At 44.5% G+C, this 112,944-nt stretch carries 102 protein-coding genes, 25 tRNA genes, 2 rRNA genes, 1 other RNA gene, 1 pseudogene, 1 riboswitch and 1 other annotated feature (2 of these 133 cut by a window edge); of the genes and pseudogenes, 26 read left to right on the forward strand and 105 right to left on the reverse strand.

The window, feature by feature from the left end:
- From IGI96_RS05465 to IGI96_RS05475, 3 genes are all read left to right on the forward strand, one after another.
- Positions 1–668, forward strand: the 3' portion of a protein-coding gene (locus IGI96_RS05465) for a 6-phospho-alpha-glucosidase (RefSeq protein WP_008379332.1). It extends 664 nt beyond the left edge of the window; only the last 668 of its 1,332 coding nucleotides appear in the window; the start codon falls outside the window, past its left edge; it ends in the stop codon at positions 666–668.
- A 63-nt stretch (positions 669–731) separates the two neighbouring features.
- Positions 732–1,505, forward strand: a complete 774-nt coding sequence (locus IGI96_RS05470) for a MurR/RpiR family transcriptional regulator (protein ID WP_005227853.1) — start codon at positions 732–734, stop codon at positions 1,503–1,505.
- On the forward strand, positions 1,498–1,938 hold the full coding sequence (locus tag IGI96_RS05475) for a hypothetical protein (RefSeq protein ID WP_074934056.1): 441 nt from the start codon (positions 1,498–1,500) through the stop codon (positions 1,936–1,938). Before IGI96_RS05470 ends, IGI96_RS05475 begins: the two co-directional genes overlap by 8 nt.
- 56 nt (positions 1,939–1,994) lie before the next feature.
- Here the strand turns inward: IGI96_RS05475 and IGI96_RS05480 are convergent, their stop codons facing one another.
- A complete protein-coding gene (locus IGI96_RS05480) occupies positions 1,995–2,825 on the reverse strand; it encodes an endonuclease/exonuclease/phosphatase family protein (protein WP_016609923.1) in 831 nt (276 codons plus the stop codon).
- A 93-nt stretch (positions 2,826–2,918) separates the two neighbouring features.
- Positions 2,919–5,093 carry a PTS transporter subunit IIBC gene (locus tag IGI96_RS05485; protein ID WP_438784950.1) on the reverse strand — a complete coding sequence of 725 codons (2,175 nt, stop codon included), beginning with the start codon at positions 5,091–5,093 and terminating at the stop codon, positions 2,919–2,921.
- 251 nt (positions 5,094–5,344) lie between these two features.
- On the opposite strand from IGI96_RS05485, the gene IGI96_RS05490 reads away from it, so the two are divergent.
- A complete protein-coding gene (locus IGI96_RS05490; protein ID WP_086337786.1) occupies positions 5,345–7,609 on the forward strand; it encodes a glycoside hydrolase family 65 protein in 2,265 nt (754 codons plus the stop codon).
- A 107-nt stretch (positions 7,610–7,716) separates the two neighbouring features.
- Positions 7,717–8,736: a LacI family DNA-binding transcriptional regulator gene (locus IGI96_RS05495; protein ID WP_005227844.1), complete on the forward strand. Its 1,020-nt coding sequence runs from the start codon at positions 7,717–7,719 to the stop codon at positions 8,734–8,736.
- Between the two features lie 77 nt (positions 8,737–8,813).
- On the opposite strand, the gene IGI96_RS05500 is transcribed toward IGI96_RS05495, so the two are convergent.
- Both IGI96_RS05500 and IGI96_RS05505 read right to left on the reverse strand, forming a co-directional pair.
- Complete coding sequence (locus IGI96_RS05500) at positions 8,814–9,779, reverse strand: ribose-phosphate diphosphokinase (protein WP_010749060.1); 966 nt, start codon at positions 9,777–9,779, stop codon at positions 8,814–8,816.
- 71 nt (positions 9,780–9,850) lie between these two features.
- Positions 9,851–10,390 carry a C39 family peptidase gene (locus IGI96_RS05505; RefSeq protein ID WP_005233534.1) on the reverse strand — a complete coding sequence of 180 codons (540 nt, stop codon included), beginning with the start codon at positions 10,388–10,390 and terminating at the stop codon, positions 9,851–9,853.
- A 140-nt stretch (positions 10,391–10,530) separates the two neighbouring features.
- Here IGI96_RS05505 and IGI96_RS05510 point away from each other — a divergent pair, with 140 nt between their 5' ends.
- Positions 10,531–12,423, forward strand: a complete 1,893-nt coding sequence (locus IGI96_RS05510; RefSeq protein ID WP_086337785.1) for a M13 family metallopeptidase — start codon at positions 10,531–10,533, stop codon at positions 12,421–12,423.
- 63 nt (positions 12,424–12,486) lie between these two features.
- On the opposite strand, the gene IGI96_RS05515 is transcribed toward IGI96_RS05510, so the two are convergent.
- The 3 genes from IGI96_RS05515 to IGI96_RS05525 form a co-directional block, all read right to left on the reverse strand.
- Entirely contained in the window at positions 12,487–13,098 is a 612-nt protein-coding gene (locus IGI96_RS05515; RefSeq protein ID WP_254907805.1) for a hypothetical protein, read from the reverse strand.
- 106 nt (positions 13,099–13,204) lie between these two features.
- Positions 13,205–13,813, reverse strand: a complete 609-nt coding sequence (locus IGI96_RS05520; protein ID WP_086337784.1) for a hypothetical protein — start codon at positions 13,811–13,813, stop codon at positions 13,205–13,207.
- 137 nt (positions 13,814–13,950) lie between these two features.
- Positions 13,951–14,505, reverse strand: coding sequence for a hypothetical protein (locus IGI96_RS05525; RefSeq protein ID WP_228077330.1), 555 nt, complete (start codon positions 14,503–14,505; stop codon positions 13,951–13,953).
- A gap of 870 nt (positions 14,506–15,375) precedes the next feature.
- On the opposite strand from IGI96_RS05525, the gene IGI96_RS05530 reads away from it, so the two are divergent.
- Positions 15,376–16,395: a hypothetical protein gene (locus IGI96_RS05530; protein WP_086337782.1), complete on the forward strand. Its 1,020-nt coding sequence runs from the start codon at positions 15,376–15,378 to the stop codon at positions 16,393–16,395.
- Positions 16,396–16,496: 101 nt separating this feature from the next.
- Here the strand turns inward: IGI96_RS05530 and IGI96_RS05535 are convergent, their stop codons facing one another.
- From IGI96_RS05535 to IGI96_RS05545, 3 genes are read right to left on the reverse strand one after another with little or no spacing between them, the layout of a single operon-like run.
- Positions 16,497–16,796, reverse strand: a complete 300-nt coding sequence (locus tag IGI96_RS05535; RefSeq protein WP_086337781.1) for a hypothetical protein — start codon at positions 16,794–16,796, stop codon at positions 16,497–16,499.
- Positions 16,797–17,360, reverse strand: coding sequence for a cysteine hydrolase family protein (locus IGI96_RS05540; protein ID WP_086337780.1), 564 nt, complete (start codon positions 17,358–17,360; stop codon positions 16,797–16,799).
- 43 nt (positions 17,361–17,403) lie between these two features.
- Positions 17,404–18,099: a 5'-methylthioadenosine/adenosylhomocysteine nucleosidase gene (locus IGI96_RS05545; protein WP_005227823.1), complete on the reverse strand. Its 696-nt coding sequence runs from the start codon at positions 18,097–18,099 to the stop codon at positions 17,404–17,406.
- A 151-nt stretch (positions 18,100–18,250) separates the two neighbouring features.
- Between IGI96_RS05545 and IGI96_RS05550 the strand changes: the two genes are divergently transcribed.
- The gene (locus tag IGI96_RS05550; RefSeq protein WP_086337779.1) at positions 18,251–18,850 is read left to right on the forward strand and encodes a class I SAM-dependent methyltransferase; all 600 of its coding nucleotides are present in this window, start codon (positions 18,251–18,253) and stop codon (positions 18,848–18,850) included.
- A gap of 133 nt (positions 18,851–18,983) precedes the next feature.
- Here IGI96_RS05550 and IGI96_RS05555 read toward each other — a convergent pair whose 3' ends face one another.
- The 5 genes from IGI96_RS05555 to IGI96_RS05575 all read right to left on the reverse strand — a co-directional run bounded on the left by IGI96_RS05555 (position 18,984) and on the right by IGI96_RS05575 (position 23,755).
- A complete protein-coding gene (locus IGI96_RS05555) occupies positions 18,984–20,441 on the reverse strand; it encodes a 6-phospho-beta-glucosidase (RefSeq protein ID WP_086337778.1) in 1,458 nt (485 codons plus the stop codon).
- Entirely contained in the window at positions 20,428–21,273 is an 846-nt protein-coding gene (locus IGI96_RS05560; RefSeq protein ID WP_217809232.1) for a MurR/RpiR family transcriptional regulator, read from the reverse strand. Before IGI96_RS05560 ends, IGI96_RS05555 begins: the two co-directional genes overlap by 14 nt.
- A gap of 26 nt (positions 21,274–21,299) precedes the next feature.
- Positions 21,300–22,643 carry a PTS sugar transporter subunit IIC gene (locus IGI96_RS05565; protein ID WP_086337776.1) on the reverse strand — a complete coding sequence of 448 codons (1,344 nt, stop codon included), beginning with the start codon at positions 22,641–22,643 and terminating at the stop codon, positions 21,300–21,302.
- Between the two features lie 244 nt (positions 22,644–22,887).
- Positions 22,888–23,184, reverse strand: coding sequence for a cell wall synthase accessory phosphoprotein MacP (gene macP, locus IGI96_RS05570; RefSeq protein WP_005227820.1), 297 nt, complete (start codon positions 23,182–23,184; stop codon positions 22,888–22,890).
- On the reverse strand, positions 23,177–23,755 hold the full coding sequence (locus IGI96_RS05575; RefSeq protein WP_086337775.1) for an NUDIX hydrolase: 579 nt from the start codon (positions 23,753–23,755) through the stop codon (positions 23,177–23,179). Before IGI96_RS05575 ends, macP begins: the two co-directional genes overlap by 8 nt.
- A 218-nt stretch (positions 23,756–23,973) precedes the next feature.
- Between IGI96_RS05575 and IGI96_RS05580 the strand changes: the two genes are divergently transcribed.
- Positions 23,974–24,615 (forward strand): 5-bromo-4-chloroindolyl phosphate hydrolysis family protein, encoded by a 642-nt coding sequence (locus IGI96_RS05580; protein WP_010749055.1) that lies wholly within the window; start codon positions 23,974–23,976, stop codon positions 24,613–24,615.
- 97 nt (positions 24,616–24,712) lie between these two features.
- Positions 24,713–25,906, forward strand: a complete 1,194-nt coding sequence (locus tag IGI96_RS05585; RefSeq protein ID WP_005227814.1) for a toxic anion resistance protein — start codon at positions 24,713–24,715, stop codon at positions 25,904–25,906.
- A 102-nt stretch (positions 25,907–26,008) separates the two neighbouring features.
- Here IGI96_RS05585 and IGI96_RS05590 read toward each other — a convergent pair whose 3' ends face one another.
- The 31 genes from IGI96_RS05590 to IGI96_RS05740 form a co-directional block, all read right to left on the reverse strand.
- Positions 26,009–26,926: a D-ribose ABC transporter substrate-binding protein gene (locus IGI96_RS05590; RefSeq protein WP_074934049.1), complete on the reverse strand. Its 918-nt coding sequence runs from the start codon at positions 26,924–26,926 to the stop codon at positions 26,009–26,011.
- An 18-nt stretch (positions 26,927–26,944) separates the two neighbouring features.
- Positions 26,945–27,898 carry an ABC transporter permease gene (locus IGI96_RS05595; RefSeq protein WP_086337773.1) on the reverse strand — a complete coding sequence of 318 codons (954 nt, stop codon included), beginning with the start codon at positions 27,896–27,898 and terminating at the stop codon, positions 26,945–26,947.
- A 1-nt stretch (position 27,899) separates the two neighbouring features.
- Positions 27,900–29,384 carry a sugar ABC transporter ATP-binding protein gene (locus tag IGI96_RS05600; RefSeq protein WP_034857601.1) on the reverse strand — a complete coding sequence of 495 codons (1,485 nt, stop codon included), beginning with the start codon at positions 29,382–29,384 and terminating at the stop codon, positions 27,900–27,902.
- A gap of 19 nt (positions 29,385–29,403) precedes the next feature.
- A complete protein-coding gene (gene rbsD, locus IGI96_RS05605) occupies positions 29,404–29,799 on the reverse strand; it encodes a D-ribose pyranase (protein ID WP_086337772.1) in 396 nt (131 codons plus the stop codon).
- Positions 29,774–30,679: a ribokinase gene (gene rbsK, locus IGI96_RS05610; protein WP_034857599.1), complete on the reverse strand. Its 906-nt coding sequence runs from the start codon at positions 30,677–30,679 to the stop codon at positions 29,774–29,776. Before rbsK ends, rbsD begins: the two co-directional genes overlap by 26 nt.
- Positions 30,672–31,658 (reverse strand): LacI family DNA-binding transcriptional regulator, encoded by a 987-nt coding sequence (locus IGI96_RS05615; RefSeq protein ID WP_086337771.1) that lies wholly within the window; start codon positions 31,656–31,658, stop codon positions 30,672–30,674. The genes rbsK and IGI96_RS05615 overlap by 8 nt, the downstream gene beginning before the upstream one ends.
- Positions 31,659–31,887: 229 nt before the next feature.
- Positions 31,888–33,219 carry a sensor histidine kinase gene (locus IGI96_RS05620; RefSeq protein ID WP_086337770.1) on the reverse strand — a complete coding sequence of 444 codons (1,332 nt, stop codon included), beginning with the start codon at positions 33,217–33,219 and terminating at the stop codon, positions 31,888–31,890.
- Positions 33,213–33,899: a response regulator transcription factor gene (locus tag IGI96_RS05625; protein ID WP_016609987.1), complete on the reverse strand. Its 687-nt coding sequence runs from the start codon at positions 33,897–33,899 to the stop codon at positions 33,213–33,215. The genes IGI96_RS05620 and IGI96_RS05625 overlap by 7 nt, the downstream gene beginning before the upstream one ends.
- Complete coding sequence (locus tag IGI96_RS05630) at positions 33,881–34,132, reverse strand: hypothetical protein (protein WP_086337769.1); 252 nt, start codon at positions 34,130–34,132, stop codon at positions 33,881–33,883. The genes IGI96_RS05625 and IGI96_RS05630 overlap by 19 nt, the downstream gene beginning before the upstream one ends.
- Positions 34,133–34,173: 41 nt before the next feature.
- Complete coding sequence (locus IGI96_RS05635) at positions 34,174–35,487, reverse strand: PASTA domain-containing protein (RefSeq protein ID WP_086337768.1); 1,314 nt, start codon at positions 35,485–35,487, stop codon at positions 34,174–34,176.
- The gene (locus tag IGI96_RS05640; RefSeq protein ID WP_016609985.1) at positions 35,480–36,154 is read right to left on the reverse strand and encodes an ABC transporter ATP-binding protein; all 675 of its coding nucleotides are present in this window, start codon (positions 36,152–36,154) and stop codon (positions 35,480–35,482) included. Before IGI96_RS05640 ends, IGI96_RS05635 begins: the two co-directional genes overlap by 8 nt.
- Positions 36,155–36,166: 12 nt before the next feature.
- Positions 36,167–37,621 (reverse strand): ABC transporter permease, encoded by a 1,455-nt coding sequence (locus IGI96_RS05645; protein ID WP_016609984.1) that lies wholly within the window; start codon positions 37,619–37,621, stop codon positions 36,167–36,169.
- Positions 37,622–37,893: 272 nt separating this feature from the next.
- Entirely contained in the window at positions 37,894–39,279 is a 1,386-nt protein-coding gene (locus IGI96_RS05650; protein ID WP_086337767.1) for an APC family permease, read from the reverse strand.
- Positions 39,280–39,302: 23 nt separating this feature from the next.
- Positions 39,303–40,169 (reverse strand): GRP family sugar transporter, encoded by an 867-nt coding sequence (locus IGI96_RS05655; RefSeq protein ID WP_015510464.1) that lies wholly within the window; start codon positions 40,167–40,169, stop codon positions 39,303–39,305.
- 115 nt (positions 40,170–40,284) lie between these two features.
- Complete coding sequence (gene sapS, locus IGI96_RS05660; RefSeq protein ID WP_010749047.1) at positions 40,285–41,322, reverse strand: two-component system sensor histidine kinase SapS; 1,038 nt, start codon at positions 41,320–41,322, stop codon at positions 40,285–40,287.
- Positions 41,319–41,993 carry a two-component system response regulator SapR gene (gene sapR / locus IGI96_RS05665; protein WP_005227794.1) on the reverse strand — a complete coding sequence of 225 codons (675 nt, stop codon included), beginning with the start codon at positions 41,991–41,993 and terminating at the stop codon, positions 41,319–41,321. The genes sapS and sapR overlap by 4 nt, the downstream gene beginning before the upstream one ends.
- 158 nt (positions 41,994–42,151) lie before the next feature.
- Positions 42,152–42,355, reverse strand: coding sequence for a hypothetical protein (locus IGI96_RS05670; RefSeq protein WP_005227790.1), 204 nt, complete (start codon positions 42,353–42,355; stop codon positions 42,152–42,154).
- A 19-nt stretch (positions 42,356–42,374) separates the two neighbouring features.
- Positions 42,375–43,880 (reverse strand): phosphomannomutase/phosphoglucomutase, encoded by a 1,506-nt coding sequence (locus IGI96_RS05675; protein ID WP_438784951.1) that lies wholly within the window; start codon positions 43,878–43,880, stop codon positions 42,375–42,377.
- 103 nt (positions 43,881–43,983) lie between these two features.
- Positions 43,984–44,478 carry a methylated-DNA--[protein]-cysteine S-methyltransferase gene (locus IGI96_RS05680; protein WP_086337765.1) on the reverse strand — a complete coding sequence of 165 codons (495 nt, stop codon included), beginning with the start codon at positions 44,476–44,478 and terminating at the stop codon, positions 43,984–43,986.
- A 201-nt stretch (positions 44,479–44,679) separates the two neighbouring features.
- Positions 44,680–46,602 carry an ABC transporter ATP-binding protein gene (locus IGI96_RS05685; RefSeq protein WP_005227782.1) on the reverse strand — a complete coding sequence of 641 codons (1,923 nt, stop codon included), beginning with the start codon at positions 46,600–46,602 and terminating at the stop codon, positions 44,680–44,682.
- The gene (locus IGI96_RS05690; RefSeq protein ID WP_438784953.1) at positions 46,541–48,280 is read right to left on the reverse strand and encodes an ABC transporter ATP-binding protein; all 1,740 of its coding nucleotides are present in this window, start codon (positions 48,278–48,280) and stop codon (positions 46,541–46,543) included. The genes IGI96_RS05685 and IGI96_RS05690 overlap by 62 nt, the downstream gene beginning before the upstream one ends.
- Before the next feature lie 188 nt (positions 48,281–48,468).
- Positions 48,469–50,019 (reverse strand): PASTA domain-containing protein, encoded by a 1,551-nt coding sequence (locus tag IGI96_RS05695; protein WP_086337763.1) that lies wholly within the window; start codon positions 50,017–50,019, stop codon positions 48,469–48,471.
- A complete protein-coding gene (locus tag IGI96_RS05700) occupies positions 50,012–50,686 on the reverse strand; it encodes an ABC transporter ATP-binding protein (protein ID WP_005227776.1) in 675 nt (224 codons plus the stop codon). The genes IGI96_RS05695 and IGI96_RS05700 overlap by 8 nt, the downstream gene beginning before the upstream one ends.
- Before the next feature lie 12 nt (positions 50,687–50,698).
- On the reverse strand, positions 50,699–52,249 hold the full coding sequence (locus IGI96_RS05705; RefSeq protein ID WP_086337762.1) for an ABC transporter permease: 1,551 nt from the start codon (positions 52,247–52,249) through the stop codon (positions 50,699–50,701).
- Positions 52,250–52,561: 312 nt separating this feature from the next.
- Positions 52,562–53,008, reverse strand: a complete 447-nt coding sequence (dtd, locus tag IGI96_RS05710) for a D-aminoacyl-tRNA deacylase (protein WP_005227772.1) — start codon at positions 53,006–53,008, stop codon at positions 52,562–52,564.
- A 6-nt stretch (positions 53,009–53,014) separates the two neighbouring features.
- Positions 53,015–55,225, reverse strand: coding sequence for a RelA/SpoT family protein (locus tag IGI96_RS05715; RefSeq protein WP_005227770.1), 2,211 nt, complete (start codon positions 55,223–55,225; stop codon positions 53,015–53,017).
- A 187-nt stretch (positions 55,226–55,412) separates the two neighbouring features.
- Positions 55,413–56,078 (reverse strand): hypothetical protein, encoded by a 666-nt coding sequence (locus IGI96_RS05720; protein ID WP_005227769.1) that lies wholly within the window; start codon positions 56,076–56,078, stop codon positions 55,413–55,415.
- A gap of 4 nt (positions 56,079–56,082) precedes the next feature.
- Positions 56,083–56,838 carry a 16S rRNA (uracil(1498)-N(3))-methyltransferase gene (locus tag IGI96_RS05725; protein WP_015510470.1) on the reverse strand — a complete coding sequence of 252 codons (756 nt, stop codon included), beginning with the start codon at positions 56,836–56,838 and terminating at the stop codon, positions 56,083–56,085.
- A 1-nt stretch (position 56,839) separates the two neighbouring features.
- Positions 56,840–57,787: a 50S ribosomal protein L11 methyltransferase gene (gene prmA, locus IGI96_RS05730; RefSeq protein ID WP_010749037.1), complete on the reverse strand. Its 948-nt coding sequence runs from the start codon at positions 57,785–57,787 to the stop codon at positions 56,840–56,842.
- An 11-nt stretch (positions 57,788–57,798) separates the two neighbouring features.
- On the reverse strand, positions 57,799–58,287 hold the full coding sequence (locus IGI96_RS05735; protein WP_005227763.1) for a DUF3013 family protein: 489 nt from the start codon (positions 58,285–58,287) through the stop codon (positions 57,799–57,801).
- A gap of 16 nt (positions 58,288–58,303) precedes the next feature.
- The gene (locus IGI96_RS05740) at positions 58,304–58,924 is read right to left on the reverse strand and encodes a DNA-3-methyladenine glycosylase (RefSeq protein WP_010749036.1); all 621 of its coding nucleotides are present in this window, start codon (positions 58,922–58,924) and stop codon (positions 58,304–58,306) included.
- 216 nt (positions 58,925–59,140) lie between these two features.
- Between IGI96_RS05740 and IGI96_RS05745 the strand changes: the two genes are divergently transcribed.
- Positions 59,141–60,418: a replication-associated recombination protein A gene (locus IGI96_RS05745; protein WP_015510472.1), complete on the forward strand. Its 1,278-nt coding sequence runs from the start codon at positions 59,141–59,143 to the stop codon at positions 60,416–60,418.
- An 85-nt stretch (positions 60,419–60,503) separates the two neighbouring features.
- Positions 60,504–60,698, forward strand: a non-coding RNA gene (gene ssrS, locus IGI96_RS05750) — 6S RNA.
- A 115-nt stretch (positions 60,699–60,813) separates the two neighbouring features.
- On the opposite strand, the gene IGI96_RS05755 is transcribed toward ssrS, so the two are convergent.
- Positions 60,814–62,109, reverse strand: a complete 1,296-nt coding sequence (locus IGI96_RS05755) for an ISL3 family transposase (RefSeq protein WP_375354199.1) — start codon at positions 62,107–62,109, stop codon at positions 60,814–60,816.
- Between the two features lie 278 nt (positions 62,110–62,387).
- Between IGI96_RS05755 and IGI96_RS05760 the strand changes: the two genes are divergently transcribed.
- Positions 62,388–62,678 carry a hypothetical protein gene (locus IGI96_RS05760; protein WP_086337761.1) on the forward strand — a complete coding sequence of 97 codons (291 nt, stop codon included), beginning with the start codon at positions 62,388–62,390 and terminating at the stop codon, positions 62,676–62,678.
- A 64-nt stretch (positions 62,679–62,742) separates the two neighbouring features.
- Positions 62,743–63,222 (forward strand): universal stress protein, encoded by a 480-nt coding sequence (locus tag IGI96_RS05765; RefSeq protein ID WP_010749033.1) that lies wholly within the window; start codon positions 62,743–62,745, stop codon positions 63,220–63,222.
- A gap of 283 nt (positions 63,223–63,505) precedes the next feature.
- Here IGI96_RS05765 and IGI96_RS05770 read toward each other — a convergent pair whose 3' ends face one another.
- Together IGI96_RS05770 and IGI96_RS05775 are read right to left on the reverse strand one after the other, a co-directional pair.
- Entirely contained in the window at positions 63,506–65,086 is a 1,581-nt protein-coding gene (locus tag IGI96_RS05770) for an ABC transporter (protein ID WP_086337760.1), read from the reverse strand.
- Positions 65,087–65,842: an ABC transporter ATP-binding protein gene (locus tag IGI96_RS05775; protein WP_005227750.1), complete on the reverse strand. Its 756-nt coding sequence runs from the start codon at positions 65,840–65,842 to the stop codon at positions 65,087–65,089.
- 270 nt (positions 65,843–66,112) lie between these two features.
- Here IGI96_RS05775 and IGI96_RS05780 point away from each other — a divergent pair, with 270 nt between their 5' ends.
- From IGI96_RS05780 to abc-f, 3 genes are all read left to right on the forward strand, one after another.
- Positions 66,113–68,113 (forward strand): KUP/HAK/KT family potassium transporter, encoded by a 2,001-nt coding sequence (locus IGI96_RS05780; protein WP_005227748.1) that lies wholly within the window; start codon positions 66,113–66,115, stop codon positions 68,111–68,113.
- A gap of 80 nt (positions 68,114–68,193) precedes the next feature.
- Positions 68,194–68,322 (forward strand): hypothetical protein, encoded by a 129-nt coding sequence (locus tag IGI96_RS05785; protein WP_005233423.1) that lies wholly within the window; start codon positions 68,194–68,196, stop codon positions 68,320–68,322.
- A 104-nt stretch (positions 68,323–68,426) separates the two neighbouring features.
- A complete protein-coding gene (gene abc-f / locus IGI96_RS05790) occupies positions 68,427–70,010 on the forward strand; it encodes a ribosomal protection-like ABC-F family protein (protein ID WP_438784954.1) in 1,584 nt (527 codons plus the stop codon).
- A gap of 95 nt (positions 70,011–70,105) precedes the next feature.
- On the opposite strand, the gene IGI96_RS05795 is transcribed toward abc-f, so the two are convergent.
- The 15 genes from IGI96_RS05795 to IGI96_RS05865 all read right to left on the reverse strand — a co-directional run bounded on the left by IGI96_RS05795 (position 70,106) and on the right by IGI96_RS05865 (position 82,229).
- Positions 70,106–71,566: a peptide MFS transporter gene (locus IGI96_RS05795; RefSeq protein ID WP_005227746.1), complete on the reverse strand. Its 1,461-nt coding sequence runs from the start codon at positions 71,564–71,566 to the stop codon at positions 70,106–70,108.
- Between the two features lie 357 nt (positions 71,567–71,923).
- A complete protein-coding gene (locus IGI96_RS05800) occupies positions 71,924–73,108 on the reverse strand; it encodes an acetate/propionate family kinase (RefSeq protein WP_005233419.1) in 1,185 nt (394 codons plus the stop codon).
- A gap of 24 nt (positions 73,109–73,132) precedes the next feature.
- On the reverse strand, positions 73,133–74,137 hold the full coding sequence (locus IGI96_RS05805; protein WP_086337758.1) for a class I SAM-dependent methyltransferase: 1,005 nt from the start codon (positions 74,135–74,137) through the stop codon (positions 73,133–73,135).
- Between the two features lie 167 nt (positions 74,138–74,304).
- Positions 74,305–74,676, reverse strand: coding sequence for a competence type IV pilus minor pilin ComGG (gene comGG / locus IGI96_RS05810; protein WP_254907802.1), 372 nt, complete (start codon positions 74,674–74,676; stop codon positions 74,305–74,307).
- Positions 74,639–75,064 carry a competence type IV pilus minor pilin ComGF gene (comGF, locus tag IGI96_RS05815; RefSeq protein WP_005227741.1) on the reverse strand — a complete coding sequence of 142 codons (426 nt, stop codon included), beginning with the start codon at positions 75,062–75,064 and terminating at the stop codon, positions 74,639–74,641. Before comGF ends, comGG begins: the two co-directional genes overlap by 38 nt.
- A complete protein-coding gene (locus IGI96_RS05820) occupies positions 75,054–75,368 on the reverse strand; it encodes a hypothetical protein (protein ID WP_015510481.1) in 315 nt (104 codons plus the stop codon). Before IGI96_RS05820 ends, comGF begins: the two co-directional genes overlap by 11 nt.
- Positions 75,349–75,822: a competence type IV pilus minor pilin ComGD gene (gene comGD / locus IGI96_RS05825; RefSeq protein WP_086337757.1), complete on the reverse strand. Its 474-nt coding sequence runs from the start codon at positions 75,820–75,822 to the stop codon at positions 75,349–75,351. Before comGD ends, IGI96_RS05820 begins: the two co-directional genes overlap by 20 nt.
- Positions 75,797–76,102 carry a competence type IV pilus major pilin ComGC gene (gene comGC, locus IGI96_RS05830; protein ID WP_015510483.1) on the reverse strand — a complete coding sequence of 102 codons (306 nt, stop codon included), beginning with the start codon at positions 76,100–76,102 and terminating at the stop codon, positions 75,797–75,799. The genes comGD and comGC overlap by 26 nt, the downstream gene beginning before the upstream one ends.
- Entirely contained in the window at positions 76,099–77,127 is a 1,029-nt protein-coding gene (gene comGB, locus IGI96_RS05835; protein WP_034869028.1) for a competence type IV pilus assembly protein ComGB, read from the reverse strand. The genes comGC and comGB overlap by 4 nt, the downstream gene beginning before the upstream one ends.
- Positions 77,081–78,043, reverse strand: a complete 963-nt coding sequence (gene comGA, locus IGI96_RS05840) for a competence type IV pilus ATPase ComGA (RefSeq protein WP_086337756.1) — start codon at positions 78,041–78,043, stop codon at positions 77,081–77,083. The genes comGB and comGA overlap by 47 nt, the downstream gene beginning before the upstream one ends.
- Positions 78,044–78,131: 88 nt before the next feature.
- A complete protein-coding gene (gene trmB, locus IGI96_RS05845) occupies positions 78,132–78,788 on the reverse strand; it encodes a tRNA (guanosine(46)-N7)-methyltransferase TrmB (protein WP_086337755.1) in 657 nt (218 codons plus the stop codon).
- Between the two features lie 57 nt (positions 78,789–78,845).
- On the reverse strand, positions 78,846–79,625 hold the full coding sequence (locus tag IGI96_RS05850) for a phosphotransferase family protein (protein WP_005227730.1): 780 nt from the start codon (positions 79,623–79,625) through the stop codon (positions 78,846–78,848).
- Positions 79,626–79,729: 104 nt separating this feature from the next.
- The gene (locus IGI96_RS05855; protein WP_015510486.1) at positions 79,730–80,941 is read right to left on the reverse strand and encodes an ABC transporter permease; all 1,212 of its coding nucleotides are present in this window, start codon (positions 80,939–80,941) and stop codon (positions 79,730–79,732) included.
- Positions 80,938–81,672, reverse strand: a complete 735-nt coding sequence (locus IGI96_RS05860) for an ABC transporter ATP-binding protein (protein WP_005227728.1) — start codon at positions 81,670–81,672, stop codon at positions 80,938–80,940. The genes IGI96_RS05855 and IGI96_RS05860 overlap by 4 nt, the downstream gene beginning before the upstream one ends.
- A 77-nt stretch (positions 81,673–81,749) precedes the next feature.
- On the reverse strand, positions 81,750–82,229 hold the full coding sequence (locus IGI96_RS05865; RefSeq protein WP_010749019.1) for a hypothetical protein: 480 nt from the start codon (positions 82,227–82,229) through the stop codon (positions 81,750–81,752).
- A 212-nt stretch (positions 82,230–82,441) separates the two neighbouring features.
- Between IGI96_RS05865 and IGI96_RS05870 the strand changes: the two genes are divergently transcribed.
- The 3 genes from IGI96_RS05870 to IGI96_RS05880 all read left to right on the forward strand — a co-directional run bounded on the left by IGI96_RS05870 (position 82,442) and on the right by IGI96_RS05880 (position 84,392).
- Positions 82,442–82,867, forward strand: coding sequence for an HIT family protein (locus IGI96_RS05870; RefSeq protein ID WP_005227719.1), 426 nt, complete (start codon positions 82,442–82,444; stop codon positions 82,865–82,867).
- The gene (locus IGI96_RS05875; protein WP_060792575.1) at positions 82,868–83,242 is read left to right on the forward strand and encodes a YtxH domain-containing protein; all 375 of its coding nucleotides are present in this window, start codon (positions 82,868–82,870) and stop codon (positions 83,240–83,242) included.
- Between the two features lie 115 nt (positions 83,243–83,357).
- Positions 83,358–84,392: a peptidylprolyl isomerase gene (locus IGI96_RS05880; RefSeq protein WP_005227715.1), complete on the forward strand. Its 1,035-nt coding sequence runs from the start codon at positions 83,358–83,360 to the stop codon at positions 84,390–84,392.
- Positions 84,393–84,562: 170 nt separating this feature from the next.
- Here the strand turns inward: IGI96_RS05880 and IGI96_RS05885 are convergent, their stop codons facing one another.
- The 5 genes from IGI96_RS05885 to IGI96_RS05905 all read right to left on the reverse strand — a co-directional run bounded on the left by IGI96_RS05885 (position 84,563) and on the right by IGI96_RS05905 (position 92,154).
- Positions 84,563–85,507 carry a 3'-5' exoribonuclease YhaM family protein gene (locus IGI96_RS05885; RefSeq protein WP_026008117.1) on the reverse strand — a complete coding sequence of 315 codons (945 nt, stop codon included), beginning with the start codon at positions 85,505–85,507 and terminating at the stop codon, positions 84,563–84,565.
- A 16-nt stretch (positions 85,508–85,523) separates the two neighbouring features.
- A complete protein-coding gene (locus tag IGI96_RS05890) occupies positions 85,524–88,199 on the reverse strand; it encodes an AAA family ATPase (RefSeq protein WP_438784956.1) in 2,676 nt (891 codons plus the stop codon).
- Positions 88,196–89,386 (reverse strand): metallophosphoesterase family protein, encoded by a 1,191-nt coding sequence (locus tag IGI96_RS05895; protein WP_254907801.1) that lies wholly within the window; start codon positions 89,384–89,386, stop codon positions 88,196–88,198. Before IGI96_RS05895 ends, IGI96_RS05890 begins: the two co-directional genes overlap by 4 nt.
- Before the next feature lie 193 nt (positions 89,387–89,579).
- Positions 89,580–89,921: a YlbF family regulator gene (locus IGI96_RS05900; protein ID WP_005227708.1), complete on the reverse strand. Its 342-nt coding sequence runs from the start codon at positions 89,919–89,921 to the stop codon at positions 89,580–89,582.
- Between the two features lie 70 nt (positions 89,922–89,991).
- Positions 89,992–92,154 (reverse strand): PBP1A family penicillin-binding protein, encoded by a 2,163-nt coding sequence (locus IGI96_RS05905; protein ID WP_005227705.1) that lies wholly within the window; start codon positions 92,152–92,154, stop codon positions 89,992–89,994.
- A 191-nt stretch (positions 92,155–92,345) separates the two neighbouring features.
- Between IGI96_RS05905 and IGI96_RS05910 the strand changes: the two genes are divergently transcribed.
- Complete coding sequence (locus tag IGI96_RS05910) at positions 92,346–93,200, forward strand: RluA family pseudouridine synthase (RefSeq protein WP_086337752.1); 855 nt, start codon at positions 92,346–92,348, stop codon at positions 93,198–93,200.
- A gap of 203 nt (positions 93,201–93,403) precedes the next feature.
- On the opposite strand, the pseudogene IGI96_RS05915 reads toward IGI96_RS05910, so the two are convergent.
- The 3 genes and pseudogenes from IGI96_RS05915 to IGI96_RS05925 form a co-directional block, all read right to left on the reverse strand.
- A pseudogene (locus IGI96_RS05915) lies at positions 93,404–93,946 on the reverse strand (M23 family metallopeptidase); the annotation flags it as partial.
- Between the two features lie 568 nt (positions 93,947–94,514).
- Positions 94,515–95,234: a pseudouridine synthase gene (locus IGI96_RS05920; protein WP_074934655.1), complete on the reverse strand. Its 720-nt coding sequence runs from the start codon at positions 95,232–95,234 to the stop codon at positions 94,515–94,517.
- A 69-nt stretch (positions 95,235–95,303) separates the two neighbouring features.
- Positions 95,304–96,950: a putative polysaccharide biosynthesis protein gene (locus IGI96_RS05925; protein WP_080650821.1), complete on the reverse strand. Its 1,647-nt coding sequence runs from the start codon at positions 96,948–96,950 to the stop codon at positions 95,304–95,306.
- A gap of 199 nt (positions 96,951–97,149) precedes the next feature.
- On the opposite strand from IGI96_RS05925, the gene murE reads away from it, so the two are divergent.
- Entirely contained in the window at positions 97,150–98,670 is a 1,521-nt protein-coding gene (gene murE / locus IGI96_RS05930) for a UDP-N-acetylmuramyl-tripeptide synthetase (protein WP_086337750.1), read from the forward strand.
- Between the two features lie 71 nt (positions 98,671–98,741).
- Here murE and IGI96_RS05935 read toward each other — a convergent pair whose 3' ends face one another.
- Positions 98,742–99,041: a DUF5960 family protein gene (locus IGI96_RS05935; protein ID WP_005227682.1), complete on the reverse strand. Its 300-nt coding sequence runs from the start codon at positions 99,039–99,041 to the stop codon at positions 98,742–98,744.
- Positions 99,042–99,261: 220 nt separating this feature from the next.
- Between IGI96_RS05935 and IGI96_RS05940 the strand changes: the two genes are divergently transcribed.
- On the forward strand, positions 99,262–99,492 hold the full coding sequence (locus tag IGI96_RS05940) for a hypothetical protein (RefSeq protein ID WP_005227680.1): 231 nt from the start codon (positions 99,262–99,264) through the stop codon (positions 99,490–99,492).
- A 105-nt stretch (positions 99,493–99,597) separates the two neighbouring features.
- Here IGI96_RS05940 and leuS read toward each other — a convergent pair whose 3' ends face one another.
- The gene (leuS, locus tag IGI96_RS05945; RefSeq protein ID WP_010749009.1) at positions 99,598–102,012 is read right to left on the reverse strand and encodes a leucine--tRNA ligase; all 2,415 of its coding nucleotides are present in this window, start codon (positions 102,010–102,012) and stop codon (positions 99,598–99,600) included.
- A gap of 87 nt (positions 102,013–102,099) precedes the next feature.
- Positions 102,100–102,319: a binding site (T-box leader), on the reverse strand.
- 42 nt (positions 102,320–102,361) lie between these two features.
- Positions 102,362–104,059 carry a LysM peptidoglycan-binding domain-containing protein gene (locus tag IGI96_RS05950; RefSeq protein ID WP_086337749.1) on the reverse strand — a complete coding sequence of 566 codons (1,698 nt, stop codon included), beginning with the start codon at positions 104,057–104,059 and terminating at the stop codon, positions 102,362–102,364.
- Between the two features lie 300 nt (positions 104,060–104,359).
- Here IGI96_RS05950 and IGI96_RS05955 point away from each other — a divergent pair, with 300 nt between their 5' ends.
- Genes IGI96_RS05955 through IGI96_RS05965 form a run of 3 tightly spaced genes read left to right on the forward strand, consistent with a single transcriptional unit; the run spans position 104,360 to position 106,561 of the window.
- Positions 104,360–105,010, forward strand: a complete 651-nt coding sequence (locus tag IGI96_RS05955; protein ID WP_005227675.1) for a phosphatase PAP2 family protein — start codon at positions 104,360–104,362, stop codon at positions 105,008–105,010.
- A gap of 14 nt (positions 105,011–105,024) precedes the next feature.
- Positions 105,025–106,008, forward strand: a complete 984-nt coding sequence (locus IGI96_RS05960; protein WP_010749006.1) for a TIGR01212 family radical SAM protein — start codon at positions 105,025–105,027, stop codon at positions 106,006–106,008.
- Positions 105,983–106,561, forward strand: coding sequence for a tRNA (mnm(5)s(2)U34)-methyltransferase (locus IGI96_RS05965; protein WP_034857576.1), 579 nt, complete (start codon positions 105,983–105,985; stop codon positions 106,559–106,561). Before IGI96_RS05960 ends, IGI96_RS05965 begins: the two co-directional genes overlap by 26 nt.
- Positions 106,562–106,585: 24 nt before the next feature.
- Here IGI96_RS05965 and IGI96_RS05970 read toward each other — a convergent pair whose 3' ends face one another.
- The 30 genes from IGI96_RS05970 to IGI96_RS06115 form a co-directional block, all read right to left on the reverse strand.
- Entirely contained in the window at positions 106,586–107,365 is a 780-nt protein-coding gene (locus IGI96_RS05970) for an alpha/beta hydrolase (protein ID WP_005227672.1), read from the reverse strand.
- A gap of 22 nt (positions 107,366–107,387) precedes the next feature.
- Complete coding sequence (locus IGI96_RS05975; protein ID WP_086337748.1) at positions 107,388–108,845, reverse strand: MDR family MFS transporter; 1,458 nt, start codon at positions 108,843–108,845, stop codon at positions 107,388–107,390.
- Between the two features lie 66 nt (positions 108,846–108,911).
- Positions 108,912–110,096 (reverse strand): methionine adenosyltransferase, encoded by a 1,185-nt coding sequence (metK, locus tag IGI96_RS05980; RefSeq protein ID WP_005233362.1) that lies wholly within the window; start codon positions 110,094–110,096, stop codon positions 108,912–108,914.
- Positions 110,094–110,175, reverse strand: a riboswitch (SMK box riboswitch). (Overlaps the previous gene by 3 nt.)
- 91 nt (positions 110,176–110,266) lie before the next feature.
- Positions 110,267–110,338: transfer RNA gene (locus tag IGI96_RS05985), tRNA-Glu, on the reverse strand.
- Positions 110,339–110,353: 15 nt separating this feature from the next.
- Positions 110,354–110,427, reverse strand: a tRNA-Ile gene (locus tag IGI96_RS05990).
- A 16-nt stretch (positions 110,428–110,443) separates the two neighbouring features.
- Positions 110,444–110,514, reverse strand: a tRNA-Gly gene (locus IGI96_RS05995).
- Between the two features lie 7 nt (positions 110,515–110,521).
- A tRNA-Phe gene (locus IGI96_RS06000) sits at positions 110,522–110,594 on the reverse strand.
- Between the two features lie 8 nt (positions 110,595–110,602).
- Positions 110,603–110,676: transfer RNA gene (locus IGI96_RS06005), tRNA-Asp, on the reverse strand.
- A 39-nt stretch (positions 110,677–110,715) separates the two neighbouring features.
- A tRNA-Met gene (locus tag IGI96_RS06010) sits at positions 110,716–110,789 on the reverse strand.
- A 66-nt stretch (positions 110,790–110,855) separates the two neighbouring features.
- Positions 110,856–110,945: transfer RNA gene (locus tag IGI96_RS06015), tRNA-Ser, on the reverse strand.
- A gap of 12 nt (positions 110,946–110,957) precedes the next feature.
- Positions 110,958–111,029: transfer RNA gene (locus IGI96_RS06020), tRNA-Glu, on the reverse strand.
- Between the two features lie 9 nt (positions 111,030–111,038).
- Positions 111,039–111,126 (reverse strand) — tRNA-Ser (locus IGI96_RS06025).
- 21 nt (positions 111,127–111,147) lie between these two features.
- Positions 111,148–111,221, reverse strand: a tRNA-Ile gene (locus IGI96_RS06030).
- Positions 111,222–111,238: 17 nt separating this feature from the next.
- A tRNA-Gly gene (locus IGI96_RS06035) sits at positions 111,239–111,309 on the reverse strand.
- Between the two features lies 1 nt (position 111,310).
- A tRNA-Asp gene (locus tag IGI96_RS06040) sits at positions 111,311–111,387 on the reverse strand.
- A gap of 38 nt (positions 111,388–111,425) precedes the next feature.
- Positions 111,426–111,499, reverse strand: a tRNA-Met gene (locus tag IGI96_RS06045).
- Between the two features lie 66 nt (positions 111,500–111,565).
- Positions 111,566–111,655, reverse strand: a tRNA-Ser gene (locus tag IGI96_RS06050).
- A 26-nt stretch (positions 111,656–111,681) separates the two neighbouring features.
- A tRNA-Ile gene (locus IGI96_RS06055) sits at positions 111,682–111,755 on the reverse strand.
- 13 nt (positions 111,756–111,768) lie between these two features.
- Positions 111,769–111,842 (reverse strand) — tRNA-Met (locus IGI96_RS06060).
- A gap of 28 nt (positions 111,843–111,870) precedes the next feature.
- Positions 111,871–111,943: transfer RNA gene (locus IGI96_RS06065), tRNA-Ala, on the reverse strand.
- Between the two features lie 13 nt (positions 111,944–111,956).
- Positions 111,957–112,030 (reverse strand) — tRNA-Pro (locus IGI96_RS06070).
- A gap of 11 nt (positions 112,031–112,041) precedes the next feature.
- Positions 112,042–112,115: transfer RNA gene (locus IGI96_RS06075), tRNA-Arg, on the reverse strand.
- Positions 112,116–112,126: 11 nt separating this feature from the next.
- Positions 112,127–112,212: transfer RNA gene (locus IGI96_RS06080), tRNA-Leu, on the reverse strand.
- Between the two features lie 18 nt (positions 112,213–112,230).
- A tRNA-Gly gene (locus IGI96_RS06085) sits at positions 112,231–112,302 on the reverse strand.
- Between the two features lie 10 nt (positions 112,303–112,312).
- Positions 112,313–112,385, reverse strand: a tRNA-Thr gene (locus IGI96_RS06090).
- 7 nt (positions 112,386–112,392) lie between these two features.
- Positions 112,393–112,474: transfer RNA gene (locus IGI96_RS06095), tRNA-Leu, on the reverse strand.
- Between the two features lie 14 nt (positions 112,475–112,488).
- Positions 112,489–112,561: transfer RNA gene (locus tag IGI96_RS06100), tRNA-Lys, on the reverse strand.
- A 3-nt stretch (positions 112,562–112,564) separates the two neighbouring features.
- Positions 112,565–112,637, reverse strand: a tRNA-Val gene (locus IGI96_RS06105).
- Positions 112,638–112,653: 16 nt separating this feature from the next.
- Positions 112,654–112,769, reverse strand: a 5S ribosomal RNA gene (gene rrf / locus IGI96_RS06110).
- 81 nt (positions 112,770–112,850) lie between these two features.
- A 23S ribosomal RNA gene (locus tag IGI96_RS06115) occupies positions 112,851–112,944 on the reverse strand (it continues 2,821 nt past the right edge of the window).

The raw sequence follows: 112,944 nt of genomic DNA on the forward strand, positions 1-112,944 counted from the left end.
ATGTGGCAAAATACGGCTATTCATTGCCAGAAGAAATCGAAGCGAGCCAACATGCTGATGCCAGCTGGATGCACACCTTTGCCAAAGCAAAAGAAGTGTACGAAGTTGATCCATCCACTTTGCCAAATACCTACTTGAAATATTACTTTTTCCCTCAAGATGAAGTGGCGCACACCAACCCATCTTTTACACGGGCAAATGAAGTCATGGCTGGCCGCGAAAAACACGTCTTTGGTGAATGCCAACGCATCGTAGAAAACCAGACAGCGACTGACACCACGCTTGAAGTGGATGAACACGCCAGCTACATCGTTGACCTTGCACGAGCGATCGCTTATAACACGCAAGAACGGATGCTGTTGATCGTGCCTAACGAAGGAGCGATCGTCAACTTTGATGAACAGGCAATGGTGGAAGTGCCTTGTATCGTCGGCAGTAACGGGGCAGAACCAATCACACAAGGCAAGATCCCTCGCTTCCAAAAAGGATTGATGGAGCAACAAGTCGCCGTAGAAAAATTAGTCGTGGAAGCTTGGGCAGAGGGTTCTTACCAGAAATTATGGCAAGCACTGATTCTTTCAAAAGTGGTCCCAAATGCCCGTGTAGCCAAAGAATTACTCGATGAATTGATTGAAGCAAATCAAGCCTTTTGGCCAGAATTACACTAGCCAGCGTTCTTCGCCTCCCCTCCTGGCTTTTCAGCTATACTTAATCCATAAGGAGGGGTTTTTGTGAAATTACAGTATTTGATTCAACAGCACCAATCAGAGTTAAGTGAACTTGATCGTGGCATTCTAAACTACATTCTTTCCAACGGCGACACCGTTCTATCTATGGGGATCGTCGAGCTATCCGAGCAGGTTCACGTCTCCAAGTCTTCTATTTTACGGTTGACGAAAAAACTTGGTTTTTCTGGCTATTCCGAGTTCAAATATTTTCTACGGCATCAGCAAGAACAGGCAACAACGATTTCGCAACAAAAAACGATTTTTGAAAAGCAACAAGAGGATATTTTCGCCACCCTCAACTATTTAAAAACGGTAGACTTAGCTGCCCTCAACCGCTTGTTTGACCGCAGCAAAACCATCTACTGCTACCCAACTGGGTTTTCCCAAAAGAAAGCACTGGAGGAGTTTTCCAAAATGATGCTTTCTATGGAAAAACGAGTGATCGTATTGCCGAACAAAACGGAATTTGATATGGTCATGCCGATGATCACTGCCGAAGATTGTGTGATCATCGCATCACTGAGCGGCGAAACAGAAAACGTCAAAGAGAATCTGACGACTTTTGCGATTCGTCAGATTCCCGTTTTGACATTGAGTGCGCCAGGAGATAATTATTTTGCTCGCCATTCAACCTTTCACCTGACCTATTATTGCGATTTTTTTCAAATCGGTCGCAAGAAAATCCCTAGCCAGTCTTTGATTGGACTAAGCTGCTTGATTGATTATTTGATCCGTTCCTACGGACTATTCACTTTACAGGAGGGCAACCATGACTAAACGAAAATGGGCGTTTCCATTGATTTTACTGAGTTATTGGGTTTTGATCGCCGGTGCTTACTATCTTTATCTTTCCTTGACTGCCTTCAACCATGGGATGACCTTTGCCCAGTACCTCAACTCGCAACCGTTAGCCGCTTTAGGGGTCTTGTTAAGTAGTCTCCTTTTGCTGCAAGGGGCTTGCCTGTACTTTATTCAACGGTTTTCCATGAGTAAAAAAGGCCTTTTGGGTCAGTATTTATTCCTGATCTTCTTTCAACAGTTGCTAACAGCGAATGTCATCGGCGCAGGACTCGTCTTTTTTACAAGAAGAAGTCTTTCGAGTCAGGAGGAAAACGCAACCTGGGGCGAAAAGAGTTTTACCTATGGGGCATTAGCATTCATTCTTTTATTAAGTTTATTCTTTTTCCTCCTTGTTCGATCAGCGATTTAACTTCCCCAAAAAGAAAAGCAGTGCCAGTTGGCACTGCTTTTTTGCTGTCGCTTCTGCTAGTTTGGCTCTGTTTTTGAAGCAAAAACCACTTTGATTCCAAAGTGATCGCTGACGATCGGAGTACGCGTTCCGTCAAAAACGACTTCATATTCCGTTGCTTGCAGGTCATTGGATGCAAAAACATAATCGATCCGCAATGCTTCTCGATTGTCTTGCCAACCATCAATGGCTTTAACGACAGAGGCTTCACCGATCGTTTCGGCAGCCGTTAAAAAGCTGTCTTGCAGCTGTAAGGAGCTGTCAAGGACGAGTTGATGACCAGAACTGGCCGCATCGTTGTTGAAATCTCCTAGGATCAATAAGGTATCTGCCCGTTCTGCTAAAAATGCTTCTGTCTGTTGCCACTCGTAGGCAAATTTACCGTCTTGCCACCAAGAAAAATGACAGCTAACGACTTGTACGATCTGTCCATCGGCTTCAGTCACGCCACTCAGGTTTTTGCGTGTGGTATGATCCCAGACATCCGTGGCTTGTGAAGCAAGGTATTCTTTGGCAATGATGGGCTGTTTGGACAATAAGGCATTGCCTTCGTGGTAAATGTCATAGCCTACGTGACTGTAGGTCCATGACCAGTAGTAATCACAGTCTAACAGTTGCAGTTCTTCCACTAGGCGTAAAGCAAAATTGTCCTCCTTGATTTCCACCAGCGTATCTGTGGGGCAATATAGCCCATCAGGAACGATGGTTTGAGCAGCGATCGTTTGGTTGACTTCTTGCAAGGCGATGATGTCATAGTCGCCTGTTGCAATCTCTTGTGCGATCATCTTGCATTTTTCTAGCTGATTTTCTTCTAACCAGCTATGGGTGTTCAATGTTAATACCTTCATGAATAAGGCTCCTTCTCTCGGTTTGCTTGTACGATTCCTTAAAAAAATAAAAGAGAGCGGGTCAACAAAAGAGTCGACCCGCTTGTCATTTTATTATAGTTTTACGATTCCAACAACTGTGGCTGCTTGTTGCTTGCCGATTTGGGTCAATTCAAAGGAATCGATTTGATCGCTGTTGGTCAACACTACAACGATGGTGGTGTCTTTACCAGCAGCACTTACTGCAGCGAGATCCATCTCCGCTAACTTGTCACCCACCGCCACTTGTTGTCCTTCAGTGACAGCTACCGTAAAGGGGGCACCGTTTAAGTCAACGGTATCTAAGCCCATGTGAACCAATACTTCGATGCCTTCATCAGAAAGCAAGCCAATCGCATGTTTCGTTGGGAAGATGTTGGTGACTTTCCCGCTGATTGGTGCGACAACTGTCGTCTGCTCTGGGCGCACGCCATAACCGTCACCCATCATTTTTTCCGCAAACACTTGGTCTTTGACAGAGGTGATCGGCATCACTTCTCCAGTGGCAACGGCAGCTAGTTCAGCTGTCACGCCTTGGCTTTGGTGGGTAGTGGTTTCTACTGGTGCTTGACTAGCAGTCGGTTCGGGAATCGTGACACCAGAATCTAAGATATCTTGAATGTCTGATTTTAAGACATCTGCTTTCGGTCCATAGACTGCTTGCACACCGTTGTCTTTTACGATCAAGCCTAAAGCCCCTGCGGCTTTCCATGCTTTTTCATCGCCGACCGCTTCTCGATTTTTCACAGAAACCCGTAAACGGGTCATACATGCATCAACGTCGGCGATATTTTCACGTCCGCCTAATAAATGAATGATTTTCACGACTTGCGAATCTGGGTTCAAATTGCCATCCGCCGAAGCTGTTGCTGGCGCATCGCTGGCTCCTTCTGTTTCGTAGTTGCCGTTTCTACCTGGTGTTGTAAAGTTGAATTTTTTGATCAAGAAGTTGGCCAAGAAATACATCCCAACACCAAAGACGATGGTCACTAACACAAAGTTGATCAAATCTTGTCCTAAGCCGGCATTGATCGCCATTGGGGTACGGGTCAACAACTCGATATTCCCAAAAGAGTGGACCCGTAAGTTGACGATATCCGCCATCGCAAACGCAGCCCCTTGTACGACTGCATAAACGATGTAAAGCGGTACGGCAGCAAACATAAACATGAACTCCAACGGTTCCGTTACCCCTGTCAAGAAGACAGCGATGGCAGCTGATAAATACATAGAGGTATATTTGTGCCGTTTGTCCGCATCGACATTGCGATACATGGCATAAGACAAGCCCATCAAGATCCCAGATGACCCAATCATTTGTCCAACTTTAAAGCGGGCAGAAACAAAGTTTTCCAATAAAAATTGATATTGTGACGTATCGCCAGCATTGCGCATGTTCACTAGATCCGTTGCCCAAGCAAGCCATAATGGGTCTTGTCCAAAGACTTGGGTGCCGGCTTGTGCGCCAGAAAGAATCGTGTAAGTTCCACCTAATTCGGTGTAATTGATCGGGATCGTCAACATGTGATGCAGCCCGAATGGTAAGAGCAGCCGCTCCAAGGTTCCAAACAAGAACGGTGCTAAAACGGGCGCACTTTCTTGTGATTGCGCGATCCATAAACCGAAGTTGTTGATGCCTGCCTGAATGTAGGGCCAAACAATCGATAACACTAATGCGACGACTACTGAACGGGCGATCACTACGAAAGGTACGAAGCGTTTGCCGTTAAAGAAGGAAAGCGCATCCGGTAATTTGCGGAAATTATAGTATTTGTTGTAAGCTGTTGCTCCCACAAAACCGGCGATGATCCCGACAAAGACACCCATGTTCAAAGCAGGTGCTTCTAATACACTAGTAAAGAAGCCGTCGATCATGATCTTCGTCCCAAACAACGTATGGGTAAAGGCGCCTTCTTCGGTTAACATCGCGCTCGTCACGCCAAAGATCGAACCAGTGATTCGGTTGATCAAAATAAAGGCGATCCCAGCAGCAAATGCCCCACCAGCTCGCTCTTTAGCCCAACTACCACCAATAGCTAATGCAAATAATAAATGCAGGTTCCCAATAATTGCCCAACCAATGTTTTCAATGACGCCTCCTGTAGTGATCAAAAATGCCCAGTCGGCATTGATCATTGGGATCGTTTTCCCAATACTGATCATCAAACCAGCGGCTGGCATAACAGCGACAACCACCATTAGCGCTTTTCCGAATTTTTGCCAAAATTCGAAGCTCAATAATTTTTTCATCTTCCTTCTTCCTTCCCTGAATCGATTTACGCAATCGGTTTCTTAATGAGTTCATTCTAACGGAGAAAAAAGATTTTGTAAACCCAGAAATATCAAAAGGGATTCTATTCGCTTTTACACCTTTATATAACTGAATCTCTCTTTCTCGATGTTTCCTTACAGGAAATTCTTTAAACGCAACAACTTTCACTTGACGATGCAATCGTTTGCGCTTATGATAGAGATATCAAAAAGATTCTGGAGGGACTTTCATGAAAAAAATCCAACGATTGTTCGAGATCGATCCATGGAAAATCGCGACATCTACCTTAGATAAAGAAAACCGTCGACTGCAAGAGTCGCTAACAAGTATCGGGAATGGCTACATGGGAATGCGCGGCAACTTTGAAGAACAATACAGCGGCGATCATCACTTAGGTACTTATATCGCTGGTGTCTGGTACCCAGACAAAACCCGTGTCGGCTGGTGGAAAAACGGCTACCCTGACTATTTTGGCAAAGTGATCAACGCGGTCAACTTTATTGCAATGGACCTATTTGTCAATGACCAATTAGTCGACTTAGCAAAAATCAGCCCAAGTGATTTCCGTTTAGAACTAGACATGGAAACCGGGATTTTACGCCGCAACTTTACTGTCACTTTGGCAGGCGCCACAGTAAAATTCTCTTTTGAACGCTTCTTGAGCATCGTAAAACGTGAACTTGCCCTCATTAAGATGGACGCTGAGATCATTGAAGGCGACGCTGAGATCAAAGTCGTTTCTAAACTAGATAACAATGTCCATAACGAAGACAGCAACTACGACGAACGTTTCTGGGAGGAATTGGCTCATGGCCAAACCGAAACCTTCCATTACTTGACCACTCGGACCGTAGAAAATAATTTTGACATTGAACGCTTTACTGTCACTTCTGCTATGCGTCATAGCCAAACACCGATCGATTCCATGAAGAGCGAGCTTTGCGTTGCTGATACCTTTGCCTTTTCTGGAACAGCCGGTGACACCTTCTCATTGATCAAAGAAGTCTTGATCGTTACGAGTCGTGATGTTCCCGCTCATGATCATCCAGCAAAAGTCACCGAATTAGGTACTTTATACAAAGCAGATTACGATGCATTGCGTGCAGAACAAGTCGCTGCTTGGAAAGCCCGCTGGGATTTAGCCGATGTGATCATTGAAGGCGATGCTGCAGCGCAACAAGGGATTCGTTTCAACCTGTTCCAATTGTTCTCAACCTATTATGGCGAAGACGAGCGCTTGAACATTGGACCGAAAGGCTTTACTGGTGAAAAATATGGCGGTGCGACTTACTGGGATACCGAAGCCTATGCAGTTCCATTGTATTTGGCATTAGCAAAACCAGAAGTGACCCGGAACTTGTTGAAATACCGTCACAACCAATTGCCGCAAGCCCATATCAATGCGCAAAAACAAGGCTTAGCAGGTGCCCTTTACCCAATGGTGACCTTCACTGGGATCGAATGCCACAATGAGTGGGAGATCACTTTCGAAGAAATCCACCGAAACGGTGCCATCGCTTATGCCATCTACAACTATACGAATTATACTGGCGATACAAGTTACCTGAAAAAAGAAGGATTAGAAGTGTTAAGCGCGATCTCACGTTTCTGGGCAGATCGTGTCCACTATTCAAAACGCCAGCAAAAATACATGATCCATGGCGTTACAGGACCAAACGAATACGAAAACAATATCAATAACAACTGGTACACCAATAAAATGGCTACTTGGGTCTTAGCTTATACCTTAGCCAGCTATGAAGCCTTCAAAGACGAAGCGACTGTCACGATCTCTGACGAAGAACAAGCCAAATGGCAAGACATCATCGACAATATGTACTTCCCAGAAGACCAAGAGCTTGGTGTGTTCGTCCAGCATGATACCTTCTTAGACAAAGACTTGATGCCCGTTTCCGATCTTGATCCAAAACATTTGCCGTTAAACCAAAATTGGTCGTGGGATCATATCTTGCGCTCTTGCTTTATCAAACAAGCCGATGTTTTGCAAGGAATCTACTTCTTCGGCGATCAATTCAGCAAAGAAGAAAAACAACGGAACTTTGATTTCTATGAGCCGATGACAGTGCATGAATCTTCCCTTTCTCCAAGTATCCATGCGATTTTGGCAGCGGAATTAGGCATGGAAGAAAAAGCGTTGGAAATGTATGAGCGGACTGCTCGTCTTGATTTGGACAATTACAACAATGATACCGATGATGGCTTGCACATCACTTCTATGACCGGCAGCTGGTTAGCGATCGTTCAAGGTTTTGCTCAAATGAAAACTGATCACGATCACTTAGGGTTTGCGCCATTCTTACCTAAAACTTGGAGCCGCTACGCCTTCCACATCAACTATCGTGGACGTCTGCTCTTTGTTTCCGTCAATGAGTCAACGGTGACTTTGAAGAAAATCAGCGGTGAGGCATTGCCAATCAAGTTGTATGGCAAAGATTATGTTTTAGAAGACGAAATCAGTACAGCGATCAACTAAACAAGCCTTCTGAAAGAAGAAATGTCTGCATTTCTTCTTTCTTTTGATTGGCTCTACCCTTGTGCCGACACTTTGTGATACTATAAGCTAAAAAAGGAGGGAAATCAGTGAGCATTACGGTCAAAGATGTCGCCAAAAAGGCTGGCGTCGCTACATCCACGGTTTCTCGTGTCGTAAACGATCATCCCAGCATTTCTGAAGATACCAAGAAGAAAGTGCGCAAAGTAATGGCAGAAATGGGCTATGTCCCCAATCTTGCGGCTCGAAATCTCGGCAAACAGATATCCAGTGCCATCGGCGTGATCTTGCCGCCTCTTGATTCGAAAGAACGACTAGGAAACCCCTTTTATTTAGAAACGATCGAAGCCATCAATGAAGAGGCCCGCCATCATCAAATGACGGTTGCCGTTGCCTCCGCCCGTGACTTTGCTACATTACTAAAAAACGTGGAACGGATGCACCTGCAAAAACAAGTAGATGGCTTTATCTTGGTCTATTCCGATGAAAAAGACCCCATCATCGACTATCTGGTCGAAAAAGAAGTCCCTTTTACCTTGATTGGTCAACCATACAGCAATGAAGACAAAATCGTTTTTGTCGATAATGACAACCAGTTGTTAGGCAAGCAAGCAACCGAGCATCTGATCGCCCAAGGGCATACGAAGATATTATTTGCTACCAATACGACCCATGAAAACCTGTATTTCGAGCGTTTCTTCGGCTACCAAAAAGCCATGATGCTGGCAAATCTCCCCTTTTATCCAGCATTGACCTTTGAAAAAGCGGAAGATTACGTCACGTTTGAAGAAACGATCAAAGAATCCCAAGCAACAGCCATCGTCGTGATCGATGATCTGTTCGCTGTGCGGATCATTCAATTAGCGACGATGTATGGCTACAAAGTCCCCGACGACTTATCCATCATCAGTTTCAACAATTCGATCTTTGCTACTTTGACCCATCCGTATTTGACTAGTATCGATATCAACGTGTTGTCCTTAGGAAAAATCGCTACCGAACGGCTGATGGCGCAATTGAATCACGAAGATTCAAACGGCGTACAGCTGGTCGTACCACATAAGCTGATCAAACGAGAAACGGTCTTAAACCGCAACCAGTTGAACTGATCCGCTGGTCTGATCCACTTCCCCTTACATGCAAAAGCACCCGCTATCCCTAAGGATAGCGGGTGCTTTTCATATTTTTATTTATACTCTTTGCTTTCCAGGCGGAACAATGGACTCATTGGTGTATTTTCGTGAATGCGGCGAACGGCTTCCCCCATCAATTCGGCACAAGAAATGTAGTGCAGTTTTTCTGGATGGCGTTCTTCGCTGGTCCAGCAAGAATCGGTGACACAAATACTTTCAATCGCTGATTGATCCAAAATTTCTTTAGCAGGCGGTGAAAGCAAGGCGTGAGAGACACAAGCATACACTTCGCTGGCACCAGCTTCCTTCAACAAGTCTGCCGCTTTTGCCAATGTATGGCCGGTATTTAAAATGTCATCAACCAAAATACATTTTTTCCCAACGACATCACCGATCACATAGCCGCCATCGGCTTCATCTTGATCGACGATCGCGATCGCTGTATCTAAGTATTCTGCCAAACTACGGGTCCGTTGGACACCGCTGTTTTTTGGTGAAACTACGACATAGTCGTCACCAGTCATTTTTTGTTCGCGATAGTAATGGGCAAACAATGGGATCGTAAAGAGATTATCCACTGGGATATCGAAAAATCCTTGAACTTGGACGGCATGCAGATCAAGCGTCAAGATTCGAGAAGCCCCTGCTTCCACCAGCATATTGGCAATCAATTTTGCAGTGATCGGCTCATGCGGGTTGGCGGTTCGGTCTTGCCGTGCATATGCGTAATAAGGCAAAACGACATTGATGGTCTTCGCACTAGCCCGTTTCATCGCATCGATCATGATCAATAGCTCTAAATAGTGATCATTGACGGGTTCATTCGTCGATTGAATGATATAAATATGGTCGCCCCGCACACTTTCTTCGATATTGATGGCAATCTCTCCATCACTAAACTGTGTCACTTTTGACTTCCCTAGTTCTGTACCGAAAACTTTCGCAATGTTTTCTGCTAATGGTAAATTTCCATTTAAACTAAAAATTTTCAACGAACTATCTTTATAACTTTCGCCCATGATTGCCTCCAATGAATGTGGTTGTTTTCTTCTATTCTAGCACAAAGTGACTGTTTTTTTAACCGTCTCGTTCAAGGAAGTGTGACGGTACCGTTTACCCAACTGGCGGGAATCACTTTTTTGTAGTTGCCCCAGTTGTCATGAACTTTAAAATAGCGTTCTCCGCTGGCGGTTTCAGCGTAGGCGTAAGCCACGACCCAATGATTGCCATATGTGCTGCCTAAAGGCTTCAAAATACCGATGATCACCGGTTTGCCTTCATCGATTCGTTTGCACGCTCGATGCCAGCCGCCAACAACAGTCGCACGTCCGCGGTAAGGCAATTGGAATTGATCGAAAAACCGAGTCAATCCATGACTGACCTGCCAAGCGATCGTCGGCAACCCATGAGGCTGAATCAGCACCCGCAGCATTTCCGTCACTACTGTCAGATCCCGCTGTTTTTTTCTACGAAACGCTTTCGGGATGATCGTTTCATCGATGTAATCTTGATAGTAGGCCAAAAAGACGGCTGCCGCATAGGTGCCGCATAAATACCCTGAAGGAGTGACCCACTGCTTATACGGACGAAACCGCTCTTCGGCGATCCCTTTCCACTCTACTTGTTCCATCTCGTTCACCTGCCTTTTTTCTTATTATACCTTAGATTCTCCTCCTACTTGGATCAAAACCCTTTTTCGTCTAGAAAACTTTTCTTTGCGTCCTTACAGATTTTGTTTCATAATAGTAGAAAGCGAGAGGAGCGAAAGACATGACAACCTTGTTAAAAGATGATTTTTATGACTATGTAAATGGCGAGTGGCTGGAGACCGCTGTTATTCCAGCAGATAAACCCGCTACGGGTGGATTCCAAGATCTCGTTGACGGAATCGATTCCTTAATGATCGCAGAATTTGAAAATATGGCACACGATCCCCATGCTACGCCAAAAGGCCGCATGAAGGATGCTGTGGCTTTTTACCGCTTAGCCAGCGATTTTGCCCAACGAGAGGCAGCTGGCGCTACTGAAGCAAATGCACTATTAGCAAAAATCGAAGCGTTGCCTTCTTACGAGGAATTGAATCAGCAACTGGCAAGTTTCGTTTTAGAGGGCATTGCCTTGCCTTTCCAACTAGATGTCGATGCAGACATGAAAAATGCGCAAATGAATACTTTGTCGGTCTATCCGCCTGCTACTATTTTACCGGATAAAACCTATTACACAGAAAATCCCCAAGCAAGCGAAATGCTGCAAGTCTACTTTGAGATGGCCGTCAACGTTTTAGTTGCTTATGGAAAAGACCAAGCAGAAGCGGAATCGTTGGTAGAGCAAGCGATCGCTTTTGATAAATTGATCGCCCCTCACGTCCGCAGTGCGGAAGAAAGTGCGGATTATAGCAAAAATTACAATCCTCGCTCCTTGGAAGAATTTGCAAAGCAAGCCAGCAAGATCGATTTTAGACAACTCTTGACGGCCCTTTTACCAGGGACACCAGAAGAGCTGATCGTAACGGAACCCGCTTACTTTGAAGCCTTTGACATTATTGTTTCTGATAGCCATTTTGAACTCTTGAAAGGCTGGATGATCGTCAACCAAAGCTTGCGCTATACTAGCTATCTGAGTGAAGAATTGCGTCAGTTAGGCGGAACCTACAGCCGCTACTTATCAGGGATCGATGAAGCGGCTCCCCAACAAAAAGCGGCTTATTACTTAACGATGGGTCATTTTAGTCAAGTGATCGGTGATTATTATGGACGCAAGTACTTTGGGGAAACGGCGAAAAAAGACGTCAAACACATGGTGGAAACAATGATTGCTGTCTACCAAGATCGTTTGCGCAACAACACGTGGTTAAGTGAAGAAACTCGCCAAAAAGCGATCATCAAATTGAATCGTTTAGGCATCCATGTCGGGTACCCTGATCAAGTTCCTGCCATTTATGACCAATTGCATACCGATGAAGAGAAAAGTCTGCTGGCAAATGCCCTGCATTTCAATCGTTTGTTCCGAGAAGATGCCTTCAAAAAATGGCAGCAGCCCGTGGATCGCGAGGAATGGGAAATGTCCGCCGCTACCGTGAATGCCTACTATCACCCATTTAAAAACGTGATCGTTTTCCCAGCGGCAATCTTACAAGCACCTTTTTATAGTTTGGAACAATCCACCAGCGCAAATTATGGGGGGATCGGCGCGGTCATTGCTCATGAGATATCCCACGCCTTTGACAACAACGGGGCAAAATTTGATGAACATGGTAATTTAAACAATTGGTGGACAGAAGAAGATTTGGCCCACTTTGAACGCTTAGCTCAAGCGATGATCGACGAGTTTGATGGCCTGCCCTTTGCCGGCGGTACCGTAAATGGAACGTTGACTGTTTCTGAAAACATCGCCGATGCAGGCGGACTAAGCTGTGCGCTAGAAGCAGCGCAAAAAGAAAGCGATGTTTCTTTAGCAGACTTCTTCACCAATTGGGCGAAGATCTGGCGTACAAAAGCCAAAGAACAATACCAACAGCTCTTACTATCGATCGATGTCCACGGACCAGCGAAACTACGTGCCAATATCCAAGTTCAAAACATCGATGAATTCTATACAACCTTTGATATCAAACCTGGTGACCCTATGTATCGTGCACCAGAAGATCGTGTGCAGATCTGGTAAACAAAAGCGTAAGAAAAAGACAAACCATAGATAGCTAGGGTTTGTCTTTTTGCTATGGATTTTTTAGAAGTGATAGATGAACGAGACAACTAACGAAAGAACCCCCAGGAGAATATGAATGATACCTATGCCTACGAAAAAACAAAGCAAGACATGGTACATCCTGCATTTTCTATCTTCATAATAAAAGGCTTGATAATAGTCGAATGCCAATACACACCGCAGTAAAACATAGAACATCATAAAAAAATGAAGAAAGTAGAGCCGTTCCAGATGGTAGGTGATTTTCTCTAAGGGTATCGTTCGGGATAGTAAACCAATCAAGGGATCGGCAGTGAAAATCAAGATAAAAAAACCAGCCAAGAAGAAGAAAAAGTGCTCAATTCCAGCGAGATGCTTTTTGTATTCAGGAACAAGCTCATGACGGTTTAAACTTGAAGTTGTATTCCAGGCTAGTATCATAATCATTGCACTCACAGCCGTTAACCCAATCTCTCGAATATCTGAAGTTCCAAGAGTTCCAATAGGTCTGATTGGGGGTCTATAAGGCCTGAGTGGGAATCTATGATATTTCTCAAAAATTATTGCGCTCCCAAAGATTACATAATCAATGATGGAATAGATCTTCCCTTTTCGCTGATAACTATCAAGGGGTTGATATCTTTTTTTCAACACATTAAAAACCTCCTCACAATTTAAATAAAGCAATCCTGTAACAAACTTATTCGATTGAAAGACAATCTTTTAATCAGCTGAGTCTTGTCTTTTGCTAATGGATTTTTTAGAAGTGATAAATGAACGAGACAACTAACGAAAGAACCCCTAGAAGAACACGTGTGATAACTATGCCTACGAAAAAACAAAGCAAGACATAATACATCCTGCATTTTCTATCTTCATAATATAAGGCTTGATAATAATCGAATGCCAATACACACCGCAACAAAACATAGAACATCATAAAAAAATGAAGAAAGTAGAGCCGTTCCAGATGATAGGTGATTTTCTCTACCGGTATCGTTCGAGATAGTAAACCAATCAAGGGATCGGCAGTGAAAATCAAGATAAAAAAACCAACCAAGAAGAAGAAAAAGTGCTCAATTCCAGCGATATGCTTTTTGTATTCAGGAACAAGCTCATGACGGTTTAAACTTGAAGTTGTATTCCAGGCTAGCAAAAGTATCATTGCGGTTACAGCTGTCAACCCAATTGCGCGAATATCTGAATTTCCAAGAGTTCTTATAGGTCTAATCGATAATCTACGAGGCCAAATTTGGGAGCTATGATATGCTTCAAGTAATATTGCAGTCCCCATAATTATATGATCAATGATGGAATAGATTTTTCCTTTTCGTTGATCACTATCAAGGGGTTGATATCTTTTTTTCAATACATTAAAAACCTCCTCACAATTTAAATGGAGTAATCCAGTAACAAACTTATTCGATTGAAAGACAATCTTTTAATCAGCTGAGGCTTGTCTTTTGCTAATGGATTCTTTTAGAAGGGGTGAATAAATGAGACAAATTAAGTAAGAGCTGCACGAAGAATACGAATGACACCTACGCCCACGAAAAAACAAAGCAAGACATAATACATCCTGCATTTTTTATCTTCATAATAAAAGGCTTGATAATAATCGAATGCCAATACACACCGCAACAAAACATAGAACATCATAAAAAAATGAAGAAAGTAGAGCCGTTCCAGATGGTAGGTGATTTTCTCTACCGGTATCGTTCGCGATAGTAAACCAATCAAGGGATCGGCAGTGAAAATCAAGATAAAAAAACCAACCAAGAAGAAGAAAAAGTGCTCAATTCCAGCGATATGCTTTTTGTATTCAGGAACAAGCTCATGACGGTTCAAACTTAAAGTTGTCTCCCAAGCTAGCAAAAACACCATTGCGCTCACAGCCGACAACCCAATCCCACGAATATCTGATCTCCCACGAATTATAGGTCTAATTGGGGAGCTATGATATGTTTCAAATAATATTGCAGCCCCCATAATTATATGATCAATGATGGAATAGATTTTTCCTTTTCGCTTGTATAACGTCACTTGATCCGTTTTCCCCAATACAAAGCCCCCTATTCTATTCATAACTGAGTATATTTTTGAAAAAACTTTTCCTATGGCACTGAGGTATGGACGTAAACTCCGAAGACACTATTTGCGAAATAAAAAGTTTATGGACATGATCCACATATAGAAGAGTGCACCTCCTACTAGAAATAAAAGGCTGTATACATAAATATAGCCCATGTAGCATTTTCTTTTTTTGTAATAAAAGGCTTGATAGTAGTCAAAAGCGAATAAACACCGTATCAAAGCGAACAGTAACATACGTAGATTGAGAAAATACAATCGATCTAAGTGATACATAATCTGTTCCAAAGGTAATTGGTTTCGAAAAAGCAAATGATTAATTAAGCTTTCTGATCTGAATAAAAGCAAAATAAAAGAGACGAGTAAACCGAGAAAAAAGCTGATTTCTATACTATGTTTTTTTTCTTTAGGAATGTTTTTATGCGCATTCAACAAATAGGTCTTATAAAGAGAGTAGGACATTAATACGCTAAATAAGCCACCTACCATATACTCGTTCGTCCCCGGAATATGTAAATACTTAGGAATCGTAAGCGGAAAAGAATGATATGCACTAAAACAAAGGGCTGAGGTGATCACTAGATAATCAATCAAAGCATACAATTTTCCTTTAGTTGTATCATCGTCGAATATCTTGAATTTTTTCACTTCCCTCCTCTTTTAGCAAGCAAGGTTATCTGCTTAGGGATACCTTCAAAAATTAAGGCGAAATAACTAATCCTACATTTTTTAAACAAATTAATCAAATTTAAATAAAATAATTCATTTTTGTCTTTTTATATGATAAATTTAACTTGTATAACACGTGTTGTCAAACTTTAATTATGAGGAGGAATTGAAATGAAGCAAAAATATTCAGTTATATTGTTACTTGTCGTTTTACTGAGTGTTTTTTTCTCACCAATCACGGCATATGCTGTCAGTGAGAGTGGCAATTTTGCAGATGTTCCTGATGACCATTACGAAAAAGCGAATCTATTGGTCGCCCTTGAAGAAGAGCTAGTAGAAATCGGTTTATCTTTGGAAATCTTTGCTAATACGAGTATCGATTTTGAAAATTTACAGTACCAGTCACTATTGCCAGCAGAGGAGCGTTCAGAAAGAAATTTACCAGCTGTTACGCCGGTCGTTCCTTTTGAGTTTCCTAAAGTCAAACAATTTGCCACTAGAATTTACGGGAACAATCCCACCAATGATCAACTTATGCACACATTTATGCTTTATTATTTTGATGTGCATGATTATGAGCGCAATGCTGGGCTGGTGGGTGACAGACTTCCCCTTCGTTACTACCCTGAATATTACACCTTCAATGACACCAACGCTTACAATGCCTTTCTTAGAACCACTACGGGAACCAAGTACTTGAATTTTGCGTTATCATCTTATGATACGGTAACTAGTCTCAAAGATTATTTTTCAAATCTAGATATCTATAACCTTAAAAATCATGTATCTAACGTAAAAAAATCCATTGCGGGATATAAGACCTTAGAACATGGAGCCTCTTTTATTGATGCTATTCATAAATATTTCACTGAAGAAAAACCTTCATTAGAATCCATAAACTCCCCAGAAAAATTCATGGAAGAAATTTCCAAGATGATCGATACACAAGAAACCATCGATCAAGCTTCGAAAAAGGCTTTAAAAGGGATGTATGACACCGTTTTAGACTCTGTCTTTCTTCTACTTATGGGTGCAAATCCAATTGGGATAGCGGGAATCGCTACCATGTATGTTACCGCTATGGCGACAATGTACGTATCTATTATTGATCTTGCTGCCATCAATACTTTAGCGGGTACACGAAACAGCCGGCTAAACTTTAGACAGCTTAATAATTGGGGTATGTGGTAGCAAATAAAAAATCAATTTGTTACATAACCCACCAATTAATATATAAAGAAGGAGCCTTCGGAAATCAATTGATTTTCGAAGGCTCCTTCTTCTATCGTTATTTATTTCTGTAAAGCTTTTTTCATCATACTGATCACAGAATCAAATTGAGAATGCTCATTGACGACTTGATCGGCTTTTTGCCGATTGGGGCGGTCTTTTAGAAAGTCGAAGATTTGGTTTTCATTCTGGATGTCTAATTTAGCCATAAACTCATCCAAGTTCTGAAAATCCGTATACTTTTGTAAGAAGTCATTGTTCAACAACGCCTTTACATCAAGATCCCCTTTTTGATACGCTTGATAAAGGCTAGTCAGTTCACTGAAACTGAAATTTGCTTTTAATTGATCCATCCATCCCATTTATGCTTCCTCCTTCGCAGAAATGATTTTCGCGCCCAGGGTATTTTCAAAATGGCGTAGTGCCCATTCATGTCCGACCGCGTCAAAGCTGGCAACGGTATCTGCATCGATCACCAGTTGGTAGCCTAAATTATAGGCATCCACTGCTGTATGCAAGACACAGATGTCGGTACAAACGCCGGTCAGGTACAATTCCGTAATCCCTCTTTCCCGCAGTCGGATGTCCAAGTCGGTACCGCTAAAGGCGGAGTAATGACGCTTGTCGATCCAATAGACATTTGGCGCTTCCTGATAGTTTTCATAAAGCGGGGCTAGACGGCCGTAGAGATGTCGCCCCGTACGGCCCGCAAGATTGTGGGGTGGGAACAAGCGGTTTTCAGGATGATAGTTGTCTGTTTCCTCATGACGATCAATGGCAAAAACGACATACTCACCGGCTTCGATAAAGGCTTGCGTCCGAGCCACTAAGGCAGCTTCAATCGCTTGCCCAGCAGCACCCGTGGTCAATCGTCCCTCATCTGCAACAAAATCAAACGTATAATCAATGGATAGTAATGCTCTCATGCTTCCTTCCTCCTCGTACGGATCGGCTCTCCTGTTTTTTAAGTTACTTTAATGTTTCAACGAATGCCAAGACCATTTCAGCGGAACGCTTGCCAGCTTCTAAGATAAACTCATCAAAAGAGACGGTTGCTGCGTGGTCGGCGGTGTCGCTGATCGCGCGCACGATCAAGAAAGGAATATTGAATTGCTGCGCGGTCTGTGCGATCGCGGCGCCTTCCATCTCACAAGCCAAGGCATCTGGAAAATGTCCTAAAATCTCCTGTACTTTTTGCGGGTCATGAATGAAGCTGTCACCGGTAACGATCAGTCCCTTTTTCACGGTATGATGAGTCGCTTCTGCGGCTTTCGTCATCTCACTGATCAAATAGCGGCTGGCTTCATAATACAAAGGCATCCCGCCAGGCAGCTGGCCATATTCATAACCAAAGCCCGTCACATCGACATCAAAATAGGCCACTTTATCTGAAATCACTAAATCCCCTACTTGTAAGCCGGCACCGATCCCACCAGCTGATCCAGTATTGATCACCATATTGACCCCATATTGTTGGATCAATAAACTAGTGGTGATCGATGCCAGAACTTTGCCAATACCTGAACGAACGACGATCACTTCATGATTGCCGATACTTCCTGAAATAAATAGTGCGCCGCCGCGTTCCCAAGAAAGCGGTGAAATCAACTGTTCCCGCAACGCCTTGATTTCTTCCTCCATTGCACCAATAATACCAATTTTCATGTGTTTGCCTCCTGCTTCTCGTTTATTTTTCATCCTTTAAAATGAAAAACAACAGAAATTCCCACGTATCTACTGACGTGTTTTTCTCCTTTCATGATAAACTAGTTTTGACGAAACGAACAGTTTTTTGTCATTATAAAAGGAGGCACTTATGTCTGAAATTTTCAACGCCATGGCAGCAAAATACGATACCCCTGAACGGATCGCGTTAGCACAATTAGTCACCCAAACCCTTGAACCTTATTTTAAAGACAACCAGCACCAAACTCTGATCGATATCGGCGGCGGTACCGGCCTAGTAAGTCTGCCCTTAGCAGCTTATGTCCAGCACTTAGCCATCTGGGATACTGCCCCTAACATGATCGAGGTTTCTGAAAAAAAAATCAACCAACTGCAGCTGGCCAATGCTTCTGCAACTGTCCACGATCTGCTGCAAGAATCCTTACAAGCAAAAGCAGACGCGGTGCTGCTATCCCTCGTCTTGCTGCATATTCCTGACACAGCCGCTATGATGGAAAAACTATACGCCTTGCTACAGCCAGGAGGAACCCTTTATCTAGTGGATTTCCTCAAAAATCCCGCCGTGTCTCACCCGCTCGTTCATAATGGGTTTGACCCTGCCGCATTGACTCAACTGGCAGAGACGACTGGGTTTACTGCCACTTCCTTTACCGTTTTTCATGAAGCGGATCATTTGTTCATGAATCAGCCAGCTGCCATGTTTTTAGCTATTTTGAAAAAGCCGATATAATAAAAAAGCTATACATACATTTTCTATATGTACAGCTTTTTCATTTTCTTGGAAAGATCCATGCAGACGGATAAGCGATCACTGCTATCTCTTTGCTTTCTTCAGTCCCATTTCTCCTTTATTCTTAATTTTTTTAGAGCTCTGCACCATTCGATGCAATTACTTGTTTGTACCAGTAAAAAGATTTCTTCTTATATCGTTTGTAAGTACCTTTCCCTTCATCATCTGCATCAACATAGATAAATCCATAACGCTTGCTCATCTGATTGGTAGAAGCACTCACTAAGTCAATACACCCCCAAGCTGTATAGCCCATTAAATCAACACCATCCTGAAGAACTGCATCTTTCATTGATTGGATGTGCTGCTTGAAGTAATCTATCCGATAATCATCATTTACTGTCTGTCCATCAAAAACATCATAAGCACCTAATCCATTCTCGACAATAAATAACGGTTTTTGATACCGATCATATAAATCCACCAACGATTTTCTGAGTCCAGCAGGATCAACCGACCAGCCCCAATCGCTTGTTTTTAAATAAGGATTTTTAACACCTGAATAGATATTTCCTCCCCCTTTATTCTCCTTTTCTGGATCAGCACTTGCACAGGATGAAGCATAATAACTGAATGATACAAAGTCACACGTATTTTCCTTTAGAATTGTCTTATCCTCTTTTTCCATCTTTAGTGTGATTCCTTTTCCAGCTAACTGTTCTACAAGAAACCTTGGATAATAACCCCTTACTTGTACATCAGAGAAAGCAAAAACCTCCCTCTCCCTTTGTTGTGCTAACAAGACGTCATTAGGGTGACAGGTGAATGGATAAACCGTACGCTTTGTGATCATACACCCTACCTTCGCCTCTTTTCTCTTTTCGTGAATCATCTTTGTTGCTAATGCACTGGCAAGAAATTGATGATGCATTGATTGATAAATCACCTCAGTCATATCTTGTCCTTCAAAATATTCTTCAATGATGGCACCGGTCGTGAGAGGGTGCCGGCTCATACTGTCAATTTCATTAAAAGTAAGCCAATATTTCACTTGGTCACGAAATCGGCTAGATACGACATCCACAAAATTCATAAAAAATCCGATTGTACGTCTATCATACCAGCCTTTATATTCCAGTGCTAAATGGAGCGGCGGTTCATAATGACTCAAGGTTACTAACGGCTCAATCCCATATTTTTTACATTCTTCAAAAACAGATTCATAAAACTTAAGTCCTTTTTCATTCGGTTCTTTTTCATCTCCTTTAGGAAATATTCTTGTCCAAGCAATTGAGAGGCGCAACACCTTAAACCCCATTTCTGCCATTAGTTTAATATCTTCTTTATAATGCTGATAAAAATTGATGCCTCTTCTTTTGGGATATTTACTTACATCCTCATCCAGCATCGCCTCTTTAATATCTTTTAAGCTATATGAATTATGCTCTTTATATTCAAAATTAGAAAGCTCAGGTTTATAGGTGGCAATATCACAAACAGATAATCCTTTTCCGTCTTCATTATATGCGCCTTCAATCTGATTTGCTGCAGTTGCTCCGCCCCATAAAAAATCCTTTTTAAAATTCTCCATTAAAGTCGATCCTCTCATAATACTTTTTGCTGATCATTTTTTCTACAAAATCTAAATTTTTTACAAACAGTAAAGAATAGATCACATCTAAAACATACTGTTCCGCCATAACAAACTGGGTATTTGAAAATTCTTTTGTTGTATAAGTTGGTACGATATATAGAATTTCATTGCAATATTCTCTGATTTCTTCACTCACCTGACTGCATATCAAAAGATTGGGAATTCGATTTTTTTTAATATATTGAGCAGCCTCTATCACACTCTCGTTTTTTCCACGATGAGACAAAAAGATCGCAAATACTTCTTGGTTTCTCAAAATAAGCGAATCAATCATTTGATAATGAATGGAATCCATTGTTTTACATGGAATACCAAGTTCTTCTAATTTATAGGAAAAAATTTCTCCTACTGCTTTATTGATTCCTGTAGCAAAAATCAATACGTAGGCATTTTGGATCAGTTCTGTTGTACGTTGGAGTACCATCTCATCCATCGCAATTTTTGTATACCCGATTGCTTTCTCATAAACAAAGGGTAATCCATCAAGAATTTCTTGAATACTAGTACTACTGTCGAATGGGGTGGTCTTTTTGCCATTATCTAAGCGCTCAATATCTTTCAATTCTTTGAGAAATGCACTTTTAAAGTCTGTAAATCCATTAAAAGATAGTTTTTTGCATAAGCGCGTAACAGTCGCCATCCCCACATTGCATTGTTTACTCGTTTCTTTAATCGTTGATTGAGCAAAATGTCTAGGATACTTCAGAATAAAATCTCTAACAATAGACTCGCTAAAAGTAAAATTCTTATAATTCTTCAAATACTCCATGATCATTCGCTCTTTCCCCTTTTGTTTTAATTAATGGCTTGCTTTTCTTTCAAGATTCGATGCTCGTTGCCAACTTCAGATATGTCCGCCAGTTCCCGTTGCTCTTCTTTTAAAGCATTGTTATCTAAAATTCTAAAAAATGGATAATAGACACCGATCTGAATAACTAGCGCCAGACAAATCGCTAAGGCAAACATTGTTCCGCCTCGAAGAAATCCTGCTACAGGATATGGAATAACCCAAGCCACTGAAACAGTTGGATTAAAATTATACGAATTGATCCAGCCTAAAGCAACGAATGCCATTCCTACAAATGAACCGATAATTGGTGCAAGGACGCTTGGAATCAAAGTCAGTGGATTAAACATCATGGGAACGCCGAATACCAGCGGCTCATTGATATTAAAAATACCTGGAATCAAAGATAGCTTACTGATTGCTTTAAATCGTGCACTTTTTGCTTTCAGCATGTTGATATTAAAGGCTAAGGTAGAACCTGTCCCACCAATCAAGCCAAAGGAAGTCATAATTGCAAAAGCCAAATACGGTAACTCTTCTCCGGCAATAAATGCGTCAACATTCGCAGCAGTACAGGCAATACTTATTGGGAAAAAGATCGCATTCAACGGACTTGGATGTACACCAAAAAACCAGAACAGCGCACGCATGACGCAATAAATAACTGGTGTCCACATACTTTGTCCAAAAATTGCTAACGCCGGCTTAGTCAGCATTTCAAAAAATAAATCAAATACATTTCCAAAATCCGTAAGGAACAGTCCCCATTTAAATAAGAAAGCGATGCCAAAAATAATCATAGAAGCCACAATTGGATTCATTGCTTCCACCACCATAGGAGGTACTTGCTCCGGCATCTTTATTTTAATATTTTTTCGAATTAAGAAATGATAGAATCCTGCAGTTCCGATGCCGATTAAAATAGCCAAAAAAATACCATTACTTCCTAAATATTCGCTCAACAAAGCATTTACTGTCACATTCTCGATAGTAATCGATTGCGGCATAAGAATGATAAATACAGCAGTTGATAAAATCACTGAAGCTTTCGGATCTTCTTGAAGATTCTTTGCATAACTGTAGGATACCGCAATTACAATATAAATAGCTAGCAGACTCGTCGTTGATAACAATAATTCATTTGCTGGCTCAAGAATTTTGATATTCTCTAGAAATCGTACCCAGGGATCGATTGGCAAATTAATTAAAATTGAAACTACACTTACCCCAATAGTCAGAGAAATGATTCCCAGCATTCCTTGGGAGATCGATTGAATCACTTTATTACTAGACAGCTTTTGTGCAATCGGCTGAAGACTCTTATCTAAAAGAGTTGTTACTTTGGCAAACATCTTTTCCACCTTCTTATTTAGGTTTTTAACTTGATCAAGTTGAGGTCATTGTATCAAGTGCAGAAGATGGTCACAATATAGTTGAGAGGAATAGACAATAATTACCACATTTTCCTATTTAAGCGCTTCATTAACGGAAATAATTACCAGTAATCTTGATTAATTTACAACTTTTCTTCATTTAAACACGCAAAAAACTCTATCAGACAGGCATTTAGCCCATTCTTCTGATAGAGTTCAAGAATCACAACAAAAAGATCGCCAAGCCGACGACGACTAACAATAAAGTGACGATCACAATGGCTTTCATTAAAAAACGGTTCAAATCCCGAGATTTCTGGTTCTCACCGGCACGGGTCTTCGTGATTTCTTTGTTTTTCTTGCGCACTTTGCGGTAGTGGTTATCAATTTGTTTTTCTTTTTGTTTCCATTCTTTCTTGCTTTGCTTTTCTACGATTTGCTGATTGCGTTCAGCTGCTGCTTGTTCTTCTTCGCGTCTGCGTCGAAGCTCACTGCGGGTGATCAATGGTTCTTTAGGCAAGTCCGTTCCTCCGTTTCAATTCCAGCAACTTCCAAAATTGGATCGCAAACACGGTCTTCGCATCACAGATCGTTCCATCAGCGATAGCGGCTTGTGCTTGCTCTAAGGTCAATTCATAGACTTCCAGCACTTCATCTTCGTCTTGCGGTAAGGGATTTGTCACTTTTTCCAGCTCTTTGGCATAATAGACGTGCAAGAGCTCATTAGCAAAGCCTGGTGAAAGGTACATAGAAGAAACGTGCTCCAGCGTTTTTGCACGATAGCCGGTCTCTTCTTCTAATTCCCGGGCGCCAGTCAAATCTGGACGAGCGCCTTCTCCTGGATCGATTTTTCCTGCTGGTATCTCTAAAATCACTCGCTCTAACGGTTTTCTGAATTGGCGAACGAACAGCATTTTGTTCTCACTTGTCAAGGCGATCACGGCAACACCACCAGGGTGAAAGACTAGTTCGCGTTTACTGGTCCCGCCATTTGGCAAGGAGACATCATCAACGACCACATCAATGATCTTGCCATGGAAAATTTCATTCCGTTGGATCGTTTTTTCTTCAAAATCTTTAAATTCTAACATCTATCGACACCTAACTTTCCTCATACGTCTTATCTATCAAACACTTTAGCATAATTTAGAAAAAATATCTTCTTAAGAAATAGCAAGAAAGCTTATGAATTTACTAAAAATCGGAAAATCCACCCCAAGTCTGATATTTTTCTTTTAGTGAACATGCTAAAATAAAGATGTCGAATAACCCAATCTACTTGTCCAAGAGATTTTTAGGAGGAGGAAAAATGAAAAAAAACATCTGGCTGATCGTTGGTGCGATCGTCCTCATCAGTATTATTTTTAACGTAGTAGGCGACTCATTTGCGAGCCTATTATTAATCGTCGGTGCGATTTTAGTCTACGTCGGTATTAGAGGGCGTAAAGTTCCAGCAGCCGATCCACAAGTTTTGCCTTCTTTAACGAGAGAACGAGAAGCCCATTACTTGAAAAGCGGAATGACTGCTCGTGAGATCGAATTGTTCCGTGAAACGATGAATCAGACGAAACACCAAATCGATAAATACCAAAAAAATATCACTAGTAATAACAAGTTAAAAGCCATTGACTTGCGTCACGATGCCTTGCGTGCCTCAAAAGCTCTTTTCAAAGAACTCGTGAAAGAACCGACCAAACTGCCTTTGGCAAGTCATTTCCTTTATACACACTTGCCCAACATGGTCGATTTGACCGATAAGTTCATTGAAATCAATAGCCATGAGATCAAAAGTCGTGAGACCTATGATAAAATCGAGGAAAGCACCCAAATCATCGAGCAAATGGCTTCCTTGATCGCCAAAGACTACTCCCAATTTGTAGCAGACGATCTTGATGACATGGATGTTGAGTTATCCATTGCCAAACAAAGCATAAAACGAGATAATGAATAGGGATAGATTCTGATTGGCAACAAGAAAAGAATCTAAAAAAAAATCTAGCCCAGGCTAGATTTTTTTCGAAAGCAGACAATTATTAGGAGGAGTTATTATGAGTGAAACACCAAATCAAGTAAAACCCGTAACGGATACGCTTGACGATTTATTGAACAACCCATTTTCAACCCCTGTCGACACTTTGACCACCACTCAACAAGCGGAAATCAGTCAGCTGAAAGAACAGCAAACGGCACCGCGTTTGATTGATAAATTACCGCCAGAGCGTCAAGCACAGGCCCAAGAATTAGCCAGCAAAATCGATGCGACCGACCAGCAAGCGGTCATCACCTATGGTGCAGCTGCCCAAACCAAACTTGGAGAGTTTTCCCAATCCATGTTGAACCATGTCCAAGCAGCTGATATCGGCCCTGTGGGCGACTCATTGACGGAGTTGATGTATCGCTTGCAAGAAGCCAATCCAGACGAACTGCGTGCAGGGGAAGGCAACTTATTCAAGCGAATGTTTGGTAAAGTAAAACAATCCATTTTTGAAATCACCGCTAAATACCAAAAAATTGGTGCCCAAATCGACAAGATCGCCGTCAAATTGGATAAAGAAAAAGACGGGTTGCTAAAAGACAACATGATGTTGGAACAGTTGTATCAAAAGAACAAAGATTACTTTGATGCATTGAACATCTACATTGCCGCTGGCGAGTTGAAGATGCAAGAATTGCAAACCAAAATCATTCCTGAAGCCATGAAAAAAGCAGAAGAAACGAATGATCAAATGGACGTACAGATCGCCAACGATTACACGCAATTTCTTGATCGTTTAGACAAACGAACTCATGACTTGCGCTTGGCACGTCAAATCACGATCCAACAGGCACCGCAAATTCGCCTGATCCAAAACACGAACCAAGCGTTAGCAGAAAAAATCCAAGCTTCTGTCAATACAGCGATCCCACTATGGAAAAACCAAGTGGTCATTGCCTTGACTTTATTGCGTCAAAAAGATGCAGTTACGGCACAACGCCAAGTTTCTGAGACCACCAATGATCTATTGAAGAAAAACTCAGAAATGTTGAAAGTTTCTGCTATTGAAACAGCGAAAGAAAACGAGCGCGGCATCGTCGATATCGAAACCTTGCAAAAAACACAAAACGACCTTGTGGAAACGATCCAAGAAACATTACGGATCCAAAAAGAAGGAAAAGAAAAACGTCGTGCTGCCGAAGTGGAATTGGGTCATCTAGAAGAAGACTTGAAAGACCGCTTATTGGATTTAACCAGCAACAAGTAAGCGAAACGCCACACATGAAAGAAAGCCCCTCTTTGGTGACCTAAATGGTCAGCCAAAGAGGGGCTTTCGATGTTGAAAGTAGGAACTGCATTGAGCGTCTACCTATTTTTTCACCAACTCTAATGGTGAATCGATTTGTTCAGCGACTGTTTTTCCTTGGAAATGGTCAAACGCTGCCTGCAATGCAAGGCGGCCCATTTCTTCTGGTTTTTGAGCGATCGTTGCCGTCATTCTACCTTCTTCGATGGCTTTGAGTCCGTCTTCAGTACCGTCAAACCCGACAATCACTACGCCTTCTCGGTTTCCCATCGCTTCGGCTGCCCCTAAAGCCATTTCATCGTTTTGAGCAAAGACGCCTTGAATGTCATTGTTGGCTTGGAGGATATTTTCCATAACCGTTAATCCTTCTGCTCGATTGAAGTTTGCGGATTGCTTTTCAACAACATCCAGTTTGTCTTTAGCATAATCATCAAAGCCTTTTCCTCGCTCTCTGGTTGCAGAAGCGCCAGGGACGCCTTCAAGTTCTACCACTTTTGCGTTTTCCCCTAATTGTTCGAGAATAAATTCTGCTGCCATTTTTCCACCTTCTTCGTTATTGGAGGCAACCGTCGTCAAAAGCGTTCCTCCATCGCTACTACGGTCGATGGCAATAACTGGGATGTTGGCATTATTAGCGGCTTCAACAGCCGGGACGATAGCAGCAGAATCAACGGGATTGATCAAAAGCACATCCACGCCTTGTTGGATCAAATCATCAATATCATTGCTTTGCTTGGCAGTATCATCTTGGGCATCAACAAAGCGTACATCGGTGTCATTTTCCTCAGCCAATTGATTGATCCCCTCTTGCATGGAAACAAAAAACGGATTATTGAGGGTGGAGATCGATACACCAACTGTCAATTCTGAAGCTGCTTTTTCCTCACTTTGTGTCTCACTACTGCCACCGTTGTCCAATGTTGCCGCTCCACATCCAGAAAGTACCAATACGCCTGCTGCCAATAAAAACATTTTTTTCATAATAGATCCTCCTATTTTTTATTTCCTTTTCCGATCCAGTAACACTGCAATTACGATCACGATCCCTTTAACGATTTGTTGATAAAAACTTGAGACACCCAATAGATTTAGACCATTGTTCAACGTACCAATGATCAATGCCCCGATCAACGTGCCAAAAATTCTGCCTCTTCCACCAGATAAGCTCGTACCACCTAAAACGACTGCTGCAATCGCATCCATTTCATAGGCTTGCCCTGCTGTTGGTTGCGCAGAATTCAACCTAGAAGTGATGATCATGCCACTGATTGAAGCCATCAATCCGGAGATCGAATAAATGATCAGTTTTATCTTATCGATTTTCACCCCAGCAATAAAAGCGGCCTTTTCATTGCCACCGATGGCATAGGTTTTTCGTCCGAAGGCGGTGCGATGAAGCAACAAGAACAAAAGAAAGAACACGAGAAACATCAATACGACTGGAAAAGGAATCCCGAAAAGATACCCACGACCAATAAAGCTGAATAGAAAGCTGTCACCTAGTCCAGTGATTGGATTTCCATTGGTGTACACTAAGGTAGCGCCCCGATAGATCGTCATCGTTGCTAAGGTTGCGATAAACGGCGCCATTTTTCCTTTTGAGATCAGTAGTCCATTCAACGCACCAAGGATCGCTCCGCTTAGTAACCCAATCAAAATAGCGACTAAAGGTGACACCCCATTGGCCATCATTCCTGCTGTCAAGGCACTGGAAAGTGCCAAGGTGGACCCTACAGACAAATCAATGCCCCCAGTCAAAATGACAAAGGTCATTCCGAATGCAATAAAGCCATTCGCTGCGACTTGCCGCAAAAGATTCAACAAATTACTGGGTGATAAAAAGCTTGGATTTAAGGCAGTGACAGCAGCCACTAGAGCAATCAAAGCGAGTAAAGGTCCCAATTTACTAATTGATTCCGAGAGTTGTTTTGTTTTCATACCACTTTTTTCCATATTAGTTTCCTCCTGTCGCATACGTCATGATCTTCTCTTGTGTGGCTTCTTGCCGAGAGAGTTCCCCTGATATTTTTCCTTCGTGTAAAACAATGATGCGATCGCTAACACCTAGCACTTCTGGTAGATCACTAGAAACCATCAAAATCGCAATACCACGTTCCGCTAACTCATTCATCAGCTGATAAATCTCTCGTTTGGCACCAACGTCTACTCCGCGTGTCGGTTCATCTAAAATCAATACTTTTGGTCCGACACCGATCCACTTCGCCAAAACCACTTTTTGCTGATTTCCACCAGAAAGCTCGCTGGCTAAATTCTGGGCACTCATCGTTTTGATGCGTAAGCGCTCGATCATTAACGCAACGAAACTGGCTTCAGTCTTGCTATCGACCATGCCTGTTTTGACAAAATTATCAATGCTGGGCAAACTGATATTATCGGTCAGGGAAAAGTCTAAGACCAAGCCTTCCGTTTTCCGATTTTCTGTTAGAAAGCCAAAGCCATTGGCGATTGCCTTTGAAGGCGAAGAATTTTTCACTTCTTGCCCTTCGACGATTAAGGTACCGCTTTCAATTTCATCTAAACCAAATATTCCTCGCATGACTTCTGTGCGTCCAGCACCCATTAAACCTGAGAACCCAAGGATCTCACCTGCTCTGACTTGAAAATTGATGCCTTGGTAAACTTTAGAAGCGGCTGTTAAATTTTTTACTTCAAAAACGACTTCACCGATCTGCGCTTGTTTTTCTGGATAATAATCAGCTAACTCTCTACCGACCATTTTCTTCACGACCTCTTCCATCGTTGTATCCTCCGTCTTTTTCGTATCGATCGATAGACCATCCCGCATCACAGTGATCTTGTCACTTATTTTGAAAATCTCCTCCATTCGGTGAGAGATATAAACGATCGCTACGCCGTTTTCTTTCAAGCGACGAATGATTTGAAACAAATTATTAATTTCCTTATCCGACAAGGCAGCAGTCGGTTCATCCATGATCAACACCTTGGCATCAGTCATCAGCGCTTTCGTGATCTCGATCATTTGCTGTTGCCCGACTGAAAGTTCATCCACTTCTTTTTGAAGGGGGATCTGAATCCCTAACTGTTCAAAGACTGCCTGCGCTTTGCTTGCCATTTTCTTCGTATCTAGTAGCCCAAAGGTGGTTTTCAATTCCCGATTCAAGAATAAGTTATCCAATACAGTCATCTGTTCCCAGTTATTCATTTCTTGATGGATAAAGCTCACACCGGCTTGTTCGGCTTCCTTCGGATCGGCATAGTTCGTTTCTTTACCATCGATCAAAATCGTCCCTGCATCTTTGGCATGTAACCCAGTTAAAATGTTCATCAACGTTGACTTGCCTGCCCCATTTTCTCCCATTAGGGCATGGATTTCTCCAGGGTACAATGTTAGTGAGACATCTCTTAACACTTGATTCTTCCCAAAGGATTTCTCAATATTGCTCATCTCGACTTGCACATGATTTCCTCCTGTCTCTTTAGAAGATAACGGCTGCTTGTAAAATAATGTTTGAATAGGGTGTCGCTTCCCCTGTTCGAATAATGGCTTTGCTTTCCTTTGTTTCTTCTTTGAATGCCTCATGTGGAACAAAACGAATCGGAACATTCGGGAACGTTTTTTGAATCAATTGCCACTGCTCCGCATTCTCCGTTTTTATTTCCTCTGCTAAAACGATCACCTCGACTGCCATCTCTTGTTGCATTACTAATAACACCTCTTCAAAACTCGGACTACCTAGTTTTAATGCCAGATCGATTTTTTTCACCCCTGTGGGTACTGGCAACCCCAAGTCCCCGATCGTAAGCTGATCGGTGTGGCCTAAATCCGCCAATAATTTGTCGATCTCACTATTTAATGCCCCATGCTTCTTCATACAATGGACTCTCCTTCATTTCCTTTAATGTAGGCATTCCGCCTTGAGCACCATATCCTTTGACGGAGATTGCTGCTGCTAAGTTGGCAAAGGCAATGGCGTTTTCTAAGGGAACACCTGCTAAAATCCCTACTGCTAATGCACCATTGAAGGTATCACCAGCTCCCGTAGTATCGACCGCAGCAACTGGAAAGGCAGGAACTAAGACCTCGGACTTCCCGTTGTGGAAAATCGCTCCTTTGGCACCTAGGGTAACGATCAATCGATTAGGGTAGGCTGCTAAAACGTCAGCAAGCTTTTGATTGGGGAAAAGTAACTTAAACTCATGTTCATTAGGGGTCAGATACCCCACCTTAGATAACATACGCGGATTGAGCTTTCTCGCAGGTGCTGGATTATATAAAACAGGGATTTTTGCTTCCCAACACCAGTCGATGATGGCTTCATTGGCTTCTTGGGGAATCTCGTTTTGCAAAATCACTAAATCAGCCTCTGTGATGTTTCCTTTTATTTCGGAAAAGCGAGCTAAATCAAGCGCATTATTGGCGCCAGGTATGACAATGATGCTATTGTCATTTTCATGCAAAATGATATGCGCGGCACCAGATGGAAAATGTGTAACGGGTTCCACATTCTCCGTAGAAACGCCGTTCACGTTTAAGTTTTCGACGATTTCATTTCCGAAGCGATCGGTTCCTACATGGCCTAGCATTGCTACTTCTGCGCCTAAACGGCTAGCGGCGATGGCTTGGTTTGCTCCTTTGCCGCCAAAATTCGTGTCAAATTTTTCCCCAAAAACCGTTTCTCCTTGATTGGGTTTCACCTTCGTAGTGACTACAAAATCTGTTGCCATACTACCAATGACGATGATCTTATTCAATTGGCGTTCCTCCATTTCTTACTGTCTCTCTTTCTTCTAAATGAACAGGAAGGATGATTTTTTTCTGTTCAATAAATTGATCGTTGATCAATGCAAAGAGCATTTCTGCTCCTTTGTAACCTACTTGATAAGCAGGCTGATGGATCGTCGTCAAGCGTGGCACCACCAATTTACTGATGGGAATATCGTCATAGCCGATCACTTGAAGTTGTTCTGGGATCTTTACGCCATGATGATAAGCCTCTTGCATGATGGCAATCGCATGGGTATCACTTGGGGCAATCACACTATCGACAGTGGGATGTTCTAAAAAAACTTGTTTCGCTGTCAAGGTCGCATCCTCTAAGAGAAAGGATGTGGATTTCACTAGTGCATAAGGAACTTGTGCTTTTTTCAATGTGTATTCAACACTCAATAAACGATCCCGAGCACGGGTGACAGATTCAGGCCCAGCAATCACGACTACCTTTTTGGGGTCACCTTTTAAGATCGCTTTAGCAGCAAGTTCGCCGCCTTGAAGGTCATCCGAATAAACCCCATATTCGACATCTTGATCGATCCGATCCAAGACGACCGTCGGAATATTGCTTTGGGTACGATTTTTATTTTCGACAGCGGAAAGAATCCCCGCCACATTGTTTTGCTCAAACGCACGTAAATATTCATTGGCTTTCTCATTGTCTTCTTGAATGTTGCCAAGGATGACTTGATAGCCTTTTTTTTGTAGAAAGTCTTCGACGCCTTTGGCTACTAGCGGAAAAAACGGGTTGGATATATCTGGAAGTAGCAAACCAATCAATTTTGACTTTTTCTGATACAGTGAACGTGCGACTTCATTGGGGGAATAATTCAATTCATTGATCGCCTGATGGATTTTCTCACGGGCTTTTTCGCTCACATAGCCAGTCCCATTCATGGCTCTTGAAACTGTCGCCACGGAAAGTCCAGCTAAATGGGCGACATCTTTAATTGTTGGCATGTTGCTCCCCTCCTGTGTAACCGATTACACACCTATCATAGCCGAACTTTGTGAAAATTGCAAGGAGAAATAAAAAAACTTTTTTCCCTTGGTGTCCCCTTCTCCTAAAAAATGCGTTTTGCTGCATAAATAGCCGCATTTCGAGAAAGCGAGACTTTCTCGAAATGCGGCAAAAGATTTGATGAGCGCAGCGACATATCTTTTATTTCCTAACGGTAAAGCTCATTTTTCAATGAAATGAAACTTCAAAGTGATTGACGCCGTCTTGATCCACCGTCAAACTGATTTGCGCCTGCAGCATTTCTGTGATGGCTTTGGCGATGGCTAAACCTAACCCATAGCCACCGTCTTGATGGTTGCGAGAAGGATCCCCGCGGTAAAAGCGATCAAAGACATAGGGAATTTTTTCTTCAGGGATCGGGCAACCACTGTTAGAGACTTGCAGCACCGTTTTTCGTTGGCGTTCAACGAGTGCCACTGTGACGGTTTCTCCAGTAGGTGTATATTTCAAGGCATTGTCTACCAATATCATGGTCAATTGCCGCAAGGCTTGCTCATTGCTTTCAAGACTCACCTGTTTAGCGATCTGTTCCTGATAGTGGATCCCTTTTTCCAGTGCAATGGCCTCCATGCTTTGATAAACACTTTGCACGACTTGACTGGCATCGATCACCGAACGCACGACTTCTTGCTCGGCACTTTCGAATTTGGTCAGCATCAATAAGCTATTTACTAGCTCATCCATCCGTTCGGAACCTAACTGGATGTTTTCCAGCCATTTCATTTGGCTTTCCAAGGTTTCTTCTGGACTGCCAGCTAATACCTCAGCATTGACTTGAATGATCGCCAGTGGTGTTTTCAACTCATGGGAAGCGTTAGAAACAAACTCTTTTTGTTTGCGCCAAGCCAGCTCAACTGGTCGTAAGGCTCGATTGGCGACATAAAAGCTAGCGATATAAATACTGGCTAAGGCTAAGACCCCGATGAGCAAAAGCGTGGTTCTTAAGTTGCTTAGACTGGTTTTGTAGTCGGTGACATCAAAGAACAGCACTTGATAAAATGGCTCGTAATTATTGATACTGGTGGAATATTCCCCCGTCGAATCATGATTGATCGAATAATGACTAAAGGAAGTCACCAAAAAGAGCGCATACCGCCAATTTCGGCCATTTACCTTCACTTCGTTAGGGATCTCCCCTTGTTTCGCCGCTGCATCGACCAATGCTTCATAAAGCTCGTTTTGATCGACGCTCTCATCAATACTTTGAATCACAACATCCATTTGATCCACGTCGACTAGAGCGATTTCTCTGAACTCACTGGTACTGTTCGTGATGGTCAACATCATTGGATACTCAGGTTCTGTCAGTGATTGCCGTACTTCCTCCTCATCCAACGGTACCGCAGCTAAGGTGTTGGCTTCTTGCGAGATCAATGATTGGATCTCGTTTTCAATTTGGGTGGCATTCAAAATATAGATAAAGGTAAAAGCACCTAAGACAATGATTGAGATCAACACCATATTGAACCACAGCATTTTATTCCGTAATTTTTTTAACATAGCGGCTCCTTGCTCTGCAAAATATACCCCGCATTGCGGATCGTACGAATGCCGATATCCGCTTCTAGCAGCGTCAGTTTTTTTCGCAGCAAAGATACATAGATCTCAACACGGTTTTCTTCCACATCGGGATCAAAGCCCCAAATCTTATTGATGATGGTTTCTTTTGATAAAATCACTTTAGGTCTGGATAAAAATAGCTCCATCAGTTTCATTTCTTTTGGTGACAGCACCACTTGATTGGTCGTTGTAGCCAACTGCAGCTCATTACGCGCCAAGACCACGTTGCCAAAGGCTAACTGGCCTTCTTGATAATCCAAGTCTTTTCTTCTACTTAATGAACGAATCCGTGCCAGCAGCTCTTTCATTTGAAAGGGTTTCGTCAAATAATCATCTGCCCCTGCATCTAAGCCGAGTACTTTGTCATCGACTTCGCTTTTGGCCGTCAACATAATGATCGGCGTGCGAATATTTTGCTTGCGTAACGTCTTTAGCAATGTAATCCCATCGATTTTTGGCAGCATGATATCCAAAACGAGAAGGTCATACACCCCACTTGCTGCGTAATCCAACCCAGTCTCGCCATCATATGCCAAATCAACGGAATAATGCTGTTTTTTCAATAAGCTGGCAACCGCTTCTGCGATCGATGGCTCATCTTCTACGAATAAGATCCGCATCGGTCAGTCCCCCTTTTACACTCATCATTTCTTTTTTCAATCACTTTTCGGTAAGCACAATCATTCCTGTAGGATCGTTCCAATTGTTCTCCAATAAAACGTTCTGTTGAAACGATCCGCACGTGTTCGCTGGATTGATGAATCCACATGTGTAGCAACAATGCTACCATACCGCTTAGTAAAAAGACAAACAGCTTTTTCCTAAGGTCTTGAAAATTCTCTTGATGACGCATGGGTTTCCTCCTTCTTGCAGGTCATCGATAAATCCGCTCGGCTATTCTGGATCAGTAGCCGCTGGGGCTGTCTGATTGCCTAAGCTGATATCGAAGGTGATCGTATCTTCTAACGGTAAAAACTGATTGAACTTGCTCATCCCCACGATTGTCCCGTAGGGTTCTGCTGAATTGACATAACGGACTTGATAGCTGATGTTCGCCCCTTTTGAACGGAATTCATCAAAGAAGAGTTTTTGCAGATCCCCTTCAAGGAGCTCGCTTCGACGGTAATCTTTGATATACGGTTGGCCTGCCGAATAGACAACTTCAATGCCTTTGTCATCTTTGCTGGTTAAGACGGTCCCGGCGGTCTCACTTTGCGAGATCAATTGTCCGTAGGGCAGACTCTGAGTAAACTGCATCCGCATCCGCACAGTGACCCCCTCAACAGCGGCCTGGGCATCATCTGGTAAAATCGTTGAAAAGTCAGGGACGGTGACCCCTTTCCCTAGGGAAATCGTTACTTGAAACGCATCCCGTTTCGCGATTTTTTCTTTTGGTGCCACGCTTTGTTCAATGACTTTGCCTTCTTCCACAGTATCCGAAGCCTGTTCTTTGATTTCAAGCTCCAGCTCATGGGCTTTCCCCCATGTTTCTACCTCTGCACGGGTTTTATCACGAAAGTCTGGTACTTCAATATCTTTTTCAAAGGTTTCTTCGCCTTTGGAATAAAAGACTCGTCCGACATCTCGACGATGATAGTTTTCTTGCGAGACTTCTTTATTGGTAAATTCTACTCGAATCGGTGCTTTTTCCTCGATCTCATCGTGGTATTCATCGACGATCGTCAAATTGCTGGCTTGATTTTTTTCGATCCACTCTGCTGCCTCGTCCCTCGTCATTTCCATAAAGTCTGGCAATGCCAATTTCTCTTCTGGATCTGGGCCTTGGCTCACCGTTAGATGCAGGGTGCTTCTTTTTCTGACTCGACTTCTGGCGGCTTCTTCTTGGGCGATCACTTGATTGGCTGGGGCTTCATCATAGGCAGGCGTCACATCGATCGCAAGATCATGTTCCGCCGCCCATTCCCTGACTTCTGAGATCTCTTTGTCCACAAAGTTATCCAGTCGGACGTACGCCAATTGGAAAAATAAAAAGCCGCTGAGTATAAGTAACCCGAGTAACGCACCCATCCCCAGCAGTCGTTTTTTCCGCCGTTTCTTTTTGAAGGAGGGATCGTATTCGATCCCCTCTTCTAAAGAAGCTGAACCTTTTTCTTTGCGGGAAGCCCGGGAAGAAGGTGCTTTAACTGTAGCTGATTCCTTGTCTGGCTCTTTCGGTTCTTCTTCAAACTTCGATAAAAAATCACTCATAGGCCGTCAACTCACCTTTTTTCAAATAAAATGTCTGATCCGACTGCTTGGCAATTTCAGTCGAATGGGTCACTACGATGATGCACTTGTTGTGTAAAGTAGCTAAATCTTTAAAAATATCCACGATTTCTTGCTCCATGCCTTCATCCAAATTTCCCGTCGGCTCATCAGCTAAAATGATATCAACATTGGTCGCCAAGGCACGAGCGATGGCGACCCGCTGTTGTTCCCCACCGGAGAGCTGATTGACGAAACGATCGGCTTTCGTGGAGGTGATTCCGATATAATCCAGCAAGCGATACGCAATTTGATCGTGTTGATCGGGGAGCTTGTTGTCTGAGATCGCCATCGAAACAAGGACATTTTCTAATGCCGTCAAATAAGGGATCAAGTTGTAACTTTGAAAAATCAAACTGATCTTGTTGCGGCGATACTCTTCATAGCCGATCGTTTTGATATTTTTTCCTTCAAAAAATACTTCCCCATCGGTTGGTTGATCCAATGCACTGATCAAGGAAAGAAAGGTGGTCTTTCCAGAGCCTGATTTCCCTAAAATCGTGTAAAATTTACCTTTTTCAAAGGAGATATTGGTTTTATCTAAAATCTTCCGACGATTCTCACCATCTTGGTAGTAATACGTCATCTCTTTGGTTTCTAAAATTGCCATGTTCTTCGCTCCTTACAGCATGATTTTTTTCGGATTCAAACGTAAAATATACAACAGCGGCACCACTGCCGAAAGCAAGATCGTCAAGATCCCGGTCGCTAAAAAGGCAATGATATAAGACAGGGTGTATTGAACGCGAAACGCTTCGTTGATCGTTGCTTGATCGATTTTCGGTACACCCACAAAGAATTGCTCCACCCCTGCTTGATTTGCCTCTAGCATACTACTGGATAACAAAGATTCAGAAACCATCTTGCCCAGCATATTCCCTGTGACCAAGGAGATCAACATTGCACTGACACCAATCAACAGGAGTTCGAGCACGATCTGTGCAAACACGTATTTCCGTCGTTCTCCTAACGAAAGGTAGATACCTAACTCATATTTACGATCGCGGGTAAACAGCACAATGATCAAGGAGATAATAATCAAGGAAGCAATCACCGCAATCACTACGACATATGATGAAATCTGTGATAAGCGATTCATGCTGGTCCCCACACGGTCATACTCATCCGTAGAGGCATTGACCTTATAGCCATTTGGCAAGAGCGGTGTCACCTCTTGTTTGAATTGCTCTGCATCTTCTGGTTGGTTCAAAATGAATTGTGGAGTGAAGAACTCATCATCAGAACCGAAATCTGTCGCTGGAAACGCCGCTTGCTGTCCCGCACGTTCCTCTTCAACAATCGTTTTCACGGCATCATTCGGCATATAGATACGATTGAAGGGCCGATCATCAAATGCAAACGAGCTGGCCATGCCATCTTGTCCTTGATTATTTGCTTTTTCTAAGCTGGTATTTTTAAATATCCCGACGATTTCGATGGAGTAATCATTGCCTTTTTGCTTTTCAGGGTCCATCCCTGACGAATAATCGACAAACTGACCATCTAAGACCATAGTGTCTCCCACGGTCAAGCCGTTTTCCTGAGCCATCTCTTCCGATATCAAGCCCACACGTTTTCCGGTACGCTGTTCCTCTTCAGTAAAAAAGCGTCCCTGTGTTAAATCCACCGTATCTTCTTCAAAATCCAACGGCTTTAAGAGATTGGTTCCTGTTAAATAAACCCAAGGAGATATTCCTCCGACAATCATGACATTGTCGTCGTCCTCTTCAGGACTAAAACGATAAGGTTTGAAGTTTTCAACAGCAATCGTTGCTTCTCGCAAATAATCGTACTGCTTGACCTCGGAGCGCTCACCGATCTGTTTGATCAGCTCCTCTGGCAACGGCTGAATCTCCTCCATACTTGCACTGCCATCACTATTTGCCATCATCGCTTCATGATCGACTTCAATCGTTGCCAGCGAGCCTAATTGATTTTTGATCTGCTTTTCGACATTTTGAGTCGATTGATTGACCGCAATTGCGCCAGCGATCACATTTCCTAATATCAGAATAACAGCAAACAATATCGCAGATTTCCCTCGCTTTCTCGTCACACTCAGCCATGCTCGTTTCATATAATTCACTTGCCAACATCCTCTCTTTTTTTCTCTAACAAAAGCATACTGGATGAACCTTTAGTGAATCTGTCATTTGCAAATTTTTTCAAAAAAAGCAGAATCTTAGGGAACATTTGATAAAAAAGACTGTTGTTTCAATGATCGACTCAAGCAATCATCGGAATGTGAATGACAAAAGAACATACCTCCCAAAGATTTCTTTGGGAGGCTTTGCTATAGTTAACAAAAAAAGACAAAGACCACATCTGGGTCTTTGTCTTTTCGCTATCTTATTCGTCGATTTTCTCATTTAATTCGCTGTTACGATAGCCATATACAAAATAGATCGCGATTCCGATCACTAAAGAGATCCCAAAAACGATCCAGGTCGCCGTTTTTAGACGGGTCATCAAGAAGAGACAGCTGGCAACGGACAACAAAGGCAATAAAGGTACCAGAGGTACTTTAAATTCACCTTTAGCAGGTGGCCCCATCATCTTCCTCAGCTTGATGATCCCTAAGGACATTAAGATCATATACGACAATGCCGCAATGTTGGTCAATTCTGCCAAGATATTCACCGGGAAAGCTGCCGCAAAGAAGAAAGCAAAAACACCAGCGATGTAGGTCGCTTTCTTTGGTGTTTTATGCTTAGGATCGATGGCTTGCATGGCTTTTGGCAATAACCCATCTTTACTGATGGCATATAACAGACGCGCCAAGGAGTACATCATAGCGATCGTCACTGTTAATAAGGTCAAGATCGCCCCTACGGAAATGATTGATCCGACCACTCCATGACCGACATAACGCATCGCAAAAGCCACCGGATCATTGACTCCTAATTCAGCAAACGGCACGATTCCCGTCATGATCAGTGTGACAATGATATAAAGGACTGTTGCGATCGCAATGGAACCAATGATCCCCCGAGGGACATTTTTCTTTGCATCTTCAACTTCTTCCGCCGCCATTGCGACGGCATCAAAGCCAAGAAAAGCAAAGAAGACTAACGCTGCACCATTAAAGACGCCTGAAAAACCAAAGGGCATAAAGGGCTGCCAGTTGTCTGGTTCCACGAAAAAGGCACCAAAGACGATAAACAAGAGGATCACGCCGAATTTCACCCATACCATGGCATTATTCAAACGCAACGCTTTTTTCGCTTCTTGGCTGACCCATAAGGTTACAAAAATAATGACTAAACCAGCAATCAGATCAATGTAGGTCCCCTTGCTTGGATCATAACCGCCCGTCAAAGCGGTTGGTAAATGGATATCCGCACTGGCCAAGAAGCCTTGCACATAGCCTGACCAGCCAGATGCCACCGAAGAAACGGCCAATAAGAACTCGCAAATCAAAAACCAGCCTGCCAGCCACGCGGTAAACTCACCAAAAACGACATACAGATACGAATAGGCGCCCCCTAAAACAGGGATCCGAGAAGCAAATTCCGCAAAAGAAAGCCCTGATAACACAACAACGATACCAGCTACAACAAAGGAAAGAATCAATGCCGGTCCGGCATACTCAGCAGAAGCAGTCCCTGTAACAACAAAGATACCTGTGCCGATAATGGCGCCGATCCCCAACATAATCAAATCTTTTAACTTCAACTCTTTTTTTAAATTCGTCACACTTTCCCGTTGTATGACTTTTTTTCGAAATAAATCCATAACTCCTCCTCAAAAATATAAGTTTATGTTGCTTTCATATACCCCAGCAAAACACCACCGATAATCACCAGCAGACAACCAATCACCACATAACGCAGTTCTTTCTTGGTTTTCTTTTCGCCGAGAATAAAAATCCCGCCTAGCGTTGAAATGATGATCCCCATCTGCGACAATGAGAAGCCCACCGCGAGTCCGACTTGCTGAACCGTGATCAGCATGCAGACATTTCCGATGCCCCATAACAACCCTGACAAAGTATTTTTCCCTACAAAACGGTCGACCTTCGTCTTCCTTAAAGCAAATAGGCTGGCACCGATCAGCATCCCGACACTTTGTGGCAAAATGATCGCCAAGGGGTCCAATCCTGCCCAAGTAATCAAAATCGTATAGGCGCCGTAACCGATCGTTGATGAGATCAATGCCCGAAATCCTTTAGGAAAATCAAGCATCTTGCTACCAGCTTCTACCGGACTTTCGCCATCTTGACGAGCGGTCAGATACGCCCCGATCACCAACAAGATCAATGCGCTAACACCTAGTGCATAATCGCGGGTCTGTGTCCATTCTGCAAAAAACAATGCACCTGCGACTGTATTTAAAATCAGCTGCATGCCGGTTGAAAGCGGCAGTCCAACAGACACACCTAGATATTTCATGCCATGGAATTGACCGTTTTGACCGACGGACCAAAAAAGACCAGACAAAAGACCGATCAAAATCACCTTTCCATCAATCACTGGCATCGTCACAAAAAATACGACCAGCGAAAAGAAAAAGGCACCAATCGTCATTCCTAGCGTTTGCTGGTTCGCATCCCCGCCAAGTTTGGCACTTACTAAACCAATGCTGCCCCACGCAAACATTGGTACTAATGCAACGAGTATCTCCATTTCATTCATCCTTACCATTCAATTTTAAACACAGGCTTTAGTGTATCAGTGAAAACGTTCTAGGGACAAGTGATTTTTGTCAAAAAACACAAAAAGATACTCGAAAAAAAGCAGATTAGCGTTTTTCCTCATAATAACTCAACAACGGAAAGAACAGCGTCATGGTGGTTCCTTTTCCAACTGTCGACGAAGCCGTTAGCTCGATGCCTAATTCCTTCGCTAAACTTTTCGCTAAAAAGAGCCCCAATCCCGTCGAGTGGGTGTCCGTTTGGCGCCCATTTTCGCCCGTAAAGCCTTTATCAAAGATGCGCCGCATATCTTCTTTAGGAATGCCGATCCCACTATCTTGCAAGTGGAGATAGGTCCCTTGGGCATCTTTTTCGATCCGAATCGTCAGCTGCCCATTTTGTGGTGTGTACTTCACGGCATTGCTGACCAGCTGTCGAAAGATAAAGCCGAGCCATTTTTCATCGGTCAACACTTGCTGATCCTCGCCTTCAACGGCATAGTGCAGGTTCTTTTGGATAAAATAATTGGCCTGACTGCGTAAAACTGGCTGGATGACGGCTTTCAATGAAATTTCTTGGACCAGATAATCTTTTGAAAAGCTGTCTAAGCGGGCGACGTATAAGACTTGCTCGACGTATTCGTTCATGCGGTTCAATTCATTTTCTAGTAAGATGAATTTTTCATCGGGAATATCAAATTCGATCGAATGCAAAAGCAATCGTGATGCAGCTAAAGGGACTTTGATCTCATGGACCCACGAATCGATGTATTCCTTTTGTTCTTCTTGATTGCTGACGACTTGCTGCATCAATTCTTGGTGCTCTCGGATCAACTGATTGATGTAGGATTCGATCCGTTCTTCTTCCGCCGAGCGTGCTCCTTGCAAGTAGTTTTGCAGCAAGCTGTCTCCAGGCTTGGGGGTGATTTTTTGCCAAAAACGCCGCTTAGATAAGTAGCTGACTGCTAAAAAGAACACCATCAAGACACTTTGCATCAAAAAGAGATAGCCGACTGTGCCCCAATCCATCGGGGAATGAGGAGTCAGCCAAAAAACTAAGACCGTCAACACGAAAAAGACTAGCCAACCGATAAACAGCAGCCAACGATCTTTCAAAAAACTGCGCAAAACCCGCCACTTTGTCATGGTACGATGTACCCTTGACCAACCTTGGTCTCAATGTAGCCGTTCATCCCCGCTTGTTCGATTTTTCGTCGCAAACGATTGATATTGACCGTCAAGGTATTGTCGTCTACAAATCGCTCGTCATCCCATAAGGCCCGCAAGAGTTTTTCCCGACTTAAAATCTTGCCGTGATTTTTCATCAAAATATACAGCAGGCGGTATTCGTTTTTGCTAAGATCGATGCTTTCGCCATTGATATACATGCTGCTGTTGTCGATATTGAGGGTCAAACCGTTATGCACTAACGTTTCACTGCTGCTTTCTACATAGTTGTAGGAACGGCGCAGCAGCGCATTGATTTTTGCAATCAGAACGTCGATCTCAAAAGGTTTTGTCACAAAATCGTCCGCTCCCATATTCATGGCCATGATCATATCCATATTGGTATTGCGGCTAGAAATAAAAATGATTGGTACTTTGGAAGCTTCGCGGATTTTTTGACACCAATAGTAGCCATCAAAAACCGGCAAGTTGATATCCAGTAAAATCAGTTGGGGCTCTTGTTCTTCAAAGTCAGTCAACACTTGATGGAAATCCGTCGTGCCAAAGGTCTCAAACTGCCATTTTTCTAGTTCTTCGATAATCAGTTGGCGAATCACCGCTTCATCTTCTACTACCATTATTTTTGCCATATCCGTGAATTCCCTCACTTTGTGTAATTTTCTCCTCTTTACTTTATCAAATATCAAAAACGAATGCGAACATTAATCGCCGTTTTTAGCAAACCCTAAAAAACCTCGCCACTGACGGTAGAGGCCAGTGGCGAGGCAAAGCAAAAATGTCTATTGGGTTATTCGATGATCTCTACCGTCTCGATCAGTAATTTACCGATAAACAATAAGATCCCATCGAAAAAAAGCACACTCATGTTGACACCTAATAACATCGATAACCGTTCAACGACATCGATTTTTGGTCGTTTGTTCAAGTAACGAAACAAGAAAAAATTCACACCATACGTCACTGCCATGATCAGCAGCATCAAGATCACCATTTTAGTTCCCTACTTTTCTTCAAATTTTTGGTTGCTGTGCTAAAAACTGTGTCAGTTTGCTTTGATCGATGGCTTCATACTGCGATAGGAAGCGACCGATCGCTTGAACGACTGCCGGTAGATGACCCGCTTCATCATTTTCGATCTGCAGCACCAGCAGTGGTTCGTGCAGGCTCATTCGCAGCAAGAACCAGCCTTGGCCATAGGGCGCTGTCAAGTTGATGCGAATGCCTTCCTCATTTTCTGGATCGATCTGCCAGCCTGGCAGCAAATGATCGGCTAAATCCGCGATTCCTTGGCGACCATAGACTTGATAGTCAGCTTGTTGGATCGCAAAGCGCAATTCTTGGGTCTCGGCGGGTTGTTGCAACGCCGCGATCAGCTCATCCAGTGTCGTGCCTTGCTGTTGCAATTGAGGCAGCATCATCAAGAGCTTGGCGATCACGTACGCCCCGTCATCTAAAAAGAAATTTTCTTTAAACGCGGCATGCCCGCTGGTTTCGATGGCTAACTGTGTGTCCAGTCCTGCTTCATTCAATTCGATCGCTTTGTTGATCACATTGCGGTAGCCAGAAATATAGCGTACTTGCTGCCCTCCCAGTGCTTCGATAAAGGTTTTTAAATGATTGGAGGTTGGCGAATTGGTGACGATACGTGTGCCAGGGTGTTCCGCTAAGATGATCTTGCTTAATACAGCGATCATATTGTTGCGGTTCAAGGGCTCACCGCTTTTGGTCACGACGGCCGAGCGGTCGACATCGGTATCGAAAATAATGCCTAGATCGGCTTGTTCTCGCAAGACGGCTTCACGGATACTTGCCATTGCCTCTTTATTGTCTGGATTCGGGATATGATTGGGAAAATGCCCATCCGGTTCTAAAAATTGCGAGCCATTCGTATCTGCCCCTAGCGGCAGCAACACTTTTTCAGCAAAAAAGCCGCCGGCGCCATTGCCTGCATCAACAATGATCTTTAATCCAGCCAAAGGTTTTTCCTCATTGGTTCCCATCCCTTGGCGAATTTTTTGCAGTAGATCTTGGGCATAAGGCGTCAGCAGGTCTTTTTGCTGATAGCTTCCTTTTTCCGCTGCCTCATGAACGGTAGTGTGGGTCAAAATATAGTGGATATCCGTTTTTTCGGCACCGCCTTGGCGGCTGAAAATTTTTATTCCATTAAAATAATAAGGCAAATGACTCGCTGTCAGCATCACACCAGCATCACAGTCGAAATCCGCAAACTGTGTACTCATAAACATGGCAGGTGTCGTTGCCAAGCCGCAATCGATCACTGCCACGCCTTCTTGCTGCAGCTGTGCCATCAACACTTCTTGCAGTGCTTCGCCACTCAAGCGACTGTCACGACCGACTGCCATGCGAAAAGGACCGCTGCCCTTTGTTGCCAACCAGTTGCGCAAGCCCGAAGCAACTTGCCGAACCGCTTGCTCTGTCAGTGTCACCTGCTCTTTTTCTGTTGCGATCGCAATTCCTCGAATATCAGAACCATTTTGCAAATCAACGATGTTCATTTCCTCCACCCCTTCTTGTAACCGGAATCAATTTTATTATACCAGAGAAAAAAGGAAATGAAATTGCTTTTTAGTATTTTTTACTATAAATAGTTTGCTTCCCTTACTCTTTAAACGGAATCCCTTCCAGTTGCAGTAGTCGGCGTTTGGTTGCTAACCCGCCCCTGTACCCAGTCAAGCGACCGTTTTTTCCTAACACACGATGACAAGGAACCACGATCATCATCGGGTTACGCCCCACTGCATTTGCGACAGCGCGGACAGCAGTCGGTCGTTGAATGCGTAGCGCCAAGTCACTATACGTAGTGGTTTGCCCATAAGGAATTTGGGTCAGTGCTTGCCAAACGGTTTGTTGAAACGGTGTCCCGACAAAATCAAACGCAAAAGTAAATGTCACTGGTTCCCCTGTAAAATACGCTTGCAGCTGCGCTTCAATTACTGGATCAAGGTCAGCTGTACTACTGATTTCAGCCAATGGAAAGAACTTGAGTAATTCATGATGATCCTGCTGCCGACCAAAATAAACTAACCCTTTTTCCGATTGGACCACTTCATACCACTCATCATCTAAAACGATCTTTGCCAATGCTAGTTTCATGTTTTCACCTCATGGAATCCATTTTTCGCAGCACAACTGCTGACGTGCTGCCGCCGTTGTGCGGCTGTCTCAGTGACAGTATACCATTTTTTCGAGCTGCGCAAAAAAACCGACTGGCTTACTGCCAATCGGTCGTTGCAAACAAGGGAAAAATAGGTAGATCGCCAGTCGCTGCAGCTTCAAGCCGTAGCCATGGCAGGATCAATCCAATTCGATTTTTCCAGTATAGAGCTGATAATAGGTGCCTTTTTCCGCCAATAGCGTTTCATGAGTCCCCCGCTCAATGATACGGCCATGATCCATCACCATGATGGCATCGGAGTTTTGGATCGTAGACAATCGATGAGCAATCACAAACACGGTCCGTCCAGACATCAAACGGTCCATCCCTGATTGGACGATCCGCTCTGTACGGGTATCGATGCTTGAGGTGGCTTCGTCTAAGATCATCACTGGCGGATCAGCGATCGCTGCCCGCGCAATTGCCAACAGCTGACGTTGCCCTTGGGAAAGCCCTTCGCCATCGCCCGTGATCACGGTGTCGTATTTTTCTGGCAAGTGGTTGATAAACATGTCGGCATTGGCTAATTTCGCAGCTGCCAGCACTTCTTCATCACTAGCATCCAGTTTTCCGAAGCGAATATTCTCGCGAATCGTTCCAGTAAACAAATGGGTGTCTTGCAACACGATCCCTAAGGAGCGGCGCAGGGATTCAAGATGGATTTTTTCAATATTGATGCCATCATAACGAATCTTCCCGTCTTGGATGTTGTAGAACCGATTGATCAAATTGGTGATCGTTGTCTTACCAGCACCTGTGGCACCAACAAAAGCAACTTTTTGCCCAGGCTCTGCATACAGATTGATATCATGTAAGACCAGTTGATTGTCGACATAGCCGAAATCAACATCTTCAAATCGCACGTCTCCCGTCACTTCCGTATAGGTAATGGTCCCATCCTCGTGGGGATGTTTCCACGCCCACGTGCCTGTTCGTTCTTTGGTTTCAACTAGCTGACCTTGCGACCATTTGGCATTGACCAGTGTGACGTAGCCATGATCGATTTCTGGCGTTTCATCTAATAGATGGAAGATCCGCTCGGCACCAGCTAACGCCATGATCACAAAATTGATTTGTTGTGACACCTGGCTGATAGGACCATTTAATGAACGGCTCAGCTGCAAGAAAGAAGCGATCATCCCGACCGTTAGGCCAGAAACACCATTGATGGCAAACAGGCCCCCAATGATGGCGATCAAGACATATTGGACATTCAGTAAGTTCATCATGATCGGCATCAAGGTATTGGCATTGACATTGGCTTTAGTGGCACTTTCTTGTAGTTGGTCATTTAAGGCATCAAATTCTTCCATGACGATTTTTTCATGATTGAAGATCTTGACGACTTTTTGCCCGTGCATCATTTCTTCGATATACCCGTTGACAGCGCCTAAATCTCGTTGCTGTGCGCCAAAGAAGCGGCCGCTGCGGCGAGAAATGATACGGATCACATTCAGCATCAAAATAATCGACAGCATCACGAACAAAGTCAATGGGACACTGATGGAGAACATAGCGATAAAGACAGAACAAAAGGTTACCGCCGCCATCATCAAGTTTGGAATACTTTGGGAGATCATTTGGCGCAACGTATCCGTATCGTTGGTAAAGTGACTCATGATGTCGCCATCTGAGCGGGCATCAAAGTAACCGACGGGTAGAGACTGCATATGCGTAAACATTTGGTCACGGATTTTTTTCTGCGTCCCCTCACTGATCTTGACCATCATAAAGTTATAGATCAGTGCGGCCAAGATCCCAATCAGGTAGATGATCGCCATTTGAACGATCGCCCGAAACAAACCGCCAAAATCAGGATTGGCTTGCCCTAAAAGCGGTGTGATATGATCGTCGATCACGACTTGTAAAAACAACGAACCGCGAACGTTGGCAAAGGCACTTAATAAGATCATAACAACGACGAATAGGAGTTGTCCTTTGTAGTCGCCAAACATCGTCCGCAATAAGCGTTTCAATGTGCGCTTGGGATTTGCTGCTTGTCTATTCTTCACCTTCACCAAATCCTTTCTGCTGCGAATGGTACACTTCTTGATAGATGGCATTGTTTGCCAATAATTCTTCATGGGTACCGATGCCGTTGATTTTGCCATCATCCATTACGATGATCCGATCGGCGTCTTCAATCGAATTGATCCGTTGGGAAATAATGATCGTCGTCGTTCCAGGGATTTCTCGTTTCAAGCCTTCACGAATACTGCGGTCGGTTTTGGTATCGACGGCACTGGTAGAATCATCGAGGATCAAGATTTTCGGTTTCTTCAACAAGGCACGAGCAATCGTCAACCGTTGTTTTTGTCCACCAGAAACATTGTTTCCTCCTTGTGAGATCTGCGTTTCATATTTATCAGGAAATTCTTGAATGAAGGGATCGGCTTGTGCGATCGTTGCCACGCGCTGGATCTCTTCATCCGACGCTTCTTCATTGCCCCAACGTAAATTGTCGTTGATGGTGCCGCTGAAAAGGACATTGTTTTGCAAGACCATACTTACTTGGTCCCGCAATGCTTCTAAATCATAGTCGCGAACATCATGACCGCCGACGATGACACGCCCTTCAATCACATCATATAAGTGCGGGATCAGCTGGACGAGGGTGGATTTTCCGCTCCCGGTCCCGCCAATGACTCCAATGACTTCCCCGGATTCGATACGCAGATTTGCATCCGTCAGCGCCAGCTTGTTTTTGTCATTGGCGTAACTAAAGCCGACATTCTCAAAAACGATGGAGCCGTCTTTGATCTCTTTGACTGGATCGGAGGGATTTTTCAAGTCACTTTCTTCATCTAATACTTCTACGACCCGTTCGGCAGACGTTCGTGCGATCAAAATCTGCACGAAAGCCATCGACATCATCATCAAGCTCATCAAAATCTGCATCGTGTAGTTGAACATGCTGACTAACTCCCCAGTGGTCAGGCTGCTTTGTTCCACGATCAGCTGAGCACCAAACCATGACAGGAGCAGCATACACGTATAGACAGAAAATTGCATCAATGGCATGTTGAAAGAGACGATTCGTTGCGCAAGCGTGAAATTCCGATAAACATCGGTGGACACTTCGCCAAACAGTTCTTCTTGCTGTTCTTCCCGAACATACGATTTCACGACGCGAACCCCTTGTAAATTTTCTTGCACCACATTATTCAGGCGGTCATAAATGCGGAATACTTTTAGAAACAGCGGGTGGGCAAAACGTATAACTAAAGCCAGGCCAATCGCTAAGATCGGTAAAACAACCAGATAGATCGTCATAAGTTCTGGACTGATGGTGCTAACCATTGCAAGTGAAAAAATCAGAACTAACGGACTACGGACCAGAATACGAATAATCATTTGGTAAGCATTTTGGACGTTGGTCACGTCAGTGGTCAAGCGGGTGATCAAACTGGAGGAAGAAAAGCGGTCAATGTTTGAAAAGGAAAAATCTTGGATTCGGCGAAACAGATTGTGCCGCAGGTTGCGGGCAAAACCAGCCGAAGCGATCGCTGCCGTTCGTCCGCCAAGCGTTCCTAAAAGTAATGCGATCAAGGAACATAAAAAAAGCAAGCCGCCATCTCTTAGAATCACACCGGCGTCTCCTTTTTCGATCCCTTGGTCGATCATCATGGCCATGATCAGGGGCATAATGACATCTAAGGCAACCTCTCCTGCTACATACACAGGGGTCAGCAAGCTGTCCTTCTTATAGCTGCCAACATTCGCGAGTAATTTTTTTATCATTTGTTTCGTCCCTTCTATAGATGGCACTGCGGAGCCATTTTTTATCGTTACCATCAAGTTTACTTTATCGACCCAGCGATTTCAAGCGGCTCGCTTGTGTTTTTTTACAATTAGTAAGTAAAAAGCACCCTTCCAAAAAGAAGGGTGCTTGCTTTTTTGATGCGGTTTGAAAAAGCACTTAGTAAGGATTATTCGGTAGCGTTTGAACCAGCGGTACTGATCGGTTCATCGACATCGTCACCGCCATCATCTGCCGGCGGTGTTTGGGTACTGCCTTGCAGATTGCCGCGGCTGATCCCGATGGTGATCCACGTTTCTAGGGGAATAAACTCGCCGTAGCGGCTCATTTCAACAACGGTTCCTTTTGGTTCCGCCGAATCGACATAGTAGATTTCATAATAGACGTTGGCGCCTTTTGATTTGTATTCATCAAAGAATAGTTTTGGCAAGTCGCCTTCCGTTGCTTGAAAACGGATGTCTTTTAAATATGGTCGGCCTAATGAGTAGACGACTTTGACGGTTGGCAAAGTATCGCTTTCGCTGTATTCTTTGCCTGCTTCTTCCGACTGGCTCAAGAAACTACCATACGCCACTTGATCGGAATAGACTGTGCTGACTTGCAGCGGGATTTTCGATTCTAGTCCTTGGGCTTCTTCGATCGTGTATTGTGAAAAATCTGGAACGGTCAATGCTTGGCCTTTTGAGACCTTCACCACAAATTCATCTTTTTTCGCGAGTTTGCTGCCTTTGACTGGTTCTTGTGAAACCACCAGATCCAGGGCGACACTGTCAGAAAAGACGGTTTCTTCTTTGTATTTCAAGTCATTCTTTTTCGCCCATTCAGAAGCTTCACTCTTGGCTTTGCCCGTAAAATCAGGTACTTCAATATTCTTTTCAAAGACCTCTTTCCCTTTTGAATAATAGACACTCAAACGGTCTTTGCGTTTGTATTCCGCCAAATCAAGCTCTTTGTTGGCCGCCTCTTGTTTAATAAAGGCTTCTGCTGCTACGTTGTCGTCAAATTGTTCGATCAAAGAGAGGTTCTCGGCTTTATTGCTGGCGATCCATTCTTTTGCTTCGGTCACTTGCATCGCTGAAAAATCTGGCAGCTCTAAGCGTTCTTCAGGATCAGGCCCGAGACTCGCCGTCAGTGTCAATGTGGCACCCTTCTTGATCTTTTTGTCAGGATCAACACTTTGGTCAATCACTTGGTTGACGTCTTTGTCAAAATCATATTCTTGCTCTACTTTGATAGCGACGCCTTCTTCCATGCCCCACGTCCGCGCTTCTGACAGATCTTGGGCAGTGAAATCTGGCACCTTCACATGGGTCATTTGATAGTAGACGATCCCGATCACGGCAACCGCCAAGGCGGTCAGTAGGGCAATCAGCAAGATTTTTTTCTGCTTACGCTTTTTGTAGGTCGGATCAAATTCCGTTTCTTCTTTCCCAAACCGGCTGACTGGTTCCTTTGATGCTACCTTCTCCGTCGAAGAACTCGCCGCTTTTGCTTCAGTCGTCTGTGTTTGTTGACGGGCTGCCGAACGACTCAGTGGCTCACTAGCGCTCGACTCTTCTGATTGGTGAACCGTCGTCGGCTCTGCTGGTTTGCCCGCTTGCTCCGCGCCACTTGCGTTTTGATCTACGACAGGTTCGCTGGTTTTTTTCTCGCGATCGGGCGTGGGTTTCTTTTTGCCATCATAGTTGTCCGGGCTAAAATTTGATAAAAAATCACTCATGTTTGCTCAACACACCTTTACGTAAATACAAGACTTCATCCGCTTGTTGAGCGATCTCGTTGGCGTGGGTCACGACGATCACACATTTGTTGTGGACGTGTGCCAGCTCTTTAAAGATATCGATGATTTCTTGTTCCATTTCTTCATCCAAATTCCCGGTTGGTTCGTCCGCTAAAATGATATCGACATTGGTGGCTAACGCCCGGGCGATCGCTACCCGTTGTTGTTCCCCACCAGATAATTGATTGACGAGACGATCGGCTTTTTCTTTAGTGATGCCTATATAATCCAGCAAATTGTACGCCACTTCTCGTTGATTGTCTGGCAGCTGATTTTTCGTAATCGCCATCGGCACTAAGACATTTTCGACTGCACTCAAATAGGGAATCAGATTATAGCTTTGGAAAATGATACTGATGTCGTCGCGGCGATAATTCTCATGCCCGATTTTTTCGATATCGGTGCCTTCATAAAGTACTTGACCGCTTTTCGGACTATCCAACGCACTGATCAAGGACAAAAACGTCGTTTTTCCCGAACCAGATTGTCCTAAGATGGCATAGAAAGTCCCTTTTTCAAAAGAAACAGAGGTCTCTTTCAGTATATAGCGGCGCTGATCGCCGTCTTGGTAATAGTAATCGACTGCTTTCGTTTCTAATAAAGTCATCGTTGGTTCCTCCTACATCATGATTTTCTTTGGATTCAAGCGTAAAATATACAGTAGCGGTAAAATCGCTGAGAGTAAGACAGTTCCTAGACCTAACGCCAGATACGTGATGATGTAGCCGGCTGAGAAGGACACTTGATAGGCATTCTTGATATCCATGTAATCAATATTAGCTGCCATCAAACCGCCAGAATAAACACCGCCCATCTCATTTTGATTGCTCATCCAATCGTTTTGCATCAAAGTATTTGAAACGGCCCCACCTAATAAGTTCCCGGTCACTAAGGACAATAGCAGTGCGGCTAAACTAACAAGCAAGACTTCAATCACGATCTGACCAATGACTTTCCCACGGCTTTCCCCCAAGGAGAGATAGATGCCTAATTCTTGTTTCCGATCTCGTAAGAAAAGCAAGACCACTAAGGAAATGATAAAGATGGTAGCGATCGATGCAATGATCACGATGTAATTTGCGATCACTCCTAAACGAGTAAAACCACCGGCGATCTGCTCGTATTGATCCGTATTGGCAACGACGCGGTAATATTGGGGCAATAACGCACCGGCTTCTTGTTTAAAGGCTTCGACGTCATCCGTTGAATTTAGGACAAAGATCGGTTGATAATAGGCGTCTGACTCTTCTTCGATCACTTCTTGACCCCAAAGCTTTTCAGACTGCAATTTGTTAAAATCTTGTACTAAATTATTGCTAGCATAAAAGGTGTTGATTTGATCCATCACTTGCCATATCTGATCACTATTTTGAGAATTGCTTTGATCTGATGAACTGCCTTGATTGCTTTGATCCTTTTTAACGACAGAAAAGATTCCTGCAATGGTCACGGGATAATCAAAGGTTGCGACACGATTGCCACTTTCAGCTGTTTCGTCCGTCGCATCCTCACTATCGTCACTCACTCCCTCGCTTGAACCACCTTCCATCATCACTTCTGCCCGAGTATCCCACACCAATTGATCACCGACACTCAGGTTATTCAATTCTGCGATCTCTTTACTGATCAATACAGCGTTCGTCAACTCACTGACATCTTTTTCTGTCAATCCCTCGCCTTCCTCCAAGCGAATCAAGCCTTCTTGCATGTCTAATGGCTCAACCAAATTTCCGCCCTTCAAAGAGAAATAGTTGCCACCCATGCCGACCGAGCCATCCTCCGGCGTATAGGCTTTCAATTTTGTTGTTTCTAACCAAGCTTGATTTTGGTAATCAAAATATTTCACATAGCTTAACTGACCGATTTGCTCATAAACATCCAGCGCTGGTGGTTTCGGATAAAAATCTTCTTGAGACCGCTCTTCGTCCGAAGCATCTGCATGCTCTTTTTCAAAACCTTCCCAATCCATTTCCACCGTAGCTACGTTCCCCATTTTGCGTTTCGTCTCTCGCTCCACGTTGGCAGTGGATTGTTGAATTGCTACAGCACCAGCGATCACATTGCCTAGAATAAATAGAACTAAAAATAAAATAAATGATTTCCCTTTTCTTCTGGTGATACTTTTTAATGCACGCTGCCAAAAGTTCATTGTTTTTTCCTCCAGTGACATTATTTTTTAACAATTATTCCATACTTCTCCCTCAAGAACAATCGCAATAAAGGGTCGTTTTTCGAATTTTAAATATTAAAAAACGAGTACAAACGATATTTCCATTTAAAAACCCTTATAAAAGAACAAGAAAAAGATGTTAAATAACAAATAAAAGAATGGGATTTTTGCTAACAGTTTTGTAAGATTTCCCGATTTCAACTTAAATTTTACTTGGATTCCATCAAAAATGCTTGGCGCTTTCGAGAGTATAAAAAAACGAAGGAATTCTCTCACTCTTTCCCAGCGAGAAAATCCTTCGTTTTGTATCACTTATTTTTCTTTCGTATCGATTACAATCGTCACCGGGCCATCATTGACCAAGGCGACTTGCATATCTGCACCAAATTTTCCAGTAGCAACAGTGATCCCTTCTGCTTTTAAGCCTTCATTAAAAGCTTCGTAAAGCGGGATCGCAATACTTGGCGGTGCCGCTTGAATGAAGCTGGGACGATTGCCTTTCTTGGTCTCCCCATAGAGGGTGAACTGTGAAATACTCAAGACGGCGCCATTTATACTTTCCAGTGACCGATTCATTTTACCTTCTTCGTCTTCAAAAACCCGCAGATTTTTGATTTTTCTTACGAGATAAGCCACATCGTCGCCTGTATCCTCATGGGTGATCCCCAATAAAACCATAAACCCTTGTTGGATCGCACCGACGATATTCTCCTCAATCGACACACTTGCTTGACTGACTCGCTGGATCACTGCCCGCATTCTTTCTCATCCCTTCGTACGTCTGACGCTGTAAACATCTGGAATCTGCTTGATCTTATCAACGATCGATTTCAAATGGGTCAAATTCTGAATCGCCACCGTGATGCGGATCGTTGCCATTTTGTCTTTGTTGGTTTTGGCTTCGACACTCACTAAGCGCTTCGTGACAGTGTTGACTGTCTGTAAGACATCATTGAGCAACCCAGAACGATCATAGCCGTAGATCTCAAGATCGGCATCGTATTCTTTGTTGATGTCGGTGGCATCTTCCCACTCAACATCGATCAAACGGTTCGCGGCGTCTTTGTTTTGAACATTGGGACAATCGCTGCGGTGGATCGAGATTCCTCGGCCTTTGGTAATGTAGCCTACGATCGAATCTCCAGGGACCGGATTGCAGCAGCGGGAGATACGGATCAACAAGTTATCGACCCCTTCAATGACAATGCCGCCTTCGTGGCGAACCTTCATTTTTTCTGGTTCTTTTTTCGTCGGTTGATTGATCATCTCTTGGACTTGCTGCTTTTGCTTCTCGATTTGTTTCTCGCGCCGTTCTTCTTCGGTCAAACGGTTGGCTAAAGTCGTGGGACTAACTTCCCCATAGCCGACAGAGGCAAATAGATCATCTTCTGTTTGGTAGTTGAACCGTTCGCAAGCTTCCGCCATTTTGCTTTTCGTCAAAAATTCTTTCGGCACAAAGCCCATATCTTGTAAGGTACGAACCACTGCCTCATGCCCTTTGATGATGTTTTCATCACGATCTTGGGCTTTAAAAAATCGTTTGATTTTGTTCTTCGCTTTGCTGGTAGCCACTAGTTTGACCCAGTCGCGGCTTGGGCCAAAGGAATTTGGTGAGGTCAAGATCTCGATAATGTCCCCATTTTTTAGCTTGTAGTCCAATTGGACCATCTTGCCGTTGACCTTGGCGCCGGTGGTTTTGTTACCGATGTCGGTATGGATGCTATAGGCAAAATCCAGGGGACTGGAGCCTTGAGGCAACTCCGTCACATCACCTTTTGGCGTAAATACATAGACTTTGTCGCTGAAAATATCGCCTTTGACACCTTCCATAAATTCAGAAGCATCATAGCTTTCATCTTGTAGTTCCAAGATTTCTCGGAACCAGCCAACTTGTTGGGTCATCTTGTCGGCTCTGACTTTTTCGGTCTTGCCTTCTTTATAGGCCCAGTGCGCAGCAACCCCAAATTCAGCGATCTCATGCATTTCATGGGTCCGAATTTGGATCTCGACAGGATTGCCTTTGGGACCAATGACCGTCGTATGCAGCGATTGGTACATGTTGGCTTTTGGCATCGCGATATAATCCTTGAACCGCCCAGGCATTGGTTTCCATTTTGTATGGATCGTTCCCAAAACCGCATAACAATCTTTGATGGAGTCAACGATCACTCGGATCGCCAACAAATCATAGATTTCATTGAACTGTTTCTTTTGGTCTTTCATCTTGCGATAGATCGAGTAAATATGCTTTGGTCGGCCATAGATCTCAGCATAGATATCTAGTTCCTCGGTGGCGATTCGAATCTCTTCTACGGTTTCAGAAACGTAGGATTCCCGTTCTTCTCGCTTTGTCTGCATCAAATGCACGATTCGGTAATATTGCTGTGGATTCAAATAACGCAAAGAAATATCTTCTAATTCCCATTTGATGCGGCTGATCCCTAAACGATGAGCCAATGGGGCATAGATTTCCATCGTTTCTTGGGCGATGCGGCGCTGTTTGTCTTCCCGCAGATGTTTCAACGTACGCATATTATGTAAACGGTCAGCCAGTTTGACCATGATGACCCGTAAATCTTGCGCCATGGCGATCAACATTTTCCGATGATTTTCTGCTAATTGTTCTTCATGAGATTTGTACTTGATCTTACCCAGCTTGGTCACGCCATCCACTAGCATCGCTACATCGGCACCGAATTCTTCTTTCAGATCGGCTAACGTCACATCGGTATCTTCGACGACATCATGCAAAAAACCAGTTGCAACGGTATGAGGATCCATCTGCAATTCTGCCAAGATCCCCGCAACTTGGATTGGATGAATAATGTAAGGCTCGCCGGATTTACGGAATTGTTCTTTATGGGCTTCTGTCGCGTAATCTAATGCTTTTTGGACAAAGGCAACATGCTCTTCACTCATATAATGAGCGACCAATTTGATGACATTGGGCCCGGTCAATATAACTTCTTTTGCCATTCATTCCGCCTCCTGCTTTTCTTTTTTGTGCTATCAAAAAGGCAGACAGAAGTCGCTGTTAACGTTTCGTCACGCACCCAAAGCCTTGCGGACAAACGTTCTAAGCATGGGACTCCTGTCTAACCTGCAGTTCTTATTTAGTAGTATTATTATACAAATTTTTCAGCTATTTTTCAATCGCTGTTGTTCAAAGCACATCGGGCGACGGCTGGTCCTTAAGCAATTCTTCAAAAACATGATACGAGAGTCCGATTTTCTCAGCGCCAGCAGCCTGTAGTGATTGCAGCGCTTGTTCATCGACTGTGTCAGGATTGATCTGGATCGACAGTTGACTGCCACCATCTAAGGAAAACAAGCTCACGTCATGCAATGCTTCCGCTAGTGGTTGTTTTTGCCCTAACACGATCTTTGGCCAAGCTTCTTCTTTCAAGCGTTGTGCTACTTGGATCTTCGTCAATTCATTCATGATCTCGGTTTGCACAGCTAAGCGGATCTCTCCTCCTGTCAAGGTCAAGGAGCGGATCGTTTCAGTCAGCTCCGCAAAGCCACGATCATTTTCCATGAAGGAAGAAGCTGGCAGCCAGACTTCCAAAAAATCGGCGCCTTCCATAAACGCCCGACCAATTTCAAACGCCACCTTTGCCAGTGTTCCTTGGGCAAGGGGGTAATCGATCACTGCGCCGATTTGTAGGGAAGAGCCTTGTGCCAAGATTTTCGCTCGCCGAATGGCACTAGGCAAAACGACGACTTCCTTTAAGGTCGTCTTATATTGATTGATAAAATCCTTCAAGACCCAGTCGGTCAGATCGGCCGTCAACAAACGGACACTGATTGCTTCTTGGTTCTTATTCATCAACTCACATCCTCTTTAATTCCGTTAGCACACTGACAGCACTTAAAAAATAAAACGGTGCTGTTTCTGTTCGTAAAATTCGAGGGCCTAACCCGCATAATTTGGCGTTGTTTTGCTGGGCTTCTTCGATTTCGGAGGGGGTCAGACCGCCTTCTGGACCAAAGATCGCTAAAACTTTGCTGCCAACAGGCAATGCGGTGATCACTTGCAGCAGCATCGCTGCTTCTCCTTGTTTGGCTGATTCTTCATAAGCCACTAGGACCGCATCATACTGACTGAGGCTTTGCCAAAATGCTTTGGCGTTATCCAGTAGCGTGATGGCTGGTGCGATCTGCCGTTGGGATTGCTCCGCCGCTTCTTGGGCGATTTTTTGCAGCCGCTGCTGCTTTTTCTGTAATTTCTTTTGATCCCATTTCACGACCGAAGTTTGCGCAGGAAAACCGATAAAGGCTGCCGCCCCCAGTTCCGTTCCTTTTTGAACGATCAAGTCCAGCTTGTCGCCTTTCGGGTAGCCGCTAGCGATCGTGACCTGCAGCGGCAATTCCTTGTCCTGCTGTTCTTTTTCGACTTCCTCTAAGTACACCGTTTCTTCATCGGCTTCTTTGATCTTGGCAATGATCGCCAAATGATCCTCAAACACTAAACCGACTTTTGCCCCGGGAGTCATGCGCATCACTCGGATCATATGGTGGAAGGGTTCTCCCGAAACGGCAAACACCGCTTTTGCTTCATAAGGCTCCTGTAAAAAATATCGCTGCATCTTACTCTACCTCTGGTTTTTTAAAGGCGATCGCATACCAGTCTTTTTGATTGAACAATTGATCGATCTCAAAGCCTTGTGCGATCATGGCATCGATCACTAATTGTTTTTTCGTCTCAATGATCCCAGAAACGATCAAGGTCCCTTCTTGCTTCAATAGACGCCACGCATCAGGGATCATCAATAGAATGATGTCCGCTAAAATATTGGCAACGATAAGATCAGCAGGGACCGTCACTCCTTGCAAGAGATCATTGGCCTGCACGGTCACATCGTGAGCAATAGGGTTCATCGCCATATTTTCTTGGGCGGACCTCACAGCGACTTCATCTAGATCATAAGCGAACACGTCTTTGGCACCTAAATATTTACTGGCGATACTCAACACGCCTGAGCCCGTCCCGACATCTAAGACGGTTTCACCGCCTCGCAAGTAGACTTCTAGGGCTTGTAATGTCAAGCGTGTCGTAGGATGCGTGCCGGTTCCAAAAGCCATCCCCGGATCAAGGGTGATGATCTTTTCATCTTCTTGCAGCGGTTGATAGTTTTCCCAGCTCGGCACGATCGTCAGATAGCGGGAGATACGGACTGGATGGTAATATTTTTTCCAGGCCGTCGCCCATGCTTCTTCCACGACCTCGCTCGTTGTGATGGTGTTTTTGCCGATCGCCAAACCATATTCTGGCAGACGGTCGATGGCTGCTTTGATCGTCGGCAGCACTTCTGGTAAAAAGATCGTCTCTGGGAAATAGGCACTGACTTGGGCGCCTTCTTCTAAGGTCGTATAGGTTTCTTTATCCAAAATTTCGCCATACGCATCGCTTTTAAAATTTTCGATATCTAAAACGTCCTCGATCGCTACCCCACTTGCTCCGTGTTCCATTAAAATATTGGCGACTGCTTCCACTGCTTCGCTAGCTGTCGCTACGGTTACTTCATTCCATTTCATGTTCGTTCTCCTTAGTAACTAGGGTACGGGATCATGGTTTCCCCAGCTCCCGCTTGATAGTTCGTCATTTTCTCCACAAATTCTTCTTCGTTGAATCGCAATTCAAAGATCGCTTCTTCACTGTCATCGTTCAAGAAATCAAGCAGATCGCTTTGGCCTTCTTCTAAAATTTCTTGAATGTAATCAACCAATCCGTCTAACAAGGCTTTTTGGATCCCTTTTTTCCCTGCATAAGGGATCGTCGCTAAATAATCTTCTTCATCAAACGTTGATTTTTGTGGATCATACAGCAAAATCCCATCTTCAAATTCAATGATCGCTTCTTCTGATGCCACACCTTGCGCATCGTCGATCTGCACGTGGTGAGGATTTTCAGCAAACAAGCGCAGCACCAATTCGATCGTATGATTTTTGGCATCCCAATCGATCGCCACATCATAGTCGGTGATTTTTTTCGTTAATCGCTGATCTAAGTAAGTCAATATCGTTTCTTTCGCCATCACTATTCCTTCTTTCTTAACACCATCCATGGTCTTGCTGAACAGCGGTTTTTCGTATATTTGTCAAATACGGATTGCCAGCCACCGCAAAACGAAGCGGCATCTGGGTCCATTCCCCTTTATTTGGGATACCGATCCGAGGCAATGCCAAAATTTCTTTTGGGGTACGTCGGCGCTCAGGAACCAAATGCAGTGGGCTTGTAAAAATCGATTCTCCATAAAGCTCAGCGGGGATCTGCAGTGCCTGTACCAGTTTCCCGGGGCCGTTGGCTACATCCGGTCCTGTTTTTTGTCGTTGTTGTTCCATCAAGGCGATCCCATCCACCGGTTCTAGCCCGCGAATCATGATTCCTTGCGGGATGCCTTTTGGCTGCGTAATAAAGTTGACGATTCGATGCGTATGCATCGTATATAAATAAATCGTACCTGGTTCCTGATACATCGCCCGAACCCTTGGTGTGTTTCGCATGCCCACACTATGAGCCGCCAGATCATCGGGACCTAGATACGCTTCACAATCCACGATATACCCACCTACTGTTCCTTCTGGGGTCTCATGTTCCAAATACATTCCTAATAAGGCACGTGCGATGGTCGTTGTCGGCTGTGTCGCAAAAAGTGCCATTAATTCATCCATTCTCATCACCCTCTTTATTCTACACAATTCTCGGCGAACTTACTATCTTTGACTACAGAGTTACGACGATCTCAACGATTTCTTTTCAACGAACCTGATTTTTGCTGACTGAGTGGAAAATAAGCGCCCTTTTGTTTCTGTAAAGACACAAATCAGCTTGTTTATGAGAATATACGTTCTTATGTTATACTTACAGGAAAAGGAGAGGATCGTTTTATGCAGCAGCCACTTGCTTATCGAATGCGGCCACGGAACTTAGATGAAGTCGTCGGACAGCAGCATTTGGTTGGCCCGGGGAAAATCATTCGCCGAATGGTCGAAGCCAAAATGCTTTCTTCGATGATCCTATACGGACCGCCGGGAACCGGAAAAACCAGCATTGCCAGTGCGATCGCCGGCTCGACACGCTATGCGTTTCGCATGCTGAACGCCGCCACAGATACAAAAAAAGACCTGCAGATCGTGGCAGAGGAAGCTAAAATGAGCGGTACTGTCATTTTACTGCTTGATGAAGTCCATCGACTAGACAAGACAAAACAAGACTTTTTACTGCCCCATTTAGAAAGCGGCAAGATCATTATGATCGGTGCCACGACGGAAAATCCCTACATTACGATCAATCCAGCGATTCGCAGTCGGACACAGATTTTTGAAGTCAAACCGCTCCAAGAAGAAGATATTTTGACCGCCATTGATCAAGCTTTAGCAGATGAAACTCGCGGACTTGGATCAGAAACCATCGTATTGACCGATGATGCCCGCTTGCATCTCTCGCGAGCGACCAACGGCGATTTACGAAGTGCGCTAAACGGCTTAGAGCTCGCTGCTCGTTCCACCCCAAAAGGACCAGACGGCATTATTCATTTGACCTTAGCGATCATTGAAGAGTGCGTCCAGCGTAAAGCATTGACCCACGATAAAGATGGGGATGCGCACTATGATGTGATCTCTGCTTTTCAAAAATCGATTCGCGGCAGCGATGTGGATGGTGCGCTGCATTACTTAGGTCGTTTAGTAGAGGCAGGCGATCTGGCGATCATTTGTCGGCGCTTGATGGTCATCGGCTATGAAGACATTGGTTTAGCTAACCCAGCAGCCGCTGCTCGAACCGTCAATGCTGTGTTAGCCGCTGAACGTTTGGGCTTGCCAGAAGCTCGGATTCCGTTAGCCGATACAGTGGTCGATCTATGTCTGTCACCAAAATCCAACTCTGCCTACATGGCATTGGATGCAGCGATCGCAGATATTCGCAGCGGTAAAGCTGGCGATGTCCCGGATCATTTACGAGACAGTCATTACAAGGGTGCCCAAAGCTTGAATCGGGGTGTCGGCTATCAATACCCACATAATTTTGATGATGCCTGGGTCGATCAGCAATACTTACCTGATAAGCTGAAAAATACTCATTATTACCAACCAAAAGCCACTGGTAAATATGAGCAAGCCTTAGGTCAACGGTACCAACAATTGCAGCAGCGAAAGAAAAAAAACTAGGTACTTAAAAAAAATAGTGACTTTTTGGTATCGTTTTCAAACAACTTTATTGCACCTTCGTCATTCCTATGCTACTATAAGGGTGGGAATTCTGTGATGTACGAGTTGTCCCTTTTGTGTGTTGACCGAACATTTTTATTGATATCTTGGGATCCGTCTTGTGTCAATGCTGGTAACATGCCTTTTCCTTTGGTAGTTCGAAGCTTAGACCGTGGAACCCACCTGCTAGAATTTGCGGGATCAATACTATGGGAAAAAGAACGGCATCAACGGATATTACCCATTCTTTTTAGAATGTGCCATCTGTTTTTAAGGCTCTTTGTCAATAAGGACTGATGAGTTGTGCAAAATCAAATCTGGGTCAGAATGAACCACATTCTGGCTCAGATTTTTTGTTATCTTACTTTGATTAATTGATTGATCAAAAAGATTCTAATTCTCATGTTCTCGAATGATTTAAATCCGTAGGATACTCGTTTCATTGTCTTTATGTGGGTATTCTTCGCTTCTATTTTTCCATTGGAATAAGGATAGATCATTGCGTTGGTGATGCCTTCTTCATGGGTAAGAAGGTTTTGAAGCTTTTCTCGAAAGCCGTCATCTAACGTTTCGGGAAGTTCTGCCAATAAGGAGAAAAATAAGTCAGGGTCTTTGTCTCGAAAGGCTTCAACTAACTCATGAAAAAAGGGATACGCCTCCTTTAGGGGCGCAGAAAACTTAAGCAATCGATCAATCATCATTGCTTCAGTAAGAAATGGGTATTTTGGCGCTCGGAAACTTTTCCACGTTTTGTATTCATAATGGTTGATGTTTGCACGATTTTTTAGCAAAAAGCGCCAGTTCTTTTTCAGTTTTTCTGCTTGGCTTTTCTGTCCGGCTTTACGAAGTTCATTCATTTCACGGATACGCAACTCATTGAACGCTTGATTCATGTGTTTGACAATATGAAACCGATCAATCACGACTTTCGCATTTGGCAGAACACGTTTGGTGAGCTGGAAGTAGGCGGCGTTCATGTCTGTCACCAAGAATTCTACTTCTTCCGGATTAGTACAACCTGAGAAATAGCTTGTTAATCGGGGTAATTTACGCGTAGGCAAAACATCTATTAATTTTCCTGTTTCGCCATCTGCGCAAATAAAGCTCATTTTATCTTCTATGGAAGCATGCGAACGAAATTCATCAACCATCAATACTCTTGGGAGAATCTTCTTAGATTGTTTTGGCAAATAGCTTTTAAACTCTTTCAATGTACGAATAACGGTGGTCAAAGATACCTGACAGCTTTTCGCAATAAAAGATAAAGATACTTTTTCAGTCAGTAAAGAAGCAATTTTATATCTAACATGATTTGCGATTGAATGTCTGGGTTGGACAAAATAACTTTGAGCCGTCCAATGGGTTCGGCAGTTTTTACAGGTATAGCGCTGCTTTTTTAGGCGCATAACCAAAGGCATATGATTGTATTGTTCAAAACGGACAATCATTTCCTTCTTCCCATTTTTCACTATAATTGCTTTCCCGTTTCCATCTACCACAGTAGAACCACAACTTCTACAAGCACGAGGAGTAGGCGAGAGAACAGCATCGACGACCAACGTCTTTTTCTTCTGAAGGGTCTCGTAAGAGACCTCTGTAATCATCAAATCTTTCTCTATTATTCTCAGCATTTTTTTGATAGAATCATTCATATAGCATATCGTCCTCTCAGTTGTTTATTTTGTGGTGATTTAATCATACTAGAGAACGATATGTTTTTTAATACCTAAAATGAAAATGGGACTGAAGAATCAATTCTGATTCATCAGTCCCATAAATTATAGAGCCGTTTTTAACAGATGGCTTTTTTGCGTTTTCTAACCGATAGCAACAGTGAAACGTCCTTGCCTGACATCAGAGTAAGGGTGGCTTTTGCTATTCTTTCTAGGGTTCGCTATACTAAACTTATCAACTTAGGACAGGATGGCGTATGTTTATGATTCTTCTATTATTTACGATCGTGGCACTCGTATTATTCGGCACCAGTTATTTGCTTTATGCCAAACAAGCGATTTTTTTCACTTTGATCCCTACCACCGAGGCGAATAAGGTCTTCTTAAAAACCTATAGTCTCATTCATTTCCTTTTAGGCGTGGTGGCATTGGTTGTAGGCTTTGTCGATAAGGAGCTGATTGCCTTGTTTTATTTGGCTTTATTGCTGCTCTCTTCCGCATCTTTCAGCATCTTGGTGGCACAAAAAATGAAAAAAAAGAAAGATTAGGTTTTCTTTTTCCAGAAAAAAGCATTACAATAAAAGTAGAAGATAACAGATGGGAGTGTTTCTTATGTTACAACAATATCAACGAATCATGGTAGCCGTCGATGGGTCTAGCGAGTCAGAATTAGCCTTCAAAAAAGCCGTGAACGTGGCACAGCGGAATGATTCTGAATTGGTTTTAGCACATGTGATCGACACTCGTGCCTTTCAAACCGTTTCTTCTTTTGACGGCATGCTTGCTGAACAAGCAACCGAAATGGCCAAACAAACCTTGAAAGACTATGAGGATTATGCCCGCAAGCATCAAGTAACTGCGGTCAAAACGGTGATCGAATACGGCTCGCCAAAACCGATCATTGCCAAACAATTGCCAGAAGATCACGACATCGATTTGATTATGATCGGTGCCACTGGTTTAAATGCCGTGGAACGAATCTTTATCGGTTCCGTTTCTGAATATGTCATTCGCCATGCCGGCTGTGATGTGTTAGTTGTACGGACAGACCTAGAAAACAAAGTCCCAGCAAAAGACCACACGAAAGCTTAATAGTGAGACGACCTGCCGCTGCTTGGCAGGTTTTTTTGTACAAAAAAACCGTGACAAAAGCAAAAGAGGCAACGAGCGCTCAGGTCTCATTGGTCTTTTTGACTTTGGTCACAGCTCTTTGACAAGTCGGTTATCCAAACTTGTACAGCAAAAAATGAAAGCAAAGTAATAGGTACTCCTATCTAACCATGTTTCCGCTTGATTGTAAATAGTTTTTCTGAATTTTCTGAATAAATAGTTAATTTACCCATCCTTAAATAAAAAAAGCAAAGCGTCGCTTCCCTTAGGAAAAACGACGCCAAAATCTATGGTAATAATGGGCTATCCAAAGGACGCTGGTCAAGAGGATCACAAAGAAAACCGGACCATTCAATAACCAAAAATCAACCGAAGTCGCAGCAAAGCCGTAAAGAATGATAACAATGATGGAAAGAAACAGCGTTGCGATCGTTCCAATGGCTAACCCAAGACTCCCCGCCCCTCTCGTAAACAATTGACTGATGTTGGTCCAATCCAAAAGCAGCAGCCGATAATCACGAGCAAAATATTTCAAGCACAAAAGAAAACTGCTCCAAAGTGCCCCGATTAGAAAAGAGACAGCCAAAATCAGCGGCATTTTGAACAGAAGGACTGCTGCCAGCACGATGACTGCCGTTAAGCTCAGCTGCAAAACGACGCCAAAGCGGAATTTTTCCCGCAAGTAGCGCTTCATCGATAGCGGCAAGGAGCGGACAAACAAGAAATTCTCCTGATCCAGTGAGATCAAATTACTGATAAAAGAAGTCGGGTTGACCATCAATGCTGCCAAGGCGATCCCCGCCACAAAAACGACACCGATAAACCGCTCATCCAATTCACTTAACTGAATCGCTCCTGTAAACACAAAGGACACTAAGAAAATAATGGGCATCAGCAACGAAGAAGAAAAGACTTGCATGATCAAATTCGGATCTCGGATCAACTGCGAATTGTAATTAAACAACAGCTGGCCCAAGCCTTGATTGGGTTTATGCTTCCGACGAACACTCCCTTGGTTGGGCGCCGCGGCTGCCACTTGCTCATAAAACTTCGGCAAGATCAATCGATAGAGGGCAAAAAGCAACACGCCTGCTGTGGCGATGATCCCTAGCAAGCTAAGCAAACCAGTCGTTTGAAACGGTGCCACCATCACATAATAAAAGGGCAATAAAAAGCTGATCGCTCCCCGATCTACCACGTCTGTCTCATAAGTATTCACCTGATTCATCATTAAGACCCCGATCACAACAACCAGCATCGTCACGCCTAGCAATAAACTAGTGACCAATTTTTTATGCTTCAAGAAAAACTTGGTGCGGGTCAGGCTGAAGACGATCAAGCTGCAAATGCTGAAGATCAAGACTAAAAACAAGCCGAACAGCAAGAACGCCCATAAGATCGTCAGCAAGAAAAAGACGTTTGCCCGAATCCCTGTCAGGAGAAATAAGACCAACAGAGGAAAAATAAACGGCGCAACGGTGAGAAATACCACCACGATCTTTGCCAGAAAAATTTCACTCTGTCGAAAGGGCAGCGGCAAATACGCTGGCAGATCTTGACTCTCGAAAAAGACATTGTAAATGGACGAAATCCCTTGGGAAAAGCCTAAGATCCCGAACAAAGCGACATAAGCGGTAAAAAAGCCTGGCATCTGACTAAAATCCAATGTGATCATCGTCAACCCATAGACTAGCAGAAACACTACCCCAGAAAGCGCATATTGAAACAACAAATAACTGGTCAAGGTCGAACCAGCCTTGCCTTTTTTGCGGGCTTTGTCTGTCAATTGGGGATTGGCATACCGCAAATTAACGGAGGTCAGAGTCAGAAATTGTTGTTTTCGCATCTACGCTTCCTCCGCTTCTGCAAGAATCGCTTCTTCTTGACTTCTCCCAGTCATTTGCAGATAGATCGTTTCCAAAGAAAGCGACGGATGCTGTGCCAGCAAATCTGCCACTGAGCCATTGTACAGCAGCTCGCCTTTTTTCAAAATCGCCAATTGATCACACAACTGCTGGGCGGTGTCTAAGACGTGGGTGGAAAAAATCACGGTCTTGCCCTTGGCAGCATGCTGTTTCATCATTTCTTTTAAATCATACGCCGCTTGGGGATCTAAGCCTTGTAACGGTTCATCCAAGATCCAAATGTCAGGATCGGGAATCAATGCCCCAATCAGCAGCGTTTTTTGCCGCATTCCATGGGAAAAGCTGGCGATGGTCTCTTCTTCATGAGACAGCATATCAAACAAGCGCCCTAATTTTTGTAAACGCTCGGCCTTTTCCGCTGCTGGCACCTCATACGCGGCGGCAATCAAGTCCCAATACTCCCCTGCCGTTAGCTGTAAAAACAAATCTGGCGTGTCCGGCACATAAGCAATTTGTTTTTTTATCGCTTCGCGATGTTCCACGAGGGATTGGCCATCAAAATAGATTTCCCCACTCGTTGGCTGCAAAATACTCACTAAGCTTTTGATCGTGGTCGACTTCCCTGCTCCGTTGTGTCCCAGAAAGCCAAAGATCTCCCCTTGACGGATCGTCAGGGAAAGATCAGACAACGCTTTTTTTGGTCCATACTGTTTCGTCAGATTCTTGATCTCAATCATTTTCCTGCCTCCTTATTCCATACCTATTGTTATCTTACGCTGAAAAGCAGGAAATGAAAAATGTTTATTGCCATTTTTAACAAATCAATTGACAGGAGCTGTAAAAACAAAGATAATAAGAGCACTTTAGGGGAGTAGCACATGGATCGTTCCATGATCTTAGATCAACAGCAAGCGGGAATCCGCTGGTTTAAGATGTTTCTTGCAAGACCTAAGTGGCAAGGGGCCGCTTAGGTCTTTTTGCAGTTTAAAATGGAGGGAAAACAGTCAATGAGTTCAAGTAAAATGAAAAAAGTGACCGCCGGCGGACTTTTAGTCGCCATGGGGGTGGTCTACGGTGATATCGGTACGAGCCCGCTTTACGTAATGAAAGCCTTGGTGGAGGACAATGGCGGACTACGCACCTTAACACCCGATTTTATCTTAGGCAGCGTCTCGCTCGTCTTTTGGACGCTAACGCTGTTAACGACGATCAAGTACGTCTTGATCGCATTAAATGCGGATAATCATGGAGAAGGCGGGATTTTCTCCCTTTATACCCTAGTTCGTAAAAACAGCCGCTATTTGATTATTCCAGCAATCATCGGGGGCGCAGCCCTGCTAGCAGATGGCGTGTTGACGCCAGCCGTGACGGTGACCACTGCCATCGAAGGATTACGGGGGATTCCAGTCTTTTTTGATCGCTTCGGCAATGATCAATCGATCATCGTCGGCATCACCTTAGCAATCTTATTGGTCCTCTTTGCCCTGCAGCGCTTTGGGACTGAGTTTGTCGGCAAAGCCTTCGGACCGATCATGCTAGGCTGGTTCACCTTCTTAGGCATCGTCGGTGTGATGAACTTTGCTGGTGACCTTTCAGTGATTCGCGCCCTTGATCCCCGTTATGCAATCAATCTGCTCTTTAGTCCCGATAACAGCGCCGGTCTCTTTATTCTCGGCAATATCTTTTTGGCAACGACTGGTGCGGAAGCCCTCTACTCAGACTTAGGTCACGTGGGCAAGAAAAACATTTATGCCAGCTGGCCCTATATCAAAATCTGCTTGATGCTGAATTACTTTGGTCAAGCGGCGTGGTTGCTGCAAGTCTATCAAAACCCGACTTATCAAGAAATCGAAAACTTGAATCCATTCTTCCAAGCGTTGCCGCAAGGGTGGACAGTCTTTGGCGTCAGCTTTGCCACCCTCGCTGCCATCATTGCTTCGCAAGCCCTGCTGTCTGGCTCCTTTACCTTGGTTTCTGAAGCCATCAAGTTGAAACTATTGCCGCGGATGCAAATCATCTATCCGGGGGCGTCTATCGGGCAAATGTACATTCCTGCCTTGAACACCTTGCTGTGGATCGCCTGTTCTGGCGTGGTCTTGTTCTTCCAGACCTCTACTCGGATGGAAGCTGCTTATGGATTGGCCATTACGGTAACGATGTTGATGACCACTATTTTGCTGTATTTCTACTTGCACCAAAACAAGAAGACCCGTTTCTTGGCACCGTTCATCACGCTCTTTTTTGCAGCGATCGAGGGGATTTTCTTTATCTCCAGTGCGACCAAATTTTTCCATGGCGGTTACGTTGCCATCTTATTAGCCAGCGTGATCATCGGCGTGATGCTGATTTGGGAATGGGGCAATCGTATTCAAGAAAATGCTGCCGAAGAAGTTGCACTTTCTACCTACATCCCTCAATTGAAACAGTTGCGGGAAGATGATTCTTTGCCGTTATCTCAGACGAACGTCGTCTTCATGGTTCCTAAGCTGCAAGACGATCAGATCGGTCAGCAGTTCATCTATTCCATTTTAGACAAACGACCGAAGCGTGCCAAAGTGTATTGGTTCGTCAATGTGGAAGTCACCGATGAACCCTATACGAAAAAATATGAAGTTTCGATGGCAGATACCGATTTTATCGTTAAACTAAAGCTTTATCTCGGCTTTCGGGTGCCGCAAGAAGTCAATCTCTACATTCGCCAAATCATTCAAGAATTAATGAAAGATGGTCGCTTGCCGCTGCAGCCGCAACGCTACTCCTTAACGCCTGGACGCAATGTGGGCGATTTCCAATTCGTGATGATCGAAGAAGAGCTGTCGAATGCAACTGCATTAAGCAAATGGCAGAAGCAAGTCATGCAGACGAAGCTTTTTATCAAACGCCATACCATTTCACCTGAACGCTGGTTCGGCTTAGAATACAGCGATGTGGTTCATGAGACCGTTCCATTAGTCATCGGTCAGATGAAAGAAAGCTCTCTGACAGAATTACGCATCGAGGAACGCTAAGAAACCGCCAGTACTGGTTGAACTTTCTAATACTTTCAGGTACACTGAAAAGACAAAGACACAAAGGAGGGGAAACTACCATGATGCGCATGACTAAAATAACAAGTAATGAAAATTACCAACGATACCATATCGCATTTAGCCATGCAATTGGTTTTACAGTTGCTGTTGACGGGACGAGTCTGTCCAAAACAGTGAAATTCACGTAAAATCAATGGCCATCTCAAGGTATTTTTCTCAAGAGAATCTGAGTTTAAATAACACTGGCCATGGATATCCATGGCCTTTTTGAGTGGTCTCAAGGAGAGAGATCATGATCATACAAGCAATTGCTATTAAAAAAACCATCGGCGGGAATCCGTTATTTGAGGAGTTATCCTGCCAAATCGAAGCTGGGGAAAAAATTGCCCTAGTCGGCATCAACGGAACGGGCAAATCAACCTTTTTACAAATCTTGACTGGCAGTGAAGGCGTCGATAGCGGCGTTATCAGCCGCCAAAAAGGCTTGAGGATCGGGACGGTCGAGCAAGAGCTGACAGTTTCTGAAGCAACCGTTACCCACTACCTGCTCCATTCTGCTGCTACCATTCAAGAACTCAAGCAGCAAATGAGCCATTACGAAGCCTTGATGGCAGAACCCGATACTGATTTAGAGAAGTGTCTGATCCGTTATGGCGAGTTGCAGCAGCGCTTTGAAGAGCTGGGCGGCTATGGATTAGAAGACCGAATTTCCGCGATCTTACAAGGCTTAGGAATTCCCCATCGACAGAACGCACGCTTAACAGAGCTTAGCGGCGGTGAACGGGTCAAAGTCGCTTTAGCCAAAGTGTTAGTTGCCGATGCTGACCTGCTGTTACTGGATGAACCAACCAATCACTTGGATCTTTCCAGTATCCGCTGGTTAGAAAATTATTTACAGAACACGAAAAAAGCGGTTCTAGTCGTTTCGCACGATCGGCACTTTCTCGATCAAGTCACCACCAAGACCTGGGAACTGGAAGAAGGCGCCTTGGTTGAGTATCCTGGAAATTACAGCCGATTTCGTGTCTTAAAAGAAGCTCGCTTGGCGGAGCTGACCAAAAATTACGAACTGCAGCAAAAAGAAGTCCAGCGGCTAAAAGTCATGATTCGTCGGTTTCGTCAGTGGGGCCATGAAGGAGACAATGAATCCTTCTTCAAAAAAGCCAAAGAATTGGAACGCCGCCTAGCGAAACTTACGCTGGTCAAACCGCCAGCGCCCCCGAAAAATCGGCTACAAGGCTTGGCAAATGGCGGAAAATCAGGCAAAGAGGTGTTCATCGTTTGCGACTTGCACCAGCAATATGCCGATCAGCTCCTATTCAAAGACAGTAGTTTTGCAATCTACCGTGGGGAGCATCTAGCCATCATTGGCGACAATGGTACTGGAAAATCAACCTTACTCAAATTACTTCTCGGTGAGGAGCTTCCTAGCGGCGGCACTATCAAGCGCGGCAGCAGCTTACAAATTGGCTATTTGCCCCAACAGCTGCAGTTTGCCGATCCTGAGAGTCGCTTGTTGGCCTACGTACAGACGTTGACAGGAAACGAAGAGGCTGCTCGTCGGCAATTGGCCAAAAGTGGGTTTTATCAAAGTGATGTGGCCAAACGAATCAAAGATTTATCTGGTGGTGAAAAAATCCGTTTGGCGTTACTGAAACTCTTTTTAGAAAAAATCAACGTCCTGATTTTGGATGAACCAACCAATCATCCCGACAGCTATGCCCGAGAAGAAATTGAAGAAATGCTGCAAGATTATCAAGGGACCCTGTTGGCGGTCAGCCATGACCGCTACTTTTTACAGCAGCACTTCCAAGAAGCCCTGGTCATTGCACAGCAGCAGATCACGCACCAGCCATTGAGCCCCTTGATTGATTAAGAGATTGATTTGCAACAAAAAAACTTGATTTTCCTACCGTATGCATGGGTTGTTCAATCCATGCATAGGCGGAAAATCAAGTTTTTATTTTTTGATCAATGAATGTTGCCGATCAAGTTGCGGATCGGTTTTCTAGCTAAATACAAGATGATACCGACAACAACGGCTACTCCGCCGACGATGCCATAGTACATCCCTTCTGTTTGCGGTGTGTAGAACCGAGCGATTTGCGCATTGATGGCTTGTGAAGAAGCGTCTGCTAACAACCAAATCGCCAAGGTTTGTGCTTCGAAGGCTTTCGGCGCAAGTTTGGTCGTCACCGACAAGCCCACCGGTGAAAGACACATTTCCCCTGCAATCATGATGAAGAAGCTCAATACCAACCATAATGGGCTGACCCGTTCTTCTACTCCAAACAAGAGGCTTGGCAGCATTAGCAATAGAAAGGACAAACCGGCTAAGACTAAACCGATGGCAAACTTCACTTCTGTCCGTGGCTGACGAGAGCCTAGTTTGGTCCACAACCAGACAAAGACAGGTGTCAATAAGACGACAAAAAGTGGATTTAAGGTTTGATACAAACTTGCTGGAATATTGATGCCGAATAACGTTGATTGCGTACGGTCAGCGGCAAACAATGCCAAGATCGATGAGCCTTGTTCTTCCAATGACCAAAAGACGATCGCTGACAAAAACAGCGGAATGTAGGCCAACACTTTTTTCTTTTCATCTGGTGTGACATCTTTCGAACGGAGCATTTTGGTAAAGTAGTAGATCGGTAAGAAAATACCTAGAACACTGATAAAGTTGATGAAGAAATCCACCGTCAGATGGCCAGTTGCAGCTGCTGCGCCAAACAACACTGCCAATGCGAGAAGAACCAGAACGACTGCTCGGAAGAAGGTTTTCTTTTCGGCTGCCGATAAGGGATTCGTTGGCGCGATCGCTACACTTTTCAACGTGGTTTTTCCTTGCACATAATACTGCACCAAACCGATGAACATCCCGATAGCAGCAATCGAAAAGCCTAAGTGGTAGTTGACCTCTTGTCCTAAGATCCCGACGATGATCGGTGCTAACAAGCCGCCAATATTGATCCCCATGTAGAAAATCGAGAAACCAGCATCCCGACGGATATCGTCTTTGCTGTATAAATGCCCCACCATACCCGACACGTTGGATTTCAAGAGTCCGGTTCCGATGACGATCAGCATCATGGACACAAACAACGCTGGAATCCCTAAAGGTGTTGCCAAAACGATGTGTCCTAACATGATCAAGATCCCACCATAAAAGACGGATTTATTTGATCCTAACAGACGGTCCGAGATCCAGCCGCCAACAATACTTGACATATACACTAAGGAACCGTAAATCGACATGATCGCCACAGCCGTTCCTTTTGGCAACCCTAAGCCGCCGTTGGCAACTGCATCGTACATGAAGTACACCAAAATCGCCCGCATACCATAATAACTGAATCGTTCCCACATTTCCGTGAAGAATAAAGTCGACAGCCCTCGCGGCTGACCTAAGAATGTTTTTTCTTTTTCCATATGTAATGGCCCCTTATAAAAATTAATGAAAATAAAATAGCGGAATTTTTCTGAAAATTCACAAATGCCAGTTTATTCCCATTTGGCAACTTTTACAAGGGTATTTCCCTGAGAACATCTTGTAAAAAAGGAGGGAAATTTAAATTCAAATGAAAGCAAAATGAGAAGCCCTCCACCTAGGTGCAGTATGAGCCAATTCTCATATGTATAATTATTAAATTATCTGTTTAAAAAATTAGAAAATGGTCTTCACCAATTTTTCTCTCTAGCCCCATTTTGCGGACTTTCCTACAAAAAAACACATGCAAGCATTTCTCTTGCATGTGTTTCAGCTTCTATTCTAAGGAAGGTTTTCGCTTAGCCGCGTAAACGTTCCACATCGCGAGCGATCATTAATTCTTCATCTGTTGGGATCAAAAGTACTTTGACTTTTGACTCTTCAGTTGAGATCACTAATTCTTCGCCGCGTTTTGCATTTTGATCGGCATCTAATTCGCAACCAAACCAAGTCATGCCTTTGATAACTTCGCTGCGGACGTGGGCATCATTTTCACCGATACCAGCAGTAAAGACGATCGCATCAACACCGTTCATGGTTGTGACATAGCCACCGATGTATTTACGGATGCGGTCAGTAAAGACGTCATAAGCAACTTTGACTTCTTCTTTGTCGTAGTTTGCTTCTAGATCGCGCATGTCGCTGGAAATACCAGTTAAACCTAATAAACCAGATTTTTTGTTTAAAACATCCACCATTTCATCGATATTCAAATCTAATTTTTCCATTAAGTAAGGCAAAACAGCAGGATCGATGTCACCTGAACGTGTGCCCATCGTTACACCAGCTAATGGCGTGAAGCCCATTGATGTATCTACTGATTTTCCGCCGTCAACCGCAGTGATCGACGCACCGTTCCCTAGATGGCAAGTGATGATTTTTAATTCTTCGATTGGTTTACCTAACATTTCTGCTGCACGCTCAGAAACATAACGGTGGCTTGTACCGTGGAAGCCGTATTTACGTACTTTAAATTCGTTATAGTACTCTAATGGCAAGCTGTATAGGTAATTGTGTTTTGGCATCGTTGCATGGAAAGAAGTATCAAAAACAGCGACACTGATGATTTCTGGCAAGATTTTTTTGAAAGCAGTGATCCCCATCAAGTTTGCTGGGTTGTGTAATGGCGCAAATTCAGCCAATGCTTGGATGCGTTCCATCACTTCGTCTGTGATCACAACTGAATCAGGGAAATCTTCTCCGCCGTGAACGACGCGGTGACCGACGCCAGTGATTTCATCATAGGCACCTAAAATGTTTAATTCGATCAGTTGATCCAATAACATTTTTACAGCTACTTCGTGATCGTTGATGTCGATGATTTGTTCGAATTTTTGATCTTCCCCATATTTGATGGTAAAGATAGAATCTTTCAAACCGATTCGTTCAACGATTCCTTTAGCGACAACTGTTTCCTCTGGCATTTGATATAATTGCCATTTTAAACTTGAACTTCCAGCATTGATTGCGATTGTTTTTGACATGATGATCTCCTTATCCGAATTATATTACAGATTTGCTGCTTTCCAAGCCGCAAATTGTTCAAAAAGTTTTGTGATGTTCTTTGGTTCTTTCAGTGAGGCTAGCTTGACCAGCAAGACTTCGTCTGCTTGTTTGCTTGTCCCTCCATGGTTTTGTAAAAGCAAAATACTTTTACGTGAATGTTCATTTTTAAAGAGTTCTTCAGGAAGCTGAATCATTCCTTGCAAATAAACCTTTTCTTTCAGCCATTTTTTCAAAAATTCACTCTGTTCCGTTTCCAAAAAGTTGCTTGGTACTAAGAACAAACCGTAACCGCCAGCTTTGACATAGTTCATCGCTTGTTCCAGCAACAAATGATGGGCGTAACTGTGCCCTTCTGGAGCCGCCGTAATGAAGCTGCGGGCTTTGTCATCTTGTGGGTAATAGCCCACCGGTAGATCGCTGATCGCCAGATCCATCGGTTCGATCAAAAGCTCTTGCAAGCCATCTTGATGGAACAAATGCAAGGGCGCTTTGGTCCATTCGCCAGTTGCAGCTGCGATCGCCAACAAGGTTTCGTCAATATCCACACCGGTTCCTTCTACTGGACGCTTCGCTAATTGCAGATTCAGCAAGACTGTCAATAAGAGATTCCCCATGCCTACCGATAAATCAAGAAGTTTCACTGGTTGGTCGGCACTACTCAACTGCTCGATCAAATAGACGAATAAAAACCCAAGACTATCTGGTGTCAGTTGGTGATTGGCCTGCAGGCGCTCCGTTTGGCTGCCTTTCAACAAAACCAACTGCGCAAGCTTGCGTTTTTCTTCTGCCGATAGTTCCATTGCTCGAATTTCTTGATAGATGGTTTCTAAACGAGCAGCAGTTGCTTCATCTGGTACCCCATCGATCACGCGAACTTGGTATTGATCAACAAAATTTTCGATCGTCTCTACGTAAGCATCAAAAAAAGACGTTTCCAATGCGTTTTGAAGCAGTTGGATCGCTTCAACGGTCAAATGAAAAGACGTTTCCATTTTTTCTGCGGACATCTTGCACCTCTTTTCAAAACTATAACAACATATATACCTGTTTAATTTTAGCCGATTCATCCAAAATAATCAATCGCTTTCGTTTAGAATAATTTGTGAAGCTGTAAACATTCTTTTTCTATTTCTGTATGAAAAAGGATGGTCGAAACAACCATCCTTTTCCTGTACTATTCTTCTTGGTCATCTGTGTCTATTTCAGGCTCTTCTTCGGGTAACAAAAAGGTAAATGTAAAGCGGCGGCTTTTGACATGGCACTCGATCTGTAAGAGTTGTCCTTGCCGTTCATAGGTTAACTTTCCTACATTATAAAGTCGTGACCCTTGATCTGCCAATTCGTTTTGCAAGAATTCCGTATGAAACAGTTCGCTCATGATGCGGGCTTCATAGGTTTCAATGGTTTTTGTATAAAAAAGGGCTGTTGTGCGGCTGTTTTCTAACACTAGCAATAACATCAAGCTCAACAGCTGCACAAACAACAATGCTGTGAGTAAAATACCGCCTTTATGCCGCCTCTTGTGTGTGAATTTTCCATTGTCCAATTTTCTGCTCTCCATTCTCAAAGGAAACGGTAAAGCGGATCGCTGCGCCAATTTTCTCAAAAGACACATCCGTTACTTCTGTCAATAGTGGTTGATACCCATTGTTGTCCCGCTTTCGCAGCACGCGATTGATGCGATCGATGGTGACCGAATTGTTTTGACTGCTTCTCAAATACAGTGTGGTCTCACTGACCGATAGATAGGTACAGGTACTTAATTCCCGTTCCAGCTGAAACAAAAACACATGCCATTCTTGATCTTTGCGAGCCATGATCTGCTGATTGACGGGTGCGAGGTGCTTAACGATCCCGCTGATCAGCAATAAGCAGATCGCCAATACCCATAAAGACAACAGACACTCCAACAAAGTAAAGCCTTTACTCTTCATACACGATCTCCCAGAGCTGCTCGCAGCTTTGGATGCGTGCTTGTTGATGCTGCGCTGCTTGCCAAAAGCGAACTTGATAGACTGCCTGACGCTGCGTCGTGTAGGTAATGGTTGACGCATCAAAGGAGTGGTTCTGGACTTCTTCATACAGCACCCGCAGCATTTGGGCTTTTTCTTGCAATGCCGCACTTTGCGTCAGTGAAGCGGTCTGCATTGCTAAAAACAGTAACACACAAGTTGCCAAGACCCCAAAGCCAATCAGGCTTTCTGCTAAGATGAACCCACTATTCAACGATTTTTTCATAACGGCCACTCCCAAATAAAAACTTATAGCTGATGGTTTGCTTTTTCTCCTGCCAATAGAAAATGATCCTTCGCAGACTGCTGTTGTTGCCGGATTGACTACTAAAAAGAATATCGGGAAACGCCTGCATCGCTAGTTGAGGAGGAACGTCGATCTTGGTGACTGGCTCAGTTGCAGCGCCGTAAAATGAAACAGTTGGTGTTGGCTCTGCTTGATAGATTGCTCGGGTTTGTGTGTTATCGATGATGGCCGATTGCTGCAAGGTATAGAGTCCTTTTTCTAAGCGAGCACAAAAGCCGAAAACTTCCGCAGATCGTTGATAGTACTCGATAGCCACGACGGGGAAAAAGAGAAAGAGACTACTGACCAAGAGTACCAAGAGACTTTCCATCAAGGTAAACCCAGAAAATCCCCTAGTGCCATTGTTCTCACTTTCTTTGCTCATAAATCGCATATTGTTCCTCAGATACATACCCTTCTGCAATCAATTCTTCTTTCGAAGGCACCCGATCTTCATTTAGACGAAAGAGTTCGATCTGGGTTTCCACTACTTTCACGATCGCCGCATTTCCTTTCTCATCAATGATTCCTCTTTGATTGGCAAGATTTGGGACAAACAACAAAACCAAAATACTGATCACTAATAAAACGACTAGCATTTCAACCAATGTAAAGCCTTTTTTGACACGCCAAATCCCCTGCTTGCGAGGAGATGCTACTTTCTTTTCTATCATTCGATCACTCCTTGGATATTTCCATAGATTGGTAAAAACATAGCGGCATAGATCCCAACGATCATTAAAGCAACCAACAAAAAAATCAGAGGCTGAACCCAGTGAATGGCTTTTTCGATTCGTTGAAACAAGCGTTCCATCAATAATTGACTGTATAAAAAAAGCTCTTCTCCTAACTTTCCTCGTACTTCTCCTTGAAAGACGATCAAAGAAAATTCGGGTGTGAGAAACGAGAAATGACGAAGTTTTTCTGGGAGTTCGCCCCCAAGTGTCAAGGTCACTCGCAGTTCTCGTGCTAATTCTTGGATCAAGGTAGCTTTATTGGTGTGCTCCATACACTCGATGATCTGTTGGATATCTAACCCTTGCTGAAACAACTTGCCCCATTCCAATGCGAAAAAACTCGTGTGATAACTCGTGTACAATGCTCCGAACAATGGCAGGTGGCTGAAAAACACAGCTTTTTGCAAGGCAGTGCGGCGGGCAAACACCCAGCGGCTGATCACAAAAAGCAGCACACTTAACAACAAGAAGAGGATAAGTACTGCTGGTGCCCAAGTGATGGCGCGAATGCCCCAATGACCTTCGTCGATCATGCCAGAGGCTAGCAATTGGGGCAATAAAAAGCGGTGCATCCCAAAAAGCGCAGCTATTAAAAAGACCAGTAACAAAAGCGGATAGGCAGCTACTTTGTACAGCAGCTGTTTTTGCTTGTTGACCAATTTATGGTAGTCGACCATCCGCCGCAAGGTCGCCGTGAGATCCCCATGATTTTCTGCTAAATGAAGCTGACTTTTTTCAGTAGCCGATAACGACAACGGCGCTACCGCTGCTGCAAAGCTTTGCCCTTGGGCGAGATGTACAATTAGCTGTTCGATCACAGGTTCAGAAAACTGGCGGCTGCGCAGCAGCACTTGGAGGCTTTCTTGTAGGGAAAAGCCACTCTCCAATAACACCGTGAAGGTGACTAAGAGGGCTTCAGTTGCACGGCGTGGTAGCTGGGGCTTCTTTTTCATAAACTTCATCGCTGATCCACCCACTTTCTTTCACTTGTTTTAATACCTGCTGCCACTTTTTTTCCACTTGCCCCTCATAAAAGTGATATGCCAGCAATCCATGAGGTTCATTCGCTTCATTTGGCAACAATCGCTGATAAATGATCCCTTGCAGCGCATGTGCCAGACGATCGTCTGGCCCGAGCAATTCCAGCAGCCGCGTCTTGGTTTCTGCTACACCTCGGGCATGGATCGTGGCAAATACTCGGTGACCTGTCAGAGCGGCTCGTACAGCGGCTTGCGCCGTTTCTTTGTTACGAATCTCGCCGATCAAAAGCAGGTCTGGACGATGCCGCAAGGACAAGCGAATCAATTCATCATAGTCTTGTTCGATCTTCAAATTGGTTTGCAGCTGTAAAAAGCGCGGCTCCTCGATCTCCACAGGATCTTCGATGGTAATGATTTGCCCCTTGGTTGCCCGAGCTAATTGATACATGAGGGTCGATTTCCCTGAGCCAGTGGGGCCAGAAAACAAATACAGCCCTCTTTGTTTGGTTGCCTGTTGGATCTGCTGGACGTCTTCTGCAAAAAAATAGCGCAGGTGCTCCTGAGTCAAAGGATAAAGAAACCGCATCACGAGACTTTCACGCCCTTGGTAATCACCGACTGTGGAGATGCGCAGCCGCTGCAGCTGATCGCCTAACGGATAACTGACTGCTCCTAACTGAGCTTTGCGTCGTTCTCCCACCTCCATTCCTCCTAAAAATTTGAAGCGAGTGATCAGCTGCTGGGCTTCTTCGTTGGTCAGTACTTGATAGGTCTTTCTGAGATAGCTTTTACTGAAAATCACCTCCATCTGTGTACCGCTCGGCAAAATGGCCAGATCCTGCATGCGTTCTTGTCTGCCATAGTGAATCAACTCATCTGAGAATGCTTGAATATCCACGACTTATCCCTCCTAAAAAGAAATACGCAAGCCTTTTGAGAATAGAAAAAAAAGACGAAGCAAATTTGCTTCGTCTTTCGTCTCTTCTTTATTCCTGCGGGTCTTTTGCCACAAATTGGGCTTCCACTCGATAGATTCGCTGCCCGCGGCTTGAGAATTTTTCTTCATATTCCGTCATGATATTGTTCTCAAAGGTACTGTTATGCAGGTCCAACCAAACTTGTTTGATGATCATGCCATATTGAGAAAAGCTCGCTAAGGAATACTCAAACAATCCTTGGTTGTCCGTTTTGAAATGGATTTCGCCATTAGGTCGTAAAATTTGCTCGTCCACCGCTAAAAAGGCTTTAGAAGTCAAACGGCGCTTCTCATGCTTCTTCTTAGGCCATGGATCAGAAAAATTCAAATAGATCTGGTCTACTTCATTGTCTTCAAAATAGTTGGTCAAAACCGAACCATCCACATGCAGCAGCTGCAAGTTTGGGATCTCCTGCTCGATCATTTTATCCAGTGCGATCGAAACGACACTGATCTGCATCTCTACCCCAATATAATTGATTTCGGGATGAGCTTTCGCCATTTCCGTAATAAATTGACCTTTTCCCATGCCGATCTCGATGTGTAGCGGATGATCATTGCCAAAGCGTTCATGCCAACGCCCTTTCCATTCGGTAGGCTCTGCAACGACGTATTGTGGATGAGCTTCAATCAGCTCTTTTGCACCTGCACGTTTTCTTACTCTCATGTTTCTTCCTTTCCGAAAAAACAAGATGGAACCAAATTGCCTCGCTCCATCTTCTCTTCATTCACTATAAATTCGTTTTAATTGTAAAATCTCTGCATTCATGGCTTTGTAATCGCCCCGCAGATAATATTTTTTGACCTCTTGCAGCATACTCAACAATGCATACCAATAAATTTTTTCGATCACTTCGCTGCTGCTATGGATACCGTAGCGCACCAGCCAATGGGACCAGCTGGATAGCGGCACATAGTGACCTAAAATAGTCCCGATATCGATTGCTGGATCTGCAAACATCACGGAATCCCAATCGACTAAATACAAATAGTTTTGACAAACCAGCCAATTTCGATAATTGACATCGCCATGGACGACCGCGGCTTTTTGCTCGTCAAAAGCTGGAATATTGGCTTTTAAATACTCGGTGACCAAATGAATAAAACGGTTTTGAGCCACCGCAGAAGGCAGCTGATCTTGATAATCCATCAGCATTTGTTCAGGCGATCTGACTTGTCCGCCGATTTTGCTTAGCATCTGTGCCAGCGTTTTTGAATGATGCAAGTGATACAACACATCAATGACGTCATTTCTTTGGCCGATCTCATCGGGATCTAAGACCCGTCCATCCAGCCATTCTTGTGCGGAGAGCGTATCCCCATTTCCCGTCCGTTTCGTCCAGACGAGTTTGGGTGCAATGCCCTCTTTAGAGAGTGCCGCAAGCATCGGGGTCGTATTTCGTTTGATAAAGACTTTGTCGTTGTCCTTGAGCCCGATATAGGCTTTCCCGGTGTCGCCTTTGATCGGCCGCATACGCCAATCTTGATCCAAGCGAATATCCATCCTAGCTTCTCTCCTTATTTCGCAGTACCTCTTATTCTAGCTTCCTAAAGGGTCGCCGTCAAGCGCATATGCGTTCGCTTTTTGTAAGAGAGGTTTCCTGAGGATCAGGCGTGCATTTTCTTTAATCGCCCTGGCAAGTAGATGCCTAAAAAAAGACCCGCAAAGAGGAAGAAGCCCACAAAAGCGATGCCCCCTTGCCAAACAACGGGCAAGCGCAAGCAACAGATCACGCCGAAAAAAACAGTCGTCACAAGCAAAAGTGACCCGATAATTTTTTTGATTGCTGCGGCTTTTTGTTTTTCTGGCACGGGATACAAATGGGTCAAAACCATGTATTGAAATTCATTGATCAAAGGGATCAGTTGGAAACCGATCAGATAAAGAAACAAGCAGCCGATCAGCAGACTGATCCAAAGCTCATCGACAAAGAATAAGACGAAGCCACCAATCAAGGATAAACGGACATAAAGACCGCCGTATTGCCCACCACGAATCACTCGGCGCAAGTAAAGATAAAGATACGTATTGCTTTGGGCTGGTTTGATCTTTGCCAGCAACCAGTCGAGGTATTTGCGTCGTTTGGCTTCCGTCGTGATTTGGGGAACATCTGTAAACAAGTTGATAAATCGATAAATCCGTAATAAACGCGATTGCTCGGCTTGGATCATATAGTCCCAATCCAAAAGCTGACGATTAGATTTCACGCCAAAGAGGAACCAGATTGCTTGGAGGATGCTGATCACCAACCCTAGCCAAGGTGCTACATAAATACTGGCAAGTGTGGCAGCTAACGCACTGGCGAACCAGATTCCTCGCTGCTGTTTGACTTGCTGCTGTGTTTCTTGATACAACCGAATCCGCTGCAGTGAAAGATCCCCCAGTTTTAACAGCCACATCATTCCTAAAAAGAAGGGAAAGGAAGCAAATGTACTGTTTGCGGTGACCACGACCAAAGGCATCGTTGCTCCTACGGCTAAAAATAAGACCCCAAAGGGCAGCCAGAGGGAATAACGCAGGGCTTGACTGAGGTAACTTCTCATTTGCCCTTCTTTGGCTAACAGAAAAATCAAATCTGCCGGTTTCGTCAGTGTCGCTAAGCGTCCCAGCGGTAAAACGAAGAGCCAAACAGCGACCACGATGATGCCGCCTAATGGAAACGGCCGCGGCAATGTTTTTAGCAATTCTGAATAATACAGCCCCAGACCTCCCACTAAGAAGGTGCTGATCAAAGCAAAATGATCATTGAAGACATAGCGCAAATAGCGTGTCATCTGTTTTTGATGCCGCTGTAAGCGTTGCGAGAAAAACTGCTTCATGCTTGACTCTCCTTTGTCAGTGCGAGGTACAGATCATCAAGGGAGGCTTCTGGCGCTTGAAATTGGCTTCTTAGCTGCGCCAATGTCCCTTGTGCGCGGATCTCACCGTTATGCAGTAGGATGAATTTGTCACAATACTTCTCTGCGGTTGCTAAAATATGGGTGGACATCAAAATTGATGCCCCGGTTTGTTTCATCTCATTCATCAGCTCCAATAACGCATTGATCGCTAAAGGATCTAATCCTAGAAAAGGTTCATCAATGATGTAGACGCTTGGCTCAATCAAAAAGGCACACAGCACCATGACTTTTTGTTTCATCCCTTTTGAGAAGTTTGCTGGGAACCAATCGAGTTTGTTTTCTAAGCGAAAGGTTTTTAACAAACGCTCCGCTCGCTTCATGGCTTCTTCTTGCGGAAGGTCATAGGCCATCGCTGTCACTTCAATGTGCTCTCTTAAGGTCAATTCTTCATATAAAGATGGGGTTTCGGGAATATACCCGATTTGTTTGCGGTATTGCTCTGGGTTCTCCTTCAAGGTCAAGCCGTCGATCGTGATCGTCCCGCTGTGAGGTTGCAGTAACCCGATGATTTCTTTGATCGTCGTACTCTTCCCCGCCCCATTCAAGCCAATCAGACCAACGAGCTCACCATCGCCGATCGTAAAATCAATATTTTTTAAGACTGGCAGCTGGTTATAACCGCCTGTCACATTTGCTACTTGTAAAGTCATTCTTTTCCTCCGATTCGCCTAATTACGGCTTTCTGTCAACGTAGGCTCTTTTTTCAATCCGCTAGCAAAACCGTTGCTTATTTTTCTTTATTCGTGACTTGTAAGATAAATTCGTTTTCTCCCACTGTAATGGTTTCTTGCGGCAATTCTTGGCTGCCAAAGCGTTCTTGCCACAGTTGTGCATCACTCGCTGGAAAAATGACCATTTGGATCGCACCGGCGGCAAGACGGGTAGTAAAGGCTTGGACAGCAGCAGGTTCAGCATAGGAAACCAGACTGATCCTCAACTCTTCTTTTTGATACCCTTGGTCGATCGCCCAGGTCTCAATGGCTGTCTCCAATTCACTCTGCACCGTAGGGTCCATCGCTGTTTCAGTGACGATGGCGGCATTGACTACTTCTTCTTTTGGACGCGTTAGCGAATAGGTGATCGAACCTGCGAACACCACAAAAAGCGTGATCGCAATCAACCATTCTTTATAGGCATAAGCCAAGTAGCGGAGCTTCGCTGAAGTCGTTGTTTTTTTCTGTAAGGTTTCTTTGATGATCGGTTTCATAGGTTCCTTCTTTCCAATTGATTTCTGATATTAAGTCTAGGGTTGTTGGAATCTAAATGCAAGCGTTTCTCGCTCGCTTTTCGCATTTCTTTAAAAAAGCGCCTTTGTTGAAGGAACAGTTGCCTTGTTCCGACTTTTTCAAAGAGGAAACCAGACGAAAAAAAGCAAAATATGGTAAAGTAGAGGTAATAGATCAAGGAGGTTTTTTTACAATGGAAAATTGTATTTTTTGTAAAATCAACAATCGTGAGATCCCTAGCTACAAAGTCTACGAGGATGAGCAAGTTTATGCCTTTTTAGATATTTCCCAAGTCACCCCTGGTCATACATTGGTGATTCCCAAAACCCATGTGACGGATATTTTTGAGTACGATGAAACGTTGGCAGCAGCGGTTTTTGCCCGCATCCCTAAGATTGCTCGGGCGATCGAAAAAGCATTCCCTGAAATCGAAGGCTTAAATATCATCAACAACAATAAAGAATTGGCGTATCAATCGGTCTTCCATTCCCATGTCCATTTGATTCCTCGTTACAGCAAAGACGATGATTTCAAGATCCATTTTGGCAATCACGCAGACAATTACACGGGGGAAGAACTAGCGGCAATCGCCGAAAAAATTGGAAAGCAGGTGGACTAAATGATCGGCAATTTTCTTAAAGGACTATTATTCGGGTCCATCGCCGGCGGCTTAGGCGGTTTGCTTTTTGCACCGAAAAGCGGCAATGAAACCCGTGAAGAATTGATTCGCTATTTAGATGACACGACAGAAGCGACCTTAGAATTCAATGACAGCGTCAAACAGCTAAAAGATGCCGTAATGGTGACCCGCAAAACGATCGACGAAACGATCCCTGTTGTTACGGAGTCTTTCACGAAAGATTTGGAAGCCTTCAAATTCCAAGCCCAACCGCGCCTTGCTCGGATCAAGACCCAAATGGAGCAATTGAATCAACACATTACGACGATTCAAGCCCAAAGCGCAGCGGATGACAAACAAATCGAAAATTTGTAGTTTTTATGAATTTTGTTTGAAACATCCACTGTTTTCTTCCCAACCATTTCTAGAAGTGGTATAGTAGGTGCAGTGATTATTATGAATCTTTTTAGAATTAGGAGTGCTTAAACGAATGAAGAAAAAATTACTTTTAGTAGCAGTCAGTGCAATGAGTCTTTTTGCATTAGCGGCTTGTGGAAACTCAAGTGAGGAAATCGCAACAATGAAGGGCGGTAAAATCACTGTTCAAGATTTTTATGACAAAGCAAAAACAAGTTCAGAAAACCAACAAGCGTTGCGTCAAATGATCGTCTTAAAAGTCTTTAATGAAAAATACGGCGATGACGTGACTGAAGAAATGATCGACGAACAATTCAACAACGTGGCTGAACAATACGGCGGTAGTGATTCCTTTGAATCAACCTTGACTGCTTCTGGTTATACGGTGAAATCTTACCGTGCAGAATTGAAAGAACAGCTTGCGTTACGTGAAGGCTTAAAAGCCAACATGGATATTACTGATGAAGAAATGAAAACTGCTTGGGATTCTTTCCACCCAGAAGTAGAAGCACAAATCATCAAAGTAGCAAGTGAAGATGATGCCAAAGATGTCTTAGAAGAAGCGAAAAAAGATGATGCTGACTTTGGCGAAATCGCTAAAGAAAAATCAACGGATGCAGCAACAAAAGAAGATGGCGGAACGATCAAATTCGATTCTACGTCAACTGCTGTGCCAAACGAAGTGAAAACAGCCGCTTTTGATTTAAAAGATGGTGAAATCTCTGAAGTGATCTCTGCAACCAACACGTCGACTTATACGACGGAATACTATATCGTGAAAATGGTGAAAAACCAAGACAAAGGCAACGATATGGATAAATACAAAGATGAATTGACTGAAATTGCTCAAAACACGTTGTTGAATGATTCAACCTTTATGGCAGCAACGATCGGTCAAGAATTGCAAGCAGCCAATGTGAAAATGAAAGACTCTGACTTAGCAGACTTGCTTTCTGATTACATCACAGCTGCCGAAACAGAAGATTCAACTGCTGACTCTTCTGCAACAGATGCAACAGACAGCTCAGCAGCAGATTCTTCTGCTACTGAGGCAACCGATGATTCTACTGCAACAAGTGAAAGTGCTACAGATTCTTCTGCTGAATAAACGAACAAAGAAGTGCCGTCATAGCGGTGCTTCTTTTTTTGTGCCGATTAGATTTCTATCTACGATTCAACTGTTTTTTCCAGCAGCTAAAAAAGCCACGCTAAGCAAGCCTAGCGTGGTTTTTGTTCTTTCTATCATTCACTTTGATCGATCAAGCTGCAACATCACTGCTACACTTCTTTTGGTACATAAAAACTCCGATTGTCCATGCCAAAAATTCGGTCTGTGTATTGACCAGGTTCTGTCAGGCGGATCGAGGTCAGCATCATTTGCATGGAAGCATCCAAATTATCGATCTGATGGAGGATCTCCGCTTCCATTATGCGGGGCCGAACAGGTGACCCATATTCTAACAAGCCATGGTGGGCTAAGACCATATGCCGCAAAACAACGATGTCTTCTTGTTTGTCATCAAATTTCAAAGCAATACAGGCTTGCGTGATTTCTTCATCCACTAAGACCAAATGCCCTACTAGATTCCCCGCTAAGGTATATTCTGTCGTCATGGGACCTGTCAACTCGATCACTTTTCCTAAATCATGTAAAATAATGCCCGCATACAGCAGTGACGCATTTAATTCAGGGTATTCTTTGACGATCGCTTTTCCTAAACGCAGCATAGTTGTCGTATGATACGCCAATCCACTGGCGAAGGCATGGTGATTGCGCTTCGCAGCTGGAAAATCAAAGAATTCCTTTTTATACTTGTTCAACAAGAAACGGACGATGCGATTCCAGTGAGGATTTGTGATCTCAAACAAGGTTTGACTGATTTCTTCTTCCATCTCTTCTTTTCGCAAGGGCGCTTTTTCCATGTATTGGCTTGGTTCGTGGGGTTCTTCCGGCTTCGCTAAACGCAAATGCATGATTTTGACTTGCGGATTGCCTTGGTAAACTTCTCGTTTCCCATCTAGTAGTACCACTTTCCCGGGTTCAAAACGAGCGATTTCTTCATCTGATGCATCCCAAAACTTTCCATCGATCGTGCCAGATGTATCCTGAAACGTGAAGGCAATAAACTTTTTGCCGTTTTTCGCGATCCGTACATCGGCATTTTTGATCAGTAAGAAAAGTTGAAACGTTTCATCAACAGTTAATTCACGAATTTTTTTCATGGGCTTATTTGGCCGATCAGCCAAATCTTTCACTTCCTTTACTCAGATCCTGGATAGGCTGCTGGTACTTCTGATAATAGCTTACCATTTCTTGGTCAGAAGACAAACAAATTACTTGATAACTTTGTCCAAACTCTTTTAATAGTGCTGCGAAGCGTTCCTTACGAACACTGTCATAATGCAACCAACCATCATCAATAATGATCGGGCACAACGGGTGATTTTTTTGCAGCGCTAGATAACCGAAACGTAACGCCATGATCAACTGATCCTTCGTTCCTGTGGACAAGTCAATGATCGAAAAGGTCTCGCTGGCATTTGCCGCTACTAACAGACCATTTTCCAGAAGAATCTTTTGATAACGTCCGTTTGAAAGCTGTTCAAAATAAGTCGAAGCGGCTGACAATAGCTGCGGCAATTGCTGTTCTGACAATTCAGTCGTGACATCCGTCAAAATTGAAGCCGCCAACTGACGACTGCCCCATGCCACAGCGAGTTCTTCAATGACCGCCTTCAGCTCACTTTCTTCTTGATAAAGCTGATTCAAGGTGCCGTTTTTTTGACTGGCTGCTGCTTCTAATTCCAAGCGTTGTTTGTGTTCCGTCAACTGCTGCATTTGTGCCTGAAGCTGTGTTTGCTGCTGCTTGATCTGGTCTTTTTGCTGCAGCAATTCTGCTTGTGTGACTGGTTTGGGATAGATCGGTGTTAACATCCCCGCCAATTCTTCTGCTCGCTGCTGCGTGCGCTGCGCTGCTTCCCATTGCTTCAACCAGAGGCTGATTTCTGCAGGGTGATCTAACCCTTGCTGCTGCAAGAGCGCACTGGCTTGGGCAAACAGCTGGTCGCGTTCGTTGCGGGTACGGGTCAATTGTTGGGCCAGTAACGTGCTAGGTTGTTGCAACCGCGAAAGCTTGATCGTTTGCATCTCTTCATGAAACTTCTGCAACATCGCCGCTTTTTCTAACAAGGTTTTGTTTTGCAGCGGCAGCCACTCCGCATACGGGCGGAATTGCTCCTCAAAGGGGGCCAATTCTTCCGTGACCGCTTGCCGTTCTTGATAGGCTTGCTTGCGCTGCTGTGAGTAGGCTTGATAGCTAGCAACATCTTCATCATAGGCGAATAGATACGACTGCCAGTTTTCCACCGGCAAATCACCAAAAAAGGGTGTCAACGCTTGGTGGGCACGGCTGATCTGCTGCTGCTTTTGCTGCTGTTCATTTTCCAGCTGTGCCAACTCTTCGCCCAGCAGATCCAGCTGCATGAGGACCGTCTGCCATTCTTGCTTGATGCCTTGCTGCTTGTTTGGTGCTGCTTTCATCAGCGGCAAAATACTGCCGATGATCGCTGCGATCCCCGCACCTAATGCAAGCCAGCGCCAGGGACTTGGCAAAAAGATACCGATCACTGCGACTAGCCCACCGACGATCCCTAGCGGCCATAGTGGGCGAGAAACGGGCTTGCGGCCAATCAATTGAGGATACTGCTGTTCTAAGCGGGCCGCGGTGTCTTGCAAAGGTTGCGCTTTTTCTTCTAAATGCCTCATGCGCTTTTCGAGCTCTTCTAACTGCACACGTTCTTGCAGTAAACGTGTGGTTTGTTCATGGATCGAAGCCGTTACTAGCGGCGGCGATTTTCTGCTCCACTGGCGCTTTTCAATCAAGCGATTCAACTCTGTGATGGCGACTGTTTCTTGTTGATTGGCTGCTGCTTCACGATCTGCCAAACGCGCCATCGTCACTTGCTGCTGCAGCAAGTGATTGATCTGATGCTCGTGATCAAGGTAAAAGAAATACTTGTCTGATTCTTTTCCTTGCTCCAACTGATCTAATTCGGCTTCTTTTTTGCGAATTTCTTCCGTCAGCTGCTGATACTGCTGATAAAACTGTTTGATGGCTTGGACTTGCTGAGGATCGGCTAGCGTATCTGCTGGTGCCATTTGCTGCCACTCTTCATAAAGGCCCCAGTGACTCAGCTGTTGCTGATTTTCCTGATAAGCGTCATTCAATGCTTGATACTGGTGCCGCAAGTCTTGGATCTGTTCTTGCAGCTGGGCGATCTGTTGATACTGCTGTTGGATGCGGCTTTCTTCGCTTTCTTTTTCCGCAATCGTTTTTTGCAGTTTTTCTAATTGTTTTAACGCTTGGTTCAAAGGCAGCTTTTGCCCTCGTGGCTTGTATTGTTGCTGATTGGTGGTTTCATATTGCGCCACTTGCTGCAGCATTTTTTGACTGCCGCTGATCCCTAGAGAAATCAACGCTTGGTGCAGCTCATTTTCTTCTAGCTTATCGATCTGGGTCAATTGCTCTTGCTGAAAAGTAAAGACATCGAAGAACAATGCTCGATTGAGGGGCTGCAGGTGTTGTGCCAGCCATTGCTCATCGACCGTCTGGCCAGCGACATGGACTTTGGCACGACCACGGTCCACTTGCCGATAGCGTTCCACGATCACTTCGCCGAAGGGTTCCAGCGCCAACCATAACTTGCCACCGTAAGCAGCACCGTTTTTGGGGGTATAGTCTTTTTTCTTGGCTGTCTTTTTCGAAAAGCCAAACAAAATGGCGGCAATAAATTGATACAACGTCGATTTTCCGATCTCGTTGTGCCCAAAGAGCAGCTGATTTTTCGGATGAAAGGCAAAGCTTTGTTCATGGTATTTCCCAAAACCGGTAATCTCTGCTTTTAAAATTCTCATGACTGCTCCTCCCATTGAAAGTCGTCTTTCAACAATTGCTTGGCTTGCTGCAAGACTTCTTCTTGAAATGATTCATGGGTGATCCCCCGCTGGATCAGTGGATGCTGCAATAGATCCGACAATCGATCCGCAAACATCTCTGGCGACTCATACATCGCTAAAAACTGCAGCATATAATCTTCTGATACCGCCAATGCGATCTTGTCTTCATTGGCTTGCTCGACTTCAAGGGCATAGATCACTTGCAGCGGCTCTGTTTGTGCCAACCGTTCATTGAGGTAGGTCAGCCATTCATTTTTTTCCGCAGCTGGAAACCAATCTGGCGGCAGCTGCTGCACATCGGTCAACACCAGATGCAGCAAGCGCGAACCAGGACTTTTTAAGCGCTCGATGATCGCTGGCAATACGGCATTCGAGGCAGTCACATCCGCTAAGGCGACCACTTGCTTTTGCCAAGCGATCTCTGCGATCTCCAAGCGCTCGATCGTTGGTCCCTGCGGCGTTAAGTCTGCCAAAATCACCCCAGTCGCCTGTTCTTTCTTGGTCTTTCCTTGAGGTGTACCTGGATAGAGAATCGGTGGCTGCTCTGAGAGCGTCTTAGGTACATGGATGTGCCCCAAGCCCCAATAATCATAGCCTTTTTGCTTCATTTCACTGATTGAAAAGGGGGCATACCGTTCACCAGCTTGGTCCCCATGGTAAAGCCCGATATGGTAATCCACCGCTGCTCTTGCAGGAAATTCTGTTACTTTATTTTCAGTAATCCAAGGATGTTGGTAGCTAAATCCACTGATTGCATAGGTTTCACCGTTTTTCGTTGTTCCTTGAACCGTTTGAACTTCTTCTGATGAAAAGAGAATGACGTTTTCTGGAAAAGCAAACCAGTACCGTTGCGGATCATAATAATCATGGTTGCCGAAAATCATATAGACAGGGATCTGTGCTTCCCCTAGTCGTTGCAGTTGGGCAAAAAAGTCATGCTGCACTTTTAGACTCGGCCGTGCTTGATGGAATGTATCCCCAGCCAGCAAAACAAAATCGACCGCTTTTTCTAAGGCAACATCCACCAAATTACGGATGATTTTTTGATTGATGGCAGGGAGTTGGGTCTTCACTTTTTCAGATAACAAATGAACCCCTTCAAATGACCGGTCGATATGCAGGTCTGCACTATGTAAAAATCGCATTTCTTTCTCCCTCCTTAATGCTTCTATCATAACATTTCTCAGGCATTTCGTCAGCAAAATACGAAAATTTGTTCGCCTTTTTCATAAAAAAAACCAAAGAAGCGATTTTGAAACTTCTTTGGAAAAGGCTCTTGCAGTTGCAGCCGATTGCTCTGAAGATTCACTTGCTTCTTTGGTCTTTGTTTGTTGGCGATTACGCTTCGTATAGATCTCTTACAGGACCCATGATGATGCGGTTCAAGTCATTGGCTACTAAGCTGAAGGCTTGCTCTTTTTGCATCAAGTCAGAAACAATGCCGTCTTGTTGAATTTTTTGCGATAATTCTTGGGCTTTTTGCGCTTCTTCTTCTGTCATTTCTTCGCCAGCCATCATTTTTTGTTGCAGGCTTTGTTGCAACTCTTGAAACTCTTTGAATAACGCATACGCTTCTTCATTTGCTTTCAAGCGGTCGAAAGAACCTTTCAAATCTTGAAACTGTTCTGACTCGCGTAATTCACGTTCTAATTGGTTTGCTGTATCATAAATATTTGCCATTTTGACGCCTCCTCTTTTTTTCTAGTATACCATTCTTCTCAGGTTCTAGACTAGCAGTTGCCTAATTCCTTTAATTTCCGCTGATGGAATTCCACAAGCCGCCAAACAGTTCTTTCGTTCCTTCTTTGATCTTGCTGCCGAATTCCTTCATACCTTCTTTGGCGCTTTCGGCAAAGTCATCGATGGTTTTCTGCCAATCATTGCCATTTTGTGACGTACTGCTCTCAGGATCTGGTACTTCATCGGCTGCCATCAATTTTCCGCCTGTCCAATAAGCGTCTGCGACTTGGAACTGGGTACCTTGACTATAAGGCAGTAAGCTTTCGGCCTCTGCTTTGAATATTTTCCCAACGACTTGCCCACTGGTTCCCGTTAAGTAATGATCTTCACTCACATGCTCAAATCCTAACCAAGTTGAAAGAACCATATCAGGAGTATAGCCGACGATCCATTGGTCATTGACCTTAGAAGCATCAAAGTTGGTCTCTGTCGTACCCGTCTTACCGGCGATCGTAAAGCCGTACGGACTGGCACTAACACCCGTCCCGTTAGAAAAGGTGCCGAGCATCATGCTCGTCATTTTATCAGCGGTCTCTTTAGAAATCACCCGTTTGCCTTGCACAGACGTATTGTCAACGATCACGGCACCAGTTGAATCAACGATTTTGGTGATCAAATGCGGTTTGTAGTAATACCCGCCATTTGCGAAAACGCCATACGCTGCTGCCATCGTCATGGGTGATTCCCCTTTTTCCAAACCACCTAATGCTAAGCCATAATATTTGTCGGATTCGGTCAAGGAAAGTCCAAACTCTTGTGCTTTGCTGTACCCACGATCTAAGCCGATCTCATGCAACAGCCAAACTGCTGGCAGATTCAGGCTTTGGGCGAGGGCTTGATACATGACTGCTTCGCCAGCATAGGTCCCATCAAAGTTTTGAGCATCATAAAAATCGAGGGGCTCGTCTTTCAGGATACTATCGGGTTCAAACCCAGCTTCTAGGGCAGGGGCGAAGACGCTGATCGGTTTGATCGTGGAGCCTGGTGAACGTTTCATTTGCGTGGCAAAATTAAAGCCTCTAAAGACGTGCTCGCCACGACGACCCACCACCGCTTGCACCCCACCGGTATTCGGATCAAGTGCGACAGAGCCTGATTGCACCATCGTGCCATCAGCGGCATTTTCAGGGAACAAGGCATCGTTTTTATAGGCAGCTTCCATTTGCGCTTGGTAGTTTTGATCCAGTGCTGTATAGATCTTGTAGCCGCGATTCATGACATCATCGGCGTCCAACCCATAGGATTCAGCTTCATCGATGACCGCATCGAAATAATAAGGATACTTATAGCCAGATTCTGAATTGCCAAATCCATCATACAGTAAATTGGCTAAGGCAACTTGTGATTCTTGGTCAGCAACGGACTGGTCCAACTTGCCGTTATCCACCATCAAACTCAAGACGGTATCGCGACGGTTCGTGGCGTTTTCCAGATTGTCGATCGGGTTATAGATCGAAGGACCTTTGAGCATCCCCACCAACGTCGCAGCTTCTCCCACGCTTAGTTCAGAAGCATTGACACCGAAATATTTTAGCGAGGCATCTTGAATGCCCCAAACCCCGTTACCAAAATAGGAACTGTTCAAATACATTTCCAAAATCTCATCTTTAGAATATTTCTTCTCGATCTCGATCGCTAAGAAAAGCTCCTTGGCTTTTCGACTAAAGGTTTGATCCAAGGACAGATAGGCATTTTTGGCAAGCTGCTGGGTGATGGTACTTCCCCCACCGCCTTCGGCACTGCGGTTGACCAGCATGCGCAGGGCTGCTCGAGCGATCCCCTTGATATCAAACCCGTGGTGATTATAGAAGTTGCGGTCTTCGGTTGAGATCAAGGCGTTGACCACATCACTGGAAATGGCATCAAGAGAAACGTACGTGCCTTTTTGCGAGTACAACTGCCCTGCTTCATCACCATTGGCATCAAAAATCACCGTCGATTCTTTCAGACCTGACTCTAATTCACTGACTTTCGTATTTTTGGCGATATAAAACAAATACCCGCTCATGATTAAGATAGCAACTAAACTAAGTAAAATAAAAATTTTATTTACGTGGTATTTTTTCCAAACCCGCTTGCGCCATTGATGAAATTGCTGCAAATACGGTTTTAACCAGCGCCAAAAGGTCAGCCAACCGGTCTTTATTTTGTGAAGGATGTGTTTCCAATCCATTACTTCACGCTCCTTTGGTTAAGTGTAGCATAAATGACTTTCTTTGTTATACGGCTCTAGACGTAATTTCATTCGAAAAGAATGCTTTATTATTCTAGCATTGAATGCTCTGTTTTTTATTGTTTTTTTTATAAGAAAAGCTTAAAGATGCTATAATAGTCGATAGCGAACAGCAAAGAAAGGACGTTTTTATGGAATACACCATGACTTTACCCGAAAATCACCCGCCCATGCCGCTTCGCGATTTGTTGGAACGGGAGTGGCTCGTCCCACGAAAAGTGCGTCATTTTCTGCGCACACGGAAAAATGTTACCGTCAATCAGCAGCCCGCGATGTTTCATCAAGAAGTTCGTGGCGGCGATCAAATCACTTTGGTCATTGAAGACAGTGATTACAGCTATCAGCCGATCCAGTTAGGCCAAGCAAACAAAGTCGACGTACTTTTTGAAGATGAACACTTATTGGTGCTGAACAAGCCTGCGGGGGTCAAGACGCACCCCAATCAGCCATTAGAAGCAGATACCCTATTGAATGATGCAGCTGCTTACCTTGCGCCGAAACAGCAGCAGCCTTATGTGGTCCATCGTCTAGACAAAGAAACCAGCGGTGTCGTTTTATTCGCAAAAAATCCTTTGGTGTTGCCGATCTTGGGCCGAATGTTGGAAAACAAACAGATTTTCCGCCGCTATCAAGCCACGGTTTGGGGCAAACTTACGCAAGATCAAACGATCGCCAAAAAAATCGGTCGTGACCGTCACGATCGTCGCAAGCGGATCATTGACCCCCGCAACGGTCAGTCAGCCGTCACCCATGTAACCATCGCCCACACCCAACAAAAGACGACCGATGTGTATTGTGTGTTAGATACGGGGAGGACGCACCAAATTCGCGTCCACCTTGCCAGTATCGGTCATCCCGTCGTCGGTGACCCGCTTTACCAAAACAAACCAGCGCCGCGTTTGCTGCTGCATGGCTATGAATTGCATCTGGAGCATCCCTTTACCAAAGAACAGTTAGTGATTATCGCTCAACCGGGCTTGTGGTAAACAAAAAAAAGCATGACGACTTGAGGAACCCCTCTTGTCAGTCATGCTTTTTGGTTTCAGATGTTTTTTTCAATGTTTCTACTCGGTGCTTCGGCTTATAGCGGTAAGTAAGCTGCTGGATCAACGAAATCCGACCACAACGTCTTACTCAATCCAAAGTGCAAATGGACGCCAGTCGAGTTTCCAGTCGTCCCCATCGTACCTACTTGCTCGCCAACTGCAACGGTTGCCCCCTTCGAGACACTGACAGCTGTTCAGTGAAAATAATACGAGTAAAAGCCGTTATCATGAGCCAAAATCACGTAATTTCCAGTGCTTAGGCCATAGCCAGCATCTTCTACCTGTCCATCACGAGCGGCGACGATCTTCTCCCCCGCTTGACCTGTGAAGTCGATCCCGTCATGCTGCGTCCCTGAAAAACCAGTCGGGTCTGCTCGAGTACCAAAACCGCTGGAGATCGACACGGAGCCCGTGATTGGCAGTGAAAATTCACTGGCTGCTGCTTTCTCTGCTGCTTCTTTGGCTTTTTGTTTTGCTTCTTCAGCGGCTTTTGCTTCTTTGTCCACTTTTTCTTGCAAGTCTTGTACTTGCGCTTGCGTTTGCTGCAGCTGCTCTTGTTGGCTCTGCAATTCTTCTTTTGCTGTTGCTAGTTGTTCTTTACTATGTACTAATTGGGCTTGCGTCAAGGTTTGGTACGAAGTGATTCGTTGCTGTTGGGCTTCTTTTTCCGCCAATTGTTGGTTCACTTCCCGTAAAGCCGCTTGTTGTTCACTAAACTTGCGTAGTTGTTGGATCGTGGCTTGTGGTCCGTCGACTACCAGGCTGCTTGGCGCTTGGCTTTCTTGATGCTGGGCTTTTTGGTCATTCAGAGCAGCGATCTGCGTTTGAACTTCCTGGCTTTCTTGTGCTAATTGGGTTAATTCTTCCTGATAATCCGCTAGTTGACTTTCCAGCGCTGTGACTTTCTGTTGGCTAGTGGTGACTTCCTCTTCATACGTTGCAAGTTCTGCAGTCAAAACCGTCAGTTCCTCAGTGCTCTTCGTTTCAGCAGCATAACTGACAGCTGGCTGGAAAAGCGGCAACGTAAGGGCGAGCAATAAAAAAATCTTTTTCTTCAATGAGGCAACTCCTTCTTTTTTTTAGTAGCTTGGCTACTTTAACATGCTTATTCATGAAAAAAAAGAGGGTTTTTCCAACAGTTTAAAGTCTATTGTTGCAAATTTTCATGTAAATTACCTATAAAACGGGCTTTTTTTACAAATATTGCAGCCGAATAACAACTTTTATAAGAATTTCTTTAGCTCGCCAATCGTCTTATCCTCGCTCTTGCAGCTTCGCCAATTCCTCAGACGTTAATTCCCGATACTCGCCTAATGCCAAATCATCTGGCAAGGACAGCCCGCCCATGCGAATCCGTTTCAAATAAACGACTTCTTTTCCTACTGCATGGACCATCCGTTTGACTTGATGAAACTTGCCTTCATGGAGGATCAGTTTGATCTCGCTGCGCATTTCGTCTTCATCGACGTTGAGGATCTGCAGCTCAGCCGGCAAAGTCCACTCGCCGTCTAATTTGATGCCTTTGGCAAAGATTTTTTGATCCTCCGCTGTCATGATTCCCTCGACTTGGGCATAATATTCTTTTTCCACATGCTTTTTAGGCGACAATAATTGATGCGCCAATCCGCCATCGTTCGTAATCAGCAAAAAGCCTTCGGTGTCTTTATCCAACCGTCCTACTGGAAACAGATCTTCGCGAAATGCTTCTTCAGAAAACAAATCTAAGACCGTCTCTTCATAGGAATCGACGGTTGCCGAAATCACGCCGGCGGGTTTATTCAGCAAATAATAAAACTGGCTTTGATAGACGATGGGTTCCCCCTCAAAACAAACGGTATCTTGTGTTTCTTGTACTTGTGCTTTGTCACTCTTGATGACTTGTCCATTGACGGTCACGAGACCTTTTTTGATCAACTGTTTCACTTCTTTGCGGGAGCCATAACCCATATCCGCTAAAAACTTGTCTAAACGCATCGGTTTCTTCCTTTCATATAAAACAGCCGCCAAGGTCTCGCAAAGGAGGCTCAGCGGCTGCTTCTAGTTTTATTTGATGTGTAATTTCTGGCGTAAACGAACCATTGATGAGCCGAGTAATTTTTCAGCTAAACGCAATTTCAGCGCAATGTAGATGTATACACTGCCGCCGACTCCTGCTACTAGCAGGCTCAAGATAAAGGCTTGGACTTTTCTTTCAGAGCTCAAGACAAGCCCAAAGAGTTGGCGAGCGATCAACGCTGCGATCACCATAATGATCGTCATCGCGCCAATCAATAATGTCCGTCGCAACGTTAAGTTTACATTGAAATGGCCTTTGCGAATCATTTTGCGAATATTCAGCCAGCAGACGATCCCTAAGGCAATCGTGGTAGAAACCAATGGACCGTAGACTTGGAACAAACGAATCGCTGGATACTGCAAGATCACTTTCACCAGTAACCCTACAAAGAAGAAAACAACCGCTTCTTTGTTGTGGTACATCCCTTGCAGCATACTCGAACTAAGCATAAACAAGCCTAAGACCAAACCAGACAGACAGGCAGCGACTAAGACGCTCGCCCCTAACGCATCTGGACGATAAAACAAGGTGTATAGGGGATAAGACAGTACGATCATCCCAAAGGTCGCTGGAAACATTACAAAGGAATACAATTGCAAGTTGTTGCTGATCAATTTAGCTAAGTTCTTTTTGTCTTTTTTGGCGACTGCTTCACTGATCAAAGGCAGGCCCGTTGAAGCCATGGAAGTAGCTAATCCGATAACCACCATTGTCAACTTATCAGGGTTGCTGCCGAAAATCGCCATTAGTTCTAAGAGCTGATCATTTGAAAATTCGGTAAAACTGCTCATCATTCGAACAAAGGTGTACTGATCCACCAATTTTAAAATCGTGATCCCAGAGCCTACGATAATAAAAGGGATCGCTTCTTTGATGGTCGCTAAAACCAACTCTTTGGTTTGCAGCACCGTTTCTTCTTTACTCATATCGACTAAAACATCCATCCGCACCCGCTGCTTTTGGAAGTAATAGCCTAATACCAAAATGCTGGCTAAGACACCGATAAAGGCGGCAAAGGTCGATTGCGTCACGGCTGCCGTGTATTCGCCTTCGATGACCCGCATAATGATGAAGGTCGCTAAAAGCATATAACAGACACGTGCAATTTGTTCCACCACTTGCGAGATCGCAAAAGGTTTCATGTCTTGGTTTCCTTGGAAATACCCTCGCATGACACTCATACAAGGAAAGACCAATAGTGCAATGCTCAATGAGCGCATTGCAGGAATCAATTCTTCCCCGCCACCTGAAGCCGTTGCCAACCATGGGGCTGCCAAATACATGATGCCGGCGGTCACCACGCCAAAGCCTGCCATCAATTGGAAGGCTCTTAAAAAGAGCTTCTGGCTCGTGCGGTATTCTTGGCGAGAATTATAAAAAGAAATCTGTTTGGCAATTGCCGATGGGATCCCCGCAGTGGAGATCATTAAAAATAAGGCGTAAACATTATAGCCCATTCCAAATAACGCATTTGCTTTATCCGCATTTGCGCCCATCCAATAATACCAGGGTAAAATGTAAATGGCGCCAAGCAAGCGTGAGCCGATATTTCCCATCGTCATCCAAGCAGATCCTTGAGCCATTTTTTCTTGTGTAGTTAATTCTTTTGACACTGAACGCATGTGATTATCCATCGCCATTATCTCCAACTTTCTACAAACATATCCCTTCCATTTTAATTCGAAAAAGGGTTGGTCGCAATCTATTTTTGCAACATCTTAAAGTTTCTTCAAAATAAGGAGAAAAAAAAGAAAACTTTTCCCTCCCAAACGGCGGTTTTTAGGAGTTATGCTATAATAAGAGAAATCTTTAGAGGAATGAAGGAGAACAACGATGCAAAAGGAACTCATTACCGTGCCACAGATCCGCAAGCTCTTATTGCAGGAAAACCTATTGAAAGAAATCATCACCCCCACTGATTGGGTTTATACCGTGCCGCAAGAAATGACTGATCTTGCCTTTACCTCATTAAGCTACGACTCGCGAACAGCCGATGCGGCGACGCTTTTTTTCTGTAAAGGGGCTTCTTTTAAAGAAAGCTACCTGGCTGCCGCCATTGACCAAGGGATTCAGTGCTACATTTCAGAAACTCCCTATGACAACTTTGCAACTTATGGAATCATCGTCACCGACATTCGAGAAACGATGGCAGTGATCGCTCAAGCGTTTTATGGCCATCCTCAAGAACAGTTGGTGACCATCGGCATCACGGGAACAAAAGGCAAAACCAGCTGCGCCTATTTTGCTCGGGCGATTTTAGCAGAATCGACGGGTCAAAAAGTAGCATTCTTTTCATCTGAGGAAAACTCAGTCGACGGAAAAACCTTTAATGAAGCAGTGTTGACGACCCCCGAAACACTGGATCTTTATAAGATGATGGCCGAGGCTGTCGCAAACGGCATGACCCATCTTGTGATGGAGGTTTCTTCCCAAGCCTATAAAACCAAACGAGTCGCCGGTATTACCTTTGATATTGGCGCGTTCTTGAATATTTCGCCTGATCACATTGGACCAGTGGAACATCCAACTTATGATGATTACCTTTACTGCAAACGGGAACTGATCCGCAACAGCAAACAAATGATTTTAAATCGTCAAAGCGATCACTACCACTTGCTGCGAGAAACTTGTGAAGTCCATCAAGTTCCTTATATCACCTACGGACGTTCAGACGCCGATTATGTCGTCCAAGAAGGAATGGACCTAAAGAGTTTTGCCCTGACAGCTGCTTCTGATGTCTTGCAAGTCTCTGGTGAATATCAACTGGGGATCTTAGGTTCTTTCAACCATGAGAATGCCGCAGCGGCGATTTTGGCTGCCTGCTTAGCGGGTGCCTCTCGTGAGGACGCTCAGAAAGTCCTGCCGACAGTGATCATCCCTGGACGAATGATCGTTTTAGAAAAAGAAAATGGCGCCGTCATGATCGTTGACTATGCCCACAATTACCTGAGCTTCCAATCATTAAGTGAACTTGCCCGTCAATTACGCCCAGATGGTCGCCTGCTTTTTGTCACTGGCAGTGCTGGCGGCAAAGCCCAATCTCGCCGAGCAGATATGGGACGAGCGCTAGGAGAATATGCGGACAAAGTCTACCTGACCAGCGATGATCCTGATTTTGAAGAAGCAGCTGCGATCGCAAAAGAAATTGCAGATGCTATCACCAATCCTGAAGTTGCCATCATTCATGAGATGGATCGGGCTCAAGCCGTCAAATTGGCGATCGCTGAAGCAGACGGTCGTGATATCGTGATTATTGCGGGCAAAGGCGCCGAACAATACTTGAAAGTCGCTGGAAAAAAAGTCCCTTACATCGGTGACTTGACCTTAGCGCAGCAGCAAGCCAAACACCAATAGCAACAAGTTGCCTCAACAAAAAAACTTTCAGATGATTTAACAGATCATCTGAAAGCTTTTTTTCTGCGTGACTAAGGTTGTTCGTCTTCGTAAGTCTCATAGACATAGGGTGCGCCATCATAACGGAATTCTGTTGAAATGGCGGCGTCAAGGTCTTCGGTAAACATTCGTTTGCTGAAAGGAAACAAAAAGACTTGCCCTTCTTTGGCATCTTCGGCTGCTAAACGGTAAAACAGCTCTTCTTCTGTTAATTGTTGATTCAACTGTTCCAAGACATCGGCAGTGACTGCCTCTTCCTCATAGCCAGGTTTGGCAATCCGTGCATAATCTTCAAAAAAAGCCGACTGGCCTTCAAATGATTGATACTCCATGTAAGTCCCCTCTTTCTTTTCTCTTACTTTATTATACGAGAGTCCGTGAGGATCAGCGAATAATATGATCGGTCTACAGGGGAATTTTTACTCTTCTGGTGCTTAAATATGTCAGAAACATTTCAAGTGTATTACGAATCAATTATTTGACAAAATCAGATTGAACACGCATCCAAATTTTGTATAATGATACATAGAGACTATAAAAGGGGCAAATGTAATGAACAACGCAAAGAAAAAAATTTTCGTCGGTACTGGTGCTGCAATTGGTTTTGTCGCAATCGTTGCTATGATGGCTCAGTTCATGATTTCCAATCATCTATTTGGCGGAAGTGATGCTTCATCAGAAATTTTCACTCGCGCTACGTATCCAAACGGCTTTCTACTAGTGATCTTGATTCCATTGGTCGCAACAGCCGCTTTGTTCTATGGGATCATTCGCAAAAAATAACAAAAAAGTGTTGCTGAGAACTACTCAGTAACACTTTTTTTCTTTGTCGTCACCAAAAAGCTGCCTAACAGACCCTCGATCTGCTAGGCAGCTATTTTTTAGCGTTTAGTTTGCAACGATATTGACCAATTTGTTCGGTACGACGATCACTTTACGGATCGTTTTTCCTTGGAGCTGTTCTTGGACAAGTTCGTTTTCTTGCGCCAATTGTTCAAGCACTGCTTTTTCGGCATCCGCTGGCACCATTGCTTTGGCGCGAACTTTGCCGTTGACTTGAAAGACGACTTCGATCTCGTCTTCCACTAGGGCACTTTCGTCATAGGTTGGCCATGGCACATAAGAGATCCCATGGTCATTCCCGAGGATCGACCATAGCTCTTCCCCGATATGCGGTGCGATCGGAGCCAATAGCTGCACAAATCCTTCGACATATTCGTAAGGCAAGGCATCGGCTTTGTACGCTTCATTGACAAAGACCATCAATTGGGAAATCGCCGTATTGAAATGCAGCTGCTCAAAATCTTCCGTCACTTTCTTAACGGTTTGATGGTAAACTTTCGACAATTTGCCATCGTTGAATGTCGTGATGCGGTCACGCATTTTGCCATTTTCATCGACGATCAAGCGCCACACACGATCCAAGAATTTACGACTGCCTTCAAGACCATTCTCATTCCAAGCGATCGATGCATCCAATGGTCCCATAAACATTTCATATAGACGCAAAGTATCCGCACCGTATTGATTGATGACATCATCTGGATTGACGACGTTGCCGCGGGATTTTGACATTTTTTCATTGTTTTCCCCAAGGATCATCCCTTGGTTGAACAATTTTTCAAATGGTTCTTTCGTTGGCACGACACCGATATCATACAAGAATTTATGCCAGAAGCGAGCATAAAGCAAGTGCAAGACAGCGTGCTCTGCGCCACCGATATAAATATCGACTGGCATCCAGCGTTTCAATTTGTCGTAGTCTGCCAAAACAGACTTATTATGAGGATCGATAAAGCGCAAGAAATACCATGAACTTCCAGCCCATTGCGGCATCGTATTGGTTTCACGACGTCCTTTTTTTCCAGTTTCAGGGTCGGTGACATTGACCCAATCTGTGACATTGGCTAATGGCGATTCACCAGTACCGCTTGGTTTGATATTGTCGGTTTTTGGCAAACGCAACGGCAGCTGATCTTCAGGAAGCGTCGTAGTCGTACCATCTTCCCAATGGATGATTGGGATTGGCTCTCCCCAATACCGTTGGCGAGAGAACAACCAATCGCGAAGACGATAGCTGACTTCTTTTTTCCCAACGTGGTTTTCTTCCAACCATGCGACCATTTTTTCGATGGCTGTCTCTTTGTCTAGCCCATCCAAAAAGTCTGAATTGATATGCAGTCCATCTTCGGTATAGGCAGATTCTTCCACGTTGCCCCCTGCCAATACAGGAATGATCTCTAAGCCAAATGTTTTGGCAAATTCGTGGTCACGTTCGTCATGGGCAGGAACCGCCATGATCGCACCTGTTCCATAAGAAGCCAAAACATAATCGGCGATCCAAATCGGGATCTCTTTACCATTCACGGGATTGATGGCATAGGCACCTGTGAAGACACCAGTTTTTTCTTTGGCCAAATCTGTTCGGTTCAAATCAGATTTTTTCGACGCTTCTTCTACATAGGCATCAATGGCTGCTTTTTGTTCTGGTGTAGTGATTTGGGCCACTAGCTCATGTTCTGGTGCCAATACGGCGTAGGTCGCACCAAACAAGGTATCTGGGCGAGTCGTAAAGACGGTAAAGTCTTTTTCCATCCCTGCCACTTTAAACGTAACGTTGGCTCCGACCGAACGTCCGATCCAATTGCGTTGCATTTCTTTGATGCTTTCTGGCCAATCAACTTCTTCTAAATCGTCCAACAAACGATCAGCATACGCCGTGATTTTCAGCATCCATTGGCGCATCGGTTTGCGGATCACATCGTAGCCGCCCCGTTCGCTTTTGCCGTCAATGACTTCTTCATTGGCGATCACGGTCCCAAGCTCTGGTACCCAGTTTACTGGAACTTCGGCTTCATAAGCTAACCCTTTTTCATAAAGCTTGGTAAAGATCCATTGCGTCCACTTGTAGTACTCGGGATCTGTCGTATTGATTTCACGATTCCAGTCATAGCTGAATCCTAGCGCATTGATTTGACGGCGGAAGGTCTCAATATTTTTCTTCGTGAATTCCGCTGGATCATTTCCAGTGTCTAATGCATATTGTTCGGCAGGCAGACCAAAGGCATCCCAGCCCATTGGGTGCAGTACATTGTACCCTTGGCTGCGTTTGAAGCGGCTCAAGATATCCGTAGCTGTATAGCCTTCTGGATGTCCGACATGTAATCCTTGTCCAGATGGATACGGGAACATATCTAGCGCATAAAATTTTGGTTTGTCCGGCTCATCATGGGTGTTGAATTCATTTTTCTTTGCCCAATATTTTTGCCATTTTTTTTCGATTTCTTTGTGATTGTAATTCACGATGGACTCCTCCTAAAAAATTGGTGTTTTGCTCGTCAAATCAACCAGCAAAACTTAAAAAAAGTCCTATAAAAATCGCTATGATTTTTATAGGACGTTATCAACGTGGTACCACCTAAGTTTATCTGCTCCTCAAAAAAGCAGACCTCGATGTTTTAACGGCCATCGCCGTATCTGCCTAGCCAAATCAGGTTCAGTCAGATATCACTCGAAGACGAGTTCGAAAGGTGTGCTGTGCATTTCCACCAACCATGCACTCTCTAAAAGTCCCACCGTACTTCTACTATTCCTTCTCAAACGTGAAAGTTTCTTTGCACTTATCCTAACAAAAATCATTAGGAATAGCAATCTATTTTACCCTAACTGTTTGTCCTGGGTAAATAAAGTTATTTTGAATATTGTTCCATTGGATAAATTGATCCGTCGTGATGCCGAACTTATCTGCGATCCCCCAAACGGAATCCCCCGATGCGACCTTGTACGTACCATTTGTCGCTGAATTGCTGGTAGTAGCTGCCGTGCCGCCTTGCTTGACGACCACCTTTTGTCCTGGATAGATAAAATCATTTTTGATGTTGTTCCAGCTGCGGAATTGGTCCATCGAAATCCCGTGTTTATTGGCAACTGACCAGACTGAATCACCAGAAGCCACCGTATAGGTGTTGCCTGCAGCACTGCTGCTGGTTTGGCTGCTGACGGTCGTGCTCGTCGTTGTACTTGTACGGGTAGAACTACCGCTGACAACCACCTTTTGACCTGGATAAACATAGTCGTTTTTTATATTGTTCAAGCTGCGGAACTGATCCATCGAGATGCCATGCTTGTTAGCGATCGACCAGACTGAATCGCCAGCTGCCACCGTGTAGGTGCCGCCACTGCTTTGACTAGCCGTTGATGCCGTGCTGACGGTCGTAGTACTGCTGGTATTCGTAGACGAACCACCGCTAACGACAACTTTTTGCCCTGGATAGACAAAATCATTTTTGATGTTGTTCAAACTGCGAAATTGATCCATCGAAATGCCATGCTTATTGGCGATCGACCAAACGGAATCGCCAGAAACTACGGTGTAGGTATTGCCTGATGTAGTTGCTGAAGCATTGCGATTGACGATCGATACCGTTGAAGTTGCCGAAGTACTTTGGGCGCTGCCGTTGACTTTCAAGGTTTGTCCTGGATAAACAAAATCGTTTTTGATATTGTTCAAACTGCGCAGCTGATCCATGGAGATGCCATGTTTGTTGGCGATCGACCAGACTGAGTCCCCCGAAGCGACTGTATAGGTTTGACTACCGCTCGTGCTGACAGCTGATGTCGTGGTCGTCGTACTCGTTGAAGCACTGGCTGTGGCGCCACCACCGGCATTGCCAGAAGCTGGCGTGTCATATTTCGTCAACCCAAATTGCTGGATCACGGCATTCAGTGAAGAGGCATAGTTTGGTGCAGTCGCATAACGGCCTGCTAGCCATGCGGTTGCATCAAGATATGAAGTCGTATTGCTTTTCCAAGCGCCAGAATAATACGCGACGCCGCTTTGTAAAGAAGTTGAGCGTAAAGTACGTGCGTTATCTTCAAATGATTGCGTGTAAGATGGGTAACGCTTAAAGGGTTCATTCATAGTCAACCATTGGTTGTTCAAATATTCTAAGGTACTCATATAAACGGTTTGACCGTTATAGCTGCCTTTGATTCCGAAAAGATTGTAATTCGGTGCTTTTGATAAGCTGCTTCGGCCCCAACCACTTTCTAAAATGGCTTGCGCGATCATCACAGAAGCATATAGATCGTTGGCGTTTGCCACAGGTTGGGCGTACGTTGCGATTTCAGCAATAAATGCGGAAGTATTCGGCGCGGCAAAATTGCTAGTAGAAACTTGGGCGATCGAGGTCTCTACGGCTTCTGCTTGAACCGATGACACCAATGGAGCTACAACAGAGCAAGCAGTCAGTGTTGTTCCTAAAACAACTGCACTTTTTTTGATCACTCGATACTTATCGCCCGATTGGTCTGCTTGACGATGTACTTTTCTTGATTGACTCGTGTTCATGTCCGTTATTCCTCCGTTTTTTCCTTATAGTGAACGTAGGTTTAGTATACAATTTCTTAAGAATTTATAAAAGGTATTTGAGCCGATTTCAGAAACTGTAAACTCTTTGTAATCAAACGAACATTTATTGCAATGAAGCAATTGGCCTGCTCCCGATAAACGTATCGCTTGCTCAGACGAGTAACCCCCTGCTCGTTCCCTGCTTTTTCCGACTTGTGATAAATGCTATAATACCTTCTAGATGTCTCTTTGACTTAATGACAATAATTGACAGAAATTCTCTAGAAACGAGGCTTATCCATGCATAAAAAACTTTATTTTCAATTTGCGGGCAGTTGCTTTTTACTGCTGTTCGTTTTTCTCGGCTATGTCGTGAAATTTTACCCTACTTGGTTGGTCTCCTTTGACGAAACCTTGACTCGCATCATCCGCAGCGGCTACCCGTTTTGGACACCGTTTTTTCTATGGGTCACAAAATTTGCGAATCCTACCACGATCATCTTGCTCTTTCTCGCTGTTTTAGCTGTCTTAGTGATCAACAAGTATTATGCTGAAGCTATATGGCTCAGTATTGGTACCATCGGGATTGCTGGGCTCTTTAATCCATTGATCAAACTGGTCTTTTTACGGGAGCGCCCAACTCTTGAACACTTAGTCACGGAATCAAGTTTCAGTTTCCCCAGTGGACACTCGACGGGCAGTATGATTTTTTATGGAACCTTGCTCTTCTTGGTCCCAGTTTTCTTCAAGCAGCCTTTTTGGCAATGGGGCATCCGCCTTTTGCTGGGCCTTTTGATTGGCTGCATCGGCATCAGCCGTATTTATGTTGGTGTGCATTTCCCCAGTGATGTGTTAGGCGGTTTTTGTGTTGGCCTGTCTTGGCTGCTGTTGACCTATCCGTACTACTTGCAAAAACGCTTTGTCTGGCGCTTCACGCGTAAACAATTATAAAAGAAGGTAAAAAAATGAATCCATTTCCTTATGCAGAAGATAAAAACAAACGATACCATTCGTGGAACTTTGCTTTGCGGCAAGAATTTGGCGAAAAAATCTTTAAAGTCCCCATCGATGCGGGCTTCGACTGCCCCAATCGTGACGGCACCGTTGCCAAAGGCGGCTGTACATTTTGCAGTGTGTCCGGTTCTGGCGATATGATCGTAGCTCCTGAAGCCCCACTGCCAGAGCAGTTTGAAAAAGAGATCGCCATGATGCACAAAAAGTGGCCGCAAGTGGACAAATACATTGTCTATTTTCAAAATTTTACGAACACCCACGCACCGGTGGCAGTGATCCGCGAGCGCTTCGAGCAAGTGCTGACACTACCTGGTGTTGTTGGAATCTCCATCGGGACCCGACCAGACTGCTTACCAGAAGATGTCGTTGACTATCTAGCAGAGCTCAATCAACGCTTTTATTTATGGGTCGAATTAGGACTGCAAACGACGTTTGAAACCACGAGCAATGCCATCAACCGCGCCCATGATTATCAAACTTACTTAGACGGCGTCGCCAGCCTGCGCAAACACAATATTCGTGTCTGTACCCATTTGATCAATGGCCTGCCAGGCGAGACGATCGAGATGATGCAAGAAAATGTCCGCCGCACCATTCAAGATTCTGATATCCAAGGCATCAAACTGCACCTGCTGCATTTGATGCGCAATACTCGGATGCTGCGGGATTATCATGAAGGACGTTTGCAATTGATGCGGCGCGATACCTATGTGTCATTGATCTGCGATCAGTTAGAAATGATCCCCCCAGAGATCATCATTCATCGCTTGACAGGCGATGCACCATGGGATTCTCTGGTAGGTCCAATGTGGAGTTTGAAAAAATGGGAAGTCTTGAATGAGATTGATCAAGAAATGCTGCGCCGCAACTCCTATCAAGGAAAATTCAACGTGCGAAAGGAGCCTGTCAATGCTGCCGACCGCCATGCGCTATAGCCACACCCTTTTAAAAGAAGTTCTGCAGCCGGGACAAACCGCCGTTGATGCCACGATGGGCAACGGCTTCGACACGGAATTACTGGCTTCCTTAGTTGGCCCAACTGGTCAGGTGTTTGCGTTTGATATTCAAGAACAAGCCCTGCAAGCTACCAAAAAGCGGTTGGCTGAAAAAGAGCTGTTGGCGCAAGTCCAGCTGATCCATCAAGGCCATGAGACGTTGGCAGATGTTGTGAGTGGTCCGGTTCACGCCGCCATTTTCAATTTAGGCTACTTGCCGAAAGGGGACAAAGCGATCATCACGCTGCCTGATACAACGAAAACGGCTTTAGAAGCTTTACTGACACGTTTAGCCCCGAAAGGTAGAATCATCCTCGTCTGCTATTATGGACACGCTGGCGGCGAAGCAGAGCTGAAAGAAGTACACTCCTTTTGTCAGCAGCTGCCGCAAGAGGCATTCAATGTCCTTTCCTATCAATTTATCAATCAGCGCAACCAACCGCCGATCTTATTTTGTATCGAACGAAAAAACCATCAGTCCTCGGCACGTTAAGGTGTCGATCGACTGATGGTTTTTTTATTCACTAAAAAGCCATTGCAGGACTCGTTGGATCCATTGATCCCAGAAATTCCAATCATGATCCCCAGTTCCCGATTCAAACGTTACGGCTAGTTTGCGTTTTTGCAGCTTATCCACCGCATATTCACTTGCCGGATACAGCTGATCCTCGGTTCCGCAGCTAATAAAAAAGCGCGGCGCTGTGCTTGGATCGATGGTCTCAATCAGATGGATCAAATCATTTTCTGACCCTTTGAATTGCTCTAATGGTCCAAAAATTCCTTCCCAATAAGCTTGGCTTCGCAGCTGCAGCAAGGAATCCATGCTTTCAGCCAGCGCTAATGCCCCAGACAAAGACGCTACCGCCGCAAACTGGTCAGGCTTTCTCAGCCCGAGTTTTACTGCCCCATAGCCCCCCATCGAAAGCCCAGCCGCAAAAGTTTTTTCTCGTTTTTGCGTCAGCTGAGGAAACAGCTCATGGCAAATCTGTGGTAATTCTTCGGCGATAAAAGTCCAATACTTCATCTCATAGGTCGTATCGGTATACCAACCCAGATCAGTAGACGGCATGATGACCGCTAGTTGATACTCTGCGGCATACCGCTCGATCGACGTCCGTCGCTGCCAGACACTATGATTTCCGTTCATCCCATGCAACAAATAAAGCACCGGGAGATCTGTGCCCGTTGATTGGCTTTGCGTGCCGATTTTTTTCTTGGTACTTTGAGGCAAGATCACATCGATCATTACCTCCATTTCAAGAACATTTGAATAGATATTTGCTTGTAAAAAAGCCATACACTCACCTGCGATCCTTTTTTTATATTGTACCAGATTCTCGCGAAATCGTGCGGGTCAAACCAATCGCTAGCACAATAAGTAAAACACCGATCCCAAAAACCCAGTGTAGACCGCTATAAAGAATCTCCCGTAATTGCCCTAATAATACGGTTGGCAGCTGGCGCGCAGCGGCTGGATCTACTAGCTGATTCATGACACTGCTATCATTGACTTGTGCCTGTGCTAAGCCTACGCTATTACTGGTGTTTAAAACGATACCGAAGACCGCTACCATGATGGTTTGCCCGATCGTTCGCAACAGGGTATTGAAAGAAGTCGCCACGCCGACTTGTGTGGGGCCAACGCTGGTTTGGGCAGTAACCGTACAAACCACCATCGTTGCCCCTAACCCGACGCCAGTAATAGAAGAAATGACCAAGAACAACCAGAATGACGTCTGTGCTGGTGTCAAAAACAGCCACAAAGCACCGGTAGCCGTGATCAACAAGCTAACCGTCAAGACCCAGCTGACACTGTGCTGTGTCAACCAACGGCTGGCTAAGAAGGAACCAATCATCCATAAAATCGACAACGGTGCCAACACAAGCCCGCCAATCCCCGCACTCATGCCTAAGACTCCTTGCATCCACATTGGGATATAAACATCGATCCCCATCAAGAAGCCGCTAGCCAAAGCTGCTACGATATTGACCACCACAAATAATTTTGAGTGAAACAGCTTCAGATCAATAATCGGATCTGCTGCTTTTTTCTCCACCCGAACGAAGCCGATGAACATAAGGACAGAAAAAACGAACAGACTGAGGACAGGCAGACTCACACCATAATCTCCCAGCAACTGGAAGCCTAGCAGGAGCCCTACTAGTGTCAACATCAACAAGAGACTGCCTGCATAATCAATGTTGACTGCAGCAAAGGCCTTTTTTTCTTCATGAAAATAAAACCAAATCAAGGCAATCAGCCCTAATCCAATGGGTACGTTGATAAAAAAGATCCAATGCCACCCGATCGTATCTACGATCAAGCCACCGGCTAAGGGACCAACGACACTGGCGATCCCCCAAGCCGTACTATTGAGCCCTAAGACTTTCGCCCGCTTTTCAACGGGATACAGGTCCGCAATGATCGTTAGGGCAACGGGCATCATGGCACCTGCGCCTAATCCTTGCAACGCTCTGGCAATGATCAACGTCAACATCGTGTTGGCCATCCCACAAAACGCCGACCCGATAATAAACAGCAACGTCCCAAATAAAAAGACTGGTTTGCGGCCGATATTATCGGCAAACTTGCCGTAGATCGGGGTCAACATCGCACTGGTCAAAAGATAGATCGAGAAGACCCAGTTCATGATCTCGATCCCTTTCAATGAACTAACGATGGTAGGCATCGCTGTCGTAATGATCGTTCCTTCGATTGCGGTCATAAACGTTGCGACAAAAACCGCAATGGTGACTAATTTTACATTGGTTCGCATATAACTCCTCCTTTTACTCCAAAAAAAAGAACCTCTATTGATAGTCATCAATAGAGGTCGCCTCTTTTAATCCTTCACACTTGCCAAAAGTGCCGCCACCTTGTCGGTGCGTTCCCATGGCAAATCGATATCTGTACGACCGAAATGTCCGTAAGCGGCAGTCTGACGATAAATCGGACGGCGCAAATCTAACATTTCAATAATTCCTGCTGGTCGCAAATCAAAGTTTTCCCGTACCGCTTGGATCAAGCGCTCGTTGCTGACGGTTCCTGTGCCAAAAGTGTTGATGCTGATCGAAACGGGCTGTGCCACACCGATCGCATAGGCTAATTGTACTTCCACTTTTTTGGCTAGCTTTGCTGCTACGATGTTTTTGGCAATGTAGCGAGCCGCATAGCTGGCTGAACGGTCAACTTTGGTTGCATCTTTTCCAGAAAACGCACCGCCGCCATGACGTGCATAGCCGCCATAAGTATCAACGATGATTTTTCTGCCAGTCAAACCGGCATCCCCTTGAGGACCGCCGATCACAAAACGACCAGTAGGATTGATATAATATTTTGTCTGCTCGTCTAAAAGATCGGCAGGGATCACTTCTTTGATCACTTTTTCGATGACATCACGGTGGATCGTTTCATTATCAGCCGCATCATCATGCTGGGTACTAATAACGACGGTGTCCACTCTTTGTGGTTGATCGTTATCATCATATTCAACGGTTACTTGTGATTTTGCATCTGGACGCAAGTAGCTTAGTTCGTTGTTTTTCCGCAACTCTGCTAAGCGACGTACCAGCCGATGGCTCAACGCGATCGGTAAAGGCATCAATTCAGGTGTTTCATCAACAGCAAAACCAAACATCAAGCCTTGGTCGCCGGCACCGATATCTTCTTTATCCGTTTCTCCACGACTTTCTAAAGCATCGTCAACGCCTTGAGCGATATCTGGTGATTGCTCATCGATCGCTACCAAAACAGCAACCGTATCGCCGTCAAAGCCGAATTTTGCTCGTGTATAGCCGATTTCTTTGATGGTTTCTCGGACGACTTTTTGAATATCTACATAAGCAGAAGTAGAAATTTCTCCAAAGACTAAAACCAATCCGGTAGTAACTGACGTTTCGCAAGCGACCCGTGCCATTGGATCTTCGGCAAGCAACGCATCTAAGATGGCATCACTGATTTGGTCGGCTACTTTGTCTGGGTGTCCTTCTGAAACGGACTCTGATGTAAATAAGTGTTTCTCTGTCATTTTTGTATTCCCCCTAATATATGTTTCGGTTACAAGGCATCTTCGCAGCTGCGAATCCTTTCGGGAACTTGCAACGGACTGATTATAACAAATTTTGACTGCTCATGCTTGAAAAAATGATAAAAAGATCATTTTTGGGCAATAAAAAAACACTCTCAAGAGTGTTTGCATGATCCGTACGGGATTCGAACCCGTGTTACCGCCGTGAAAGGGCGGTGTCTTAACCGCTTGACCAACGGACCAGTTTAAAAATGTAATGGGCCTAAATGGACTCGAACCATCGACCTCACGCTTATCAGGCGTGCGCTCTAACCAGCTGAGCTATAGGCCCCAAATAAAAAATGCAAAGCGGGTGACGAGAATCGAACTCGCGACAACAGCTTGGAAGGCTGTAGTTTTACCACTAAACTACACCCGCATTCCTATGGCGCGGGACAGAATCGAACTGCCGACACATGGAGCTTCAATCCATTGCTCTACCAACTGAGCTACCGAGCCAAAAACAACGGTCTGGACGGGACTCGAACCCGCGACCTCCTGCGTGACAGGCAGGCATTCTAACCAACTGAACTACCAAACCAGAAGCTTTGTATTGCTGCTTTGCCGTTAAACAAAGCAATTGCGGGAGCAGGATTTGAACCTACGACCTTCGGGTTATGAGCCCGACGAGCTACCAGACTGCTCCATCCCGCGATAAGTAATTACTTTACAGTAATTAAAGGACTGTGATTCTTTTGCTCGCAACAAAAGAGACAGTTAAGGAGGATAAGGGATTCGAACCCTTGCACGGTTTTACCCGCCTGACGGTTTTCAAGACCGTTCCCTTCAGCCGGACTTGGGTAATCCTCCAAAAGTAAAAAATGATCCGTACGGGATTCGAACCCGTGTTACCGCCGTGAAAGGGCGGTGTCTTAACCACTTGACCAACGGACCAATAAAAAACGGAGAAGGAGGGATTTGAACCCTCGCGCCGGTTTCCCGACCTACACCCTTAGCAGGGGCGCCTCTTCAGCCACTTGAGTACTTCCCCAAATGTATGACTACATTTTGATGGGCCTAAATGGACTCGAACCATCGACCTCACGCTTATCAGGCGTGCGCTCTAACCAGCTGAGCTATAGGCCCCAAAAAATAAAAGCTAAAGCGGGTGACGAGAATCGAACTCGCGACAACAGCTTGGAAGGCTGTGGTTTTACCACTAAACTACACCCGCATGGCGGTCTGGACGGGACTCGAACCCGCGACCTCCTGCGTGACAGGCAGGCATTCTAACCAACTGAACTACCAAACCATATTTAGCTTTTATTGCGCTTTTGAAAACAAAAGCAATTGCGGGAGCAGGATTTGAACCTACGACCTTCGGGTTATGAGCCCGACGAGCTACCAGACTGCTCCATCCCGCGATAAGTAATTACTTTACAGTAATTAAAAGACTGTGATTCTTTTGCTCGCAACAAAAGAGACAGTTAAGGAGGATAAGGGATTCGAACCCTTGCACGGTTTTACCCGCCTGACGGTTTTCAAGACCGTTCCCTTCAGCCGGACTTGGGTAATCCTCCATAATAAAACAGATACAATGCCACAATGGACCTTGTAGGACTCGAACCTACGACCGGACGGTTATGAGCCGTCTGCTCTAACCAACTGAGCTAAAGGTCCAGGCTCTTAAAAATCGCGGCGGAGGGGATCGAACCCCCGACCTCCCGGGTATGAACCGGACGCTCTAGCCAGCTGAGCTACACCGCGTAAAAAAGAATCATTTATTCAAATGATATGGAGCCTAGCGGGATCGAACCGCTGACCTCCTGCGTGCAAAGCAGGCGCTCTCCCAGCTGAGCTAAGGCCCCTTTTGAAAAAGTATCGGGAAGACAGGATTCGAACCTGCGACCCCTTGGTCCCAAACCAAGTGCTCTACCAAGCTGAGCTACTTCCCGTTATTAAAAAGCGCGCCCAAGAGGAGTCGAACCCCTAACCTTTTGATCCGTAGTCAAACACTCTATCCAATTGAGCTATGGGCGCATATTATGAAATGCCGAGGACCGGAATCGAACCGGTACGGTGATCACTCACCGCAGGATTTTAAGTCCTGTGCGTCTGCCAGTTCCGCCACCCCGGCTGAAAATTGCTAAGGCAAAGCGGAAAACGGGGTTCGAACCCGCGACCCCCACCTTGGCAAGGTGGTGCTCTACCACTGAGCTATTTCCGCGTATTCCTGATGCCGGCTAAAGGACTTGAACCCTCGACCCTCTGATTACAAATCAGATGCTCTACCAACTGAGCTAAGCCGGCAATGAAGTGCGGGTGAAGGGACTTGAACCCCCACGCCCGAAGGCGCTAGATCCTAAATCTAGTGCGTCTGCCAATTCCGCCACACCCGCATAGGTTATTACTATGAGTCGTACAGGGCTCGAACCTGTGACCCTCTGATTAAAAGTCAGATGCTCTACCAACTGAGCTAACGACTCATATGGGGGTTAACGGGATCGAACCGCTGACCCTCTGCTTGTAAGGCAGATGCTCTCCCAGCTGAGCTAAACCCCCATAAGGTAAAAAAAACGCGTGGCGACGTCCTACTCTCACAAAGGGAAACCCTTCACTACAATCGGCGCTAAGAAGCTTAACTTCTGTGTTCGGCATGGTTACAGGTGTATCCTTCTTGCTATCGCCACCACACTATTCAATTGAGTAAGTTTTGCTCACTCAAAACTGGATCGAAGAAATCAAAACTCTACGAGTTTACGTGCTTTTTTCTTTTTGGTTAAGTCCTCGATCGATTAGTATCAGTCCGCTCCAACCATCACTGGCCTTCCACTTCTGACCTATCTACCTGATCATCTCTCAGGGATCT

It is taken from the genome of Enterococcus sp. DIV0421 (assembly GCF_051713745.1).
Lineage (GTDB): Bacteria > Bacillota > Bacilli > Lactobacillales > Enterococcaceae > Enterococcus_D > Enterococcus_D casseliflavus.

Coding starts and splice junctions, on each gene's coding strand:
- IGI96_RS05475 (WP_074934056.1), top strand. CDS start 1,498: ATGACTAAACGAAAATGGGCGTTTCCATTGATTTTACTGAGTTATTGG.
- IGI96_RS05480 (WP_016609923.1), bottom strand. CDS start 2,825: ATGAAGGTATTAACATTGAACACCCATAGCTGGTTAGAAGAAAATCAG.
- IGI96_RS05485 (WP_438784950.1), bottom strand. CDS start 5,093: ATGAAAAAATTATTGAGCTTCGAATTTTGGCAAAAATTCGGAAAAGCG.
- IGI96_RS05490 (WP_086337786.1), top strand. CDS start 5,345: ATGAAAAAAATCCAACGATTGTTCGAGATCGATCCATGGAAAATCGCG.
- IGI96_RS05500 (WP_010749060.1), bottom strand. CDS start 9,779: ATGGGCGAAAGTTATAAAGATAGTTCGTTGAAAATTTTTAGTTTAAAT.
- IGI96_RS05505 (WP_005233534.1), bottom strand. CDS start 10,390: ATGGAACAAGTAGAGTGGAAAGGGATCGCCGAAGAGCGGTTTCGTCCG.
- IGI96_RS05510 (WP_086337785.1), top strand. CDS start 10,531: ATGACAACCTTGTTAAAAGATGATTTTTATGACTATGTAAATGGCGAG.
- IGI96_RS05530 (WP_086337782.1), top strand. CDS start 15,376: ATGAAGCAAAAATATTCAGTTATATTGTTACTTGTCGTTTTACTGAGT.
- IGI96_RS05535 (WP_086337781.1), bottom strand. CDS start 16,796: ATGGGATGGATGGATCAATTAAAAGCAAATTTCAGTTTCAGTGAACTG.
- IGI96_RS05540 (WP_086337780.1), bottom strand. CDS start 17,360: ATGAGAGCATTACTATCCATTGATTATACGTTTGATTTTGTTGCAGAT.
- IGI96_RS05545 (WP_005227823.1), bottom strand. CDS start 18,099: ATGAAAATTGGTATTATTGGTGCAATGGAGGAAGAAATCAAGGCGTTG.
- IGI96_RS05550 (WP_086337779.1), top strand. CDS start 18,251: ATGTCTGAAATTTTCAACGCCATGGCAGCAAAATACGATACCCCTGAA.
- IGI96_RS05555 (WP_086337778.1), bottom strand. CDS start 20,441: ATGGAGAATTTTAAAAAGGATTTTTTATGGGGCGGAGCAACTGCAGCA.
- IGI96_RS05560 (WP_217809232.1), bottom strand. CDS start 21,273: ATGGAGTATTTGAAGAATTATAAGAATTTTACTTTTAGCGAGTCTATT.
- IGI96_RS05565 (WP_086337776.1), bottom strand. CDS start 22,643: ATGTTTGCCAAAGTAACAACTCTTTTAGATAAGAGTCTTCAGCCGATT.
- IGI96_RS05575 (WP_086337775.1), bottom strand. CDS start 23,755: ATGTTAGAATTTAAAGATTTTGAAGAAAAAACGATCCAACGGAATGAA.
- IGI96_RS05580 (WP_010749055.1), top strand. CDS start 23,974: ATGAAAAAAAACATCTGGCTGATCGTTGGTGCGATCGTCCTCATCAGT.
- IGI96_RS05585 (WP_005227814.1), top strand. CDS start 24,713: ATGAGTGAAACACCAAATCAAGTAAAACCCGTAACGGATACGCTTGAC.
- IGI96_RS05590 (WP_074934049.1), bottom strand. CDS start 26,926: ATGAAAAAAATGTTTTTATTGGCAGCAGGCGTATTGGTACTTTCTGGA.
- IGI96_RS05595 (WP_086337773.1), bottom strand. CDS start 27,898: ATGGAAAAAAGTGGTATGAAAACAAAACAACTCTCGGAATCAATTAGT.
- rbsD (WP_086337772.1), bottom strand. CDS start 29,799: ATGAAGAAGCATGGGGCATTAAATAGTGAGATCGACAAATTATTGGCG.
- IGI96_RS05615 (WP_086337771.1), bottom strand. CDS start 31,658: ATGCCAACAATTAAAGATGTCGCCCATTTAGCTGGACTTTCCGTGGCG.
- IGI96_RS05620 (WP_086337770.1), bottom strand. CDS start 33,219: ATGTTAAAAAAATTACGGAATAAAATGCTGTGGTTCAATATGGTGTTG.
- IGI96_RS05625 (WP_016609987.1), bottom strand. CDS start 33,899: ATGCGGATCTTATTCGTAGAAGATGAGCCATCGATCGCAGAAGCGGTT.
- IGI96_RS05630 (WP_086337769.1), bottom strand. CDS start 34,132: ATGCGTCATCAAGAGAATTTTCAAGACCTTAGGAAAAAGCTGTTTGTC.
- IGI96_RS05635 (WP_086337768.1), bottom strand. CDS start 35,487: ATGAGTGATTTTTTATCGAAGTTTGAAGAAGAACCGAAAGAGCCAGAC.
- IGI96_RS05640 (WP_016609985.1), bottom strand. CDS start 36,154: ATGGCAATTTTAGAAACCAAAGAGATGACGTATTACTACCAAGATGGT.
- IGI96_RS05645 (WP_016609984.1), bottom strand. CDS start 37,621: ATGAAACGAGCATGGCTGAGTGTGACGAGAAAGCGAGGGAAATCTGCG.
- IGI96_RS05650 (WP_086337767.1), bottom strand. CDS start 39,279: ATGGATTTATTTCGAAAAAAAGTCATACAACGGGAAAGTGTGACGAAT.
- IGI96_RS05655 (WP_015510464.1), bottom strand. CDS start 40,169: ATGGAGATACTCGTTGCATTAGTACCAATGTTTGCGTGGGGCAGCATT.
- sapS (WP_010749047.1), bottom strand. CDS start 41,322: ATGACAAAGTGGCGGGTTTTGCGCAGTTTTTTGAAAGATCGTTGGCTG.
- sapR (WP_005227794.1), bottom strand. CDS start 41,993: ATGGCAAAAATAATGGTAGTAGAAGATGAAGCGGTGATTCGCCAACTG.
- IGI96_RS05670 (WP_005227790.1), bottom strand. CDS start 42,355: ATGGTGATCTTGATGCTGCTGATCATGGCAGTGACGTATGGTGTGAAT.
- IGI96_RS05675 (WP_438784951.1), bottom strand. CDS start 43,880: ATGAACATCGTTGATTTGCAAAATGGTTCTGATATTCGAGGAATTGCG.
- IGI96_RS05680 (WP_086337765.1), bottom strand. CDS start 44,478: ATGAAACTAGCATTGGCAAAGATCGTTTTAGATGATGAGTGGTATGAA.
- IGI96_RS05685 (WP_005227782.1), bottom strand. CDS start 46,602: ATGCCATCTATCAAGAAGTGTACCATTCGCAGCAGAAAGGATTTGGTG.
- IGI96_RS05690 (WP_438784953.1), bottom strand. CDS start 48,280: ATGATAAAAAAATTACTCGCGAATGTTGGCAGCTATAAGAAGGACAGC.
- IGI96_RS05695 (WP_086337763.1), bottom strand. CDS start 50,019: ATGAGTGATTTTTTATCAAATTTTAGCCCGGACAACTATGATGGCAAA.
- IGI96_RS05700 (WP_005227776.1), bottom strand. CDS start 50,686: ATGACTTTATTAGAAACGAAAGCAGTCGATTACTATTACCAAGACGGC.
- IGI96_RS05705 (WP_086337762.1), bottom strand. CDS start 52,249: ATGTCACTGGAGGAAAAAACAATGAACTTTTGGCAGCGTGCATTAAAA.
- dtd (WP_005227772.1), bottom strand. CDS start 53,008: ATGCGGGCAGTGATCCAGCGAGTCAGTCAAGCAAGTGTGTCGATTGAG.
- IGI96_RS05715 (WP_005227770.1), bottom strand. CDS start 55,225: ATGGCAAAAGAAGTTATATTGACCGGGCCCAATGTCATCAAATTGGTC.
- IGI96_RS05720 (WP_005227769.1), bottom strand. CDS start 56,078: ATGAATAAGAACCAAGAAGCAATCAGTGTCCGTTTGTTGACGGCCGAT.
- IGI96_RS05725 (WP_015510470.1), bottom strand. CDS start 56,838: ATGCAGCGATATTTTTTACAGGAGCCTTATGAAGCAAAAGCGGTGTTT.
- prmA (WP_010749037.1), bottom strand. CDS start 57,787: ATGAAATGGAATGAAGTAACCGTAGCGACAGCTAGCGAAGCAGTGGAA.
- IGI96_RS05735 (WP_005227763.1), bottom strand. CDS start 58,287: ATGGCGAAAGAAACGATATTGACTTACTTAGATCAGCGATTAACGAAA.
- IGI96_RS05740 (WP_010749036.1), bottom strand. CDS start 58,924: ATGGATGAATTAATGGCACTTTTTGCGACACAGCCGACAACGACCATC.
- IGI96_RS05745 (WP_015510472.1), top strand. CDS start 59,141: ATGCAGCAGCCACTTGCTTATCGAATGCGGCCACGGAACTTAGATGAA.
- IGI96_RS05755 (WP_375354199.1), bottom strand. CDS start 62,109: ATGAATGATTCTATCAAAAAAATGCTGAGAATAATAGAGAAAGATTTG.
- IGI96_RS05760 (WP_086337761.1), top strand. CDS start 62,388: ATGTTTATGATTCTTCTATTATTTACGATCGTGGCACTCGTATTATTC.
- IGI96_RS05765 (WP_010749033.1), top strand. CDS start 62,743: ATGTTACAACAATATCAACGAATCATGGTAGCCGTCGATGGGTCTAGC.
- IGI96_RS05770 (WP_086337760.1), bottom strand. CDS start 65,086: ATGCGAAAACAACAATTTCTGACTCTGACCTCCGTTAATTTGCGGTAT.
- IGI96_RS05775 (WP_005227750.1), bottom strand. CDS start 65,842: ATGATTGAGATCAAGAATCTGACGAAACAGTATGGACCAAAAAAAGCG.
- IGI96_RS05780 (WP_005227748.1), top strand. CDS start 66,113: ATGAGTTCAAGTAAAATGAAAAAAGTGACCGCCGGCGGACTTTTAGTC.
- IGI96_RS05785 (WP_005233423.1), top strand. CDS start 68,194: ATGATGCGCATGACTAAAATAACAAGTAATGAAAATTACCAACGATAC.
- abc-f (WP_438784954.1), top strand. CDS start 68,427: ATGATCATACAAGCAATTGCTATTAAAAAAACCATCGGCGGGAATCCG.
- IGI96_RS05795 (WP_005227746.1), bottom strand. CDS start 71,566: ATGGAAAAAGAAAAAACATTCTTAGGTCAGCCGCGAGGGCTGTCGACT.
- IGI96_RS05800 (WP_005233419.1), bottom strand. CDS start 73,108: ATGTCAAAAACAATCGCAATCAATGCTGGAAGTTCAAGTTTAAAATGG.
- IGI96_RS05805 (WP_086337758.1), bottom strand. CDS start 74,137: ATGTCCGCAGAAAAAATGGAAACGTCTTTTCATTTGACCGTTGAAGCG.
- comGF (WP_005227741.1), bottom strand. CDS start 75,064: ATGAAGAGTAAAGGCTTTACTTTGTTGGAGTGTCTGTTGTCTTTATGG.
- IGI96_RS05820 (WP_015510481.1), bottom strand. CDS start 75,368: ATGAAAAAATCGTTGAATAGTGGGTTCATCTTAGCAGAAAGCCTGATT.
- comGD (WP_086337757.1), bottom strand. CDS start 75,822: ATGCGATTTATGAGCAAAGAAAGTGAGAACAATGGCACTAGGGGATTT.
- comGC (WP_015510483.1), bottom strand. CDS start 76,102: ATGATAGAAAAGAAAGTAGCATCTCCTCGCAAGCAGGGGATTTGGCGT.
- comGB (WP_034869028.1), bottom strand. CDS start 77,127: ATGAAGTTTATGAAAAAGAAGCCCCAGCTACCACGCCGTGCAACTGAA.
- trmB (WP_086337755.1), bottom strand. CDS start 78,788: ATGAGAGTAAGAAAACGTGCAGGTGCAAAAGAGCTGATTGAAGCTCAT.
- IGI96_RS05850 (WP_005227730.1), bottom strand. CDS start 79,625: ATGGATATTCGCTTGGATCAAGATTGGCGTATGCGGCCGATCAAAGGC.
- IGI96_RS05855 (WP_015510486.1), bottom strand. CDS start 80,941: ATGAAGCAGTTTTTCTCGCAACGCTTACAGCGGCATCAAAAACAGATG.
- IGI96_RS05860 (WP_005227728.1), bottom strand. CDS start 81,672: ATGACTTTACAAGTAGCAAATGTGACAGGCGGTTATAACCAGCTGCCA.
- IGI96_RS05865 (WP_010749019.1), bottom strand. CDS start 82,229: ATGAAACCGATCATCAAAGAAACCTTACAGAAAAAAACAACGACTTCA.
- IGI96_RS05870 (WP_005227719.1), top strand. CDS start 82,442: ATGGAAAATTGTATTTTTTGTAAAATCAACAATCGTGAGATCCCTAGC.
- IGI96_RS05875 (WP_060792575.1), top strand. CDS start 82,868: ATGATCGGCAATTTTCTTAAAGGACTATTATTCGGGTCCATCGCCGGC.
- IGI96_RS05880 (WP_005227715.1), top strand. CDS start 83,358: ATGAAGAAAAAATTACTTTTAGTAGCAGTCAGTGCAATGAGTCTTTTT.
- IGI96_RS05885 (WP_026008117.1), bottom strand. CDS start 85,507: ATGAAAAAAATTCGTGAATTAACTGTTGATGAAACGTTTCAACTTTTC.
- IGI96_RS05890 (WP_438784956.1), bottom strand. CDS start 88,199: ATGAGAATTTTAAAAGCAGAGATTACCGGTTTTGGGAAATACCATGAA.
- IGI96_RS05895 (WP_254907801.1), bottom strand. CDS start 89,386: ATGCGATTTTTACATAGTGCAGACCTGCATATCGACCGGTCATTTGAA.
- IGI96_RS05900 (WP_005227708.1), bottom strand. CDS start 89,921: ATGGCAAATATTTATGATACAGCAAACCAATTAGAACGTGAATTACGC.
- IGI96_RS05905 (WP_005227705.1), bottom strand. CDS start 92,154: ATGGATTGGAAACACATCCTTCACAAAATAAAGACCGGTTGGCTGACC.
- IGI96_RS05910 (WP_086337752.1), top strand. CDS start 92,346: ATGGAATACACCATGACTTTACCCGAAAATCACCCGCCCATGCCGCTT.
- IGI96_RS05920 (WP_074934655.1), bottom strand. CDS start 95,234: ATGCGTTTAGACAAGTTTTTAGCGGATATGGGTTATGGCTCCCGCAAA.
- IGI96_RS05925 (WP_080650821.1), bottom strand. CDS start 96,950: ATGGATAATCACATGCGTTCAGTGTCAAAAGAATTAACTACACAAGAA.
- murE (WP_086337750.1), top strand. CDS start 97,150: ATGCAAAAGGAACTCATTACCGTGCCACAGATCCGCAAGCTCTTATTG.
- IGI96_RS05935 (WP_005227682.1), bottom strand. CDS start 99,041: ATGGAGTATCAATCATTTGAAGGCCAGTCGGCTTTTTTTGAAGATTAT.
- IGI96_RS05940 (WP_005227680.1), top strand. CDS start 99,262: ATGAACAACGCAAAGAAAAAAATTTTCGTCGGTACTGGTGCTGCAATT.
- IGI96_RS05950 (WP_086337749.1), bottom strand. CDS start 104,059: ATGAACACGAGTCAATCAAGAAAAGTACATCGTCAAGCAGACCAATCG.
- IGI96_RS05955 (WP_005227675.1), top strand. CDS start 104,360: ATGCATAAAAAACTTTATTTTCAATTTGCGGGCAGTTGCTTTTTACTG.
- IGI96_RS05960 (WP_010749006.1), top strand. CDS start 105,025: ATGAATCCATTTCCTTATGCAGAAGATAAAAACAAACGATACCATTCG.
- IGI96_RS05965 (WP_034857576.1), top strand. CDS start 105,983: ATGCTGCCGACCGCCATGCGCTATAGCCACACCCTTTTAAAAGAAGTT.
- IGI96_RS05970 (WP_005227672.1), bottom strand. CDS start 107,365: ATGGCTTTTTTACAAGCAAATATCTATTCAAATGTTCTTGAAATGGAG.
- IGI96_RS05975 (WP_086337748.1), bottom strand. CDS start 108,845: ATGCGAACCAATGTAAAATTAGTCACCATTGCGGTTTTTGTCGCAACG.
- metK (WP_005233362.1), bottom strand. CDS start 110,096: ATGACAGAGAAACACTTATTTACATCAGAGTCCGTTTCAGAAGGACAC.